This window comes from Actinacidiphila epipremni (assembly GCF_012034175.1).
Taxonomy (GTDB): domain Bacteria; phylum Actinomycetota; class Actinomycetes; order Streptomycetales; family Streptomycetaceae; genus Actinacidiphila; species Actinacidiphila epipremni.
This window is the reverse complement of the sequence record NZ_JAATEJ010000016.1, coordinates 1-114,201: the sequence shown is the minus strand read 5'-3', so window position 1 is coordinate 114,201 and position 114,201 is coordinate 1. Positions and strand designations below refer to the sequence as shown.

101 protein-coding genes and 1 riboswitch are annotated in these 114,201 nt (G+C 74.4%); of the genes, 51 read left to right on the top strand and 50 right to left on the bottom strand.

The features are described from left to right. The first annotated feature begins 235 nt into the window (after nt 1-235). From HCN08_RS19930 to HCN08_RS19920, 3 genes are all read left to right on the top strand, one after another. Nucleotides 236-823, top strand: coding sequence for a GNAT family N-acetyltransferase (locus tag HCN08_RS19930; RefSeq protein ID WP_167984511.1), 588 nt, complete (start codon nt 236-238; stop codon nt 821-823). A 112-nt stretch (nt 824-935) separates the two neighbouring features. After that, nucleotides 936-1,601 carry a Type 1 glutamine amidotransferase-like domain-containing protein gene (locus tag HCN08_RS19925; RefSeq protein WP_167984510.1) on the top strand — a complete coding sequence of 222 codons (666 nt, stop codon included), beginning with the start codon at nt 936-938 and terminating at the stop codon, nt 1,599-1,601. A gap of 29 nt (nt 1,602-1,630) precedes the next feature. Further along, nucleotides 1,631-2,137, top strand: a complete 507-nt coding sequence (locus HCN08_RS19920) for an AAA family ATPase (protein ID WP_167984509.1) — start codon at nt 1,631-1,633, stop codon at nt 2,135-2,137. Nucleotides 2,138-2,361: 224 nt separating this feature from the next. On the opposite strand, the gene HCN08_RS19915 is transcribed toward HCN08_RS19920, so the two are convergent. After that, the gene (locus HCN08_RS19915) at nt 2,362-2,568 is read right to left on the bottom strand and encodes a DUF397 domain-containing protein (RefSeq protein WP_167984508.1); all 207 of its coding nucleotides are present in this window, start codon (nt 2,566-2,568) and stop codon (nt 2,362-2,364) included. Next, nucleotides 2,565-3,449 (bottom strand): helix-turn-helix domain-containing protein, encoded by an 885-nt coding sequence (locus tag HCN08_RS19910; protein WP_167984507.1) that lies wholly within the window; start codon nt 3,447-3,449, stop codon nt 2,565-2,567. The genes HCN08_RS19915 and HCN08_RS19910 overlap by 4 nt, the downstream gene beginning before the upstream one ends. 222 nt (nt 3,450-3,671) lie before the next feature. Here HCN08_RS19910 and HCN08_RS19905 point away from each other — a divergent pair, with 222 nt between their 5' ends. The 4 genes from HCN08_RS19905 (at nt 3,672) to HCN08_RS35530 (ending at nt 7,075) form a co-directional block, all read left to right on the top strand. Next, on the top strand, nt 3,672-4,070 hold the full coding sequence (locus HCN08_RS19905) for a hypothetical protein (RefSeq protein ID WP_167984506.1): 399 nt from the start codon (nt 3,672-3,674) through the stop codon (nt 4,068-4,070). Between the two features lie 43 nt (nt 4,071-4,113). Further along, nucleotides 4,114-4,485, top strand: a complete 372-nt coding sequence (locus HCN08_RS19900) for an ATP-binding protein (protein WP_167984505.1) — start codon at nt 4,114-4,116, stop codon at nt 4,483-4,485. A gap of 139 nt (nt 4,486-4,624) precedes the next feature. Further along, nucleotides 4,625-6,130, top strand: a complete 1,506-nt coding sequence (locus HCN08_RS19895; RefSeq protein WP_167984504.1) for a hypothetical protein — start codon at nt 4,625-4,627, stop codon at nt 6,128-6,130. Between the two features lie 237 nt (nt 6,131-6,367). Beyond that, on the top strand, nt 6,368-7,075 hold the full coding sequence (locus HCN08_RS35530) for an alkaline phosphatase PhoX (protein WP_407648844.1): 708 nt from the start codon (nt 6,368-6,370) through the stop codon (nt 7,073-7,075). Between the two features lie 52 nt (nt 7,076-7,127). On the opposite strand, the gene HCN08_RS19885 is transcribed toward HCN08_RS35530, so the two are convergent. The 4 genes from HCN08_RS19885 to HCN08_RS19870 form a co-directional block, all read right to left on the bottom strand. Then, nucleotides 7,128-7,772, bottom strand: a complete 645-nt coding sequence (locus HCN08_RS19885; protein WP_167984503.1) for an HNH endonuclease family protein — start codon at nt 7,770-7,772, stop codon at nt 7,128-7,130. 231 nt (nt 7,773-8,003) lie between these two features. Beyond that, nucleotides 8,004-9,242, bottom strand: a complete 1,239-nt coding sequence (locus HCN08_RS19880; RefSeq protein ID WP_206318984.1) for a TerD family protein — start codon at nt 9,240-9,242, stop codon at nt 8,004-8,006. 91 nt (nt 9,243-9,333) lie between these two features. After that, nucleotides 9,334-10,305 (bottom strand): alpha/beta hydrolase, encoded by a 972-nt coding sequence (locus HCN08_RS19875; RefSeq protein WP_167984502.1) that lies wholly within the window; start codon nt 10,303-10,305, stop codon nt 9,334-9,336. Nucleotides 10,306-10,338: 33 nt separating this feature from the next. After that, nucleotides 10,339-10,656: a putative quinol monooxygenase gene (locus tag HCN08_RS19870; protein ID WP_167984501.1), complete on the bottom strand. Its 318-nt coding sequence runs from the start codon at nt 10,654-10,656 to the stop codon at nt 10,339-10,341. Nucleotides 10,657-10,805: 149 nt separating this feature from the next. Between HCN08_RS19870 and HCN08_RS19865 the strand changes: the two genes are divergently transcribed. Then, nucleotides 10,806-11,711 (top strand): AraC family transcriptional regulator, encoded by a 906-nt coding sequence (locus HCN08_RS19865; RefSeq protein WP_167984500.1) that lies wholly within the window; start codon nt 10,806-10,808, stop codon nt 11,709-11,711. A gap of 20 nt (nt 11,712-11,731) precedes the next feature. Here the strand turns inward: HCN08_RS19865 and HCN08_RS19860 are convergent, their stop codons facing one another. After that, nucleotides 11,732-12,541 carry an NAD-dependent epimerase/dehydratase family protein gene (locus HCN08_RS19860; protein WP_167984499.1) on the bottom strand — a complete coding sequence of 270 codons (810 nt, stop codon included), beginning with the start codon at nt 12,539-12,541 and terminating at the stop codon, nt 11,732-11,734. Nucleotides 12,542-12,791: 250 nt separating this feature from the next. Here HCN08_RS19860 and HCN08_RS19855 point away from each other — a divergent pair, with 250 nt between their 5' ends. Then, nucleotides 12,792-13,724: a 5-dehydro-4-deoxyglucarate dehydratase gene (locus HCN08_RS19855; RefSeq protein WP_167984498.1), complete on the top strand. Its 933-nt coding sequence runs from the start codon at nt 12,792-12,794 to the stop codon at nt 13,722-13,724. Nucleotides 13,725-13,761: 37 nt separating this feature from the next. After that, a complete protein-coding gene (locus HCN08_RS19850; protein ID WP_167984580.1) occupies nt 13,762-14,955 on the top strand; it encodes a hypothetical protein in 1,194 nt (397 codons plus the stop codon). 193 nt (nt 14,956-15,148) lie between these two features. Here the strand turns inward: HCN08_RS19850 and HCN08_RS19845 are convergent, their stop codons facing one another. From HCN08_RS19845 to HCN08_RS19830, 4 genes are all read right to left on the bottom strand, one after another. Beyond that, the gene (locus tag HCN08_RS19845; RefSeq protein ID WP_167984497.1) at nt 15,149-16,051 is read right to left on the bottom strand and encodes a hypothetical protein; all 903 of its coding nucleotides are present in this window, start codon (nt 16,049-16,051) and stop codon (nt 15,149-15,151) included. Continuing rightward, complete coding sequence (locus HCN08_RS19840; RefSeq protein WP_407648843.1) at nt 16,051-16,758, bottom strand: SigE family RNA polymerase sigma factor; 708 nt, start codon at nt 16,756-16,758, stop codon at nt 16,051-16,053. The genes HCN08_RS19845 and HCN08_RS19840 overlap by 1 nt, the downstream gene beginning before the upstream one ends. A gap of 204 nt (nt 16,759-16,962) precedes the next feature. After that, nucleotides 16,963-17,820 carry a class I SAM-dependent methyltransferase gene (locus HCN08_RS19835; protein WP_167984496.1) on the bottom strand — a complete coding sequence of 286 codons (858 nt, stop codon included), beginning with the start codon at nt 17,818-17,820 and terminating at the stop codon, nt 16,963-16,965. A gap of 125 nt (nt 17,821-17,945) precedes the next feature. Then, entirely contained in the window at nt 17,946-18,716 is a 771-nt protein-coding gene (locus HCN08_RS19830; RefSeq protein WP_167984495.1) for an IclR family transcriptional regulator, read from the bottom strand. 129 nt (nt 18,717-18,845) lie between these two features. Here HCN08_RS19830 and HCN08_RS19825 point away from each other — a divergent pair, with 129 nt between their 5' ends. Then, nucleotides 18,846-20,375 carry an aldehyde dehydrogenase (NADP(+)) gene (locus HCN08_RS19825; protein WP_167984494.1) on the top strand — a complete coding sequence of 510 codons (1,530 nt, stop codon included), beginning with the start codon at nt 18,846-18,848 and terminating at the stop codon, nt 20,373-20,375. A 25-nt stretch (nt 20,376-20,400) separates the two neighbouring features. On the opposite strand, the gene HCN08_RS19820 is transcribed toward HCN08_RS19825, so the two are convergent. Both HCN08_RS19820 and HCN08_RS19815 read right to left on the bottom strand, forming a co-directional pair. After that, nucleotides 20,401-21,162, bottom strand: coding sequence for an MgtC/SapB family protein (locus tag HCN08_RS19820; RefSeq protein ID WP_167984493.1), 762 nt, complete (start codon nt 21,160-21,162; stop codon nt 20,401-20,403). Between the two features lie 9 nt (nt 21,163-21,171). After that, the gene (locus HCN08_RS19815) at nt 21,172-22,569 is read right to left on the bottom strand and encodes an MFS transporter (protein WP_167984492.1); all 1,398 of its coding nucleotides are present in this window, start codon (nt 22,567-22,569) and stop codon (nt 21,172-21,174) included. Between the two features lie 221 nt (nt 22,570-22,790). Between HCN08_RS19815 and HCN08_RS19810 the strand changes: the two genes are divergently transcribed. From HCN08_RS19810 to HCN08_RS19795, 4 genes are all read left to right on the top strand, one after another. After that, nucleotides 22,791-23,702, top strand: coding sequence for a GlxA family transcriptional regulator (locus tag HCN08_RS19810; protein WP_240970264.1), 912 nt, complete (start codon nt 22,791-22,793; stop codon nt 23,700-23,702). Between the two features lie 69 nt (nt 23,703-23,771). Further along, complete coding sequence (locus tag HCN08_RS19805) at nt 23,772-24,857, top strand: amidohydrolase family protein (RefSeq protein WP_167984490.1); 1,086 nt, start codon at nt 23,772-23,774, stop codon at nt 24,855-24,857. Between the two features lie 458 nt (nt 24,858-25,315). Beyond that, nucleotides 25,316-26,614 carry an SCO1860 family LAETG-anchored protein gene (locus HCN08_RS19800; protein WP_167984489.1) on the top strand — a complete coding sequence of 433 codons (1,299 nt, stop codon included), beginning with the start codon at nt 25,316-25,318 and terminating at the stop codon, nt 26,612-26,614. 218 nt (nt 26,615-26,832) lie between these two features. Continuing rightward, a complete protein-coding gene (locus tag HCN08_RS19795; RefSeq protein WP_167984488.1) occupies nt 26,833-29,910 on the top strand; it encodes an ABC transporter substrate-binding protein in 3,078 nt (1,025 codons plus the stop codon). Here the strand turns inward: HCN08_RS19795 and cobC are convergent. The 15 genes from cobC to HCN08_RS19715 form a co-directional block, all read right to left on the bottom strand. After that, nucleotides 29,885-30,988 (bottom strand): Rv2231c family pyridoxal phosphate-dependent protein CobC, encoded by a 1,104-nt coding sequence (cobC, locus tag HCN08_RS19790; protein WP_167984487.1) that lies wholly within the window; start codon nt 30,986-30,988, stop codon nt 29,885-29,887. The genes HCN08_RS19795 and cobC overlap by 26 nt on opposite strands. Continuing rightward, nucleotides 30,972-31,916 carry a sirohydrochlorin chelatase gene (locus HCN08_RS19785; protein ID WP_167984486.1) on the bottom strand — a complete coding sequence of 315 codons (945 nt, stop codon included), beginning with the start codon at nt 31,914-31,916 and terminating at the stop codon, nt 30,972-30,974. Before HCN08_RS19785 ends, cobC begins: the two co-directional genes overlap by 17 nt. Further along, nucleotides 31,913-34,591: a precorrin-3B C(17)-methyltransferase gene (gene cobJ, locus HCN08_RS35520; RefSeq protein ID WP_322974571.1), complete on the bottom strand. Its 2,679-nt coding sequence runs from the start codon at nt 34,589-34,591 to the stop codon at nt 31,913-31,915. The genes HCN08_RS19785 and cobJ overlap by 4 nt, the downstream gene beginning before the upstream one ends. After that, nucleotides 34,588-35,820 carry a precorrin-6y C5,15-methyltransferase (decarboxylating) subunit CbiE gene (gene cbiE, locus HCN08_RS19770; RefSeq protein WP_206318994.1) on the bottom strand — a complete coding sequence of 411 codons (1,233 nt, stop codon included), beginning with the start codon at nt 35,818-35,820 and terminating at the stop codon, nt 34,588-34,590. Before cbiE ends, cobJ begins: the two co-directional genes overlap by 4 nt. Nucleotides 35,821-35,833: 13 nt before the next feature. Next, nucleotides 35,834-36,634, bottom strand: coding sequence for a precorrin-4 C(11)-methyltransferase (cobM, locus tag HCN08_RS19765; protein ID WP_167984485.1), 801 nt, complete (start codon nt 36,632-36,634; stop codon nt 35,834-35,836). Beyond that, nucleotides 36,631-37,374 (bottom strand): precorrin-2 C(20)-methyltransferase, encoded by a 744-nt coding sequence (gene cobI, locus HCN08_RS19760; RefSeq protein ID WP_167984484.1) that lies wholly within the window; start codon nt 37,372-37,374, stop codon nt 36,631-36,633. Before cobI ends, cobM begins: the two co-directional genes overlap by 4 nt. Next, nucleotides 37,365-38,750: a cobyrinate a,c-diamide synthase gene (locus HCN08_RS19755; protein WP_167984483.1), complete on the bottom strand. Its 1,386-nt coding sequence runs from the start codon at nt 38,748-38,750 to the stop codon at nt 37,365-37,367. Before HCN08_RS19755 ends, cobI begins: the two co-directional genes overlap by 10 nt. Beyond that, nucleotides 38,744-39,340 (bottom strand): cob(I)yrinic acid a,c-diamide adenosyltransferase, encoded by a 597-nt coding sequence (gene cobO, locus HCN08_RS19750; RefSeq protein ID WP_167984482.1) that lies wholly within the window; start codon nt 39,338-39,340, stop codon nt 38,744-38,746. The genes HCN08_RS19755 and cobO overlap by 7 nt, the downstream gene beginning before the upstream one ends. Then, on the bottom strand, nt 39,340-41,442 hold the full coding sequence (locus HCN08_RS19745) for a putative cobaltochelatase (RefSeq protein WP_167984481.1): 2,103 nt from the start codon (nt 41,440-41,442) through the stop codon (nt 39,340-39,342). Before HCN08_RS19745 ends, cobO begins: the two co-directional genes overlap by 1 nt. Beyond that, nucleotides 41,439-45,113, bottom strand: coding sequence for a cobaltochelatase subunit CobN (gene cobN / locus HCN08_RS19740; RefSeq protein WP_167984480.1), 3,675 nt, complete (start codon nt 45,111-45,113; stop codon nt 41,439-41,441). The genes HCN08_RS19745 and cobN overlap by 4 nt, the downstream gene beginning before the upstream one ends. Continuing rightward, a complete protein-coding gene (locus tag HCN08_RS19735; protein ID WP_167984578.1) occupies nt 45,110-46,591 on the bottom strand; it encodes a cobyric acid synthase in 1,482 nt (493 codons plus the stop codon). The genes cobN and HCN08_RS19735 overlap by 4 nt, the downstream gene beginning before the upstream one ends. 8 nt (nt 46,592-46,599) lie before the next feature. Continuing rightward, nucleotides 46,600-47,565: a cobalamin biosynthesis protein gene (locus HCN08_RS19730; protein WP_167984479.1), complete on the bottom strand. Its 966-nt coding sequence runs from the start codon at nt 47,563-47,565 to the stop codon at nt 46,600-46,602. Between the two features lie 119 nt (nt 47,566-47,684). Further along, nucleotides 47,685-47,883, bottom strand: a riboswitch (cobalamin riboswitch). 84 nt (nt 47,884-47,967) lie between these two features. Further along, entirely contained in the window at nt 47,968-48,180 is a 213-nt protein-coding gene (locus tag HCN08_RS19725) for a hypothetical protein (protein ID WP_167984478.1), read from the bottom strand. Nucleotides 48,181-48,200: 20 nt separating this feature from the next. Then, a complete protein-coding gene (locus HCN08_RS19720; protein ID WP_167984477.1) occupies nt 48,201-49,637 on the bottom strand; it encodes an inorganic phosphate transporter in 1,437 nt (478 codons plus the stop codon). A gap of 275 nt (nt 49,638-49,912) precedes the next feature. Beyond that, a complete protein-coding gene (locus HCN08_RS19715) occupies nt 49,913-51,304 on the bottom strand; it encodes an NAD(P)/FAD-dependent oxidoreductase (RefSeq protein WP_167984476.1) in 1,392 nt (463 codons plus the stop codon). Between the two features lie 109 nt (nt 51,305-51,413). On the opposite strand from HCN08_RS19715, the gene HCN08_RS19710 reads away from it, so the two are divergent. The 6 genes from HCN08_RS19710 to HCN08_RS19685 all read left to right on the top strand — a co-directional run bounded on the left by HCN08_RS19710 (nt 51,414) and on the right by HCN08_RS19685 (nt 58,315). Then, the gene (locus HCN08_RS19710) at nt 51,414-52,148 is read left to right on the top strand and encodes a class II aldolase/adducin family protein (RefSeq protein WP_206318983.1); all 735 of its coding nucleotides are present in this window, start codon (nt 51,414-51,416) and stop codon (nt 52,146-52,148) included. 63 nt (nt 52,149-52,211) lie between these two features. Beyond that, nucleotides 52,212-53,330: an alpha/beta hydrolase gene (locus HCN08_RS19705; protein WP_167984474.1), complete on the top strand. Its 1,119-nt coding sequence runs from the start codon at nt 52,212-52,214 to the stop codon at nt 53,328-53,330. 136 nt (nt 53,331-53,466) lie between these two features. Next, the gene (locus HCN08_RS19700) at nt 53,467-54,846 is read left to right on the top strand and encodes a hypothetical protein (RefSeq protein ID WP_167984473.1); all 1,380 of its coding nucleotides are present in this window, start codon (nt 53,467-53,469) and stop codon (nt 54,844-54,846) included. Between the two features lie 289 nt (nt 54,847-55,135). Beyond that, nucleotides 55,136-56,734 carry an ABC-F family ATP-binding cassette domain-containing protein gene (locus tag HCN08_RS19695; RefSeq protein WP_167984472.1) on the top strand — a complete coding sequence of 533 codons (1,599 nt, stop codon included), beginning with the start codon at nt 55,136-55,138 and terminating at the stop codon, nt 56,732-56,734. 399 nt (nt 56,735-57,133) lie between these two features. After that, a complete protein-coding gene (locus tag HCN08_RS19690; protein WP_031522969.1) occupies nt 57,134-57,355 on the top strand; it encodes a helix-turn-helix domain-containing protein in 222 nt (73 codons plus the stop codon). Nucleotides 57,356-57,517: 162 nt separating this feature from the next. Continuing rightward, on the top strand, nt 57,518-58,315 hold the full coding sequence (locus tag HCN08_RS19685; RefSeq protein ID WP_167984470.1) for an enoyl-CoA hydratase/isomerase family protein: 798 nt from the start codon (nt 57,518-57,520) through the stop codon (nt 58,313-58,315). A 39-nt stretch (nt 58,316-58,354) separates the two neighbouring features. On the opposite strand, the gene HCN08_RS19680 is transcribed toward HCN08_RS19685, so the two are convergent. Beyond that, nucleotides 58,355-59,173 carry a nucleopolyhedrovirus P10 family protein gene (locus HCN08_RS19680; protein ID WP_407648842.1) on the bottom strand — a complete coding sequence of 273 codons (819 nt, stop codon included), beginning with the start codon at nt 59,171-59,173 and terminating at the stop codon, nt 58,355-58,357. 137 nt (nt 59,174-59,310) lie between these two features. Between HCN08_RS19680 and HCN08_RS19675 the strand changes: the two genes are divergently transcribed. From HCN08_RS19675 to amaP, 5 genes are all read left to right on the top strand, one after another. After that, nucleotides 59,311-59,820 carry an Asp23/Gls24 family envelope stress response protein gene (locus HCN08_RS19675; RefSeq protein WP_167984469.1) on the top strand — a complete coding sequence of 170 codons (510 nt, stop codon included), beginning with the start codon at nt 59,311-59,313 and terminating at the stop codon, nt 59,818-59,820. Nucleotides 59,821-59,901: 81 nt separating this feature from the next. Beyond that, complete coding sequence (locus HCN08_RS19670; RefSeq protein WP_167984468.1) at nt 59,902-60,102, top strand: hypothetical protein; 201 nt, start codon at nt 59,902-59,904, stop codon at nt 60,100-60,102. Continuing rightward, entirely contained in the window at nt 60,102-60,476 is a 375-nt protein-coding gene (locus tag HCN08_RS19665; protein WP_167984467.1) for an Asp23/Gls24 family envelope stress response protein, read from the top strand. Before HCN08_RS19670 ends, HCN08_RS19665 begins: the two co-directional genes overlap by 1 nt. Then, entirely contained in the window at nt 60,473-61,165 is a 693-nt protein-coding gene (locus HCN08_RS19660; protein ID WP_167984466.1) for a DUF6286 domain-containing protein, read from the top strand. Before HCN08_RS19665 ends, HCN08_RS19660 begins: the two co-directional genes overlap by 4 nt. 7 nt (nt 61,166-61,172) lie before the next feature. Next, the gene (amaP, locus tag HCN08_RS19655; RefSeq protein ID WP_167984465.1) at nt 61,173-61,769 is read left to right on the top strand and encodes an alkaline shock response membrane anchor protein AmaP; all 597 of its coding nucleotides are present in this window, start codon (nt 61,173-61,175) and stop codon (nt 61,767-61,769) included. A gap of 28 nt (nt 61,770-61,797) precedes the next feature. On the opposite strand, the gene HCN08_RS19650 is transcribed toward amaP, so the two are convergent. Further along, entirely contained in the window at nt 61,798-65,748 is a 3,951-nt protein-coding gene (locus tag HCN08_RS19650; RefSeq protein ID WP_167984464.1) for a LamG-like jellyroll fold domain-containing protein, read from the bottom strand. A gap of 251 nt (nt 65,749-65,999) precedes the next feature. Between HCN08_RS19650 and HCN08_RS36245 the strand changes: the two genes are divergently transcribed. Further along, a complete protein-coding gene (locus HCN08_RS36245; RefSeq protein ID WP_167984463.1) occupies nt 66,000-73,352 on the top strand; it encodes an RHS repeat-associated core domain-containing protein in 7,353 nt (2,450 codons plus the stop codon). Nucleotides 73,353-73,483: 131 nt separating this feature from the next. Next, a complete protein-coding gene (locus HCN08_RS19640; RefSeq protein WP_167984462.1) occupies nt 73,484-73,858 on the top strand; it encodes a hypothetical protein in 375 nt (124 codons plus the stop codon). Nucleotides 73,859-73,873: 15 nt separating this feature from the next. Here HCN08_RS19640 and HCN08_RS19635 read toward each other — a convergent pair whose 3' ends face one another. The 5 genes from HCN08_RS19635 to HCN08_RS19615 form a co-directional block, all read right to left on the bottom strand. Further along, nucleotides 73,874-74,635: an SDR family oxidoreductase gene (locus HCN08_RS19635; RefSeq protein WP_167984461.1), complete on the bottom strand. Its 762-nt coding sequence runs from the start codon at nt 74,633-74,635 to the stop codon at nt 73,874-73,876. A 1-nt stretch (nt 74,636) separates the two neighbouring features. Next, complete coding sequence (locus tag HCN08_RS19630; RefSeq protein WP_167984460.1) at nt 74,637-76,427, bottom strand: glycoside hydrolase family 15 protein; 1,791 nt, start codon at nt 76,425-76,427, stop codon at nt 74,637-74,639. A 60-nt stretch (nt 76,428-76,487) separates the two neighbouring features. Next, the gene (locus tag HCN08_RS19625) at nt 76,488-77,504 is read right to left on the bottom strand and encodes an SURF1 family cytochrome oxidase biogenesis protein (protein WP_167984459.1); all 1,017 of its coding nucleotides are present in this window, start codon (nt 77,502-77,504) and stop codon (nt 76,488-76,490) included. A gap of 133 nt (nt 77,505-77,637) precedes the next feature. Beyond that, the gene (locus tag HCN08_RS19620; RefSeq protein ID WP_167984458.1) at nt 77,638-77,889 is read right to left on the bottom strand and encodes a hypothetical protein; all 252 of its coding nucleotides are present in this window, start codon (nt 77,887-77,889) and stop codon (nt 77,638-77,640) included. A gap of 121 nt (nt 77,890-78,010) precedes the next feature. Further along, a complete protein-coding gene (locus tag HCN08_RS19615) occupies nt 78,011-79,003 on the bottom strand; it encodes a DEDDh family exonuclease (RefSeq protein WP_167984457.1) in 993 nt (330 codons plus the stop codon). Between the two features lie 174 nt (nt 79,004-79,177). Between HCN08_RS19615 and HCN08_RS19610 the strand changes: the two genes are divergently transcribed. Then, complete coding sequence (locus HCN08_RS19610; RefSeq protein WP_167984456.1) at nt 79,178-80,131, top strand: sterol desaturase family protein; 954 nt, start codon at nt 79,178-79,180, stop codon at nt 80,129-80,131. Then, nucleotides 80,128-80,910, top strand: a complete 783-nt coding sequence (locus tag HCN08_RS19605; protein WP_322974570.1) for a lysoplasmalogenase — start codon at nt 80,128-80,130, stop codon at nt 80,908-80,910. The genes HCN08_RS19610 and HCN08_RS19605 overlap by 4 nt, the downstream gene beginning before the upstream one ends. On the opposite strand, the gene HCN08_RS19600 is transcribed toward HCN08_RS19605, so the two are convergent. Continuing rightward, nucleotides 80,881-81,084, bottom strand: coding sequence for a hypothetical protein (locus HCN08_RS19600; protein WP_167984455.1), 204 nt, complete (start codon nt 81,082-81,084; stop codon nt 80,881-80,883). The genes HCN08_RS19605 and HCN08_RS19600 overlap by 30 nt on opposite strands. Nucleotides 81,085-81,368: 284 nt before the next feature. Here HCN08_RS19600 and moaA point away from each other — a divergent pair, with 284 nt between their 5' ends. After that, nucleotides 81,369-82,358, top strand: coding sequence for a GTP 3',8-cyclase MoaA (gene moaA, locus HCN08_RS19595; protein WP_322974568.1), 990 nt, complete (start codon nt 81,369-81,371; stop codon nt 82,356-82,358). Between the two features lie 75 nt (nt 82,359-82,433). Here the strand turns inward: moaA and HCN08_RS19590 are convergent, their stop codons facing one another. Both HCN08_RS19590 and HCN08_RS19585 read right to left on the bottom strand, forming a co-directional pair. Then, entirely contained in the window at nt 82,434-82,682 is a 249-nt protein-coding gene (locus HCN08_RS19590) for a hypothetical protein (RefSeq protein WP_322974567.1), read from the bottom strand. 223 nt (nt 82,683-82,905) lie between these two features. Next, nucleotides 82,906-83,313 (bottom strand): DUF3099 domain-containing protein, encoded by a 408-nt coding sequence (locus tag HCN08_RS19585; RefSeq protein WP_167984453.1) that lies wholly within the window; start codon nt 83,311-83,313, stop codon nt 82,906-82,908. A 236-nt stretch (nt 83,314-83,549) separates the two neighbouring features. Between HCN08_RS19585 and HCN08_RS19580 the strand changes: the two genes are divergently transcribed. Next, nucleotides 83,550-83,843 carry a GlsB/YeaQ/YmgE family stress response membrane protein gene (locus HCN08_RS19580; RefSeq protein ID WP_167984574.1) on the top strand — a complete coding sequence of 98 codons (294 nt, stop codon included), beginning with the start codon at nt 83,550-83,552 and terminating at the stop codon, nt 83,841-83,843. A gap of 14 nt (nt 83,844-83,857) precedes the next feature. Here HCN08_RS19580 and HCN08_RS19575 read toward each other — a convergent pair whose 3' ends face one another. The 3 genes from HCN08_RS19575 to HCN08_RS19565 all read right to left on the bottom strand — a co-directional run bounded on the left by HCN08_RS19575 (nt 83,858) and on the right by HCN08_RS19565 (nt 87,397). Continuing rightward, nucleotides 83,858-84,412, bottom strand: a complete 555-nt coding sequence (locus HCN08_RS19575) for an RNA 2'-phosphotransferase (protein ID WP_167984573.1) — start codon at nt 84,410-84,412, stop codon at nt 83,858-83,860. 61 nt (nt 84,413-84,473) lie between these two features. After that, entirely contained in the window at nt 84,474-85,865 is a 1,392-nt protein-coding gene (locus HCN08_RS19570) for a metallopeptidase TldD-related protein (protein ID WP_167984452.1), read from the bottom strand. Further along, nucleotides 85,862-87,397 carry a TldD/PmbA family protein gene (locus HCN08_RS19565; RefSeq protein ID WP_322974565.1) on the bottom strand — a complete coding sequence of 512 codons (1,536 nt, stop codon included), beginning with the start codon at nt 87,395-87,397 and terminating at the stop codon, nt 85,862-85,864. Before HCN08_RS19565 ends, HCN08_RS19570 begins: the two co-directional genes overlap by 4 nt. A 329-nt stretch (nt 87,398-87,726) precedes the next feature. Here HCN08_RS19565 and HCN08_RS19560 point away from each other — a divergent pair, with 329 nt between their 5' ends. The 6 genes from HCN08_RS19560 (at nt 87,727) to fabI (ending at nt 92,607) form a co-directional block, all read left to right on the top strand. Beyond that, the gene (locus HCN08_RS19560; protein WP_167984450.1) at nt 87,727-88,152 is read left to right on the top strand and encodes a globin family protein; all 426 of its coding nucleotides are present in this window, start codon (nt 87,727-87,729) and stop codon (nt 88,150-88,152) included. Beyond that, complete coding sequence (locus HCN08_RS19555; protein WP_167984449.1) at nt 88,149-89,258, top strand: globin domain-containing protein; 1,110 nt, start codon at nt 88,149-88,151, stop codon at nt 89,256-89,258. Before HCN08_RS19560 ends, HCN08_RS19555 begins: the two co-directional genes overlap by 4 nt. A gap of 10 nt (nt 89,259-89,268) precedes the next feature. Further along, the gene (locus HCN08_RS19550; protein WP_167984448.1) at nt 89,269-89,880 is read left to right on the top strand and encodes a hypothetical protein; all 612 of its coding nucleotides are present in this window, start codon (nt 89,269-89,271) and stop codon (nt 89,878-89,880) included. 180 nt (nt 89,881-90,060) lie between these two features. Continuing rightward, a complete protein-coding gene (locus tag HCN08_RS19545) occupies nt 90,061-90,969 on the top strand; it encodes a lytic polysaccharide monooxygenase auxiliary activity family 9 protein (RefSeq protein WP_167984447.1) in 909 nt (302 codons plus the stop codon). A gap of 142 nt (nt 90,970-91,111) precedes the next feature. After that, nucleotides 91,112-91,831, top strand: a complete 720-nt coding sequence (gene fabG, locus HCN08_RS19540) for a 3-oxoacyl-[acyl-carrier-protein] reductase (protein ID WP_167984446.1) — start codon at nt 91,112-91,114, stop codon at nt 91,829-91,831. 5 nt (nt 91,832-91,836) lie between these two features. Continuing rightward, nucleotides 91,837-92,607, top strand: coding sequence for an enoyl-ACP reductase FabI (gene fabI, locus HCN08_RS19535; RefSeq protein WP_167984445.1), 771 nt, complete (start codon nt 91,837-91,839; stop codon nt 92,605-92,607). Between the two features lie 34 nt (nt 92,608-92,641). On the opposite strand, the gene HCN08_RS19530 is transcribed toward fabI, so the two are convergent. Beyond that, complete coding sequence (locus tag HCN08_RS19530; protein WP_167984444.1) at nt 92,642-93,325, bottom strand: FadR/GntR family transcriptional regulator; 684 nt, start codon at nt 93,323-93,325, stop codon at nt 92,642-92,644. Between the two features lie 22 nt (nt 93,326-93,347). Here HCN08_RS19530 and HCN08_RS19525 point away from each other — a divergent pair, with 22 nt between their 5' ends. From HCN08_RS19525 to HCN08_RS19515, 4 genes are all read left to right on the top strand, one after another. Then, nucleotides 93,348-94,802, top strand: a complete 1,455-nt coding sequence (locus tag HCN08_RS19525) for a CynX/NimT family MFS transporter (protein WP_167984443.1) — start codon at nt 93,348-93,350, stop codon at nt 94,800-94,802. Nucleotides 94,803-94,845: 43 nt separating this feature from the next. Continuing rightward, complete coding sequence (locus HCN08_RS36240; protein ID WP_265738239.1) at nt 94,846-94,968, top strand: SGM_5486 family transporter-associated protein; 123 nt, start codon at nt 94,846-94,848, stop codon at nt 94,966-94,968. 233 nt (nt 94,969-95,201) lie between these two features. Further along, nucleotides 95,202-95,453 carry a hypothetical protein gene (locus tag HCN08_RS19520; protein WP_167984425.1) on the top strand — a complete coding sequence of 84 codons (252 nt, stop codon included), beginning with the start codon at nt 95,202-95,204 and terminating at the stop codon, nt 95,451-95,453. A 108-nt stretch (nt 95,454-95,561) separates the two neighbouring features. Then, nucleotides 95,562-96,083 (top strand): SixA phosphatase family protein, encoded by a 522-nt coding sequence (locus tag HCN08_RS19515; RefSeq protein ID WP_167984442.1) that lies wholly within the window; start codon nt 95,562-95,564, stop codon nt 96,081-96,083. A gap of 61 nt (nt 96,084-96,144) precedes the next feature. Here HCN08_RS19515 and serB read toward each other — a convergent pair whose 3' ends face one another. After that, complete coding sequence (serB, locus tag HCN08_RS19510; RefSeq protein WP_167984441.1) at nt 96,145-97,422, bottom strand: phosphoserine phosphatase SerB; 1,278 nt, start codon at nt 97,420-97,422, stop codon at nt 96,145-96,147. A 200-nt stretch (nt 97,423-97,622) separates the two neighbouring features. Between serB and HCN08_RS19505 the strand changes: the two genes are divergently transcribed. After that, on the top strand, nt 97,623-100,232 hold the full coding sequence (locus tag HCN08_RS19505) for an FHA domain-containing protein (RefSeq protein WP_167984440.1): 2,610 nt from the start codon (nt 97,623-97,625) through the stop codon (nt 100,230-100,232). A 118-nt stretch (nt 100,233-100,350) separates the two neighbouring features. On the opposite strand, the gene HCN08_RS19500 is transcribed toward HCN08_RS19505, so the two are convergent. From HCN08_RS19500 to HCN08_RS19490, 3 genes are all read right to left on the bottom strand, one after another. Further along, entirely contained in the window at nt 100,351-101,187 is an 837-nt protein-coding gene (locus tag HCN08_RS19500; protein WP_167984439.1) for a transglycosylase SLT domain-containing protein, read from the bottom strand. A gap of 267 nt (nt 101,188-101,454) precedes the next feature. Next, entirely contained in the window at nt 101,455-102,498 is a 1,044-nt protein-coding gene (locus HCN08_RS19495; protein ID WP_167984438.1) for an S-adenosylmethionine:tRNA ribosyltransferase-isomerase, read from the bottom strand. A gap of 5 nt (nt 102,499-102,503) precedes the next feature. Beyond that, entirely contained in the window at nt 102,504-103,256 is a 753-nt protein-coding gene (locus HCN08_RS19490) for an SDR family NAD(P)-dependent oxidoreductase (RefSeq protein ID WP_167984437.1), read from the bottom strand. A 248-nt stretch (nt 103,257-103,504) separates the two neighbouring features. Here HCN08_RS19490 and HCN08_RS19485 point away from each other — a divergent pair, with 248 nt between their 5' ends. Next, the gene (locus tag HCN08_RS19485) at nt 103,505-104,656 is read left to right on the top strand and encodes a GAF domain-containing sensor histidine kinase (RefSeq protein ID WP_167984436.1); all 1,152 of its coding nucleotides are present in this window, start codon (nt 103,505-103,507) and stop codon (nt 104,654-104,656) included. Beyond that, entirely contained in the window at nt 104,649-105,296 is a 648-nt protein-coding gene (locus HCN08_RS19480; protein WP_167984435.1) for a response regulator, read from the top strand. Before HCN08_RS19485 ends, HCN08_RS19480 begins: the two co-directional genes overlap by 8 nt. Nucleotides 105,297-105,356: 60 nt before the next feature. Here the strand turns inward: HCN08_RS19480 and HCN08_RS19475 are convergent, their stop codons facing one another. Then, a complete protein-coding gene (locus HCN08_RS19475; protein ID WP_167984434.1) occupies nt 105,357-106,151 on the bottom strand; it encodes a hypothetical protein in 795 nt (264 codons plus the stop codon). 107 nt (nt 106,152-106,258) lie between these two features. Here HCN08_RS19475 and HCN08_RS19470 point away from each other — a divergent pair, with 107 nt between their 5' ends. The 4 genes from HCN08_RS19470 (at nt 106,259) to HCN08_RS19455 (ending at nt 109,602) form a co-directional block, all read left to right on the top strand. Continuing rightward, a complete protein-coding gene (locus tag HCN08_RS19470; RefSeq protein ID WP_167984433.1) occupies nt 106,259-107,068 on the top strand; it encodes an ABC transporter ATP-binding protein in 810 nt (269 codons plus the stop codon). A gap of 42 nt (nt 107,069-107,110) precedes the next feature. Continuing rightward, nucleotides 107,111-107,542: an NfeD family protein gene (locus tag HCN08_RS19465; RefSeq protein WP_167984572.1), complete on the top strand. Its 432-nt coding sequence runs from the start codon at nt 107,111-107,113 to the stop codon at nt 107,540-107,542. A 137-nt stretch (nt 107,543-107,679) separates the two neighbouring features. Next, entirely contained in the window at nt 107,680-108,651 is a 972-nt protein-coding gene (locus HCN08_RS19460) for an SPFH domain-containing protein (protein ID WP_167984432.1), read from the top strand. A gap of 183 nt (nt 108,652-108,834) precedes the next feature. Beyond that, nucleotides 108,835-109,602, top strand: coding sequence for a sulfite exporter TauE/SafE family protein (locus HCN08_RS19455; protein WP_167984431.1), 768 nt, complete (start codon nt 108,835-108,837; stop codon nt 109,600-109,602). A 33-nt stretch (nt 109,603-109,635) separates the two neighbouring features. Here HCN08_RS19455 and HCN08_RS19450 read toward each other — a convergent pair whose 3' ends face one another. The 3 genes from HCN08_RS19450 to HCN08_RS19440 all read right to left on the bottom strand — a co-directional run bounded on the left by HCN08_RS19450 (nt 109,636) and on the right by HCN08_RS19440 (nt 111,786). Continuing rightward, entirely contained in the window at nt 109,636-110,139 is a 504-nt protein-coding gene (locus HCN08_RS19450; RefSeq protein ID WP_167984430.1) for an HNH endonuclease, read from the bottom strand. A 260-nt stretch (nt 110,140-110,399) separates the two neighbouring features. Continuing rightward, nucleotides 110,400-110,939, bottom strand: a complete 540-nt coding sequence (locus tag HCN08_RS19445; protein ID WP_167984429.1) for a YbhB/YbcL family Raf kinase inhibitor-like protein — start codon at nt 110,937-110,939, stop codon at nt 110,400-110,402. A gap of 49 nt (nt 110,940-110,988) precedes the next feature. Beyond that, the gene (locus HCN08_RS19440; RefSeq protein ID WP_167984428.1) at nt 110,989-111,786 is read right to left on the bottom strand and encodes a sporulation protein; all 798 of its coding nucleotides are present in this window, start codon (nt 111,784-111,786) and stop codon (nt 110,989-110,991) included. Nucleotides 111,787-111,890: 104 nt separating this feature from the next. Here HCN08_RS19440 and HCN08_RS19435 point away from each other — a divergent pair, with 104 nt between their 5' ends. Both HCN08_RS19435 and tyrS read left to right on the top strand, forming a co-directional pair. Then, nucleotides 111,891-112,526: a DNA-3-methyladenine glycosylase gene (locus HCN08_RS19435; RefSeq protein ID WP_167984427.1), complete on the top strand. Its 636-nt coding sequence runs from the start codon at nt 111,891-111,893 to the stop codon at nt 112,524-112,526. Nucleotides 112,527-112,632: 106 nt separating this feature from the next. Further along, a complete protein-coding gene (tyrS, locus tag HCN08_RS19430; protein ID WP_167984426.1) occupies nt 112,633-113,895 on the top strand; it encodes a tyrosine--tRNA ligase in 1,263 nt (420 codons plus the stop codon). Nucleotides 113,896-114,201: the final 306 nt, after the last annotated feature.

Sequence of the window (114,201 nt, the reverse complement as noted above, 5' to 3'; positions counted from 1 at the left end):
CGCAACTGCTGAGCCGCACGTCAACGCCCTGGCCCTGCTACGGCCTGACCTGGAGGAGGGCGTGGGTGCCGCTGCTGCGCCAGGCGGTGCGGGTGGCGCCGGGGCCGGCGGCGACGTCGGACTTCGGCGGTCTCCGCCGGCAGCCGGTCCAGCGCGTGCTGCTGCGCGGGCGGGTTGTGCGGGACGTGACGGTTGTGCGGTCGTGCGGGTGGGGCCGGCCGGTAGATTGCCGGCCATGACCGCACCCGAGGCCGAGGCCGAGCCCGCCCCGGAGCACGAACCCGTGCCCGTGCCCTGGCCGCCCGCGCCGATCAGGACCGAGCGCCTGGTGCTGCGTGAGTCCGAGGCGCGGGACCGTGCCGCCTGCATCGAGCTGTCGGCCTCGCCGGAGGCGGGCACGTACGTCGGCGGAGCCCGGCCGCGCGAGGAGCTGGAACGCACGGTGCCGGAGGTGCCGGGGCGGCGCCCCGGGTTCTTCGTGGTGGAGCTCGACGGCACGATGATCGGCTACATCCAGCTCCTCGACCGGCGCGACCCCGAGCGCCCGGGCCATGTCCGCCCCGAGGGCGGCGAGGCCGAGCTGGGCTACATGTTCCTGCCGCACGCCTGGGGCCACGGCTATGCGACGGAGGCGTGCGCGGCGGCTCTCGACTGGTTCGCCACCGTGCTCCCGGGCGAGCCGGTCGTCCTCACCACGCAGACCGCCAACACCCGCTCCCTGCGGCTCGCCGCACGGCTCGGCTTCACGGAGGTGGCACGGTTCGAGGAGTGGGCCGCGGAACAATGGTTCGGCGTCCGCCCCGCGCGTATCTCCACCGACTGAGCCGGCCCGCCGGGTGAGCCTGCCGGGGCTGAGGCGGCCCGGCGGGGAGGCGCGGGGGCCGATGCGCGCGGGCCCGTTGCTCTTGTTGCGGTTCGCGCGCTAGGAAGGGCATGTGCAGCTCCTCCTCACTTCCGCGGGCATCAAGAACGCGAGCATCCGCGATGCGCTGGTCGCCCTGCTGGGCAAGCCGATCTCCGAGGCGAACGCCCTGTGCATCCCCACCGCGGCCCACCCGATGCCCGGCGGCCCGGCGATGGCCTGGCGCGTGATCAACGGCCTGGCCGGCACACCCCTGTGCGAGCTGGGCTGGAAGAGCCTCGGCGTGCTGGAACTCACCGCGCTGCCGAGCATCGGCGCGGAGTCGTGGGTGCCGGCGGTCCGGGAGGCCGACGCCCTGCTGGTGGCGGGCGGCGACCCCCTCTACCTCGCCCACTGGATGCGCGAGTCGGGCCTCGCGGACCTCTTCCCGTCCCTCCCGGACACCGTCTACGTCGGCGTGAGCGCCGGCAGCATGGTGATGGCCCCCCGCATCGGCGCGGACTTCGTCGGCTGGCGGCCCCCGACCGGCGGTGACACCACCCTCGGCGTGGTCGACTTCGCCCTCTTCCCGCACCTCGACCACCCGAGCCTGCCCGAGAACACCTTTTCCCACGCGGTGAAATGGGCCGCGACGCTGCCGTTGACGTCCTACGCGATCGACGACGAGACGGCGATCACTGTCTCCGCCGGCACGATGGACGTCGTCTCCGAGGGCCACTGGAAGCGCCTGCCGGAGTGACGGCCGGTCCAGCATGCGAAGGTGTCGCCATGCTGATCGTGATGGCGGGGCTGCCCGGCACGGGCAAAAGCGCGGTCGCCGAGGCACTGGGGCGCGAACTGGGCGCCCCGGTCGTCTCCGTCGACCCGATCGAGGCGGCCCTGTGGCGCGCGGGAGTCACCCGCGACCAGCCCACCGGCCTCGCGGCGTACCTCGTGGCCGAGACGGTGGCCGAGGGCGTGCTCGCCCTCGGCCAGACGGTGATCGTCGACGCGGTCAACGCGGTGGAGCCGGCCCGGAGCCAGTGGCGTTCGCTGGCGAAACGCCACGACGTATGGCCGACGTTCATCGAGACGGTGTGCTCCGACCCGGCCCTGCACCGCCGCCGCCTGGAGGGCCGCTCCCGCGACATCGAGGGCTTCCCGGAACCGACCTGGGAGGCGGTCGAACGCCTCCGTGCGGAGTTCGCCCCGTGGACCGATGTGCGCCTGGTGCTGGACACGGCGATCGACCTGCCGACCAACACCGCAAGGGCCCTGGGATTCCTGATCGCCTGACCCTGCCCGCGCCCGGAACCAGGTCAGTCGCCGAGGACCCGCGACGGTGACCTCCCCGACGACCTCGCCCCCGGCGAGCACCACCCCCGGCCACACCGACCCCGTCCGATGAGCCGGGCCAGCCTACGCGACCGGCCGGCGACGCGCGGTCCGCTGCCGGGCAGTGCGAAGCGCGGCCGGGACCGCACAGGTCCCGACCGCGGTGCCGAGCGTCGCGGTGGGCGCTACGCTCCCGGGAACTCACCGTGGGCGACGCCGTGCACGAAGGCCGTCCATGCCTCCGCGCCGAACACGAGGGCCGGTCCCGCCGGGTCCTTGCTGTCGCGGGCGGCGACCCGTTCGCCGGATATCGCGACCTCCACGCATTCGCCTTGGCCATTGCTGTAGCTCGACTTGAACCACAGCCGGTCGGCCGGAACGTCGCTACTCACTGTCTCCACTCCTTTGCCGCGTCGGCGATGAATTTCCTGCTCGCCGTCTCGTTCAGCGATGCGCTCTTGATGTTGTTGAACGCCAACTCGTACCGCTCCACCTCGTGGGGCTTGTCGAGGTAGAGGGCTCCGGCGAAGCCTTCGATGTAGATGGTGGTCGGCTCGTTGGGCATGCCCGCGCCGTTGGTCGGAAACTCCAGCATGACGAACGGCCCGGACATCACGCCGTAGTGCATGCCGCGTGCGAACGGCATCACGCGGACGGCGAGGTTGGGCAGCTCGCCCACGTCGAGGAGGTGGGCGAGCTGGTCGGCCATGATCTTCTCGCTGCCGATCGGGCGCCGGATCACCGCCTCGTTCAGCACCACGCCGATCCCCGGGGGATCGGTCACCCGGGTGAGCAGCGCCTGGCGCTCGATGCGGAGCTGCACCCGGCGTTCGATCTCCTGGTCGCTGACGGTGGGGTTGTCCGTGCGGATCACCGTTCTGGCGTAGTCGTCGGTCTGCAGCAGGCCCGGCACCAACTCCGCCTGGTAGATCGAGAGGGCGGTCGCCGCCTCCTCCAAGCTGATGTACACGTCGAACCAGTTGGGGATGACGTCGCCGTAGCTGTGCCACCACCCCTTGGCCTTGGTCTCCTTGGCCAGGGCCATGAGCGCGCTCGTCAGGTCGGCGCCCGCTCCGTAGACGCGGCACATCGTCTCGACGTCGTGGCTGCGGAGCGACGTCTGGCCCGTCTCGATCCGCCACAGCTTCGCCTCTGACCATTCCAACGCCTCAGCCGCCGCCTTCACCGTCAGCCGTGCCTTGTTGCGCAACTCGCGCAAGTGGCGCCCGAGCTGACGCCTGGGCACTGTCGACCCACTCGCTCCGTCGGCCATTTGTCCCTCCCTCAGTTTGACGGTACGTGATCTCTCGTTATGCAAGCATCTGGCTACTTGCTTCGCAATAAAGCTCACTCTCGGGGGTGAATGCAAAATGAAGCCTTGCATATTTCAAGGCCCCGGTGCTTGGCTCGGTTCCAGGCCGGGGCGGCGGCGCAAGCGGCCCGCATTCCCCGCCGCCCGCCCACCACCCCCCCCGTGACCTGGAAGTGATTCCGCATGCACCCGACCAGCGCCCCGAGCGCCCCGAGCGCGCCGCGCGGCGACCGCATCGCCGCAGCCGCCTACCTCCGCCGGCTTCCCGGCATGGACACGGACGCCGTTCTCCTGACGCTGACGGCGTTAGTCGCGTTCACCGAACGGCAGGGCCTCGCGCTTGCCGCAGTGCACTACGAGCCCCGGCCCAGCGAGCGCCTGGCCACCTGGGCAGAGCTCATCGTGGGCTGCCGTTCCGAGGGGGTCGCCAACGTCGTCGTGCCGAGCCCGGACCACTTCCATCATGACGCCGAGATCGCGGCCTTCATGCGCGATGAGCTGGCGCAGAAGATCCAGGGTGCCGTGTGGTACGCCGGCGGGTCCGCGGACACGACGGCTCGGGCGGGCCGGCGTGCGGACTGAGCCGGGGACGCGGAAGTGCGGCGTCCGCGTCACGCTGGCGGCGGTGCCCGCCGCGCCCGGGCTGGCGCGGTCCTTCGTGCGCCACACGCTGCGGGCCTGGCGCCTCGGCCGGCTCGTCGACGACGCCGAGCTCGTCGCGAGTGAGCTGGTCACCAACGCCGTCAAGGCATCCACGACGCCCGCGCCCGCGGACCTCCGCGGTACGCCGCTGGTGATGGTCGAACTCCGGGCGGACGGGGACGTCCTGCGTATCGCCGTCAAGGACTCCGACCGGGGCCGGCCCGCGCTCCAGGAGGCTGCCGACGACGCCGAAGGGGGCCGCGGGCTCTTCCTGGTGCAGGCCCTCAGCGCGCGGTGGGACGTCAGCCCGGCGCCGGACGGCAAAGTGACCTGGGCCGAACTGCACCTCGGCTGAGCCGCGCCCGCAACCGCCGGGCCGGACGCGCGGGCGGCGCGGGGCAAGGCGCGAGAAGGGGCGGGGTGCAGGGCCTACGCTGAGGGGGGTGGCGGGCGCCGCTCGCCGACAACGGAAACGCTGAAGGGGAGCCCTCCCGATGTCCGCAAGTCCTTTCGTACTGCCGCCCGTGCGCCTGCTGCCCGCGAGCGAGCTGGCCCGGATCGCGCTGGACGTGCCCCTGCTGGAGCGGGCCGTGCGGCTCGCGCGGTGGGCGGGGCCGGAGCGGGCGGTGGACGCGATGGGGGAGCTGCTCGACGACGAACTGGCCGCGGCTGCCGCGGAGCTGGGGCTCACGGGCAAAGAGGGCAAAGAAGGCGACGAGGGGGAGGAGCGGGACGGGCTCGGGGAGGCCGCGCAGGCGTGGGCGGTCGCCGTGGACGCCGGGCTGCTCGACCTGGAGATCGAGGAGGAGGCCGAGGAGTCCACCCCGCAGGGTGAGGCGGCCGGGCGGGCGGTGCCGGGTGCGGCGCTCGCCGCGGTCGCCGCCGGTGAGCCGCAGGACGTCCTGGACGCCTGGCTCGCCGCCGCCGAGGCCGCGCTCGCCGAGGCCGCCTCCCCCGACCTGGAGCCGCCCCACGACGCCGACGGCGAACTGGGCGCCGAGGACCAGGACTGGGACCCCGAGGAGGAGGCCGCCTTCCTCGACACCGCCCTGGCCAACCTCTACACCCTCATGGCCCTCGACGACGGCACGGAGACCTCCCACGGCGCCGTCCCGCTGCCGGTGCTCGCCGCCTCCCTCGTCGTCCCCGACGAGATGGAGCAGCCCAGCGACGCCGTGCTGGAGGAGGTCACCGACGTCATGATGCGGCTGGACGAGCACTTCCGGCTGCTCGACCCGACCGGCCTGCTCGCCTACCAGCCCCTGGACGACGCGCTCATCGAGGACGACGAGGAAGCCGCGCTCCCCGAGCCCGGCGAGGAGCTGGACCCGCAGGAGATCTCCCGCTACGGCCTGGTCCGGCTCACCCCGCTCGGCGTCTACGGCATGCGCCAACTCCTCATGGACGCCGGCGCGTCCGCCCCCGTGGTCGGCGAACTCGCCGAAGCCTCGGGCGCGGAGCTGCTGTCGGCCCTCGCCGGCTACCCGGACCACGTCGCCCGCACCGAAGCAGAGTCCTGGCTCGCGGACCGCAAACCGGCCGACGCCGCACGGGAGTTGCTGGCCGCCGCGCGCGGCGACGACGCCACCGCGCCGTCCCGCCGGCTCATCTGCCAGCAGACCCTCACCCTGCTCGGCGACGAGGCCGAGCCCGCGCTGCGCGAGGTCCTGGACGACCGCCGGCTCGGCGGCCTCGCCCGGGTGTGGCTCACCGAAATCGGCGCCGCCGACGTGCCCGCGCCCGACCCCGACATGGTCTTCTGGCTCACCGTCGACACGCTCGCCGCCCAACTCGCCGCCGGCGACGACCCTGAGCTGCTGTCGGAGCTGGTCGCCGACCTCGTCGCCCGGCACGACGGCTTCTTCGACGCCGCCTGGCGCGTCGACCACCCGGCCACCGCCGACGTCCTGGAGGCCATGGGCCGCCTGCACCCGGACCGCAAGGCCGCCAAGGACGCCCGCAAGGCCGCCTTCAAGGCCCGCTCCCGCGACGGTTCCTGAGCCCGGACGACGGGCCTGCACGACGAGCCCGGACGACGGGCCCGTAGGACCAGCCCGTACGACCGGGCCGTGGACGGAGACGGTACGGGGCCGCGTGCGCGCGAACGGCGCGGCCCCCGCCCGCCCCGCGCCCCCTCCCGTACGCCTCACGTTCACGGCGATGTGGCCCCCGGCGGCGAACCTGGCAGCCGCACGCACCGCGTGCGTACGCCCGCGCCCGCCGCAAGGGGAGCCATCGTGCCGCTCAGCCGCAGAGACGCCGTGCCCCTGCTCACCGCGCCCGCCGGCGCCCCGGACCGCGCCCTCCCGCGCACCGGCCGGCCACGCGGCAGCACACCGTGGGGCACCTGGCTGACCTGCGACGAGACCGGGTCCGGCCACGTCGTCGAGGTCGAGCCGTACAACGGCCCCGGCGGCCCCGACGACCGGCGCCGCGTCCCGCTCAAGGCGCTGGGCCGCTGCGCACCCACCGCTGTCGCCGTCGACCCCCGGCGCGGCCACCTCTACCTCACCGAGGACGCCGCCGCCCCGGCCGGCCTGCTCTACCGCTGGACCCCGCCCCGGGGCTTCGCGCACGGCCCCGGCAAGCTCGCGCAACTCGGCGAGACCGACGGCCACCTCCAGGCGTTCCGCTGCTTCGACTCCGCCGGCCGCTTCGTGGCCGACCTCTCGCGCCCCGCCAGGACCGGCGTCCGCTACGGCGTGGACTGGATCGACGTCCCGGACCGTACGGCCGAAACGGCCCCGGTGCGCGCCCAGTTCACCGGCGACCAGGTCACCCGGGCGTGCGGCCTGGCGGACATGTGGTGGGCGGACGGCGGCGTGTACGTCGTCGTGTCGTCCGGCGCGGCGGGGGCGGGCCCGCGGCGGCGGGACGGATCGGTGTGGTTCTACGACCCCTCCCGCCGCACGCTGGCGCTCACGGCGCTGCCCGGCAGCCGCTGAGCGGCACCCCGCCGCGCCGGACGACCTCAGCCGTAACGTTTCTGCCCGCGCCTCAGCACCCGCTCAGTATCGAGCTGAGCTTCGACTTCTCCGCGCTGTCCACGCTCAGCCCGTAGTAGTGCTTGACCTGCACCCACGCCCGCGCGTACGTGCACTGGTACGACGCGCGCGGCAGCCACTCGGCCGGGTCGCGGTCGCCCTTGGAGCGGTTGGAGGACGCCGAGACGGCCAGCAGCTGCGGGCGCGTCACGTCGTTGGCGAACGCCTGCCGCTGCGCGGTGGTCCAGGACCAGGCGCCCGAGGCCCACGCCTCGGCCAGCGGCACGAGGTGGTCGATGTCGAAGCTCGACGCGGTCGTGGTCGTCGCGCCGTCGTAGACGCTGGTCCAGCTGCCCGAGGTGGCCTTGCAGGCGCTGTCGGTCGTCACCCCGCTGCCGTCCCGCTTCAGGACGTACTCGCGGGTGTCGCACGTGCCGGAGATGGTGATCCAGGTGGGGAACAGGTCGCGGTTGTACGTCGAGGCGTGGGTCTCGGCGGTCGCCGTCATGCCGGAGAGGTAACTGCGGGCGGTGGAGGCGGCGATGGGCGTCGGCAGGGCGGCGGACGCACTCCCGCCGCCGGCCAGCAGCGCGGTGGCGGCGAGCGCGGCGGTCCCCGCGGTGGCGGCTATTCGGTACGCGAGACGGTTTGCGGACATGGCTGAGCGCTCCCGTGGCTTGGGGGGTGGGGGATGTGCCCCACCAGGGTCCCGGCACGGGGTCTATGCGGGTAGATGCTCAGCGGTAAAATTTAGGTGACCATGACACCCCGGGCGGTGTCGCGCACCCGACGCGCACCCCAACTCCCGCCCGTGGGGCGCGAAACCGCCCCCGGGCGCAAAGCCGCGCCCGCCGCCGGGAAGGGCGACGGGCGCGGCCGGGGCGGGCGGTCAGAGCGCCGCGGCACCCGGCTTCACCAGGGAGCGGGCGGTACGGGCGTCGACGAACGTGCCCAGCGCGGTCATCTCCCACTCGCCCGAATACTGCTTGACGAACTTCGCCATCAGCACGCCGGTGCGGGCCTCGCCGCCGGTCAGGTCGAAGCGGACCAGCTCCTCGCCGGACGAGGCGTCGAGCAGCCGGCAGTACGCCTTGGCGACCTTGTTGAACTTCTGGCCCGAGTAGGAGTTGACGGTGAAGACCAGCCCGGTGGCCTCCGGCGGCAGGCCGCCGAGGTGGACGGTGATCGACTCGTCGTCGCCCGAGCCATGGCCGGTCAGGTTGTCGCCGGAGTGCTGGATCGCGCCGTTCAGGATGGTCAGCCGGCCGAAGTAGCAGGTCTCCAGGTGGTTGCGCTGCGGGCCGTAGACGATGACCGACGCGTCGAGGTCGATGTCCCGGCCGCCGAACGCCGGCTCCCAGCCGAGGCCCATCCGCACCGACGACAGCAGCGGCTTGCCCGCCTTGACCAGCGAGACCGTCTCGTTCTTGCGCAGATTCACCCGGCCCTTGTCGAGGTTGATCCGGCCGGGCGCGGCGGGCGGGGCCGCCGGCGGCGCGGGCGGGGAGCTGGGCGGCGGGGGCGGCAGATGGGTGGCCGCGGGGCCGGCCGGCGGCGCGACCTGCGGCGGGGCGGGCGGCTGCGCCGGGGCCGCCGGCGGCTGGGCAGCGGCGGCGGGGGCGGGCGACTCCTCGACCGTCACGCCGAAGTCGGTGGCGATGCCCGCCAGGCCGTCGGCGTACCCCTGCCCGACCGCGCGGACCTTCCAGGCGCCGCCCCTGCGGTAGACCTCGACGACCACCAGCGCGGTCTCCGGGCCGAGCCCGGTGGGGGCGAAGGTGGCGATCACCGCGCCGTCGTCGGCGCCGCGCACCGTCGCCGTCGGGGTCGTGCCGGCGAAGGGGCCGCCGCTGTCCAGGCTCGCCGTCACGACGATCTTCTCGATGCCGGCCGGCACCGCCGCGGTGTCCACGGTGATCGAGTCGGGGCCGGCGCCGCCGCCGGCGCGGTGGGTCACCCCCGGGCCGCCCTGCGGCTGGTTGTAGAAGACGAAGTCCTCGTCGGAGCGCACCTTGCCGTCGGCGGTCAGCAGCAGGCCCGAGACGTCGAGCCGCACCGGCGCGGCGACCTCGACGGTCACGCGGGGAACGGACAACGGCACATTCGAGCCGGGGGTCATTGCGGTCATGCCCGGGTAACGACCGACTCCGCTTTGCGGTTCCATTACCCGGGGCCATCCGGAGCACCCGCCGCGTCCGGCCCGGACCCCTCGGCTCCGCCTATGCGGCGGGGCCGGTGCGCAGGAGCCGGGCGAGCCAGGCGGTGCGGGTGCGGCGGGCTGCGGCCGAGATGCGCGCCTGCGGGTACAGGGCGTCGAATCCGTGGAAGCCGCCTGCCCAGACGTGGAGTTCGGCCTGGCCACCGGCCGCCCAGATGCGGGTGGCGTAGTCGGTGTCCTCGTCGCGGAAGACTTCGGCGGATCCGGTGTCGATGTAGGTGGTCGGCAGGCCCGCGAGGTCGTCGGCGAGGGCGGGTGAGACATATGCGGGTACCTCGTCGTCGGTGCGGTCGCCGAGGAGGCAGCGCCATCCGAACCCGTTCATCTCGTGGGTCCAGACGCCGGGCCCGTTCGCGTACTGGAGGCTGGAGGTGGTGGCGTTGCGGTGGTCGAGCATGGGGCCGATCAGGACCTGGGCGGCGATCGCCGGGGTGCCGAGGTCGCGGGCCAGCAAGGTGACGCCGGCGGCGAGGCCGCCGCCCGCGCTGGCGCCTGCGACGATGATCCGGTCGGGGTCGATGCCCAGTTCGGCGGCGTGGCCGGCGATCCAGAGCAGCCCCTGGTAGCAGTCGTCGACCGGGACGGTGCCGGTGAACTCGGGTGCGAGCCGGTAGTCGACGCAGACCACGACGGCGCCGAACTCGTCGAGCCACTCCAGCGGGATGTCGATCTGCGAGAAGCGGTCGCCCATGACCATCCCGCCGCCGTGCATCCAGTAGACGCAGGGTGCGGCGGCGGTGCGCTCGCTGTGCGCGGGGCTGAAGACGGACAAGGGGATCGGGGTGCCGTCCGGACTCGCAACGGTGACCTCGCGCCGGTCGACGGCGCGGCCTTCGAGGAGGGGTTCGACGGGCATCGAGGAGAAGGGGCGTATCTGCGCCAGCACTTCCGGGCCGAGCTGCGACATCAGCGGCATGTCGGCCAGGAGTTCACGCAGTTCCGGGTCGAGGCAGGGACGTGCGGTGGTGGTCATGGTCGTTTCCTCTCGTGGGTGGTGTCCGGCCGGTCAGAGGGCGGATCTGCCGCGGACCGGGACGTGGTCGGTGTACTCGGAGTCCTTGGCGAGCAGGGGGGCGATCTGCGCCACGATGGACTGGGCGGCCTCGCCGGCGAAGACGCGGTGGTGGTCCTCCTCGCTGGTCCAACCCTCGGTGACGTGGACGACGTCGGAGTCGGACGCGGAGCGGGAGACGAGATAGACCAGGCAGTGCTCGCTCGCGCCGGGGCTGCCCTCGTCCAGTCCGGTCAGCAGCAGGTCGACGAGCTGGTCGCCCCTACCGGGCCTGGCGGTCAGGGTGGCGCCGAAGCCGTAGCCGGCAATCATGGAATCACTCTCTTCCTCTTCGGTGATGGAGTGCGGTGATTCCATTCAAGCGCCTTGACCTGCGGAAACGTTAGACCGATAGTCGCTTGTGCTTGCATGATCCTCGCGATTTCGGGGACTGCGGTGCGCAGTGGTGCTGCAATGGGCGCATGTACCTCGAAGAGCTCCGTACTCTGCTGGCCCGCCATGCGCGGCCCGACTGGACCACCGCCGTCGAGGGCGTCCTCGTCTCGAAGGTCGACCGCCCTGATCCGCCGGCGCCTTCGATGTCCGGCACGCTCCTGGCGGTCATCGCGCAGGGCGCCAAGCGCCTCGCCCTGGGGGACAGGGTGTTCGAGTACGGGCCCGGGCAGTACCTGGTCGCGTCCGTCGATCTGCCGGTCACCGGGCAGTTCACCCAGGCCGGCCCCGAGCAGCCGGCGCTGGGGTTCGGCCTCGTCCTGGAACCGTCCGCCGTTGCCGAGCTGCTGCTTGCCGCCGGGCCCGGAGACGCTCCCAGAAGCGGCGGCGGCGCGCCGTCGGGGATCGCCGTCAGTGACGCTCCGGACGCGCTGCTGGACGCGGTGGTCCGGCTGCTGCGCCTGCTCGACGAGCCCCGCGACCGGTCCGTACTGGCCCCGCTGGTCAAACGGGAGATCCTGTGGCGCCTGATCACCGGCGAGCAGGGGGCGACGGTTCGCCAGCTCGGCCTGGCCGACAGCAGCCTCAGCCACATCTCGCGGGCCGTGCGGTGGATCCGCGAGCACTACGCGCAGCCCTTCCGGGTCGAGGACGTGGCGCGGCAGTCCGGTATGGGCGTCTCCGCCTTCTACCGCAACTTCCAGGCGGTGACCGCGATGAGCCCCATCCAGTTCCAGAAGCAGATCCGGCTCCAGGAGGCCCGGCTGCTGCTCGCCACCCACCCCGGAGACGTCACTGGAGTCGGCCACCGCGTCGGCTACGACAGCCCGTCGCAGTTCAGCCGGGAGTACCGCCGCCAGTTCGGCGCGCCCCCCAGCCAGGACGCCGCCCGCCTGCGTCAGGCCGTGCGCGCGCCCGCGGGTGTCCTGCTCTGAGCCGGTGAGGCGTTGCCGCGTCAGTACGGCCAGATCGGCGGCTCCGTGCAGAACGCCCCGCCCAGGTTCGCGTGCGCCGGGTTCGCCGGGTCCAACTCGCCCTGCTCGGCGATGAGCCGCGCGGCGAAGACCTCGGAGTCGTCCTGCGGCTGGTAGCCGAGCGCACGCGCCGGGCCGAGGTCCCACCACAGCCGGGTGTTGGCGGAGCTGCCGTAGACGACGGTGTGCCCGGACACCTCCGCGGTGAGCGCGGCGTGGAAGAGCCGGGCGCCGTCGGCCGGGCTCATCCACACCGAGAGCATCCGCACCGTGCTGGGCTCGGGGAAGCACGAGCCGATGCGCACCGACACGGTGTCGATGCCGTGCCGGTCGGCGTAGAGCTGCGCCAGGTCCTCGCCGAAGCACTTGGACAGCCCGTAGTAGGTGTCGGGGCGGCGCGGGGTGTCGATCGGGATGAGCGGGTCGTCGCCCTGCGGGCGCGGGGTGAAGCCGACCGCGTGGTTGCTGGAGGCGAAGACGATCCGCCGGACGCCCTCCTCGCGCGCGGCCTCGTAGAGGTTGTACGTGCCCTCGATGTTGGCCTTGAGGATCTTGTCGAAGCCGGCCTCCAGGGAGATCCCGGCCAGGTGCACGATCGCGTCCACCCCGCGGACGGCGGCCCGCAGCGCGTCGCGGTCGGCCAGGTCGGCGGTGATCGCGCCGGGCTCGCCCTCGATCGGCAGCATGTCCAGCAGCCGCAGCCGGTAGCCGTAGGACGGCAGCAGGCCGCGCATCAGGGTGCCGAGGCCGCCGGCGGCGCCGGTGAGCAGAATGGTGCGGGGGGTCGGCATGGGGATCTCCTCGGTCGGACCGGCCGGGCGGGGCGCCGGACGGCGCCGCGGGGAGTATATCCATGGCCGTGATTCATGTATATGGACGCCATGGCCGGGCGGATCACCGCTCTGACCTGTGCTCGTCCGCTTGACCCGCGCACGGATACTCGCCTAGCGTGGCAGCGTTCATGAATATGGACATCGATCATATGAGCGCACACCTATACCGCGTAGGAACGCACACACCCGGACCTCAGGGGGAGACCCGATGACCGCACCCTCACTCGCCGAGCGTCTCGACGGCCTGCTGTTCTTCCCCGTGACCGCCTTCGGCCCCGACGGCGCCCTGGACCTCGACGCCTTCCGGGCGCATGTGCGCGCAGGGGTGGACGCCGGTGCGGCGGCCGTCTTCGCCTGCTGCGGCACCGGGGAGTTCCACGCCCTGTCGCCCGCCGAGTTCGGCGCGTGCGTGGCCGCCGCGGTCGAGGCCGCCGCCGGGCGGGTGCCGGTCGTCGCGGGCGCCGGATACGGCACCGCGCTCGCCGCCGAATACGCCGCCATCGCCCAACGCGCGGGCGCCGACGGCCTGCTGGCGATGCCGCCGTATCTGGTCGTGGCCGACCAGGAGGGCCTGCTGCGGCACTACACCGCGCTCGCCGCCGCCACCGACCTCGACGTCATCGTCTACCAGCGCGACAACGCCGTCTTCACCCCGGCCACCGTCGTCGAACTCGCCAAGGTGCCCAACATCATCGGCCTGAAGGACGGTTACGGCGACCTCGACCTGATGCAGCGCATCATCAGTGCGGTACGCACCGACCTGCCCGGCGCCGGCTTCCTCTACTTCAACGGCCTGCCCACCGCCGAACTGACCGGCTTGGCCTACCGCGGCCTGGGCGTCACGCTCTACTCCTCGGCGGTCTTCGCCTTCTCCCCGGAGATCGCCCTCGCCTTCCACCGGGCCCTCACCACCGGCGACGACGCCACCGTCGGCAAGCTCATCGACGGCTTCTACCGCCCGCTGGTCAACCTCCGCAGCCAGGGCCGCGGTTACGCGGTCTCGCTGGTCAAGGCGGGCGTGCGGCTGCGCGGCCAGGACGTCGGCGAGGTGCGCCCGCCGCTGAGCGAACCGGCCCCCGCACACGTCAAGGAGCTCGCCGAACTCATCGAGCGCGGCCTGGCGTTGCTCGGTGAGCGCTGAGATGGCGGCCCCCGCGCAGGGCGTCCGCGGGACCGGTCTGCGGGCCGGCGCCTTCGTCTACCCCTGGGACGTCGTCGGCGACCCCGCCGCGGCCGAGCGCATCGCCGGCCTCGGTGTCGCCCAGGTCACCCTCGCCGCCGCCTACCACTCCACCCGGGCGCTCACCCCGCGCCACCCGCGGCACCGCGTCGTCACCGCCGAGCACGCCGCCGTGCTCTACCCGCCGGACGAACGCCGCTGGAAGGACCGGGAGCTGCGGCCGTACGCGGCCGGCGCCTGGGCGCCCGGCGACGCATGGGGGAGCGCCGCCGAGGCGCTGCGCGCGGCCGGCCTGGAGGTCCACAGCTGGGTCGTGCTCGCGCACAACTCCCGTATGGGCGCCGAGCATCCGGACACCTCCGTGATCAACGCCCACGGCGACCGCTACCCGTGGGCGCCCTGCGTCGCCCGGCCCGCCGTACGCGACTACCTCCTCGACCTCGCCGCCGAGGCGGCCGTACGCCCCGGGGCCGCCGGCACGGAACTGGAGTCGCTGGGCTGGTACGGTCTCGCGCACCTGCACGCCCACGACAAGACCGGCGGCGTCCCGCTCGGCGACGCGGCGCAGTACCTGATGTCGCTGTGCTTCTGCCCCTCCTGCCGGGAGGGTTACGCCGGGCTCGGCGCCGATCCGGACGAACTGGCCGCGGCGGTACGGGCGTCGCTCGCCCCCGTGTGGTCCGGCGACAGGGGCGCGGACGCCGCGGGCCGGGACGGCATCGCCGCGCTGCTCGGCGAGCACTGGACGGCCCTGACCCTCGACTGGCGTACGCGGGTGGCCGGTTCGCTCCAGGAGCAGGCCGTCGCCGCGGTACGGGCCGCCGCCGCGCCCGGCTTCCAGGTGCTGATGCACGCCGACCCGGTGCCCTACCGCTGCGGCGCCAACGCCGGGGTGGACGCCGGGCGGATCCTCGCGCAGGCCGACGGCTTCGTGCTGCCCTGCCCCGGCGGGCCCGGCGGCGCCGCGGGCCGCGAGGCGGTGCTCGCGCCGGCCGCCGCGCATGCCCGGCCCGGCACGGTGCTCGCCGCGAACTTCACCGTCGTGGCCGGCATGGGCGGCAGCCCCGGTACCCTCGCCGCCGACGCCGCGCACGCCGCCGAGCTGGGCGCGACGCAACTGCGGCTCTACCACGCCGGGTTGGCCGGCGACGCCGATCTCGCGGCGGTCCGGGCGGTGCTGCGCGCGGGCTGAACCCGCAAGGCGGTGACGGCTCCCGGCCGGGACCGGGGCGCGGCGATCATGGGGGTACCGCCGCGCCCCGGAGCTTCACCCGACGGTGAGCGAGGAGGGCCGTGCACACCCAAGTCGCCACCGGGACGCGGGAGGTTGCCGTGCGACGCGGATTTATTTCCGGGAAGTTTCCCGCCGCCGTCGCGCGCAGGTCTCAGAAGTGGCCGCCGACCGTCGCCGACGAGCCCGACCCGTAGCCCGCGGTCGCGGTGTAGCTGTCGCCGTCGGTGCCGCCCTGCCCCTGGTCGTGCTGGAACTGCCCGGCGAAGGTGTACGTTCCGGGCGCGATCGTCTTGCCCGCCGGGAGCGTCCAGCGGTAGACGATGACGTCGCTCTGCACCGTCACCTGCACATGCGCCGCGTCCCCCACCGACGTCCACGAGCCGGTGTACGTCTCGCCGTTGACGCGGGCGATGCGCAGCTCCACGGTGAGCGAGGTCAGCGTCTGCCGGGTCGTCAGCACGACGTTGCTCTGCGTCCAGTAGTTGTCGCTGTCGGCGCCGATCACGCCGTTGGACTGCAGCGGGCCGCTGCTCTGCGGCGCCTGCCCGCCCCCGCCGGGCGTACCCGTGGGCTGCTGCGTGGAGCTGCCGGGCCCGCTCGGCGGCGGGGCCTGCAACGGCGGCGGCACCGTCGCCGTACGGCCCGAAGACGGGTGCGCGGAAGGGGACTTGCGGTGCGCGGGAGCGCTCCCGGACTGCCGCTCGGCCGGCTCGTGGTGGTCGGCGCTGGGGGAACCGCCGGACGCCGGCGGGGAGGACTGCGCGGAATCGGTGCCGTCCGACGTCACGACCGCCTTGACCGGCTGCCCGTCGCCGGTGACCGCGCCCACCGCGAGGCCGCCGATGCCGATCGCGCCGGCCACTGCCGCGGTCACCGCGGTCACCCGCATCCAGGGCGCCGCCGCCGGCCGGTCGTGGCCGCGCGCACCCGGCTCGCCCGCGCCCGTCCCGGCGCCGTCCGCGGCCATCGCGTGCTCGACCCGCGCGAGCATGCGTTCCCTGTCGGGCCGGTGGGCCTCGGCGGCGTTGCGCAGCCGCTCCGGCAGATCCGTCATCACATTCCCCGTCCCGTACGAGTACGAGCACGAGTCGCAGGACCCGCCGCACCCAGCAGTCGGTGTGCACCCGGGGCGATCCCGCCCGAAGTGCCCCCCGCCGCGCCGAGCGTGCCCTCCGGCTGTTCGGTGCGCGGCAGTCGTCCGGAGCCGGCCGGACCGTGCGCGGTCGGCGACTGCGGCCCCTGCACCGTACCGGCTTCGGCTGTCCACGGCTGCAGCAGCCTTTCCAACTCGGCCATGCCGCGCGAGGTCTGGCTCTTGACGGTGCCCACCGAGACACCCAGCGCCGCGGCCGTGTCACGCTCCGACAGGTCGAAGGCGTGCCGCAGCACCACGCACGCCCGCTTGCGGAACGGCAGCCGCTGCAACGCCTCCCGCAGGTCCAGCACGGCCGGCAGGTCGGGCCCGTCGGTGCGCTCGGGGCGCTGCGACCAGAACTGCGCGACCCGGCGCCGCTCGCGGACCGCGCTGCGGATGCGCGAGCGGGCCAGATTGGCCACGACGCCGCGGGCGTACGCCACCGGGTGCTCGGACTCCCGGACCCGGTCCCAGCGCCGCCACAGGGCCACCAGCGCGTCCGCCGCGAGGTCGTCCGCGGCGTCCGCCTCACCGGTCAACAGATGGGCCAGGCGGGCGAGTTCGGCGTAGTGCCGCTCGAAGAAAGCGTGGAACGCGGCGGCATCGTCGTCGACGGCTGTGCCCACGGTCACCTCTTCCTGCCCGGACCTCCCCGCCACGGCGCGGCGAGAGCGTAGCAGCGGGAAGAGGCTCTGGGCAGTGGTCGGGAATCACCGATTCCCGGGGGTAACCGCTGGTGGACGCGGTGTGACGGCGGCATGCCCGCGGCCTGTGCCACGGGCATGCCGGGGCCGTCCGGCGGGTGTTGCCGTGACGCGGCCCGGCGCGGCTCAGCCGCCGGTGCGCTCGCAGCGCTGGACGCGCGTCACCAGGTGCAGCTCGAACTCGCCCTGCGCGGTCTCCGGGCGGGACCTGAGGTAGGCCAGGATGCGCTCCAGTGCCGCCGCCCGCTCGTCCGGCGCCATGACCAGCAGGTGCGAGTGCGTCGCGGCGGTCGCCGTCAGCGTCTCGGCGGTGCGCCGCATGACGTGCGGGAAGTCCTCGCTCACCGCCGGGGAGAAGGCCGGGTGCGGCTCGATCGCGCGGCCCGGGCTGTTCTTCCAGCCCAGGAACGACACCTGGCTCGGCGAGATGTCGCCGAGGCCGGCGATCCAGCCCACCCGGTCGTCGTCGGCGTTGGACAGCGTCGCCAGCACCCCGCCGGGCCGCAGCACCCGGGCGATCTCCGGCAGCGCCCGCTGCTGGTCGAACCAGTGGATGGCCTGCCCGACGACCACCCCGTCCACGGACGCGTCCGGCAGCGGGATCTCCTCGGCGGTGCCGGCCAGCGCCGTGGCCTGCGGCAGCCCTTCGCGCAGCCGCTCCAGCATCCCCGGGTCCGGCTCCACCGACGTCACCCGGTGCCCGAGCGCCAGCGCCGCCCGGCTCAGCTTGCCCGTCCCCGCCGCCAGGTCCAGGACGTCCAGCGCCCCGCCGCCGCGCAGCGCCGCCACCGGGGCCAGCGCCCACGCCACCGCCTCCGGCGGATAGCCCGGGCGGTGCTCGTCGTACTCCGCGGCGACGGCCCCGAAGGACGAGGCGCGCCTGGCGAACAGCTCCAGATCCGGCTTCTTGTCCGGCCCGGCCACCGACCCGTCGCCCGGGTCGCTCTGCGCGCCGCTTTCCGACCTGCTCACGTCATCGCTCATACTCGCGACCCTACGGCCCGCCCCGGCCTGCCCGGCGGGCGGCGGGTGACCGACACCCGTACGAGCGGCGGCGGGCCCGTGCCCGGGGTCCGGCGGCGGCGTGCCGGAGCCGGCGGGCCCGTGCCTCAGAGCCGGCGGGTGGCCAGCAGCAGGCGGTCGCGGGCGTCGAAGAGCGCGTCCTTGATCATCTGCTCATGCGCCTCGGTCAGCCGGGCGACCGGCACCGAGCAGCTCACCGCGTCCCGCGCCGGCGTGCGGTAGGGGACGGCGATGCCGAAGCAGCGCAGGCCCAGGGTGTTCTCCTCGCGGTCCACGGCGAAGCCCTGCTCGCGGATGAGGGCCAGCTCCTCGATGAGCTTCTCGCGGTCGGTGTGGGTGTGCTCGGTGAGCGGTTCCAGCTTCTCCGGCAGCAGCCCGCGGACCTGCTCGTCGGTGTACGTCGCCAGCAGCGCCTTGCCGAGCGAGGTGGAGTGGGCGGGCAGCCGGCGGCCGACGCGGGTGAAGGGGCGCAGGTAGTGCTGGGACTGCCGGGTGGCGAGGTAGACGACGCTGGTGCCGTCCAGGCGGGCCAGGTGGATGGTCTCGCTGGTGTCGTCCGAGAGCCGGTCGAGGGTGGGCCGGGCGGCGGCCACGACCTCGTCGCCGTCGATGTAGGACGTGCCGACCAGCAGCGCCCGCACGCCGATGCCGTAGCGGGTGCCGGTCGCGTCGGTCTCGATCCAGCCGAGGTCCACCAGGGTGCGCAGCAGCATGTAGAGGCTGGACTTGGGGTAGCCGACGGACTCCTGGACCGAGGCGAGGCTGTGCATGCCGGGCCGGCCCGCGAAGAACTCCAGCAGCTCCACCGTGCGGACGGCGGACTTGACCTGGGAACCGGCTCCCTCGGCTGCGGCCATTGCGCTCGACCCCTCTTGTTCGCCCGGGAGCCGCGGACGTAGGCTCCTCGTACAGGTTCACATCTAAAGACGCCGTTCAGTATATAGAACAACGGCGCCGGGTAGTGCGGAAATGTGGAGGTTATTGCGGTGGCAGTACCAGTCTGGAGCGTGGACCCCCGTACCGGGAAGCAGCGCGAGCAGGTCGCCGTCGAGGCCACGGCGTACGACGTCGACCACGCCGTACGCGCCGCCGCCGCCGCGATCCCCGCCCTCGCCGACCGCAGCGTACGCTCCCGGCTGCTGCGGGCCGCCGCCGGGGCGCTGGAGGGCGCCGCCGAGCAGGTGATCGCCGCGGCCGACGCCGAGACCGCCCTCGGGGTGCCCCGGCTCACCGGCGAACTGGCCCGTACCGCCTTCCAGTTGCGGGCCTTCGCCGATGTCGTGGACGAGGGCGGGTATCTCGACGTGATCATCGACCACCCCGACCCGGACGCCAAGCCGATCCCGCGGCCCGACCTGCGGCGGATGAAGATCCCGCTCGGCGTCGTCGCCGTATACGCCGCGAGCAACTTCCCGCTGGCCTTCTCCGTGCCCGGCGGCGACACCGCGAGCGCGCTCGCCGCGGGCTGCCCCGTCGTCGTCAAGGCGCACCCCGACCACCCGGCGACATCCGCGCTGTGCGCCGAGCTGCTGCGGCAGGCGGCCGGCTCCGTCGGGCTGCCCGCCGACACCGTCGTGCTCGTGCACGGCTTCGACGCCGGCGTGGAGCTGGTCCGGCACCCGCTGGTCGCCGCCGCGGGCTTCACCGGGTCCGTGCCCGGCGGACGGGCGCTCTTCGACGCCGCAGCCGCCCGCCCCCGGCCCATCCCCTTCCACGGCGAGCTGGGCAGCCTCAACCCCGTCGTCGTCACCGAGGAGGCCGCCGCCGAGCGCGCCGAGCAGATCGGCACGGGCCTGGCCGCGTCGTTCACGATGGGCGTCGGGCAGTTCTGCACCAAGCCGGGCCTGGTCCTCGCCCCCGCCGGCGAGGCCGGCGACCGGCTGCTGGCCGCGCTCACCGGCGCCGCAGAGCAGGCCGCGCCCGGCGTGCTGCTGGACTCCCGGATGCGCAGCAACTTCCTGGCCGGCGCCGCCGCCCGCACCGCCCTGCCCGCCGTCGCCGCGCCGGTCACCGCCGCGCAGGAGGGCGAACTGGCCGTACGCCCCGGGTTCGTGACCGTCGCCGCCGCCGAACTCGCCGAGCCCGGCGCGTACGACCTGCTGCTGGAGGAGTGCTTCGGGCCGCTCACCGTGGTCGTACGCTACGGATCCGCCGACGAGCTGGGCGCCGTGCTGGACCGGCTGCCGGGCAACCTCACGGCGACCGCGCACCTCGGCACGGCGGAGGCCGCGCAGCCCGGCGGGGCCGCGGCCGAGCTGCTGGGGCGGCTCACCGCGCTCGCCGGGCGCGTCCTGGTCGACGGCTGGCCCACCGGCGTCGCCGTGACCGCCGCCCAGCACCACGGCGGGCCCTACCCCGCCACGACCTCGACCTCCACCTCGGTGGGCGCCACCGCGATCGAGCGCTGGCTGCGCCCGGTGGCCTACCAGGACACCCCGCCGGCCCTGCTGCCGCCCGAGCTCCAGGACGCCAACCCGCTCGGCATCCCCCGGCGCGTGGACGGCAAGCGCGCCTGAGCCCCGGCCCGCCGCGCCGGGGGTGTCAGTAGTCGTTGCCCTCCGCCGAGGAGGCGATGGTGACGACGCCGGGGACTTCGGCGAGGTCGGTCACCAGGAGCGGGATGTCGCCCGTGCCCTCGATCGACAGCTGGACCTCCGCGGCGCCCGCGCCCGGCCGCTCGTCGCCCGAGTCGGACCAGGGCGCGCGGTCCACCCGGACGTCTATGACCCGGAAGCCGGCCTGCGTGCAGCGTTCGAGGATACGGGCCAGCACGCCGGCCCCGACCCGGTAGGAGATCCGCAGGTCGGTCTGCCCGAGCCCGGCGATCGCCGGCACCCGCGCGGTCAGCAGCGGGAAGATCCGCACCACCAGGAAGTGCCCCGCGGTCGCGGCGAGCGCGAGCAGCACCAGGCCGCCGCCGCACGCCATGCCGATCGCCGCCGTGAGCCAGATCGTCGCCGCGGTCGTCAACCCCCGCACCGCGTCCCGCCGTACGAAGATCAGCCCGCCGCCGATGAAGCCGATCCCGCTCACCACCTGCGCCGCCACCCGCGACGGGTCCAGCACGACCCCGTCGTGCCCCAGCACGGTCCCGAAGCCGTGCTGCGACACCTCCATGAACAGCGCCGCCCCGACCCCGACCAGCGTGTGCGTACGCAGCCCGGCGCTCTTCTGCTGGACCGCCCGCTCCAGCCCGATCAGCGTCGAGAGCACCAGCGCCAGCCCCAGCTCGGCCAGTTGCCGCAACCCCTGGCCGGCCCCCGGGTCCCACAGGACAGAAGCCACCGGTTGGAACGTGTGCATCCGCCCACGTTACTCCCGCGGACTTCGTTCGCCGCGCAGCGCGAAGGCCGCCGCCAGGCCGGTCAGGGTGACCGATGCGGCGGCGATGAGGAGGCTTTCGTGCATGCCGGGGAGGAAGCCGGGGCGGGCGACGAGGGTGCCGAAGAGGGCGACGCTCAGGGCGCCGGAGACCTGGCGGGCGGCGTTGAGGACGCCCGCGGCGAGGCCGGCGCGGGTGGCGGGGACGGCGCTCATCGCCGAGGCGGTCAGCGCCGGGACGGCGAGGGCGCCACCGAGGCCGAGCGGGATCATCGGCAGGGCCACCAGCAGCAGCGGAGTGTGCCGGCCCACCGGGAGCAGCGCCAACAGGCCCGCCGCCATGACCAGTTGGCCGGTGACCATGGGCGCGCGCGGGCCGAAGCGGTTGGTGACCCGGCCCGAGACCACGTTCACCGTGGAGATCAGCACCGTCATCGGCAGGAACATCAGGCCCGCCACCAGTGCCGAACGGCCGCGTACCTCCTGGAAGTACAGGCCCAGCACGAAGAACATCCCGAAGAAGCCGACGCTGAGCGCCGAACCCGCCGCCACCGACACCGAGAAGGTCGCGTTGCGGAACAGGCCCAGCGGGACGACCGGATGGGGGTGGCGGCGCTCGGCCAGGACGAACGCCACCGCCGAGACCACCCCGACTCCCGCCGCCACCACGCCCTTTGTGCCGCCCTCGATCACCGCGAAGGTCACCGCGCCGAGCGCCAGCGCCGCCGTGAGCTGACCGGCCACGTCCAGCGGCGCCGGGCGGCGCTCGCTGCGGGCACTGCGGGCGAGCACCAGCGTCAGGGCGGCGAACGGCAGGTTGACGTAGAAGATCGCCCGCCAGTCCCACACCGTGGTGAGCACCCCGCCGGCCACCGGGCCGAGCGCCATCGCCGTCGAACCGCCCGTCGCCCACAGCGAGATGGCCCGGGTGCGGCGTACCGCGTCCGGGAACGCCTGCCGTACCAGCGCCAGCGACGACGGCAGCATCACCGAGGCCGCCGTCCCCTGCACCACGCGCGCCGCGACCAGCACGCCGAGCCCGGGCGCCGCCCCGCACGCCAGCGACGCCAGCGCGAACACCACGACGCCGCCGCCGAAGGCCCGCGCCGCGCCGATCCGGTCCGACAGCGCGCCGGTGGACAGCATCAGCGCGGCAAAGGCGAGCGTGTAGCCGTCGACGACCCATTGCAGCGCGGACAGCCCGCCGTGCAGGTCGTCGCCGATCGCCGGGAGCGCGACGTTGACGACGGACGCGTCGAGCGTGATGAGGAAGAAGCCGAGCAGCGCCGCCCCGAGCATCCGGCCGGGCGAGGCAGGCGCCGCAGGAGCCGCGGACTTGCGGGCGGGGGAGGGGCGGCGGGCGGTGCGCGGGGTGAGGTCGGGTGACATGCCCACAAGCCTCGCCGGGGACCCCGACGTACAGTAGTGGCCACAATGCCACGCACCCGGAGGTTCTGGCCATGACGACGGCGACGGCCGTGCAGGAGCCCGCGCAGGTACCCGCGGAGGCGCCCGTACCGACGGCCGCGGAGAGCCCCGCGCGGACGGTCACGGGGGCGCGTGAGTTCCGGCCGCGGCGGGTCGCGGTGATCGCCGCGCAGCCCGTGTCGATGTTCAACCTCGCCGTCCCCGACATGCTCTTCGCCCGCGTCGAGGTCGACGGCCGGCCCGGCTACGAGGTGGAGATGTGCACGCCCGACCCCGGCGTCGTCGCCACCAGCGGGCCCGCCCAGGTCGTCATCGGCAGCGGCCTGGCGGCGGTGGACCGCGCCGACACGGTCATCGTCGCCGGCACCGGCTCGCGCGAGGAGCCCGACCCGCGGGTCGTCGAGGCCCTGCGCCGCGCCGCCGCGGCCGGCGCCCGGGTCGCCTCCATCTGCTCGGGCGCCTACCTGCTCGCCGAGGCCGGACTGCTCGACGGGCGGCGCGCGACCACGTACTGGATGCTCACCGAGGAGTTCGAGCAGCGCTACCCGGCCGTGGACGTCCAGCCCGACGTGCTGTTCATCCAGGACGGCCCGATGCTCACCTCCTCCGGCTACGCCGCCGGCATCGACCTGTGCCTGCACATCATCCGCACCGACTACGGCGCCGCCGTCGCCAACAGCGTCGCCCGGCACGCCCTCGTCGCGCCCGTACGGTGCGGCGGGCAGGCGCAGTTCACCGAGACGCCGCTGCCCGCCGAGACCGGCACCTCCTTCGCCGAGACCCGCGCCTGGGCGATGACCCGGCTCGACCAGCCCCTGACCCTCACCGACCTCGCCCGGCACGCTGCCGTCAGCGTCCGCACCCTCAACCGCCGCTTCCGCGCCGAGACCAGCCTCAGCCCCCTGCAATGGCTGCTCCACCAGCGCATCCAGCGGGCCCGCGAGCTGCTGGAGACCACCACGCTGCCGGTCGACCAGGTCGCCCGCGCCTGCGGCCTCGGCACCGCGGACTCCCTGCGCCAGCACCTCACCCGCCGCGTCGGCCTGACCCCCAGCGACTACCGCGCCAACTTCAGCCGCCTGCCGGTGGCGTGAGCAGCGGCATGAGCAGTGGCGTGAACGGTCGCATGACCGCGCGGGCGGCGACCTCGTAGAGTGCCGTCCATGGGCGAGGTGCTGCACATCACGGGCCGGGTCCTCATCGGACCGGAGGACGTACGCGACGAGTTGTGGGTGGTGGGCGGCCGGATCACCTACGACCGGCCGGCCGCGGACACCGACGCGGTGACGGTACGCGGCTGGGCCCTGCCCGGCCTGGTCGACGCCCACTGCCACGTCGGCCTCGACGCGCACGGCGCCGTCCCCGACGAGACCGCCGAGAAGCAGGCCCTCACCGACCGCGACGCCGGCGCGCTGCTGCTGCGCGACGCCGGCTCGCCCAGCGACACCCGCTGGGTCGACGACCGCGCCGACCTGCCCCGGATCATCCGCGCCGGCCGGCACATCGCCCGCACCCGCCGCTACATCCGCAACTACGCGCACGAGATCGAGCCCGCCGACCTCGCCGCGTACGTCCGGCGCGAGGCGCGGCGCGGCGACGGGTGGGTCAAGCTCGTCGGCGACTGGATCGACCGCGGCGCCGGCGACCTGGCGCCCTGCTGGCCCAAGGACGCGCTGACCGAGGCGATCGCCGCCGCGCACGAGGAGGGCGCCCGGGTCACCGCGCACTGCTTCGCCGAGGACTCCCTGGCCGACCTCGTGACCGCCGGCATCGACTGCGTCGAGCACGCCACGGGCCTGACCGCCGAGACGATCCCGCTCTTCGCCGCGCACGGCGTCGCCATCGTGCCGACGCTGGTCAACATCGCGACCTTCCCGCGCCTGGCGGCGGGCGGCGAGGAGCGCTTCCCGGACTGGGCCGCGCACATGCGCCGGCTGCACGAGCGCCGCTACGACGTCGTACGGGACGCGTACGACGCCGGGATCGCCGTCTACGCCGGTACGGACGCGGGCGGCAGCCTGCCGCACGGCCTGGTCGCGGCGGAGGTCGCCGAACTCGCCGCGGCCGGCCTCCCGCCGCTGGCCGCCCTCTCCGCGGCGACCTGGTCGGCCCGCACCTGGCTCGGCCGCCCTGGCCTGGCGGAGGGCGCGCCTGCGGACCTCGTCGTCTACCCGTCCGACCCCCGCGCGGACCTGCGCGTCCTGGAGACCCCGAGCCGCATCGTGCTGCGCGGCAGCGTGGTGGGCTGAACGGGCCGGCTGAGAGGGCCCGCTGACGGGGCGGGTCGCGGCACGTGCGCGGCGCCGAGCCGTCGCCGGTGGGCGGACCGGGCGCCGGGTGCGGGGCGCAGGCACCGGGCCGGCGGCTCATCGCACAGGCCCCCGTACCGTACGCGTCCGCCGCGCGTGCGCGGGCGCGGCGGATGGCGCCCGGGCCAGGCTCGCGGGGGGCCGCGGCCCGGGCGGGGGGCCGCCAGGAGCCACCCTGCCCCGCATGTCAGCGCTGCGACGGCGGACAACCCCGGCAAAAGGCCCGCGCCGCCGGGCGCCCCGCACCCCCGAGTGGAAGAAGTCGCCGGAAACCACCCTTTTGGGTGAACTGGCGGCGCGTAGCCGCGTATTCACTCTCAGTGCGTAAGCATTGCTGGCCTAGCCCCCCGGCAGCTGTCCCCAACTCACCTGCCGCCGGGGGCGATCCGTTGTCTCCGATGTCGTCGTGGGGGTCCCACACCGTGTACCGCACCACCAACTCCTTCCCGCTGCCCGCCCGCCGTTCCGCTGCAGCCGTCGGCGCGGCCGTCGCGTTCGCCGCCTGCGCCGCGACGCTCGCGCCGGCCGCCGCGCACGCCGTCCCGGCCGGCCCGGCGGACGGCGGGGGAACGGCCGGCGCCGTCGTGCTGCGCGCCGGCCTCGACGTGTCGCTGCTCGGCAAGGCCGTCGACGTGCCCGTGAACGTCGCGCTCAACGACGTGCACGCGCCCGCCGACGCCCGGCAGACCGCGCTCACCGTGAAGGTCGGCAGCGGCGTGGAAGGGGGCCGCGGCATCAGCATCCTGCGCGCGGACGTCGCCACGTCGAAGGCCACCGCCGACGCGCACAAGGCCGAGGGCTCCGCGAACGTCGTGCACGCCCAGGTGCATGTGCCCGGCCTGCCGCTGCTGGCCCTGGTCAAGGTCGACGCCGTGACGTCGACCGCGACCTGCGAGGCCGGCCACCGGCCCACCGCCCACTCCGAGTTGGCCGGCGTCACCGTGCTCGGCCGGCGCATCACCCTCGGCGCGGTCGGCACCACGGACCTGACCGTGCCGGGCGTCGGCCGGGTGAGCCTCAACCTGACGCAGACCTCGATCACCTCCACCTCCGCCGCGGCGACCGCGCTGCGCCTGGCGGTGCACCTCAACCCGCTGAGCCTGGGCGTCGCCGACGTCAGCGGCGAGGTGACCCTCGCGCAGGCCACCTGCACCACCCCGCACGGCTCCGGCGCCTCGAACGGCGGTACGTCGTCCGGCGGTTCGACGACCGGATCGACGACGGGCAGCACCACCGGCTCCACCTCCGGCACGACGACCGGCTCCACGTCCGGCTCGGCCAACGGCGGCTCCACGACCGGCGGTTCCACCTCCGGCACCACCAACGGCGGCTCCACGTCGGGTGCCACGACCGGCAGCACCTCCGGTACGTCCGGCTCCTCCGGCGGCACCGGCACCGCGGGCACCACCGGCAGCGGCGGCACGTCCGGCTCCTCCGGCACCACAGGCAGTACGGGCAGCACCGGCACCACGGGCTCGGCCGGCACCACCGGCACCTCCGGCTCCGCAGGCGCCGGCGGCACCGACGCCTCCGTCCAGACCGCCCCCGGCACCGGCAACCTCGCCGAGACCGGCGCCAGTTCCAGCACCCCCTACCTGGCCTTCGGCGCCGCCGGCCTGCTCGCCGCCGGTGCGGCGGCCTATCTGCTGACCGCCCGCCGCCGCCGTACCGCCGACGAGGCCGACGTACAGGACTGACGCGAGCGCGGGACACACCCGTAGCAAGGTCACAACGGGGGAACGAAAGGCCGTAGGGCGGCGCCGGTGCACCGGCGCCGCCCTCTAGTCTTTGGCTACGGTCCGCCATCCACCCGCGGTTTCGCGGGAGTCGGGGGACGGTGTGCGTCCGCCGCAAATAGGCGCCGGGGGCGTGTCGTGGCAAGGTGGGCGCCGAGAGCAGAGGCGGACGGGCGGGCATGACAGACGGGCTTTTCGCGGGGCGCTACCAACTGGCCGGGCTGCTCGGAGCGGGAGGCATGGCCCGGGTGCACCGCGCCCACGACACCCGGATGGGCCGGACCGTCGCCGTGAAGACGCTGCTCCCCGACCTCGCCGGCGACCCCGACGCCCGCCGCCGCTTCGCCCGCGAGGCCCAGGCGGCCGGCGCGCTCAACCACCCCGGCATCGTGACCGTCCACGACCAGGACGAGGTCCGCGACGGCGACGCGGTCGTGCCCTACCTCGTCATGGAGTTCGTCGAGGGTGGCACCCTGTCCCAACTCGTCCGCCGCCAGGCGTACTTCGCACCCGAGCGGGCGGTGCGCATCGCCTGCGACATCCTCGACGCGCTCGCCCACGCGCACAGCCACGGCACCGTCCACCGCGACGTGAAGCCGGCGAACGTGATGGTCACGACCGAAGGCGTCGTCAAGGTCGCCGACTTCGGCATCGCCCGCGTCCTGGACAACGACCAGCGGCTGACCACCACCGGCTCCGCGATCGGCACCCCCAGCTACATGTCGCCCGAGCAGATCAACGGCGCCGAGGTCGACGCCCGCAGCGACGTCTACGCGGTCGGCTGCGTGCTCACCGAACTGCTCACCGGCAGGCCGCCGTTCACCGACGGCAACCCGATCAACCTGATGTACTGGCACGTCCACACCCCGCCGCCCGCGCCCTCGGCCCGCAACCCGCGGGTCCCGGCGGACCTCGACGCGCTGGTCCTCGGCGCCCTCGCCAAGGAGCCGGCCGCGCGGCCCTACAACGCCGCGACCTTCCGCGACCAGCTGCGCAACTGGCTGATATCCAGCGGGCACGGCGCCCTGCTCGCCGGCCCCGCCGTGCCGCCCTCCGACCAGACCGCGACCCGGCCGCTGGGCAGCGCCGACCCGCGCGCCTACGGGGTCGGCCTGGCGAAGCCGGGCGGAAGCCAGCCCGGCACCCCGCCGCCGCCCTCCCAGCCGCCGACGCCGAACCCGAACGCCGCCCCGGCCCCGAACTCCGGCCAGGCGTCCGGCCCTTCGACCCCGCCGCCGCCCAACACCCCGCACACCCCCTTCGGTGCGGCCCCCGGCCCCGGCACCCCGCCGCCCGCCACACCCGCCGAGCACCCGGCCTACGCGCTGCGGCCCCAGGTGCCGCTGCCCCCGCCGTACCTGCCGAGCACCCCGCCGCCCTTCAACGGCCCGAGCGGCGCCCACGATCTCGACCCGGCCCGGCGCAACCGCAGGCGCTGGATCGCCGCGGTGTCCGCCGTCGCCGTCGCGGCCGTCGCGGTCACCGTGACGCTCACCTTCGCCCCGATCGGCGGCCACCACCACGACGACGGCAAGCCCACGTCCGGCCCCTCCACCCGCACCCCGGGCCCGACCGCGCAGCCCGCGGCGCTCAAGCGGCACGGCGGCAAGGAGGGCACCGGCTACGGCGGCGGCCTCGACGGTGTCGTCAACCCCTCGGACAAGAAGGGCGGCACGCTGCTGCTCGCCGCCTCCTTCACCGACGACGACCTGCTCGACCCGGCGGCCACCTACTCCCAGCCGGACTGGAACCTGCAACGCCTCTTCCTGCGCAAGCTCGTCGACTACGCCCCCGAACCCGGCCCCGGCGGACGCGAGTTGCTGCCCGACCTGGCGACCGACACCGGCCGGGTGAGCAACGGCGGCCGGACCTGGACCTTCACCCTCAAGTCCGGCCTGAAGTACGAGGACGGCACGGCCATCACGTCCAAGGACATCAAGTACGGCATCGAGCGCACCTTCGACCGCACGGTCTTCCCCGGCGGCCCCACCTACCTCGTCGACCTGCTCGACCAGGGCCAGAACTACCCCGGCCCGTACAAGGACCCGGCCTCCGACGGGCTCGGCCTGCACTCGGTCACCACGCCGGACGACTCGACGATCGTCTTCAACCTCGCCAAGCCCTTCGCCGAGTTCCGCTACGTCCTCGCGATGTCGATCGGCGCCCCGATCCCGCGCTCCGCCGACACCGGCGACGGCACCGGCTACCGCAAGAAGCCGCTGTCCAGCGGCCCGTACAAGGTCGTCGACTACTCGCCGGGCCACTCGCTGCACATGGTCCGCAACCCGCACTGGGACCAGTCCTCCGACCCGATCCGCTCGGCGCTCCCCGACGCGATCGACCTCAAGGTCTACACCGACCAGAACGCGGTCGAGAACGCGCTCTTCGAGGGCACCGCCGACCTGGACGTCAACGCCCAGATCCTCTCCGACGCCGCCGAGACGAAGATCCTCAACCAGCCTGCCCTCAAGGCCGACGCCGACCTCGCCTACAGCGGCGGCACCCGCTTCCTGAGCCTGCAGGACGTCGCGCCCTTCGACAAGCAGTCGTGCCGCTGGGCGATCGAGTACGCCGTCAACAGGTCGCAGGTGCGGGCCGCGTTCGGCGGCGAGTACGACGGCGGCGACGTCGCGACCACGATGCTGCCGCCCACCGTCGACGGCTACGACCCGGACGCCCACCCGTTCGGCTACCAGGACGGCACCCCCTATCCCACGCAGGCCAAGGAGCAGTTGCGCGCCTGCGGCCAACCCGACGGCTTCTCCACGACGCTGGTCGGCACGAGCGGTTCCGACCGGGTCATGGGCGCGATGCTCGCGATCCAGGCGTCGCTGAAGGCCGTCGGCATCACCGTCAAGATCCAGCAGGTCGACACCGCGACGCTCTACTCGACCCTCGACGACCCGGAGAAGGCCAAGAAGGCGGGCTGGGGCATGGTCCTGACCAGCTGGGCCTCCGACTGGCCCACCGGCGGCGGCTTCCTGCGCGCCCTCGTCGACCCCAAGAGCCCCACGAACTACGCCCGGTTGGACGACGGCGAGATCAACGACCTCGTCGAGTCCGCCGACGCCACCACCGACCCGGCGCAGGCCGCCGCCAAGTGGAAGACCGTGGACGCGGACACGATGCGCGACTCCACGATGGTGCCGCTGCTGTACGTCAAGCACCTGGTCTTCCGCGGCAAGCGGCTCACCAACGCCTACCAGCACCAGGCGTTCGGCGGCCTGGACCTCACCGCGCTGGGAGTCGAGCAGTAGCGGGCGCCCCGGCGGCGGCCCCGGTGGCGCCCTCGGCGGTGGCCGCCGCGAGTGCCGTGACGAAGGCGTCCGTCGTCGCCCGGTCCCGGACCGCGACCCGCAGCCAGTCCGGGCCGAGGCCGGGGAAGGTGTCGCCGCGGCGGACCGCGTAGCCCAGTGCCCGCAGCCGCTCCCGTACGGCCGGCGCCTCGGGGACGCGGAGCAGGACGAAGGGCGCGGCGGGTGCCGCGCCCGCGACCCGTATCGCGGCGAACTCCCGCAGCCGGGCCAGGAGATGGGCCCGGTCCGCGGCCACCGCGTGTGCCGCGGCGGCGGCTTCGGCGAGCGCGGCGGGTTCCATGCACGCCTGCGCGGCGGCGAGCGCCGGCGTGGAGACCGCCCACAGCGGCTGCGCCCGCTCCAGCGCGGCGAGCCGGCCGCGCGCGCCGAGGACGTAGCCGACCCGCAGGCCCGCCAGGCCCCAGGTCTTCGTCAGGCTGCGCAGCACCAGCAGCCCCGGCACGTCACGCGCCGCCGCGAGCGACTCCGGCTCGCCCGACACCGCGTCCATGAACGCCTCGTCCACCACGAGGGTGCGGCCCGGGCGCGCCAACTCCCGTAGCAGCGCCGCGGGATGGAGTACGGAGGTGGGGTTCGTCGGGTTGCCGACGACCACCAGGTCCGCCTGTCTCGGCACCGCCGCCGGGTCCAGCCGGAAGCCGTCCTCCTCGCGCAGCAGCACCCGGTGCACCGGGTGGCCCGCGGCCCGCAGCGCCGCCTCCGGCTCGGTGAACTGCGGGTGCACCACCACCGCGTGGCGCGGTCGCAGCGCCCGGGCCAGCAGCACGAACGCCTCCGCCGCGCCCGCCGTGAGCAGCACCTCCCGCTCGTCCGGCCGGCCGTGCCGGTCCGCGACCGCGCGCCGGGCGGCCCGGCCGTCCGGGTAGGCGGCGAGGCCGCCCAGGGACGCCGCGAGGCGGGCGGCGAGCCAGGGCGGCGGGGTGCCGGCGCGTACGTTGACGGCGAGGTCGACCAGGCCCGCGCCGACCTCGCGGTCGCCGTGGTGGGCGAGGTCGTGGCCGTCAGCCGGCGTGGACATGGGGGTGGCCCTCGCCGTGGTGGCCGTGGGAGTGCCCGCCGTGGGCGCCGTGGCCGCCGTGGGTGTGCGCGGGGTCGTCCGGGTGGTGGTGCGGCTGCTGCGGCCGTCCGACCCGGTCCTCGAAGCCGGGCATCGCCACCCGGTAGACGCACGAGTCGCAGTTCATCCGCAGGTCGCCCGCGAGGGTCTCCCGGTAGCGCTCCCACACCAGCGCCGCCAGCTCCGGTGCGGGGCCGATCACGTCCGCGTACCGCACGTCCGCGCCGCCGTCCGCCGCCGCCCAGGTGGCCGCCTGCTCGCGCACCCGGTCCGGCAGCACGCCCGCGAACAGGAAGTACGGCAGCACGACGACCGTGCCCGCCCCCAGCCGCCGGCAGCGGTCGAGACCGGCCGGCACGGACGGCTCCGCCAGCGACACGAAAGCCGTCTCCACGCCCGCGTAGCCGCGGCCCTCCCACAACAGCCGGGCCACCTTGCAGACTTCGGCGTTCGCGTCCGGGTCCGTCGAGCCGCGGCCCACCAGCAGCACGGTCGCCGCCGCCCGGTCCGTCCCCGCCAGCGCCTCGTCCACCCGCCGCTCCAGCACCGCGAGCAGCCCCGGATGCGGGCCCAGCGGGCGGCCGTACGCGTACGACGTCCCCGGGTGCCGCAGCTTCTCCCGCGCCAGCGCCGCCGGTATGTCGCCCTTGGCGTGCCCCGCCGACACCAGCACGAGCGGCACCGCGGCGAAGTCCCGTACGCCCGCGGCCACCATGCCGGCGACGGTGTCCGCGAGCGGCGGCGGGGACAGCTCGATGAAGCCGCCGCCGACCGGCAACTGCGGGCTCGCGGCGCCCAGTTCGGCGACGAAGGAGCGGAAGGCGGCGGCGCCGGCGGTGTCCCGGGTGCCGTGTCCCACGAGGAGGAGGGCGGGAGGGGGCGTCGTCACTGGTGGTTCTCCTTGCTGGTGGTGCTCTCGGACGGGTACGGGGCCGGAGCGGTGTAGAGCAGGGCGTTGAGCGCGGCGGCGGCGACGGCGGAGCCGCCCTTCTCCGAGAGGTTGCTGATCGCCGGGAGCCCGGCGGCCCGCAGATGCGCCTTGCTCTCGGCGGCGCCGACGAAGCCGACCGGCATGCCGACGACCAGGGCGGGCCTGGCGTCGAGGGCGATCAGCTCCTCCAGCGCGGTGGGCGCGCATCCGACGACCCACACCGCGCCCGGGCCGACCTGCTCGTACGCGAGCCGTACCGCGTGCGCGCTGCGGGTCAGGCCGGGGCCGCCGGTGGCGTCGGCGAGCCGGCACACCACCTCGCGGCGGGTGATGCCGGCGGCGACCATCGCGACGTCCGCGACGATCTTCGCGCCGGCCAGCAACGCCTGCTGCGCGGCGGCGAGTTCGGCTTCGTCGGCGATCAGCTCCGCGGCGTAGCCGAGGTCGGCGCTGGCGTGCACGACCCGCTCCACGACGGCCCGGGTGAGTGGGGGGAGGTGGGAGGTGTCCAGCCGGGAGCGGAGGATGCGGTACGACTCCTGCTCGATGGGGTGGACGGTGCGCGGTGCCGCCGGCGGTGGCGGGGGCTGCGCGGGCTGCTGCCAGCGGTAGCCGCGCGGGGTGACCATGCGGCCGGCGACGACCCGGGAGGCGGTGTTGCCGACCGTCACGACGGTGACCATGTCGACGGTCCGCGGGTCGACCTCCGCCAGCGTCGTGACGGTGACCTGCTCGTCCGGGCGGGACGCGGAACGTACGACGCCCACCGGGGTGGTCGGGGCGCGGTGCTCGGCCAACAGGGCGAGGGCCTTGGGCAGTTGCCAGGAGCGACCGCGGCTGCGCGGGTTGTAGAACGTCACGACGAGATCGGACGCGGCGGCTGCGCGCACCCGGCGCTCGATGACCTCCCACGGGGTGTGCAGGTCCGAAAGGCTGATCGACACGTGGTCGTGCCCGAGGGGGGCGCCCAGCAGGGCGGCTGCCGCGAGGGCGGCGGTGATGCCGGGGACGCCGATGACGTCGATGTCGTCGGCGGCCTCCGCGAGGGCGGGGGAGGCCATGGCGTAGACGCCGGCGTCGCCGCTGCCGATGAGCGCGACCGCGTGCCCCGCGCGGGCCTCGGCGACGGCGGTACGGGCCCGCTCCTCCTCCGCGCCCAGGCCCGAGGCCAGCACGCGGGTGCCGGGCGGCAGCAGATCGCGGACCTGCTCCACGTACTGGTCCAGCCCCACGACCACCGACGCTCGCCGCAACTCCGCCGCCGCGCGCGGCGTGAGCAGATCCCGGGCGCCCGGCCCGAGCCCCACGACCGCCAGCCGGCCGCGCGGCCTGCGCCGGGCGATCGCGACGGTGGCCATCGCCGACTTCTGCTTCTCGACGAGGAGTTCGCCGCCAGGGCCGGCCGCGAGCAGCGCCGCCGCCTCCGCGACGGAGGGCGTCCCCACGGCGGCGAGCGGCGCGCCCGAAGGGTTCGGCACGCTGACGCGCGCGAGCTGCTCCGCCGGGTACGTCACGAGCTCCACCCCGAACTCCCGCGCCGCCGCGACGATCCCCGCCTCCCCGGCCTTGGCGTCCACACTCACCACCCGCCACACACTCCTTTCCGCCAACCCCGCCCCCCTGAGCGCATTCCGCACGAGCCCCACCACTTCCCCGGGGCCCACCCCGCGACTGCCCCCGACCCCCACCACCAGGGACGGCGGCCTGACAAACACACTCCGCTCCCCACCACCGACAACCCGATCCGTCACCCTGACCCAGTACGCCCCACCCCCATCCGCGGGATGGCCGCTGCGGCGGTCGCCCGCGGCTGACGCCGCGGGGTGCGCAGACCCGCTCTCCTCCGCCGCCCCACCCCGCGCACCCGCCCCCTCTCCCGCCGCGACGGCGGGAAGCGGAGTCGAGGTGTTCGGCGGTGCCGAACCGTCCTCGGCCGGGGTGGGTTGGGCACCGCCGGTCTGCGCCGTCCCGCTTCCCGCCGTTGCGGCGGGATGGGGGGTGCGGTGGGTGTGGGGGTGTGCGGGCGGAGCCGCCGGGTGCGGGGGCTCGCTCGCGTTCGCCGCCGCACCGTGCGCGCCCGCACTCTTTTCCGCCGCGGCGGCGGGGTGGGGGGAGTTGTCGTCCGTCGTGGTGGGGGACGGGGGGAGGGGGAGTGGGGGGAGGGGCCAGGTGGTGTCGGCGGTGAGGAAGACTTGTTCGGCGTTCAGCATTGCTCGGGTCACCGCCGGGATCGCGCCCTCCGTGGGGTAGGGGAGGGCGTCGAGTGCCGGGGTAGAGGTCGCGTCGGTGGCCGTCGTCACGACGGGGGTGGCGCCCAGGACCGTCGCGACCTGCGCGGCAAGCGCGTTCGCGCCGGCCGCGTGGCCGCCGAGGAGGGCCACCGCGTGGCGGTGGGCCTCGTCGACCGTCACGACCGCCGGGTCCGCGGCCTTGGAGGTCAGCAGGGGCGCGAGCAGGCGCACCGCCGCGCCCGTGGCGAGGAAGAGGACGAGCTGGTCGCACTCCGCGAAGGCCCGCGGCAGCAGCTCGCGCACCGGCGCGCCGGCGTACGTACGGGTGCGGTCCGGCCACGCGGCGGACAGCCGGGCGCAGCCGGTGCGGCCCGCGGCGGTGGCGTGGATGAGGCCGATCACGCGAGGACTCCTTCGTCGGGGGGCCCGGGCCGGCAGGCCCAGAGCACGAACACCGGGTTCGCCGCCGCCAGGCGGGTCACGTCGCCGGGCAGCGGGGCCAGCCGGGAGGACTGGAGCAGCACGCCCTCCGGCGTGAAACCGGCCGCGGCGAGAGCGGACCGTACGGCCGGCACGCGGTCCACCGCCGCGAGGGTCACGACGACCGACCGCCGCGCCCGCCGGGCGCACGCCGCGACGACCGCCGCGACCTCCGCCCCGCCCCCGCCGACGAACACCGCGTCCGGCGTGGGCAGTTCAGCCAGGACGCCGGGCGCGCGGCCGAGCACGGCCAGGACGTCCACGCCGTGGGACGCGGCGTTCGCCCGCACCCGGGCCACCGCCTCGGGCGACGCGTCGACCGCCACCGCCGCCGCCCCGAACCGCGCGCACTCCACCGCGACCGACCCGGACCCCGCCCCCACGTCCCACACCAGCTCACCCGTGCGCGGCCCGAGCCGCGCCAGCGCCAGCGCCCGCACCTCGAACTTGCTGATCATCGAGTCCCGGTGCGCGAACGCCTCCTCGGGCAGCGCCCACCCCGCGGGCGCGGCCGGCGGCCCGGCGACCGCGACGGCGGGCCCGACGGGCAGCCCGGGCCGCAGGCACAGCACGACGTTGACCGCCGCACCCCACTCCCGCCCCGCGGCCTCCCGCGGCGAGACGGCCAGCACGCTCTCCGCGGCGGAGCCGAGCCCCGACGCCACCACGAGCAGCCGCTCCGCCCCGGCCCGTACAAGCGCCGCCCCCAGCTCCGCCGGCCCCGCGCCGGGACCGGTGAGCACCGCGGCCTTCGGATGCGCCAGGCACACGTTCACCGCCGTCCGGGCCTCCCGCCCGTGCGCGCTCACCACGACCGCGTCGTCCCAGCTCAGCCCGACCCGCGCGAACGTCGCCGCGACCGACCCCACCGACGGCGTCACCCGCAGCGCCGCCGCCCCGAACCGCGCGCCCAGCGCCCGTACGATCCCGAAGTGCCCGGGGTCGCCGGACGCCAGCACCGTGACGCGGCGCCCACCGGCGACGTACTCCTCGATGACGTCCAGCGCCGGGCCGACCGCCCCGAGCGCCACCTGCCGTACCCCGGAAGGGAGTTGCGCCGCCGCCAGATGCCGTGCCGCCCCCACCACGAGCTCGGCGTCCGCGACGACCGGCGCGCCGCCGCCCGTACCGGCACCGACCACCGTGATCAGCCCGGCCGCGCCCTCACCCACGGGACGCCCGCAGATCGCGCCGGGCCGCCGGGTCGGCCCGGCGGAAGCCGTGGAAGTGGCCCGGGTGGTAGAGGTGCGAGCGCGTCCCGGACGCGGCGAGCGCCGGCCCGACGAGGAAGAGCGTGTGCTTCCACAGCCGGTGCGCCTTCACCGTTTCCTCCAGCGTCGCGACCGTGCAGCGCAGCAGCAACTCCTCGGGCCAGCTGACCTGGTGGGCCACGACCACCGGCGTGTCCGCCGGGTAGCCGCCCTCCAGCAGCTCCACCGCGAGCTGCCCGGACCGCGCGGCGGACAGGAAGACCGCCATCGTCGTGCCGTGCCGCGCGAACTCCCGCACCTCCTCGCCGGGCGGCATCGGCGTCTTCCCGCCGCCGAGCCGGGTCAGCACCACCGACTGCGCGACCTCGGGAATCGTCAACTCCCGCCCCGCCGCAGCCGCGACGGCCGAGAACGACGACACCCCGGGCACGATCTCCACCTCGATGCCGAGCTGCGCGCACCGGTCCACCTGCTCCTGCGTGCCGCCCCACAGCGCGGGGTCGCCGGAGTGGATCCTGGCCACCCGCAGGTCCTCGCGGGCGGCCCGCTGGTAGACGGCGACGACGTCCTCCAGCGACATCACCGCCGAGTCCAGGATCTCCGCGCCGGGCCTGGCATGCTCAAGCACCGCCGCCTGCACCAGACTTGCCGCCCAGATGACGATGTCGGCCGCCGCGATGGCCCCGGCCGCCCGGAAGGTGAGCAGATCGGCCGCGCCCGGCCCGGCTCCGACGATCGTGACCTTCCCGCTCACAGCTTCCCTCCTCTGCCGTCCCGCCGCGCGGGCGCGATCAGCGTCGACAGATACGGCAACGGCCCGCCGTCCTCGGCGAGTTGCGACGCGGGCCGGATCGACTCGCCGGGCAGCCCGAGCGCGCTGCCCCACACCGCGCCCTCCGTGCGGCCGGTCGCGGCCAGCGCCGCCGCGACCTGCACGGCCAGCCGGCCGAACTTGTACGCCACGACCGTGCCCGGCCCCTCCAGCGCGGCCTTCAGCACCTCCGCCCCCGCCGTGACCGGCACCAGCGTCAACGGCTCGGTCCCCTCGGTCAGTACGGCGCCGCTGCGGGCGGCGAGGTCCTGCATCGCGGTGATGCCCGGCACGGTCACGACCGCCAGGCCCGGCACCGACGCACCCACCGTCTGGGCGAGGTAGGTGAACGTCGAGTAGACGTTGGGGTCGCCGATCGTGGCGAAGGCGACCGAGCCGTGCGTACGCAGCAGGTCCGCGACCTTCGCACCCGCCGCGTCCCACGCGGCCTCACGGCGGGCCCGGTCGGCGCGCTCGTTGAGCGCGAAGACGACCCGGACGACACGCGACGGCTCCACGTAGTGCAGCACCGTCGCCTCGGCGCGGCCGGTCTCGCCGGTGTCCATCACCGGCACGACGACCACCCCGGCGGCCCGCAGCGCGTGCACGCCCTTGACGGTGACCAGCTCGGGGTCGCCGGGGCCCACCCCCACACCGGTCAGGCGGGGCTCGGTCAGGTCCATGCGGCACACCTCTCGACGAAGCGGGTCGCCAGCGACGGCTCGGCGGCCCAGTGCAGATGCAGGTAGGAGGCGTGCACGCCGCCGTCCACGAAGCCCTCGGTACGGCGCTCGGGGTGCGTGAAGCCCCACGCGGGCGCGGCGCCCGCCGCCGGGGTCACGGCGGTGCGATGGAACTCGTGGCCGCGCAGCCGGGTCCCGGGCGCGGCCAGCGGGCTGTCGGCGAGCGCGACGGCCTCCCGGTAGCCGAGCGTGAGCCGCCCCGTCATCGCCCCGGCGACGGGCAGCCGCCCGCACATGGCGTGCCCGTCCAGCTCCCGGCCGAGGTAGAGCAGTCCGGCGCACTCCGCGGCGACCGGCCCGCGAAAGCCCGCGACCTGCTGCCGCAGCGGCTCGTTGGCGGCCAACTCCGCGGCGTACAGCTCGGGAAAGCCCCCGCCGAGCACGAGCCCGCGCGCCCCGGCGGGCAGTGCCTCGTCCGCCAGCGGGTCATATCCGACGACCTCGGCGCCCGCCGCGGCCAGCAGCTCCGCCTGCTCGGCGTAGTGGAAACTGAACGCGGCCCCGCGCGCGACGGCCACCACGGGCGCCGCCCCGGCCGGCGGCCCACCGCCCGCGCCGGGCCGGGCCCCCACCGGCGCGGCGCCGGTCACCTCCGCCGCCGGATCCCACGCCGCACCGCCCAGCGGCGCAGCCGCCCGCGCCAGGCCCAGCAGCAGCTCCAGGTCGCAGCTCTCCCGCACCCGCGCCCCGGCCGCGGCCACGAAGTCCCGTGCGGCGGCGGCGCGTTCGGCGGCCGGGACGAGGCCCAGATGGCGCGAGGGCACGGTCAGGGCGGTGCCGCGCGGCAGCGCTCCCGCGCACGGCACGCCGACCTCCTCCAGCGCCTCGCGCAGCATCCGCTCATGGCGCGCCGAGCCCACCTTGTTCAGGACCACCGCCGCGAGCCGCACCCCCGGGTCGAAGGAGGCGAAGCCGTGGACGAGCGCGGCCACCGAGCGGGCCTGCGCCGAGGCGTCCACGACGAGCACCACCGGCGCCCGCAGCAGCTTGGCCACCTGCGCCGTCGAACCCTGCTCCCCGCGCCCGGCGGCGCCGTCGAACAGGCCCATCACGCCTTCCACGACGGCGAGTTCGCATCCGGCCGCGCCATGCAGGAAGAGCGGCACGACGCGCTGCTCGCCGCACAGATACGGGTCGAGGTTGCGGCCCGGGCGGCCGGTGGCGAGCGCGTGGTAGCCGGGGTCGATGTAGTCGGGGCCGACCTTGTGCGGGGACACGGCGAGGCCGCCCGCGGTGAACGCGGCCATCAGGCCGGTCGCGACGGTGGTCTTCCCGCTGCCGGAGGCCGGCGCGGCGACGACGAGCCGGGCTACCACTCGATGCCCTTCTGGCCCTTCTGGCCGCTGTCCATGGGGTGCTTGACCTTGCTCATCTCGGTGACGAGGTCCGCCGCGTCGAGCAGCTGCTGCGGCGCGTTCCGCCCGGTGACGACGACATGCTGCGTCCCGGGCCGCTCCCGCAGCACCGCCACGACCTCCGCGGTGTCGATCCAGCCCCAGTGCATCGGGTACGCGAACTCGTCGAGGACGTACAGCCGGTAGGTCTGCGCGGCCAGGTCCCGCTTGACCTGCTCCCAGCCCTCGCGGGCGGCGTCCTCGCTGCTGTCGAGCGAGCGCTGCACCCACGACCAGCCCTCGCCCATCTTGTGCCAGGCCACCGTGCCGCCCTCGCCGGAGGCGCCCAGCACCCGCAGCGCCCGCTCCTCGCCGACCTTCCACTTCGCGGACTTGACGAACTGGAAAACCCCCACCGGCCAGCCCTGGTTCCAGGCGCGCAGCGCGAGCCCGAAGGCGGCGGTGGACTTCCCCTTGCCGGCACCGGTGTGCACGATCGTCAGCGGCCGGTTGCGGCGCTGCCGCGTGGTCAGTCCGTCGTCGGGCACGGAAGCGGGCTGTCCCTGCGGCATTACGCGGCCCTCCGGATGTCCTTGACCAGCGCCGACACGGTGTCGGCCCGCAGTTCGTCCAACGTCACGGCGACACCGCCGAGTTCACCGGCGAGCGCGCCCGCAAGGCCCAGCCGCACCGGCCCCGACTCGCAGTCCACGACCACCGCGGCCGTCCCCGACGCGGCCAGCAGCCGGGCTGCCCTGGCCGCCCGCGCGACCGGCTCGGGCCCGCCGGTGGCCCGGCCGTCGGTCACCACGACCAGCAGCGCGCGGCGCGCCGGATCGCGCAGCCGCTCCACCCGCAGCACGTCGTGCGCCTTGAGCAGGCCCGCCGCGAGCGGGGTGCGGCCACCGGTCGGCAGCTTCGCCAGCCGTGCCGCGCCGGTGTCCACCGACGACGTCGGCGGCAGCGCGAGCCCGGCGTCCGCACCGCGGAAGGTGACCAAACCGACCTTGTCGCGCCGCTGGTAGGCGTCCAGCAGCAGCGACAGCACCGCGCCCTTGACCGCCGACATGCGCTGCCGCGCCGCCATCGAGCCGGACGCGTCCACGACGAAGAGCACCAGATTGCCCTCGCGGCCCTCCCGCACCGCCTCCCGCAGATCGTCGCCGCGCACCACAAGTCCCGGCCCGCTGCGGCCCCTTGCCTTCTGGTACGGGGCGGCGGCGCGCACCGTCGCGGCGAGGTGCAGCTTGCCGAGGGCGCCGTGCGGGCGCCGCGCGCCGGTCGTCCTGCCGTAGGCGGTACGGGCCCGCGAGCGGCGGCCGGCGGCGCCCTCGCCGAGGCCGGGCACGGTCAGCGGGCGGACCCGGAAGGGTTCGGTGGCGGCTGCCGCGGGCTGCTCGCGGGGGGCGTCGCCGCCGGGCGCGGTGCCGCCCTCACCCGGCGCCTCACCCGAGGCCGGGGCGGGCGCGGGCGCGGGGGCGGGCGCGGGAGCGCCGGGCTCGTCGGGCTCGTCGGCGGGGGAGGGCGCGTCGGCGGCGTCCCGCGGGCCCGCCCCGTCCTGCGGCGGCTGCCCGCCGCCCCCACCGGGGCCGCCCCCGTCGCCGTCCGGGTCCGCATCCGGGTCCGGGTCGGGCTCCGGGCCGGCGTCCGGGTCCTGGCCCGCCTCGGCCGCCGCCCGCTCCAGCGTGTCGTCCAGCTTGTCCTCGTCCAGGCCCGGCGCGTCGAAGGGGTTGCGCCGCCGCCGGTGCGGCAGGGCCAGCAGCGCCGCCTGCCGGATGTCCTCGGCCAGGACGACCGTGCGGCCCGCCCACGCGGCGAGCGCCACCGCCGTACGGGCCATCACGATGTCCGCGCGCATCCCGTCGACCTCGAAGGCCGCGCAGGTCGCCGCGATCTGCCGCAGCGCCGCGTCGCCGAGCCGCACCTCGGGCAGCAACGCCCGTGCCGCCACGATGCGTTCACGCACCGCACGCTCCTGCGCCGCCCAACCCGCCGCGAAACCCGCCGGATCGGCGTCGTACGCCAGCCGCCGCCGTACGACCTCCACCCGCTCGTCGGTCTCCCGGGAGGCCGCGACCTCCACCGTCAGCCCGAAGCGGTCCAGCAACTGCGGGCGCAGCTCGCCCTCTTCGGGGTTCATCGTGCCGACCAGCAGGAAACGCGCGGCATGCGTCACCGACACGCCCTCGCGCTCGACATGGCTCGCGCCCATCGCCGCCGCGTCCAGCAGCAGGTCGACCAGGTGGTCGTGCAGCAGGTTGACCTCGTCGACGTAGAGGATGCCGCGGTGCGCCGCCGCGAGCAGGCCCGGCTCGAACGCCTTGACGCCCTCCGCGAGAGCCCGCTCGATGTCCAGCGCGCCGACGAGCCGGTCCTCGGCCGCGCCGACCGGCAACTCCACCAGCCGCGCCGGGCGTTCACGTGAGCCCGCGCCCGCCGGGTGCGGCCCGTCCGGGCAGCCGGCGTCGGGCGCCGCCGGGTCGCAGGAGAACCGGCAGCCGGGCACGACCGCCACCTCAGGGAGCAGCGCCGTCATCGCCCGCACCGCCGTGGACTTGGCGGTGCCCTTCTCGCCGCGCACCAGCACCCCGCCGACCGCCGGCGAGACCGCGTTGAGCACCAGCGCGAGCCGCAGTTCGTCCTGGCCCACCAGGGCACTGAACGGGTACGTCATGCTTCCTCCCCCTCCAGGTCGCCCTCCAGGGCGAGATAGGTCTCGCGCAGCCGGGCCAGCGTCGCCGGGTCCGGCTCGGCCCACAGGCCCCGGTCGGCCGCCTCCAGCAGCCGCTCCGAAATGCCGCGCAGCGCCCACGGGTTGGACTTGCGCATGAAATCCGCGTTCTCCGCGTCGAAGACGTACTCCGCCGCCAGCCGCTCGTACATCCAGTCGTCCACCACCCCGGCCGTCGCGTCGTAGCCGAACAAGTAGTCGACCGTCGCGGCCATTTCGAAGGCGCCCTTGTAGCCGTGCCGCCGCATCGCCGCCATCCAGCGGGGGTTGACGACCCGGGCGCGGAAGACCCGGTGGGTCTCCTCGCCGAGGGTGCGGGTGCGGATCTGGTCGGTCAGCGCGCTGTCGCCGACGTACGCCTGCGGCGAGGCGCCGGTCAGGTGCCGCACCATCGCGACCATGCCGCCGTGGTACTGGAAGTAGTCGTCGGCGTCGACCAGGTCGTGCTCGCGCGTGTCGACGTTCTTCGCCGCGACCTGGATGCGCCGGAAGGCGGCCTCCATGTCGCCGCGGGCCGGCCGCCCGTCCAGGCCGCGCCCGTAGGCGTAGCCGCCCCACACCGCGTAGACCTCCGCGAGGTCGGCGTCCGAGCGCCAGTTGCGCGCGTCGATCAGCGGCAGCAGGCCGGCGCCGTAAGCACCCGGCTTGGAACCGAAGATCCGGGCGGTGGCCCGCCGCCGGTCGCCGTGCAGCGCGGTGTCCTCGTCCGCGTGCGCCCGTACGTAGTTGGCGCCGGCCGGCTCGTCCAGCTCGGCGACGGCCCGCACCGCGTCGTCCAGCAGCGCCACCACGTGCGGGAAGGCGTCCCGGAAGAAGCCGGAGATGCGCACGGTCACGTCGATCCGCGGCCGGCCCAGCTCCGCGGCCGGCACCACCTCGAAGCCGGTGACCCGGCGGGAGGCGTCGTCCCACACCGGGCGGCAGCCCAGCAGCGCCAAAATCTCCGCGATGTCGTCGCCCTGCGTGCGCATGCACGACGTGCCCCACACCGTCAGCCCCACCGACTTCGGGTACGCGCCCTGGTCGGCCAGGTGCCGGGCCAGCAGCGACTGCGCGAGCGCCGAGCCGACGTCCCACGACAGCCGGGACGGGATCGCCTTGGGGTCGACGGAGTAGAAATTCCGGCCGGTCGGCAGGACGTTGACCAGCCCCCGGGTCGGCGACCCCGAAGGGCCCGCGGGGACGTAACCGCCGCGCAGCGCCCGCAGGACGTGGTCGATCTCGTCGGTGGTACGGGCCAGCCGCGGCACCACCTCCTGCGCCGCGAAGTCCAGCACCCGGCGCACGGCCGGCACATCGGCGCCCAGCACTTCCCGCACCAGCTCCGCCGCCGCGCCGCCGGCCCACCCGCGCTGCTCCATGCCCTCCGCGAGCCGCCGCGCCAACTGCTCCAGCAGGTCCACCGCGTCGGAACCGGTCCGCGCCGGACCCGCCGCCAGCGCCGTCAACGCCTCGGGTACGGCGACCACTTCGCCGGGAGCGGCCAGCAACTCCTTCTCCACCAGTCCGACATGCTCGGCCAGCGCCGCCCGCAGCCCCGGCAGCGCGCCGCCCGCACCGCCCCACACCTGCGCCGAACGCAGCACCGCCAAAACCAGGTTGACCCGCGCCTCACCCACCGGCCCGCCGCCCAGCACATGCAGGCCGTCCCGGATCTGCACGTCCTTGATCTCGCACAGCCAGCCGTCCACATGCAGCACGAAGTCGGCGAAGTCGTCCTCGCCGGGCTGCTCCTCGACATGCAGGTCGTGGTGCAGCTCCGCGGCCCGCACCAGCTCCCAGATCCGGCCGCGGATCGCCGGCGCCTTGGTCGGGTCCAGATCGCTCACCAGCGCGTACTCGTCGAGCAGTTGCTCCAGCTTCGCCAGGTCGCCGTAGGTGTCGGCGCGCGCCATCGGCGGCACCAGATGGTCCACGACGGTGGCGTGCCCGCGCCGCTTGGCCTGCGTGCCCTCGCCCGGGTCGTTGACGATGAAGGGGTAGACCAGCGGGATCTCGCCGAGCACCGCGTCCGGCGCGCAGGCCGCCGACAGGCCCAGGCCCTTGCCCGGCAGCCACTCCATCGTGCCGTGCTTGCCCAGGTGCACGATCGCGTCGGCCCCGAAGGTGTGGTCCAGCCAGCGGTACGCCGCCAGGTAGTGGTGCGACGGCGGCATGTCCGGGTCGTGGTAGATCGCGATCGGGTTCTCGCCGAAGCCGCGCGGCGGCTGGATCAGCACCACCACGTTGCCGAAGCGCAGCGACGCCAGCACGATGTCGTCGCCGTCCACGTAAAGGGAGCCCGGCGGCTCGCCCCAGTGCTCCAGCATCGACGCCCGCAGCGACTCGTCGAGGCCCGCGAACCACCGCCGGTAGTCCGCGAGCGGCACCCGCGCCGGCGCGGCGGCCAGCTGCTCCTCGGTCAGCCACTCCACGTCGTGCCCGCCGGCCGCGATCAGCCGGTGGATCAACTCGTCGCCGTCCGCCGGGTGTTCACCGGTGTCGTAGCCGGCCTCCCGCAGCGCCTCCAGCAGCCGTACGGCCGAGGCGGGGGTGTCCAGGCCCACCGCGTTGCCGACCCGGGAGTGCTTGGTGGGGTAGGCGGTGAAGACCAGCGCGAGCTTCTTGGCGGCGTTCGGGGTGTGCCGCAGCGCCGCGTGCCGCACCGCGATCCCGGCGACCCGCGCGGCCCGCTCCGGATCGGCCACGTACACCGGCACATCGCCCTCGCCGGTCTCCTTGAAGGAGAACGGCACGGTGACCAGCCGCCCGTCGAACTCCGGGATCGCCACCTGCATCGCCGCGTCCATCGGCGACAGGGCCGCGTCCGACTCCTGCCACGCCTTGCGCGACGACGTCAGGCACAGGCCCTGGAGCACGGGCACGTCCAGCGCCGCGAGCGCGCCCACATCCCACGCCTCGTCGTCGCCGCCCGCCGAGGCGTCCGCCGCGACCGTGCCGCCCGACGCCAGCACCGTCGCGACGATCACGTCCGCGCGGCCCAGCAGCGCGAAGAGCTCCGGGTCGGCGCCGCGCAGCGAACCGCAGTAGACGGGCAGGGCGTTGGCGCCGCGCTCCTGCACGGCCGCGCACAGGGTGTCCACGAAGGCGGTGTTGCCGGACAGTTCGTGCGCCCGGTAGAAGAGCACCGCCACCGTGGGCCGCGCCGGGTCGTGGGCATAGCCGCCGTGCACCCCGAACTGCGGCATCGCGCGCGGCGGTTCGAAGCCCTCACCGCTCATCAGCACGGTGTCGGACAGGAAGCGGGCCAGCTCCGCGAGGTTGTCCGGGCCGCCCTCCACCAGGTAGCGCAGCGCCTCGGCGACCACGCCGGCCGGCGCCGACGACAGGCCCATCAGCTCGGCGTCCGGCACGCTCTCGCCGCCCAGCAGCACCGAGGGCACCCCGGAGGCGGCGATCACCGCCAGGCCCTCCTCCCATGCCCGGCGCCCGCCCAGCAGCCGCACCACGACGAGGTCGGCGCCCGCGAGCAGCCCGGGCAGGTCGGCGGCCGGATCCACCCGGGAGGGGTTGGCGATGCGGTAGCGCGCGGCGTCCGGGCCGCCGCGGCCGGTCGCGGCGCGGGCGGCCAGCAGGTCGGTGTCCGCGGTGGACAGCAGCAGAACGGTCGTCATGGTGCCCCCGGTGGGACGAAGGGAAGGCCGGCGGGCGCGCCGTCCTCGATGAGCCGCAGCAGTGCGGCGGTGTCCAGGTGCTCCTCGACCAGGTCGGCGACCCGGTCGAGTTGGTCCTCGCGCAGCGCGCCGAAGGCGGTGCCGGGAGCCGGGGTGAAATCACGCCCGGCGACCGCGGCGACCCGGCGCAGGAAGGCGCGGCGGAAGCCGTCGCTCTCCAGGGAGCCGTGCCAATGGGTGCCCCACACCGGGCCGTTGCGGCAGCCGTCGAGGAACTGCTCGTCACCGCCGAGGACTTCGGCGACGCCGTGGTGGATCTCGTAGCCGGCGACCGGCTCGCCGTACTCCTCGCCCTGCGGGCGGGCCAGGGTCTTCCGCGCGGCGAACCGCACCCGGACCGGCAGCAGGCCGAGGCCGCGGACCGTACCGGCCCTCGACTCGATGTCGTCCTCGATGCGTTCGGCCAGGATCTGGAAGCCGCCGCATATGCCGAGGACCGGGCGGCCCTCGGCGGCGCGCCGCTCCACCGCCGCGGCCAGGCCGCTCGCCCGCAGCCACTCCAGGGCCCGCACGGTGCCGCGGGTCCCCGGCAGCACGGCCAGGTCCGCGGCGGCGACGTCCTCGGGCCGGTCGGTGAAGCGCACCTCCACGCCGGGCTCGGCGGCGAGGGCGTCGAGGTCGGTGAAGTTCGACATCAGGGGGAGCGGGATCGCCGCGACCCGCAGGGTGTCCCTGCCGTACGGGGGACCGGCCGCGTAGCTGCGCACATGCAGGCCGTCCTCCTCGTCGATGGTCAGGCCGCGCGCGTACGGCACGACGCCGAAGGTGCGCCTGCCGGTGAGGCCGTGCAGCATGTCCAGGCCGGGCTCCAGGAGCGTCACGTCACCGCGGAACTTGTTGACGACATAGCCGGCGAGCAGGGCCTGCTGCTCGGGCGGGAGCAGGGCGGTCGTGCCGTAGAAGGCGGCGAAGACGCCGCCGCGGTCGATGTCGCCGACGAGCAGCGCGGGCAGGTTCGCGCGCCGCGCGAGGCCCAGGTTGACGATGTCGGTACGCCGCAGGTTGATCTCGGCGGGGCTGCCGGCGCCCTCGCACACCACCGCGTCGTACGCGCCGCCCAGCGTGGCCAGGCAGTCGGCGACGACGTCGACGAGGTCGCCCTGGAGGCCGCCGTCGCCGTGGTAGCCGCGCGCGGACATCTCGCCGACCGGCTTGCCCAGCAGCACGACCTGGCTGCTGCGGTCGCCGCCGGGCTTGAGCAGCACGGGGTTCATCAGCGCGGAGGGCTCCACCCGGGCGGCCTGCGCCTGCATGGCCTGCGCCCGGCCGATCTCGGCGCCGTCCCGCGTGACGAACGAGTTCAGCGACATGTTCTGCCCCTTGAACGGCGCGACCCGCACCCCGCGCCGCACCAGCACCCGGCATATCCCCGCGGTGAGCACGCTCTTGCCCGCATCGGACGCCGTCCCGGCCACCATGAGCCCCTTCACGCGCCACCCCTGGCGGCCGGCGGCCGGGAGAGCCTTCCGGCGGCGAGGCGGGCGGCGATCGTCAGGCCCAGGGACAGGGCCGAGACGCGGCGGGACAAGGCGATGGCGCGGGGGATGTCCGCGGCGGTCGGCGCTGGGTGCTCGGCGGCCAGGACGGGGCGCGGGTCGGGGCGGCCGGCGTAGCTGAGGGGGCCGCCGAGGCGGACGCGGAGGGCGCCGGCGAAGGCGGCTTCGACGGGGCCGGCGTTGGGGCTGGGGTGGGCGGCGGCGTCGCGGCGCCAGACGCGCAGGGCGTCGCGGGGGTGCGGGCCTGCCAGCACGGCCAGCGCCGCGGTCAGCCGGGCCCCCGGCCGGCCCACCGCGTCGTCGAGCCGGGCCGCGGCCCACCCGAAGCGCAGATACCGCGGCGAGCGGTGCCCGACCATCGCGTCCAGCGTGTTGACCGCGCGGAAGCCCGCGAGCCCGGCGGGCCCGCCGACCGCGCCCCACACCAGCGCCCCCACCACCGCGTCGGAGGTGTTCTCCGCGACGGACTCCACCACCGCCCGGGCGATCCCGGCGGCGTCAAGGCCCTGCGGGTCCCGCCCGCACAGGTGCGGCAGCCGCGCCCGCGCCGCCTCGATGTCGCCCGCCTCCAGCGCGGCCCCGATCGCCCGCGCCTCCCGGGCCAGCGACGTGCCGCCGAGCACCGTCCAGGCGCATACGGCGGTCAGGGCCGCGGACAGCGCGGGGGAGCGGCGCACCGCGCGGTCGGCGAGCGCCGCGGCGGACGCCGCCGTACCGGCGCACAGCACCGCGTACACGGCACCGCTGAACCGGTCGTCACGCCACATCCGGCGCTCCAGCGCCCCCGCCGCGCGCCCGAACGCCGCGACCGGATGGCCACGGCGCGGGTCACCCGCGACGAGATCGCCGAGGAAGCCGAGTGCGGCGCCGTACGCGTAGGAGCGATCGGCACGCATCGGCTCAGACCGCCGTCACACCTTGCCGGAAGCGCCGCGGGCGTCGCGGACGTGGGGGTCGGGACGGAGGGGGAGTGGCGCCGGGCATGGCTGAAGTCCTCACTCAGGGTCCGCGCCCTGGTTCGACGTGACCGGCGGTGAGAGTCTCCTGGCTCCCGGATCTACGCACTCCCGGTCTTCCAACCGGCAAGCCGGCCGTGACGTACGGGTTGGGAGTGCACTCCCCGGTGACAGTGGCGGGACCGCGCCGGATTCACACCGGACTTCCTCTCCTGCCGCCGCAATGGCACCTGGCAGTCCACCACGCCCGGAATGACCCCGTCAACCCGCCGTGACCTGCGGCGACGGAGTGTGGCACGGTCCACACCGCGCCACCCCCTCCGCCGCCGGGAAGCCGCCGCGCTACTTGGCGACGATGAGCCAGATGCCCCACGCGACCGCCGCGGCGCACGCGGCGAAGCAGACGTACGCGCCGCCGCGCAGGGCGGTCCCCGCGGGCCCGGCGGCGGGCCGGGACAGGCCCACCACGCCAAGGGTGAAGACGCCGACCAGGCCGACGGTGGACAGCAGCGTGACCACCAGGACGGACCCGAGGGCGTGCCAGTCGATGCTCATACGGGACTCCTTGCCGGCCCTCAGGCCGCGGTCGCGGGAGAGGGGGAGGGAGCGGGGGAGGACGGACCCGGCCCGGCGATCGGCCCGGCCGGCGGCGGCAGCACCGCCGCGATCGCCGCGGTGACGACGCCCGGCGGCTCGGCGGCGTCCGCAACGTCCGCAGCGGCCCCGGCAGTCCCAGCGGCTGCGAGCGCACCGACCGGAGCACCCGCGGCCCCCACCGGCGCGCCCGCCGCAGCGCCGGCGGGCGCATCCTCCGCGGCAGCCACCGCCGCGATGACCGGCGCGCCCACCGGCGCGGCAGCCGCAGCCCCCGCCGGCGCCGCGCCCGTCGCCTCCGCCGCGCTCACCGCGACCTCCTCGTTGACGTTCGCGTGCGTCACCGGCCTGCGCCGTGCCGCCGCCCGGATCGTCAGGCAGATCGCCAGGCCCAGCGCGGCCACCGCCGCCACGCCCCACGTGCCCTGGTCGGCCAGCAGCGCGGCCCCCGCGCCGACCAGGCCGGCCGCCGGCAGCGTCAGCGCCCACGCGGCGACCATGCGCCCTGCGGTGCTCCAGCGCACCACCGCGCCCTTGCGGCCGAGCCCCGCGCCCATCACGGAGCCGGAGCAGACCTGCGTCGTGGACAGCGCGAAGCCCAGGTGGGAGGAGGCCAGGATGGTCGCCGCCGCGCCGGTCTGCGCGGCGAAGCCCTGCTGCGGCCGGATGTCGGTCAGGCCCTTGCCCATGGTGCGGATGATCCGCCAGCCGCCGATGTACGTGCCCAGCGCGATCGCCGCGCCCGCCGACACGATGACCCACAGCGGCGGGTCGGAGTGCGGGGCGACGACACCGCCGGTGATGAGCGCGAGGGTGATCACGCCCATGGTCTTCTGCGCGTCGTTCGTGCCGTGGGCCAGCGAGACCAGGCCCGCGGAGGCGATCTGCCCGGCCCGGTAGCCCTTGGCGGTCGCGGCGGGGTCGGCCTTGCGGTCCAGGAAGTAGCTCAGCCGGGTCGCGGCGAAGGCGGCCAGGCCCGCCACGAAGGGCGCGGCGAGCGCGGGGATCAGGACCTTCATGACGACCGCGTCGCCGTGCACGCCGTGCCGCCCGACCGCGACGAGCGTCGCGCCGATGAGCCCGCCGAACAGCGCGTGCGAGGAGCTGGAGGGCAGTCCGGCCAGCCACGTCAGCATGTTCCAGACGATCGCGCCCACCAGCGCCGCGAAGATCATCTGGGGCCTGACGCCCGCGGACTCGTCGATGATGCCGCCGGAGATGGTCTTGGCGACCTCGACGGACAGGAAGGCGCCGACCAGGTTCAGCACGGCCGACATGGCCACCGCCGTCCTGGGCCGCAGCGCGCCGGTGGAGATGGTGGTGGCCATCGCGTTGGCCGTGTCGTGGAAACCGTTCGTGAAATCGAACGCGAGAGCGGTGACGATGACGATTCCGATCAGGAGCGTCATGTGTTCCATGGGCGGGCCCAGGCAATCGTTCGATCGGACAGTGGCGAGCCGACCGTACGGTTGCATGATGAACGGAAGGTGAACTGAGGGCGGACTCGTGGTGCCGACATTGCAGGTCGGTGAACACAATGCCAACGGAACGGCTCACTCCGGTATACGCCCGGGGTCGCGGGCGACGCCAGCCCCCGGCGGAAAGCAGCCCCGCGGCGGAGCCGCCGACGGATGCCGCCGACACAAGCCGCCGACCAAAGCCGCCCCCAGGAGCCGCCCCGCACACAACGCCCTCAGTGCCGCCCCGACACCCGGTCCGCCAGCCGCGCCACCGGGTCCGTCGCCGCGCTCCGCCCCGCCGACTCCCGCCGGTCCGCCCCGCGGTAGGCCGCGTACAGCCCCCGAACCCCCGCCCACCGCAGCGGCTCCGGCTCCCAGCGCCGCACCCGGTGGCCCACCCACGGCAGCCCCGTCAGCTCGCTGTCCGCGCCCGCCCCGGACGCCCGCAGCACCAGGTCGCGCAGCGTCCGCCCGGCCAGGTTCGAGGCGGCCACCCCGCTGCCGACGTAGCCGCCCGCCCAGCCGAGCCCGCTGCCCCGGTCCAGATGCACGCTCGCGCACCAGTCGCGCGGCACCCCCAGCACCCCCGACCAGGTGTGCGCGACCGGCACCCCGGCGGCGGCCGGGAAGAGCCGCGCCAGGACCTCCCGCAGCGCGGCGAGCGTGCGCGGGTCCGTCCGCCCGTCGTGGTCGGTGCGCGAGCCGAAGCGGTACGGCACCCCGCGCCCGCCGAGCGCGATCCGGCCGTCCGCGGTGCGCTGCGCGTACATGTACGCGTGCGCCATGTCGCCCAGCGTCTCGCAGCCCTCCCAGCCGATCGCCGCCCACACCCGCGGCGGCAGCGGCTCGGTGACGATCATCGAGGAGTTCATCGGCAGCCAGGTGCGCCGCTGCCCCGCCAGCGACGCGGTGAAGCCCTCCGTGCAGCGCAGCACGTACGGCGCCCGGACCGTGCCGTGCGCGGTCACCGCCCGCCCGGGGCGGATCCCGGTCACCGGAGTGGACTCGTGGACCGCCACCCCCAGCCGCTCCACCGCCGCCGCCAGCCCCCGCAGCAGTTCGGCCGGCTGCACCCGGGCGCCGTGCGGTGTCCAGGTGCCGCCGAGCGCGCCCGCCACCCGCACCCGGTCCGCCGCCTCGGCGGCGTCCAGCAGCAGCCGGTCGGTCTCGCCGAAGGCCGCCTCCCGCGCGTGGTACGCCCGCAGCCGCGCCAACTGCGCGGGGGAGCAGGCCACTTCGAGTACGCCGCCGCGCCGGACGGCCGCCTCGATCCGCTCGGCCGCCGCGACCCGCACGACCTCGTCCACGGCGCCGTTCATCGCCCGCTGGAGCCGTACGGCCGCGTCGTGCCCGTGCAGCCGGGCGTAGCGGTCGCGGCCGGCGACGCCGTTGTAGAGCCAGCCGCCGTTGCGCCCCGAGGCGCCGTAACCGCAGAAGCGCGCCTCCAGCACGGTGATCCGCAGCGACGGCAGCGCCTGCTTGAGGTAGTACGCGGTCCACAGCCCCGTGAAGCCGCCGCCGACGACCACCACGTCGGCGTCCGTGTCGCCGGGCAGCGGCGCGCGGGGCAGCGGGACGCCGCCGGCCGCGTACCAGAACGAGATGCCGCCGTTGACGGTGGTCATAATTCCCCTGCAATCCCCGCGGACGTGTGCGGACGTGCGGACGCCTGATGCGGACGCCTGATGCGGACGAGCGCTGCGGACGAGCGATGTGGACGCGTGCGGTGGGCCGATGACGTGGGCTGGGACGCTACTGGCGCCCGCGCCCGGCGGCAACGGCCCGGCGGGGCCCCGGCGAGCGGAGGGATCCGGTGTGGCGGAAAAGCGGCAGGACGCCCTGGAGAGGGCCTGGTCGGACGTGGTGGACACCGCCCGCCGCAGTGTCGCGGACGGCCTGGTCGTCGGCACGTCCGGCAATGTCTCGGCCCGGGTCGGCGACCTGGTCGCCGTCACCCCGACGGGCGTGCCCTACGACCGGCTGCGGCCCGGCGACCTGGTCGCCGTGGACCTCGACGGGCGGCAGGTGCGCGGCGCGCTGCGCCCCACCAGCGAGCTGCCGCTGCACCTGGCCGTCTACCGGGAGACCGGCGCCGCCGCGATCGTGCACACCCACGCGCCGCACGCCACCGCGGTCTCGCTGCTCACCGACGAGCTGCCGGCCGTCCACTACATGACCGCGGCCCTCGGCGGCCCCGTCCGGGTCGCCCGCTACGCGCTCTACGGCACCGCGGAACTCGCCGAGGCCGCCCTGGCCGCGCTGCGCGACCGTACCGGCTGCCTGCTGGCCAACCACGGCACGCTCGTGCACGCCGCGACCCTGGAGCGGGCCTACGAGCACACCGCGCAGCTCGAATGGATGAGCAGGGTCTGGCTGCTGGCGAGCGCCGCCGGCACCCCGCGCACCCTCCCGCCGGACGCGCTCGCGCGGGCCGCCCGGGCGCTCGCCGGATACGGCCGACCGGACTGAGCGGCTGCCCGCGGTTTCCGCTCCGGATGGCCGGGAACACGGGCAACGGTGAGACTGGACGGGATGCGACTGCGAACCGCCGTGGCCACGGCCACGACCGTGCTGGGTGCCGGCACCGCCGCCCTCGTGGTGGCCGGCCGGTACGGATCGAGGTTTGCCCTGCGCCGGGGCGGCGCCGGCAACGGCGAGGGCGCCGTCACGGTGCACACCGTCACCGAGGACCGCGTCACCCTCACCCGCACCCCCGCCTCGGTGCGGCGCGGGGTCTACGGGCTCACCGGCCGCGGCGGCCTGCACGCCGTCACCGGCGACGTCGTGGACGGCGCCGCCTACACCGTCACGCGCAAGCTGCTCGCCGTGCCGCACGGCTCGCTCGACGCCGGCACCCCCGTCCATTTCACCCCGCAGGTGCACCGCGGCAACCCGCATGTCGCGCTCGGCCTGGAGTACACCGAGGTGGACGTGCCCGGCGAGCTGGGCCCGCTGCCCGGATGGTACCTGCCCGGCGCCCGCACCACCTGGGTCATCACCGTGCACGGCCTGGACGCCACCCGCGAGCACGCCCTGAACGTGCTGCCCGCCCTGCACAAGCACCGCCTGACCCAGCTCGTCCTCGGCTACCGCGGCGACCCCGGCGCCCCGCCGCCGCCCGACGGCATCAGCCACCTCGGCCGTACCGAATGGCGCGACGTGGACGCGGCCATGCGCTACGCCGTCGAGTACGGCGCCCGGCGCATCGTGCTGTACGGCTGGTCGGTCGGCGCCACCATGGCCCTGCACGCCCACCGCCTGTCGGGCGTACGGGACCGGGTCGTGGGCCTGGTGCTGGACTCGCCGGTGCTGGACTGGCGCAGCACCGTCGCCGCCGCCGCGCACCGGCACGGCATGCCCGCGCCGCTCACCCCGCTGGCGATCCGGGCCGCCGAGGGCCGCACGAACGTACCCGGCCGGCAGGCCGACACCGCGCCCGCCGACCCGGCGCCGCCCACCGTCCCCACGGTGGTCTTCCACGGCCCCGACGACACCCTCGCGCCCTGGGCCGCCTCCCGCGCCCTCGCCGACCGCCACCCGGACCGCATCGTGCTGCACACCGTCCGCGGCGCCGAGCACGGCGCGATGTGGAACGCCGACCCGGAGGCGTACGAGGAGAGCCTGCGCCGCTTCCTGACCCCGCTCATGTGAGCCGGGCCGGCGGGCGCCGGTGAAGCCGCCGGTCACCGGCCCGCGCGGGGCCCCGCGCGGGCGCGGGCGGCGGGCGTACCGGCCGTGCGGGATCGGCCGATTGGGAATCTGGGCGCGATGGGGCGAGACTTCTCCAGTGACGTCCCGTAGCCCGCGAGACACTCCGCTCCGCCTTGTCCCCCGCCGGCCGCTCACCGCCGCCCGCAGGACCGCGGCCACGCGCAGGCCAAGACCGCCGCGCCCGCCCGAAGGCACCCCCCCGCTCCCGGACCTGGCCCGGTTCGCCCGCGCCGAACTCGCCGCCGCCGCGCGGCTGGCGCGCTGGGCCGGCACCGGGCCCGGCACCGCCGGACCGACCGGCATACTGCCCGACGACGTCCTGGCCCGCGCCGCCGCGGACCTGGACCTGACCCCCGGCCAGATCCGCACCGCCTGGGACCGCGCCAGGCTCTCCGGCCTGATCGAGCTGCACGGCGGCACCGCCCGGCCCGGCTGGCGGCTGCGCGCCTGGGACACCGACGACACCGCCGTGCTGCGCGGCTGGGTCGCGCTCTTCGACGCCTGGTCGCTCGCCCACCCCTTCCTGCCCTCGCCGCCCGGCGGCCGGCCCGGGCCCGACCCGGCGCTGGTCGCCGAAGTCATCGAGGCCGCACCGCAGTTGCTGTCCTTCCTGCATCTGTCCAACGGGCCGGTGCCGATCGACACCCTGCTGGACCTGCTGCGCCAGCGCGTCGCCGAGCTGCGCACCGAGCGCCACGAGCCGCCCGCCGACGGGGCCGGCGACCCGCTGCCGACACTGCTGGACTGGACGCTGGAGGCCGTCGGCAGGGTGGGAGCGCTCCAGCCGCGCGACCCGGCCCGCCCCGACGAGGTCGCGCTCACCGCGCTCGGCAGCTGGGCGGTGTGGGTCAAGCTGGAGCAGATCTGCGTCGCCGCCCAGGGCCCGGCCGGGCACATCGAGCAGTCCGCCGCGACCATGCTGCGCGCCTGCGCCCGGCTCTCGCCCGGCCCCGCCCGCGCCGAATACCGCGCCTGGCTCGCCGCCCGCCCGGTCGCCCCGGCCGTCGCCGAGCTCCTGGAGACCGCCCGCGGTGACGACGCGCTGCTGCGCGGCCTGGCCTTCGAGGCGCTGCGGGTCGTCGGCGAACCGGCCGAGCCCGCGGTGCGCGCGGTCGTCGACGAGCCGGGCCTGCGGCCGTACGCGGTGCTGTGGCTCGCCGAACTCGACGGCGACGACCCGGACACCGCGACCCGGCTGCTGACCCGCGAGGAGGCGACCTGGCTGTGGGTGGACACCGCCGCCGCCGTCGCCGACCACGGCGAGGACCACCTCCTTGTCAGCCACCTGGAGACCGCCGTGCAGGGCTCGGTGCCCGGACTGCTCCAGGAGGTGCGTGACGTAGGTCACCCCCGCACCGTGCAGGTCCTCGTGGCGCTCGCCGCCGCGCACCCCGACCCGGTGCTGGCCAAGGCCATGCGCAAGGCGGCCTTCCAGGTCCACACCGGCGAGTCCTGACCCGCCCGCACCACCCGGCGGGCCCCGCCCGCCGGCGTCCCCGGCAAGGACCGGCCGCCTCGTGGACCGGCCCTTACCGGCGGGACGGAAATCCCCTGGCGCGCGCCGGTTAGACTGGCCCGTATGGCTGTACTGGTCCTCGATTAGCCCCTGGCGTGACGCGCGACGCCCCGTTGCCCGCGTCCATCCGGCCCCACCGGTTCCACCCGGTCCATCCGGTCCGCCCGTTTCCCGGTCCTGCCGGTCCGTCCGGCCGCCAGGCCCTCCGCCACGCCATGGAGCACACCCCGTGATCACTGCCAGCGGCATTGAGCTGCGCGCCGGCGCCCGCGTCCTCATCGAGTCCGCCTCCTTCCAGGTCGCCAAGGGCGACCGCATCGGACTGGTCGGCCGCAACGGCGCCGGCAAGACCACCCTCACCAAGGTCCTGGCCGGCGAGGGCCAGCCGGCCGCCGGCACCGTCACGCGCTCCGGCGAGGTCGGCTACCTCCCGCAGGACCCGCGCACCGGCGACCTGGAGACCCTCGCCAGCGACCGCATCCTCGGCGCCCGCGAACTCGACGTCGTGCTGCGCAAAATGCGCGAGAACGAGCAGCGGATGGCGACCGGAAAAGGCGCCACGCGCGAGAACGCGATGAAGAAATACGCCCGGCTGGAAACGGAGTTCCTCACCAAGGGCGGTTATGCCGCCGAGGCCGAGGCGGCGACCATCGCGGCGGCGCTCGGCCTGCCCGACCGCATCCTCGGCCAGCCGCTGCACACCCTCTCCGGCGGCCAGCGGCGCCGGGTGGAGCTCGCCAGGATCCTGTTCTCCGACGCCGACACCCTGCTGCTCGACGAGCCCACCAACCACCTGGACGCGGACTCCATCAGCTGGCTGCGCGACTACCTGAAGACCTATCGCGGCGGATTCATCGTCATCTCGCACGACGTGAACCTCATCGAGACGGTCGTCAACAAGGTGTTCTATCTCGACGCCAACCGCGCCCACATCGATGTGTACAACATGGGGTGGCGGCTCTACCAGCAGCAGCGCGAGGCCGACGAGAAGCGCCGCAAGCGCGAACGCGCGAATGCGGAAAAGAAGGCCGCGGCCCTCAATTCGCAGGCCGACAAGATGCGCGCCAAGGCGACCAAGACGGTCGCCGCGCAGAACATGGCGCGCCGCGCCGACAAGCTGCTCGCCGGCCTGGACGCGGTACGCGTGTCGGACAAGGTCGCCAAGCTGCGCTTCCCCGACCCGGCGCCGTGCGGCAAGACGCCGCTGATGGCCTCGGGGCTGTCGAAGTCGTACGGCTCGCTGGAGATCTTCACCGATGTCGACCTGGCGATCGACCGCGGCTCCCGGGTGGTCATCCTGGGCCTGAACGGCGCCGGCAAGACCACCCTGCTGCGGCTGCTGGCGGGCGTGGAGACCCCCGACACCGGCGAGGTCACCCCGGGCCACGGCCTCAAGCTCGGCTACTACGCCCAGGAGCACGAGACGCTGGACCCGGACCGCACGGTCCTGGAGAACATGCGCTCCTCGGCGCCCGATACCGACCTGGTGGACATCCGCAAGATCCTCGGCTCGTTCCTCTTCTCCGGCGACGACGTCGACAAGCCCGCCGGTGTGCTCTCGGGCGGCGAGAAGACCCGGCTCGCGCTCGCCTCGCTGGTCGTCTCCAGCGCCAACGTGCTGCTGCTGGACGAGCCGACCAACAACCTCGACCCGGCCAGCCGCGAGGAGATCCTGGGCGCGCTGCGCACCTTCACCGGCGCGGTCGTGCTGGTCACGCACGACGAGGGCGCGGTGGAGGCGCTGCAGCCCGAGCGGATCATCCTGCTGCCCGACGGCGTCGAGGACCTGTGGGGCCAGGACTACGCGGACCTGGTCTCGCTCGCCTGAGGCCCGCCCGCGACCCGGCGGGGGAGCGGGCCACTGGCCTGGTCAACGGCCGGATGATCATGCCGTATGGATCATTCGGCCCATCGCGCGTCCGTCATTTGCATGAGTCCGGCTCGTACCGGCGCACGCCGGCGCCCGACCGCCGCGGGGCGCGACGATCAGTGGCGTGACGTCGGTAAACACCTTACCGACAGCCCCTGACCTGCTGGTATTGCGCGGGCGCAGTTCCGCCCGCGGAAATTACCGGCGGAAAATGCGCGCCCGGAAGCGTTCTTCCATGACTATCGGGGCATTCGGCTGGGGAATGTGCGGTGACAGACCTTGTCGAATGGGTGGCCAGGAAGGCGCTTAGGGGTGATCATGAGAGTCCAGAGCGCACTTCCCCAGGAGGAGGCACGGGTGGCCGAGACTCTGAAGAAGGGCAGCCGGGTGACCGGCGCCGCGCGCGAGAAGCTCGCGGCAGACCTGAAGAAGAAGTACGACTCCGGTGCGAGCATCCGTGCGCTGGCCGAGGAAACGGGCCGGTCCTACGGGTTCGTCCACCGGATGCTCAGCGAGTCCGGCGTGACCCTGCGCGGTCGCGGCGGAGCGACACGGGGCAAGAAGGCCGTCACCGCCTGACCGGCAGGTCACGCCCGACACGCCCCGGCCGGGCCGCCCGGCCCGGTCCCGACGGGCGGGGCACCTCCCCGTACCCCGCGGGCCTGCGTACCGAGCAGTTGGTTACTCTTCGGTAATCACCTCGCTCCTCACGCATGTACGCGGTCCGCTCGGAGGTCCCCGATGCCCGATGACACGATCCTGCTCGCCCGCGACGGAATCCGGCTCGCGCTGGACGGCACCGGCGCCGTCGCCACCATCACCCTGTGCAACCCGGCCAAGCGCAACGCGCAGACGCCCGCCCTGTGGCAGGCGCTGACCGAGGCGGGCCGGCTGCTGCCGGGGACCGTACGGGTCGCGGTGCTGCGCGCCGAGGGGCCGTCCTTCTCCGCCGGGCTCGACCGGCAGGCGTTCACCCCCGAAGGCTTCGACGGCGGGCCGTCGTTCCTCGCACTCGGGCGCGGCGACGCGGCCGAGCTCGACGCGACCATCGCCGCCTACCAGCAGGCCTTCACCTGGTGGCGGCGCACCGACCTGATCACGGTCGCCGCCGTCCAGGGCCATGCCATCGGCGCCGGCTTCCAGCTCGCGCTGGCGTGCGACCTGCGGGTGTGCGCCGACGACGTGCAGTTCGCCATGCGCGAGACCAGCCTCGGCCTGGTGCCCGACCTCACCGGCACCAAGCCGCTGGCCGAACTGGTCGGCTACGCCCGCGCGCTGGAGATCTGCGTGACCGGCCGGGTCGTGCACGCCGAGGAGGCCGAGCGCACCGGCCTGGCCAACGCCGTCGTGCCCGCCGCCGAGCTCGACGCCGCCGTCGCCGACCTCACCGCCGCGCTGCTCGGCCCGCCCCGCGACGCCGTCAACGAGACCAAGGCCCTGCTGCGCACCGCCCTGACCCACACCGAGCCCGAGCAGTACGCCGCCGAACGCGCCGCCCAGGGCCGCCGGCTGCGCGACCTGGCCGGCGCCGCGGAGTAGCCGGTACGGCCCGGGGGCGGTACGCCCGCGCGGCAGCGGCTACGCGTCCGTCACCACCACCGCCGTCGCCACCGGCCCCGGGGCGTCCAGGGCCGCGGCGGCGGTGATCGCGGCCGTCACCGCCCGGGCCACCTCGTACGGGCGGTGCCCGGCCGCCACCGCGAACTGCACCTGCACCCGGCGCCCCGGGGCGTCCTGCGTGTCGCGCACCCGCACGCCGGAGCCCAGCCCCGCGAGCCGCCGGGTCAGCCGCAGCACCCCCGGCACGGCCAGCGCAGCCGCCGCCACCCGCTCGGCCGCCCCGGGCGCCCCCTCCCCGGCGCCCGGCAGCTCCCGCGCGCCCTCGCCCTGCGCGCCCTCCTCGACGACCACGCCCTCGCGCACCTGCGCCAGCTCGGGCCCGCCCTCCAGCAGCCCCGACACCTCCAGGTCCACCGCCCGCACCGGCACCCCGAGCCCGTCCCGCGCGGTCGCCCACAGCACCGCCCGCAGCCGCTCGGCGCTGCGCGGCAGCGGCTCGTCGAGCCCGGCCCCGAAGTCCGCGGTGATCCGCAGCGGCCCGTACGGCAGCGCCCCTGTCGGCGCCGCCCCATGGGGCCCGCCGCCCGCGTCATCCTCCCGGCCCAACGCGGCCACCTCGCCCGCCCCGCCCCCGGGACCCGGGTCCTCGCCGGCGTCGTCCAGCCGCACCCCGACCGCCCCCAGCCGTACCCCCGGCAGTGCGTCCGCGACCCGCCGCAGCGCGGCCACGGCGGCGCTCTCGGTGATCCAGGCGGCATCCCCGGCCTCGCCCAGCGGGAGCAGCCGCCCCAGCGCGACCTGCTCCCGTACGGTCCTGGCCAGTCGGTCCATGGTCACCAGGTCTCCTCGCCTTCCGGTACGGCCACCACCCGAACGGGGGTCGGCGGGCCCCTGTGGGCGCATCCCCGCAGCGCTCTCGGGCATGCGCACATAGTGTGGTGCACGGAGCAGCCCAGACGAAGGGACGACTCGCGATGACGGACAGCGCGCAGTACAACCGGCCCGAGCCCGAAGGCTCGTCGCTCACCCCCGAAGGCGGCAGGACGCTGGACAAGGGCAGCGCCGGCGGCCCGGCCCGCAAGGCGCTCGGCGACCCGGCGAGCCGCGGCCGTACCACCATCGCCGACGGCGTGGTGGAGAAGATCGCCGGTCTTGCCGCGCGCGACGTGGTGGGCGTGCACGCGATGGGCACCGGCCTGTCCCGGACGTTCGGCGCGGTCCGCGACCGGGTCCCCGGCAGCACCCGCTCGGCCACCCGCGGCGTCAAGGCCGAGGTCGGCGAGGTGCAGACGGCGCTCGACCTGGACATCGTGGTGGAGTACGGCGTCTCCATCGTCGAGGTCGCCCGCGCGGTGCGGGAGAACGTGGTCGCGGCGGTCGAGCGGATGACGGGCCTGGAAGTCGTCGAGGTCAATGTGGCCGTGGGCGATGTGAAGCTGCCCGACGAAGACGATGATGACGAACGCGAGCAGCGGGTCCAGTAGGGACCCGGCGCCCGCGCACCTGACCGGACACACCGCGCGTGACCGCGCGCGTGACGCACCCGAACGGACCTGGAGCGGACGATGAGCATGGCGGTGATCGGCCTCGCGGCCGGGATGGCACTGGGGTTCGCCGGCTACTTCGGCGGCTTCGGCGCCTTTCTGGTGGTGGCCCTGCTCGGCGCGGTCGGTTTCGTGGCGGGCAAGTTCTTCGACGGCGACCTCGAACCCGGCGACTTCTTCCGCAACCGGGACCGTGACCGCGACCGCGACCGGCGGCGCTGATGGCGTCGTCGGCCGTCCCCGGGCAGCTCCCCCCGGCCGACCGGGGGGCGCTGCGCATCGCGGACCGGGTGGTCGCCAAGATCGCCGCCCAGGCCGCCGGTGAGGTGCTGACCGACGCGCCCGGCGCCGACCTCGTCCCGCGCGACACCCGCCCGCACGCCTCGGTGTCGGTCCGCAAGGACACCGCGCGGCTGCGGCTCACCCTGGAACTGGGCTACCCGGCCGACATCGGGACGGTGTGCGGCTCGGTGCGCCGCCATGTCACCGGCCGGGTCGAGGCGCTGACGGGTATGGATGTACCCGAGGTGGCCGTCGAGGTGGAGCGGCTGCACTCCGCGGCGGCGAGCCGTGCGCAGGAGGGGAGAGTGGAATGACCGACGAGGGCGGCAGCCACGTCTACCGCGCGCAGGACCCGAACCAGTCGCCGGAGGAGGCCGCCCGGGTCAGCATCACCAAGCGCCGGGACCTCGAACCGTACGCGGTGACCTCGGGGCTGCCCGGTGCCGGCGAGGGCCCCAGGGTCCGCCGCTTCTGGTCCGGGCGCCGGGTGCCCGCCGCCCTCGCCGCCGCCGTGGGGCTGGGCCTTTCCGGCCTGTTCCTCTACGACATCGCCTCGGTGCGCGCCGACCGCCAGGGCATGCAGTGGCGCCGCACCCTCGCCCATGAGCTCGCCACCCGGCACCTGGACAACGTGTGGATCATCGTCGGCGCCGCCGTCGCCGCGGCGCTGGGCCTGTGGCTGCTGGTGCTCGCCGCGACCCCCGGCGAGCGCGGGGTGCTGCCGATGGCGCGCAGCGGCACGGCGGGCGTACGCGCGGGCCTGGACCGGCGGGCGGCCGAACTGGTGCTGCGGGACCGGGCGATGGAGGTCTCCGGGGTGCGCTGGGCGCGGGTCGAGGTCGGCCGCCGGAAGATCACGGCGCGGGCCGCCTCGCACTTCCGCGACCTGGAAGAGGTGCGCACCGACCTGACGACCGCGCTCGGCGAGGCCGTACGGCAGCTGGGCCTGGCCCGGTCGCCGCATCTGCGCATCCACCTGCGGCGCGCGGAAAAGAAGGGGTGAGGCGAGGATGCGCACCACCGTCAACCGGCTCATGCTGGGGCTGCTCGGCCTGATCCTGCTCGTCGTGGGGCTCGCGGTGCTGTTCGCCGGCCTCGACCTGCCGCGGCACTGGAACTTCACCATGCCCGGTTGGTGGCCCTACCGCGGCCCCAAGGACGTGCTGCTCAGCAGCCACGACCGGACCCGCTACCGCTCCGACGGCTGGTGGTGGCCGGTGGTCTTCGCCGTCCTCGGGGTGCTCTTCGTCATCGGCCTGTGGTGGCTGCTGGCGCAGGCCCGCACCCGGCGGCTGCGGCAGATCAGGATCGACAGCGGCGACGGCCAGGGCGCGCTGCTGCGCGGTCGCGCGCTGGAGAACGTGCTGCGTGCCGAGGCCGAGGAGCACGAGGGCGTCGAGTGGGCGAACGCGCTGCTCACCGGCCGCCGCGGCAGCCCCGAGGCGCGCCTGGTGCTGGGCCTGGCCCCGCACGCCACGCCCGAGGACGTCGTCGCCGGGCTGGACGCCCACGTCCTGGAGCGCGCCCGCACCTCCGCCGGCCTGGACGACCTGCCCGCCGAGGCCCGGCTGCGCCCGGTCCGCCACCGTGCGGCCCGGGTGACCTGACCCGGGCCGCACGGGGCCGCTCATGACGTCATGACGTGGTGTAGAGGTGGTGCACCTCGTCGGGCGTGAGCGCGACGGGGTAGGCGCGGACGTCGGCGATGGAGCCGTTCCACTGGTTGTACGGGGTGGTGCTGCCGATCGTCGCGTTGCCGCCGATGTTGAGCCGGCCGCCGGCGTTGTAGACCGGGGTGGGGTTCACCGCGGCCTTGTTGGCGGCGACCCCGTCGACGTACAGCGTCTGGGTGTCGGTGTCGGCGTCGTAGACCCCGGTGATGAGGGTCCACACGCCGGTGGTGGGCGACTGCTCCTTGCCCGTCGCGTCCCGGGTGCCGCCGGTCGCCGCGACCAGGGTGGTGTCGGTGGCGTCACCGGTGGTGGTCTGGAAGTACCAGGAGTGCGTGGGCTGCTGGTAGCCGAGGTAGAAGGCCTGGTGGTTGACGGTGCCCTGGCTCACCGCGCCGATCGTGGCGGCCGTCGAGCCCAGCTCCACCCACGCCGAGACGGTGTAGCTCCTGCTGGTGTCCAGCGCGGCGTGCGCGGACTGGAGCAGGCCTGTCGTGCCGTTCAGGACCAGCGCCGAGTTCGCCGCGCCGGTGTGGCCCGGGCCCCAGCCCGTCGCGCCGTACGCGGTGGCCGGGTTGGTGGTGTCGGTGTCGGCGGTGCTGCCGGCCAGCTGCCACTGGTCGGCGGCGGTGCCGTTGCTGCCGATGGTGAAGTACGGGGCGGTGCCGGTGACCGGTGAGCCGGCGCTGCCGGTCGCGGTGGTGCCGGGGCGGATGTTGAGGCTGCCGGCGCTGGAGACCGACCACAGGTCGGGGATGCCGTCGCCGGTGAGGTCGCCGTCGGAGCCGACGAGCGGGTCGTTGGCGGCGACCAGGTTGCCGAACTTGGTGCCGGCGCTGACCGCGGTGACGATGGGCGCCGGCTCGTCCAGCGGGTCGCCGTCGGCGTCGGTGGAGGTCGTGCCGGTGGTCAGGGTGTAGCTGTCGATGTCGCCGGTGGTGCGGTTGCGGGCCCAGAGGCCCGGCTTGCCGGTGCCGGCGGTGTCGCCGGGCGACATCAGGTCCATGGCCTTCCAGCCGGTGGCCGCGACCTTCACCGGGGCGCCGAGCGTCCCGAAGGCGACGGTCGGGTAGAACCACAGCGCGGCGTCCCCCGAGCCGGTGGTCTCGGTGGTGAGCAGCCCGGTGTAGTGGCCGAAGTGCCCGGCGTCCAGGGCGGTGGTGGACACGTCGCCGAGCGCGGTGACCTGGAGGGTGGTCGACCAGTCGGCCGCGTAGTCCGTGCAGGACGGGCAGGGCGGCTTGGCGATCTCCTGCTTCTTGTCGAAGCGGCCGTCGGTGCCGGTGTTGCCGGGGTTGTAGTAGAAGACCATCGACGGCGACCCCGTCTTGTGCACGATCAGGTCGTCGACGTTCAGGCCGCTGCGCATGCTGCCGCGGTGGGTGACCTGGTAGCCCTTCCACGCGTCGCCGGCCGGGGAGTCGGCGGCCTTGGCGGCCAGGCTCACCGCGGGGCTCGCGGCCTGGGTGTTGCCGGGCACGGAGTGCGCGTAGAGGTTGCCGTCGCCGCCGGGGACGAGCACGTCGGGGGAGCCGTCACCGGTGGTGTCGCCGAAGACCGGCGTCGGGCCGTGCGGGTTCCACGGCACGTAGAAGGCGTACGGCACGACGGTGGAGTAGTTGCCCGCGTTGTCCTCGGCCTGGACGTAGACGACGTTGGTGCCCCAGTGCGTGGGGAAGACGGCCAGCCCGTTCGCCTGCGAGGGCAGCTTGGCGCCGCACTGCCAGGCGGCGTCCGACAGCGTCGGGTCGAAGCTCCAGTGCATGCAGGCCAGGCCCGAGGGCGTGCCGTGCGGCGCCGGGTCGGTCGCGGTGAAGGGCACCCAGCCGCCGCCCCCGGCGAAGACGCCGGTGACCTGGCCGTTGCCGGACGGCGGGAAGGTCGCGCCGAGCGAGCCGGCCGGCAGCTGGTCGGGTGCCTCGGGCACGGTGACCGTGGGCGGGGTCAGGTCGACGCGGAAGTGGCAGTGGGTGCCGGGCGCCGCGGCCGAGGTGAGGATGCCGTCGTTGGCGGAGACGTCCCAGCCGTAGGAGCCGCCGTCCTGGAGCTTGGCGGTGGGCACGGTGAAGACGGCCTGGCTGCCGGAGGAGTAGTAGCCGGTGTAGCCGGTCAGCACCGTCCCGGCGGTGTCCCACAGGTCGAAGTAGCCGCGCACCGGCTGGGCGGGGCTGGTCGGACTGGAGACGGTGGCCTTGAGCTGGAGGCCGCCGGCGCCGGGGTTGTCGAGGAAGGCGGAGGTGGTGGAGTTGGCGGTCGCCTCGCACGGCTGGGTGGTGCCGGCGGAGGCGTAGCGCGGGGTGGGGGAGGCGGTGAAGTTCTTCGGCGCGTTCGGCGTGGCGTCGTAGGTGACGCTGAGGGTGGCCTTGTTGGACAGCCGCTTGAGGCCGTTGGCGTCGGACTCGTCGCCGTAGAGCCCGAAGGTCAGGACGCTGGAGCTGGCGCTCATCGCCGGGCAGCTGCTGTCGCTGTCGCCCATGGCGTGCCGGACGGCGCAGGTCGCGTTGTAGCTGAAGGAGACGTTGCCGCAGTCGGCCGAGCCGGTGCCGCCGACGCTGACGCTGCCGACGAGCCCGCCGCCGGGCTGGTTGTTCCAGTTCGTGCCGTGCCCGATCGCGGTGGTCGAGGCATAGGCGCGTACCGCGTACTTGTTGGTGCAGCTCCAGTCGGCGGAGTACGTCTGGGTGACCGTCAGGGTGGCGCTGCCGATGACGTCCTGCGCGGAGTGCAGGGCCGAGGTGTTGAACTGGTAGTACGTGCGCTCCTTGTCGGAGGGGACGCAGCTGCCGCCGTCGGGGTAGGTGCCGCACAGGCCCAGGCCCGGCTGGGAGCTGTGGGAGGTGCCGTACTGCCCGAAGTTGTCGGCGGTGGGGTAGGCGGACTGGACCCACGTCCAGGTGGGCGCGCCGGCCTTCCACGGCAGGTAGGACGGGTCGATGTAGACCGGGTAGTGGGTGCCGGCGCCGTGCAGCAGGCCGGCGGGCGGGGTGAGGGTGACCGCGTCGCCGGTGGCGCTGACCTGGAGCGGGGCGGTCTGCGCGCCGGTGCCGGGGCCGTCGGCGGTGCTGGGGTCGGCGCCCGCGGCGGCCTGCGGGGCGAGCGCGTCCGGCCGCCCGGCCGCCGCCGCGGCGGTGTCCGGGGTGCTGGAGTCCCACATGGTCGGGGTGGGGGCGACGAAGTGGACGGCGCCGGCGCTGTCGACCGCCTGGAGCCCGCCGTCGGCGTTGGCCTGCATGGTCAGGCCCGCGCCGGTCGTCGACAGCCGCAGGGTGGCGAGCGCCGGATCGGCCGCGGCGGCGGCGGATTTGACGACCAGCACCTCGCGGATGCCGCCGACGTCGGTCGCGGTGACGTCCAGGTCCACGTCCGGCAGCACGTCGGCGTAGACCGCCGTGTCGCCGTGGACGGTGGGGGCGGGCAGCGCGAAGGGCATGCCGATCGCCAGCGTGCTGCCGTCCTCGCCGGTGAGCGTGGCCAGCGGGGCGGTGCCGCCGCCGGACAGGGTCAGCGCGTTGAGCGGCGCCTTCGCCGACAGGGTGCCGTCGGCGTTCACCTTCAGGGTGCTGTCGACCGGCACCCACGTCCCGTTCTGCCGCACCCGGGTGGGCGCGGGGGTGCTCTGCTGGGTGAGCGTGCCGTCCGGGTTGGCGGTGGTCTGCGCGTACGGCGTGGTGAGCGCGTCGACCACGACCGGCTGCCCGGTCTCCCGGGCCTGCGCGACGGCCCGGTCCTGCGGTGTGGCGTCCGGTGGCAGCGCGGTCACATGGCCGTCGCCGCCGGACCCGGCGTCGGCGGCGGCGGGGCCGGCGAGCCCGGTCGCCGCCCCGCCCGCGAGCATCAGCGCGAGGGCCAGCAGGACACCCGCCGACCGCCTGCCGGGCGTGTCCGCCCGGCGCTTCCCGCGAGCGGGCCGTCTCATACCCCCCATGGGGTCCCCTCCCCTTGTGGCGCCTTGTGGCGCGGTTGAGCGCACAATAGGTGACCGCTCGCCCGGGCTGAGTAAAAATATGGGCAAGATATTTTCCTGCTCAAAAACATATGAGCTTCGTACTATACCGTCCCTCTCAACTGTGGCCGCCGAGGACTTCCCCGGCGGCCGTCGCTTGCGAGGGGGTTCTCGTGGGTTCTTGGGGACGGGCTCGGCCCGGCAGGGCCGGACGCCGCTCATGGATGACGGACGTGCTGACGGTGCTCGCCACCGTCGCGGCACTGCTCGGTCCGGTCACCGCGGAGGCGACGGGGCAACCCGCCGACCCGCACAAGGTCTGGTCGCCACCCGGCACACCGCTGCCCAGGACCCCCTCGGTCCCCGGCACACCGCTCGCGGCTCCCACCCCCACCGCGCCGGACCGCCCGGTGCCGCCGGAGTGGGCCGGACCGGCGGCGACCGCCGCCGCCACGGCGACCGGCACCGCCACCCTCGACATGCCCGCCGCCACCGGCACGACCCGGCCGCAGCCCGCCCGCGCCGGCAAGCTCGGCGTATGGGTACGGCCCACCGCCGCGCCCACCACGACCGTCCGCCCCGGCACGGGGACGCCGGCGGCCACGGGAACGGCGGCCACGGGAACGGCGGCGCGAGGCAGCGCCGCGACCGGCGCAGCCGGCCCGCAGGGAGCCACCGCCGCCCCGGCCACCCCAGCCCCCGCAGCCGTCAGGGCCGCCCCGGCCGCCGCCGGCACCGCGCTGACCGTGGACGCCGTCCCGGCCGCGACCGCCGCCGCGACCGGCTACCACGGCCCCGTCGTCGCGCTGTCCCGCGCCACCGCCGGAGCCGCCGGAGCGGTCGAGGTCGGCCTCGACGTGAGCGCCCTCGACGCAGCCTACGGCGGTGACGCAGCCGCCCGCTCCCGGCTGCTCGCCCTTCCCCCCTGCGCCCTGACGACCCCGCAGGCCCCCGGCTGCGCCGCCGCCACCCCGCTGCCCTCGCGCTACGACCCGGCCACCCACCGGCTCACCGCCGACATCGCCCTCCCCGCGACCACCACCACCGCGGCCACGAGCGCCGCGACCGCCGCCGACGGCCTGGTCGTCGCCGCCGACACCACCCCCGCGGGCGGCGCCGGCAACTACGCCGCCACCAGCCTCAACCCCAGCGCCGCCTGGACGGCCGGCTCCGCCAACGGCGGCTTCGGCTACAGCTACCCCCTCCAGCTGCCGCCCGCCCCCGGCGGCGACACCCCCGCCGTGGCGCTGACCTACGACTCCTCCTCGGTGGACGGCCTGACCTCCGCCACCAACTCCCAGTCCTCCTGGATCGGCGACGGCTGGGACTACTCGCCCGGCTACGTCGAACGCTCCTTCAAGGGCTGCGACGACGACGGCATCGCCCACTCCAGCGACATGTGCTGGGGCGGCGACAGCGTCACCCTCTCCCTCGACGGCCAGTCGGGCCGGCTCGTCCACGACGACAAGAACCCCGCGCTCTGGCGGCTCCAGGACGACGACGGCTCCAAGGTCGAGTTCCTGACCGGCGCGACCAACGGCACGCCCACCGGCGAGTACGTCAAGGTCAGCACCAGCAGCGGCAACGTCTACTACTTCGGCCTCAACCACCTGCCCGGCGGCGACGGCACCGACCCGGCGACCGACTCCGCCTGGACCGAGCCGGTCTACTCGCCCAAGAGCACCGACCCCTGCCACGACGCCGCCAAGGGCGACGCCTCCTGGTGCCAGACCGCCTGGCGCTTCAACCTCGACTACGCCGTGGACGCCCACGGCAACCTCACCACCTACACCTACCGGCCCGAGACCAACTACTACGAGCGCGGCGCCGGCCAGAACAACGGCACCGGCACCCTCACCCCGTACATCCGCGGTGGCGCCCTGACCGGCATCGCCTACGGGGTGCGGCTGCCCGACGAGGTCGCCGCCAAGGGCACCCTCAAGGCCCCGGCCCGCGTCGTGTTCACCCCCGCCGCCGAGGGCCGCTGCTCCACCGACGGCGGCTACACCTGCGCCGGCGCCACCCTCGGCAAGGACAACTCCTCGCACTGGCCGGACGTCCCCTACGACCAGAACTGCGACAAGGGCGCCACCGCCTGCAAGAACTACGGCGAGAGCTTCTGGTCGAACCTGCGGCTGAAGACCATCACCACCCAGTGGCTGTCCGGCGGCACGTACAAGGACATCGACAGCTACGACCTCACCCAGCACTTCCCCGACCCGCAGGACGGCGCCAAGCCCGGCATGTGGCTGGACTCCATCGTCCGCACCGGCCACGACGGCGCCGACCTGCCGCTGCCGCCGGTCACCTTCACCCCGGTCGAGCTGCCCAACCGGGTCGACGGCACCGACCTGGTGCCCGCGCCCGCGATCTTCAACCGGCCCCGCATCCAGCGGATCACCACCGAGACCGGCGAGCAGTTCCAGGTCGACTACCGGCTGCCGGCCTGCTCCCGGCTGCAGAAGACCATGCCGGCCTCCGCCGCCACCGACACCATGGCCTGCTACAACGTCAAGTGGTACCCGCCGGGCAGCCAGTACGGCGCCGACCCGGTCTCCGACTGGTTCAACCGCTACCAGGTCGACTCCGTCAGCGAGAACGACCCGGTCGGCCACACCCCGTCCGTCACCACCAGCTACGCCTACGGCCCGGCGGCCTGGCACTACGACGACAGTGAACTGGCCGACCCCAAGACCCGCACCTGGGACGACTTCCGCGGCTTCGCCTCCGTCACCGCCGTCGTCGGCGACGGCGAGGACGGCCCCAGGTCGCAGACCGTCACCCACTACCTCCAGGGCATGGACGGCGACGACAACGGCGCCGGCGGCCACCGCACCGTCACCGTCAAGGACTCCCTCGGCGACACGATCACCGACTCCGACTGGCTGTCGGGCCAGGTGTACGAGACCGACACCTACGACAAGGCCGGCGGCACCGTCGTCGCCTACGACGTCAGCACCTCCACCGCCTCCGACCCCACCGCGACCCACGTACGCGGCTCCTCGCTGCCCGCGCTGACCGCCCGCTACCTGGGGGTGCGGACCGTCGCCACCGCACGCGCCAGGAAGAAGAACGGCGCCTGGCAGACCGTCACCACCACCACGACGAACGACCCCGGCCACGCCAACCGCACCCTGACGTCCGACCAGGTCGCCGACGGCCTGCCCGAGCAGTGCACCCGCGCCTCCTACGCCACCGGCCCCAGCCCCCTGGTGACCGGCCTGAGCGACGAGACCCTCGTCGTGTCCGGCGCGAGCGCCTGCACCGCCGAGCCCACCGCCGCCAACACCGTCTCCGACAAGCGCACCCTCTTCGACAACAAGCCCTTCGGCCAGGCCGGCGCCACCGGCAACGCCACCGCGCTCCAGGTCCTCGACCACTACGACACCGCGGGCAACCCGGTCTACGCCACCACCGGCACCAGCGGCTACGACGCCTACGGCCGCACCGTCTCGGCGACCGACCCCAACGCCACCGACGCCGCCCACCCCGCCGGCGCCACCACGACCACCAGCTACGACTCCGCCCACCCCGGCGAGCTGACCTCCACCGTCACGGTGCTCAGCCCCGCCCCGGGCAGCACCACCCCGTGGAAGTCGGTCACCACCCTCGACCCGGCCCGCGACCTGTCGCTGACCTCCAGCGACATCAACGCCAAGGTCACCACCGCCGCCTACGACCCGCTCGGCCGGCTCACCAAGGTGTGGAACGCCGGCCGCACCACCGCACAGAACCCCAGCACCGTCTACGTCTACGCCGTCAACGGCACCAAAGGCCCGTCGTCGGTGACCACCAGGACCCTGACCAGCGACACCCCCGTCTACACCACCTCGGTGTCGGTCTTCGACGGCTTCGGGCGGCAGATCCAGCAGCAGGCCACCCCCGGCATCTCCGCCTACCACGGCCGGGTGCTGACCACCACGCTCTACGACTCCCAGGGCCGCATCCGCGAGACGCAGGCACCCCGCTACGACGACACCGCCCCGCCCGGCACCGTCCCCTCACTCGCCGACGAGGCCCACGTCCCCGGCTCGACCAGCACCGACTACGACGGCCTCGGCCGCCCGGTCGCCTCGGTCTTCTCCGCCTACGCCGTCCAGCAGTGGAAGACCACCACCGCCTACCCCGGCATCGACGAGACCGACGTGACGCCCCCCAAGGGCGGCACCCCCACCACCACGATCACCGACGCGCTCGGCCGCACCAGCCAGCTGTGGCAGTACAGGACGCCCACCGCGACCGGCACCGCCACCGACGCGGACGTCACGACGTACACCTACCACCCCGACGGCAGCCCGGCGGGCCAGACCGACGCCACGACCAAGAACACCTGGACCCACACCCTGGACCTGCGCGGCCGGGAGACCGCCGCGACCGACCCCGACACCGGCCGGACCACCACCGCCTACGACGCCGACGGGCACGTCACGTCCGTCACCGACGCCCGCGGCGTCACCCTCTCCTACGACTACGACCTGATCGGCCGGCAGACCGCCGAATACGCCACCACCCCGCCCGCCACCGCCAAGAAGCAGATCGGCGCCTGGACGTACGACGGCATCGACGGCGCCAAGGGCCAGCCGGTCGCCGCCACCCGCTACGACGGCGGCGACCCCGCCAAGGCGTACACCTCCACCGTCACCGGCTACGACAGCGCCTACCGGCCGACCGGCACCACCGTGAGCCTGCCCGCCTCCGAAGGCGCCCTCGCCGGCCCCTTCACCACGACCACCACCTACAACCAGCTCACCGGCGCACTCGCCTCCACCCGCACCGACGCCCGCGGCAACCTGCCCGCCGAGACCGTCAGCTACAGCTACGACCCCGACGGTGCCCTGCTCGGCTTCGGCTCCAGCGCCGCCGTCTACGACCTGTCCAGCGACTACGACGCCTTCGGGCGCCCGGTGCGCACCACGGTCAACCCGTGGGGCACCGAGATCGTCGCGACCGACACCTACGACCAGTCCACCGGCAACCTGCTGAGCACCTACCTCGACAAGCAGACCTCCGGCACCGGCGCCGTCCAGCAGACCACCTACACCCGCAACGCCGCCGGCCAGACCACGGCGATCCGGAACATCGCCGACAACACCCCGGCGCAGACCGACCTGCAGTGCTTCGGCTACGACCACCTCGGCCGGCTCACCACCGCCTGGACCGACACCGGCGGCCTCACCACCGCGCCCCAGCCGTCCGTGCCCGGCATCGGCGGCTGCACGGACACCACCCCCACCAGCGGCGCCGCCGCCGGCCGCACCACCGTCGGCGGCCCGGCCCCGTACTGGACCTCCTACGGCTACGACGCCACCGGCAACCGCACGCAGCTCGTGCGGCACGACACCACCGGCGACACCGCCAAGGACGTCACCACCAGCCAGGTCTTCGCCCCCGCCGGGCAGCAGAACACCCCCACCACCGCCGCGGACACCGGCGGCGGCACCGGCGGCCCGCACGCCCTGCTCACCACCACCAGCACCGGCCCCGGCAACCCCGGCCCGACCTCCTACCAGTACGACGCGCTCGGCGACACCACCGCCGTCAGCGGCACCACCGGCACCAGCACCCTGACCTGGGACGCCGAGGACGAACTGGCCACCGTCACCACCGCGGGCACCACCGGCACCACCTCGTACGTCTACGACGCCGCGGGCAACCAGCTGCTGCGCCGCAACCCCGGCAGGACCACCCTCGACCTCGGCAGCGACGAGCTGACCCTCGACACCGCCACCGGCGCCGTCACCGACGTGCGCACCTACGAGCTGCCCGACGGGCTCAGCGCCGTCCGCCAGGCCCCCGGCACCGCCGGGCTGACCTGGCAGCTCTCCGACGACCACGGTACCGCGACGCTCGCCCTCGACGCCGGCACGCTGACCGAGACCCGCCGCCCCACCGACCCGTTCGGCAACCCCCGCGGCACCCAGCCCACCACCTGGGCCGGCGACCACGGCTTCGTCGGCGGCACCGCCGACCCGGTCACCGGCCTGACCAACCTCGGCGCCCGCGAGTACCAGCCCGCCACCGGCCGCTTCCTCAACCCCGACCCACTGCTCGACACCGGCCGGCCGCAGCAGTGGAACGGCTACGCCTACGCCGACGACGACCCGGTCGGCCTGAGCGACCCGGGCGGCACCGACCCGGCCGGCACCCAGAACACCTGCCTGTACGACCAGTCCGAATGCGGCCCGCACCCCGGCGGCGGCAAGGACACCCCGCCGCGCTGCGACGGCTTCCTGATGTGCGGGGGCGGCGGCTCCAGCAGCTCGGGCGGCTCGGGCGGCTCAGGCGGCGGCCACCACAAGGGCAAGCCCAAGCGGGTCGGCGGCTTCACCGTCGGCACCGCGCAGGACGGCCAGCCCACCCTCGACGGCATCCGCGTCCCGACCGTCACCGAGCTCTACCGCATGGACCCCTACGCCCCCGACCGCTCCTACAGCCAGCAGCTCCAGGACTGGGCGCACGGCAAGTGCGACAACTCCACCGACGTGCCGGGCGTCACCGCCTTCTGCAAGGACGCCCACGCCGCCGGCCTGCTCGGCGACGACTCCGGCATCAAGCTGACCTGGGCCGACCTCGACCCGATCGGCGTCATCGACACCTACAACTGCGTACGGCACGGCAAGTCCTGCGGCTCGGCCGCCGTGGACGTCGGCATGGACCTGCTCTTCCAGTCCGAGAGCAAGGACGCGGCGAAGATCGCCGAACGCGCCGCGGCCAAGGCGGCGGAGGACGTCGCCGAAGGCGACGGCGCCAAGGCGCTGGAGGAGTTCCTCAAGTGCGCCAGCAACAGCTTCCCCGGCGACACGCCGGTCCTGCTGGCCTCGGGCACGACCGAGCCCATCGACGACCTCGCGGTCGGCGACACCGTCCTGGCCACCGACCCGCTCACCGGGACGACCGCCCCGCACCAGGTGACCCGGGTCATCAAGACCCTGACCGACACCGACTTCACCGACCTGACGATCAGCACGCCGGCCGGCCCCACGGTGCTCACCTCCACCCGGCACCACCCCTACTGGGACGTCACCCGCAACCGCTGGGCCGACGCCGCCGACATCCGCCCCGGCGACCGGCTGCGCACCGCCGACGGCCGCACCGCCCAGGTCACGGGCGTACGCGACTACACCGGCCACATCGTCACGTACAACCTCACCGTCGACGCGCTGCACACGTACTATGTGGTGGCCGGCGGCACCCCGGTGCTCGTCCACAACAACAGCTGCGGCAACCCGGTCAGGATCCGGGCCGGCCAGCAGGCCGCGGGCGGCTCGTACAAACTGAGCAAGGCCGAGCTGAAATTCGTCGGGGACCTCATGGCACGCAAGCCCAACCTCCAGGTGTTCAGGACCGACGGCAAGGCGTCGATGGGCGACTTCCTGGTGATCGACCGGTCCGACCCGCGCTCGGCCGTCGGATGGGTCGTGGAGCTCAAGACCTCCCACGGCGGCTTCCCCGGCGAGCAGTTCAGGAACGCCGGCTCGCTCCGGTCGCTGTACGGGCTGTCGCAGCTGCGGACGGTGGCCGGGACGCCCTCGGAAGTGCTGGAGTCGCTGAGCGTGGGCAGGGGGTCCTGGAACTGATCGTCATCCCGAGGGTCCTCGGCGGGATCCTGCGCGACGCCGACGACCGGCTGGCGCGGGCCCTCGCGCTGGACTTCGCCCGGCAGGCGCTGCGGGACGCGCACGAGATCCTCGGGCCGGCCCTCACCGAGGTGTCCCTCGGCTACCTGGACGCCGCCGCATCCTTCGCCGACAGCGGGGACGCGGCGGGCGTCAGGGCCGCGCACGAGCGCTACTTCGGCGCGCGCGAAGGGCTCGGCCGCCTCCCCCGGGAGATCAGCTGGATCGCGGGCATCGCGGTGCTCGCGCACAGCCGGCGGGCCATGGAGCAGGCCGGGATCATCGCGCGCAGCGCCTTCGTGCCGACCGTCCTGGACGTGGCGCGCGAGGCGCAGAAGGCCGCGGGCGCGGTGGCCGGCGCGGGGTCCGGGGACCGGGACGCGGCCGGGCGGGCGCGCTGGGAGTGCGCCCGCCGGCAGCTGCTCCTGGCCGTGGCGGCGGCACCCTTCCCGGGCGAGGCCGGGTAAGGGTGCCCCGCGGGGTCACAGCGCCTGCTGCGCGCCCCCGTCGACCGGCAGCAGCACACCCGTCAGATAGGACGCCGCCGGGGAGAGCAGGAAGGCCGCCGCGCGGCCGAACTCCGCCGGGGAGCCGTAGCGGCGCAACGGGATACGCGCGCTGTTGCGGGCCCTGGCCTCGGCCGGATCGCCCGTGAGCGCGTCCAGCTCGCGGACCCGGTCGGTGTCGATCCTGGACGGCAGCAGCCCCACCACCCGGATACCGCGTGGGCCCACCTCCGCGGCGAGCGTCTTGGCGTATCCGGCCAGGCCCGGCCGCAGCCCGTTGGAGATCGCCAGGCCCGGGATGGGCTCGCGCACCGAGCCCGACAGCACGAAGCCGATGACCCCGCCCTCGCCCAGCGACGCCGCCGCGGCCCTGGCGAGCCGCACCGCGCCCAGGAAGACCGACTGGAACGACGCCAGCCACTGCTCGTCCGTGGTGCCGGCCGCCCCGCCCGCGGGCGGCCCGCCGACGCTGATCAGCACCCCGTCCAGCGCCCCGAACCGGGTCCGCGCGGTCGCCAGCAGCGTCTCCGCGGTGGCGGGGTCCGCGTTGTCCGCGACGACCCCGAGCGCCCGCTCCGGGCCGCCCAGTTCGGCCGCCGCCGCGTCCACCGTCGCCGCCGTCCGCCCGGACACCACGACCTTCGCGCCCTCCGCGGCCAGTTCGCGCGCCGCGGCCAGGCCCAGACCGCGCCCGCCGCCGGTCACCACATACACCCGGTCCTTGAGCCCCAGGTCCATCTCAGCCCGTCCTCCCGTCCAGTCCCGTCAGCGCGAGCGCGGTGTTGACCAGCCCGACATGGCTGAACGCCTGCGGATAGTTGCCCAGTTGACGCCCCGCCACCGGATCCCACTCCTCGGCCAGCAGCCCCACGTCGTTGCGCACCGCCAGCAGCCGCTCGAACAGCTCCAGCGCCTCGTCGCGCCGCCCGGTGGCGTTCAGGGCGTAGGCGAGCCAGAACGAGCAGGCCAGGAAGGCGCCCTCGCTGCCGGGCAGCCCGTCCACCCCGCCGGAGTCGGGGGAGTAGCGGCGGACAAAGCCGTGGTAGTCCAGCTCGCGGCGCACCGCCTGGACCGTGCCGATTACCCGCCGGTCGGTCGCCGGCAGAAAGCCGACCTGCGGGATCAGCAGCGTCGCCGCGTCCAGCTCGGCCGAGCCGTAGAACTGCGTGAAGGTGTTGCGGGCGGCGTCGTAGCCCTTCTCGCACACCTCGGCGTGCACCTGGAGCCGCATCGAGCGCCACCGGTCGAGGTCGCCGCGCAGCTTGGGATGCGCCTCCATGGTGCGCACCGCGCGGTCCGCCGCGACCCACGCCATGACCTTGGAGTGCACGAAGTTGCGCCGCGGGCCGCGCACCTCCCACAGGCCCTCGTCCGGCTCGTGCCACTTGCCCTCCAGGAACTCCATGAGGGAGCGCTGGAGGTTCCAGGCGTGCGGCTCGTCGCGCAGCCCGGTGTTGCGGGCCAGGAACAGGCAGTCCAGCACCTCGCCGTACACGTCGAGCTGGAGCTGGCCGGCCGCCGCGTTGCCCACCCGCACCGGGGCCGAGCCCTCGTAGCCCTTCAGCCACGGCACCTCGTACTCCGTCAGCCGCCGCTCGCCCGCGATGCCGTACATGATCTGCAGGTCGGCCGGGTCGCCGGCGACCGCGCGCAGCAGCCAGTCGCGCCACGCCCGGGCCTCGGTGAGGAAGCCGCCGGACACCAGCGCGTTGAGGGTCAGGGCGGCGTCGCGCAGCCAGCAGTAGCGGTAGTCCCAGTTGCGCACCCCGCCGATCTCCTCGGGCAGCGAGGTCGTCGCGGCAGCCGCGATACCGCCGCTGGGCGCGTACGTCAGCGCCTTCAGGGTGATCATGGAGCGCAGCACGGCCTCCCGCCACGGACCCTGGTAGCAGCAGCGCGCCGACCACTCCTCCCAGTCCTGGACGCTCTGGTCCAGCGCCTCGAAGGCGTCTATCCGCCGCGGCTTGCTGCCGTGCGAGGGGTGCCAGGTGAGCACGAACGCGATCCGGTCGCCCGCCGCCACGCTGACGTCCGAGTAGGTGCGCATGTTCTTGCCGTACATCGGCAGCGGCGGCTCGGTGCGCAGCCACACCGCGTCGGGGCCGGCGATCGCGACCCGCTGGTGGTCGGCGCGGCGCACCCACGGCACGACGCTGCCGTAGTCGAAGCGCAGCGCCAGCTCGCTGCGCATGGCGACCTCGCCGGAAAGCCCCTCGACGATCCGTACGACGTCGGGCGCGCGGTCGCGCTGCGGCATGAAGTCGGTGACTTTCACGCTCCCGGTCGGGGTGTGCCAGACCGTGTCCAGGACGAGCGTGTCACCGCGGTAGGAGCGCTCGCTGCACTGGCCCTGCGCGCCCAGCGGGGCGATCCGCCAGCGGCCGTTGCCGTCCTCGCCGAGCAGCGCGGCGAAGCAGGCCGCGGAGTCGAACCGCGGCAGGCACAGCCAGTCGATCGATCCGTCCCTGCCCACCAGCGCGGCGGTCTGCAGGTCGCCGATGAGCGCGTAGTCCTCGATACGTCCTGGCACGGGTCCGCCTCGTCGCCTTCCGGTCCTGGTGTCGAGTGTGCTGGTGCGGCGGGCGCGCCGCTACCGGAAAGCGTCCCAGGGAATCCTGCGGAGTTCCTCCGGTTCGTACGTGGCCGCGGGGGCGGCCGGCTCCGCGGCGGGCGCGGCGGGCGCGGTGGGCGACTCGTGCGCGCCCGGCTCCGCGACGCCCGCGGCCTGCGCGCCCTCGCCTGCCCCGGCGGCTTCCCCTGCGGCGCCGGGCGTCCCGGGCCCGGCCGGTTCCGCGGGTCCCTGCGCGGCCTTGGCGCGGGCCGCCAGGAGCTCGGCCCGCTCCCTGCGCAGCAGCACCACCCAGCCGACCGGCACCATCGCGCTGAACAGCCACCACTGGATCGCGTACGCCATGTGCGGGCCGATGCTGCTGTGGTCGGGCGCGGGGATGAGCGCGGGCTGGCCCTTGCCCGGCGCGGGCGAGGTGCGCACCAGCTCCAGGTAGCCGCCGTCCACCTGCTGCGGCAGCCCGCCGGCCGCCTTCACCTCCGCGCCGCTGATCAGCATGATCTGCCGGGCCGGCAGGCCCTTGCGGTCGTGGATGCCGGTCTCGGCGCTGGACTCGTCGGGCCGCAGCCGGCCCACCACCGTGACCTCGCCGGAGGGCGGCGGGGCGATCTTCGGGAAGACGGTGGGGTCGTTGCCGGGCGCGATCCAGCCGCGGTTGACCAGCACGGCCCGGCCGTCGTCGAGGATCAGCGGGGTGATGACGTGGTAGCCGACCTGCTGGCCGCCGCCGGAGTCGTCGTCGGAGCCGGAGTTGCCCGCGGTGCGGTGCCGGGCGACGACCTGGTGCGCGGTGTCGTAGTGCCCGGTGGCGGTGACCGCCTTGTAGAGGTCCTTGTGCGGCACCTGGAAGCCGGGGCGGGTCACCGACTCGACCGGCACCGGGTCGGCCTTCAGGGCCGCGGCGATGATCCGGTTGTTCGCCACCCGGTGCTCGTGGCGGTGCAGCTGCCAGAAGCCCAGCCTGATCATCACCGGGATCAGCACCAGGCCGAGCAGGGTGAGGATCACCCATTGGCGGGACAGCAGGAAGCGGTACACCCCACGACGGTACCTCCCGGTCGTGGGGCGCCCGCGGGTAGGGGTGCGGTCGGTGGGCGGGTGTCGCGGACGGCCCGCGGGGGCCGGCCGGGGCCTGCGGGGGCGTCCGGGCTCAGGCCCAGTCAGGCCGGGCTCAGGCCGGGGCCGCGCTGTCGGCGTGGTCGACGATGCCGGCGCCGCCCTCCGCCCGCGCGCAGTGCCCGCCGCAGTAGAAGCGGCCGTCGACCTCCACGCCGTGTCCGATGATCTGCACCCGGCAGTGCTCGCAGATCGGCGCCATCCGGTGGACGGCGCACTCGAAGCTGTCGAAGACATGCACCACGCCCTGCGCGTGCACCTCGAAGCTCATCGCATAGTCGTTTCCGCAGACTTCGCATCGTGCCATGCGCCACAGGCTGCGGCCCGCCGGCGGCCCGCACAACGCGCCCCGCTGGCGAGTCGCCCGGCTGCCACCCGGACGGCGGGCCCGCCCGTACCTCCGGGCCCGGGCCGCCCCGCGCGCCGGCTCAGCCGTGCACGCCCGGCGCTGGGGTGACCGCCTTGAGCAGCTCGGTGAACTCGCGCTCGCCGATCACCGGCGTGCCGTACATCCGCGCCTTGACCGCCTTGCCGGTCGAGGAGTCCGGGTCGTTGGTGACCAGCACGCTGGTCAGCCGGCTCACCGAGGACGCCACATGCAGCCCGGCGTCCGTCGCCCGGTCCTCCAGCAGCTCGCGGTCCGTCCCGGTGTCGCCGGAGAACGCCACCCGCATCCCCTGCATCAGCGCCCCGCCCGGCTCCAGCCGCCCCGGATTCGGATACGGGCACGCCGGGCGCTTGCGGGCCGGCCGCCAGCCCGAGCGCGGCCCCGAACCGTACAGCGCCCCGTAACGCGGCGCGGGCACCGGCGAGTCGACCCACTCGGTCAGCGGCCGGCAGGTGTGCAGCGGCAGCGGCAGCCCGGCCGCCGCCGCCAGGTGCAGGCTCGGCCGGAACGCCTCGGCGAGCACCCGCGCGTCGTCCAGCGCGTGGTGGGCGCGCTGCTGCACGACGCCGTAGTGCGCGGCCAGCGACTCCAGCTTGTGGTTGGCCAGCGGCAGCCGCAGCTCCTTGGACAGCACGATCGTGCACAGCCGCTGGTCCACCGGCGCCGCCGACCGCGCCCGGGCGAACTCCCTTGCCAGCATGGACCAGTCGAACACCGCGTTGTGCGCCACCAGCACCCGGCCGGACAGCCGCTCGGCCAGCTCGCCGGCGATGTCGGCGAACAGCGGGGCGCCGGCCAGCGCCCGGGCCGTCAGGCCGTGGATCCACACCGGGCCCGGGTCGCGCTGCGGGTTGACGGGCGAATACCAGTGGTCCTGGACCTCGCCGCGGGCGTCCAGCCGGTAGACCGCCGCGGACACGATCCGGTCGTCCCGGCCGAGCCCGGTGGTCTCGACGTCGACCACCGCGTAGCCCTCGGGGTAGCCCGAGGGCCAGGGCGAAGGGGGCGGCGGGGCGGTCGCGTTGTCCAGCATGGTCACTGAGGATACGGGGGCCCGCCGACAGTGGATCATCCCCGTCCGCCCCGGATGTCCCGGCACGGCCCGGGAGCGGCACCCGCGCCGTCCGGCAGAGTTGACGCGTACGCGTCCGTACTAATCGGTAACAACCTCTGGTGCGCGCCCGGGATGTGCGCTTATCGTGCGCGCATGCCGCAACTGCCCGATGTCGTGCTGTGGTCGATACCCGCCTTCGTGCTGCTGACCGTCGTGGAGATGATCAGCTACCGCATTCACCCCGACGAGGACGCGGCCGGCTACACCGGCCGGGACACCGCGACCAGCCTGTCCATGGGACTGGGCAGCCTGGTCACCGACGCGCTGTGGAAGATCCCGGTCGTCGCGATCTACTCCGCGCTCTACTCGCTGACGCCGCTGCGGGTGCCGGTGCACTGGTGGACGGTGCTGCTGATGCTGCTCGCGCAGGACTTCTTCTACTACTGGTCGCACCGCGGGCACCACGTCATCCGCATCCTGTGGGCCTGCCACGTCGTGCACCACTCCAGCCGCAACTTCAACCTCTCCACGGCGCTGCGCCAGCCCTGGACGAGCCTGACGTCCTGGCCCTTCTACCTGCCGCTCATCGCGCTCGGCGTGCACCCGGCGGCGCTCGCCTTCTGCTCGTCGGTCAACCTGGTCTACCAGTTCTGGATCCACACCGAGCGGATCGACAAGCTGTCCCGGCCGGTGGAGTTCTGGCTCAACACGCCCTCCCACCACCGCGTCCACCACGCCTCCCAGGGCAGCTACCTCGACCGCAACTTCGGCGGCATCCTCATCGTCTGGGACCGGCTCTTCGGCTCCTTCACCCCGGAGACCGAACGCCCCGTCTACGGCCTGACGAAGAACATCGCGACCTTCAACCCGCTGCGGGTCGCCACCCACGAGTACGCGGCGCTCGCCCGCGACCTGGCGGCGGCCGGCACATGGCGCGACCGCGTCGGCCACCTCGTCAACGGCCCCGGCTGGCACCCGCCCGCCGCCGCGGAGGCCGCGCAGGCCGCGGAGGCGGCGCAGGCCGCGCGGGCCGCGGGGGGCGGCGCGGGGTCGAGCGGTGCCGCCCCTGCCGGGCCCGGCGAGGCGCCCTCGGAGGCCGCCGCGTGAGCGCGGGCGGCGGGGCGGCGGAGCTCACGCCCGCCGAGGGGCCGCAGCAGGCCCCCGGCTGCGGCCCGGCGAAGGGCGCAACCCCTTCGGCGGAGCCGGACCCGGCCAAGGGCAACGCGCTGCTCGGGGCCTTCGCCGCACTGACGGCGCTGCACCTGAACGCCGTCGCGGAGCACTTCGACCTCGTACGGGAGGTGAGCAAGCCGCTGCTCATGCCGCTGCTCGCGCTGTGGGTACGGCACTGGCGCGGGCCCGGGCTGCTGGTCGCGGCGCTGCTGTGCGGGTGCGGCGGCGACCTCGCGCTCGACATCGGCGGCACCGTGCCGTTCCTGCTCGGGATGGCCTGCTTCGCCGCCGGACACGTGTGCTACCTGCGGCTGTTCGTCCGGCTCGGCGCCTTCCGGCGCGGCAGCCGTACCGCCGTACGGCTGCGCTGCGCGGCGTACGGCCTGGTCTGGGCGGTGCTCGTCGTGCTGCTGTGGCCGGGGCTGGACCCCGGCATGCGCGTTCCCGTCGCGCTCTACAGCGTGCTGCTCGCCGCGATGGCCGCCGGGGCGTACGGGCTCGGCCCGGCGGCCCGGATCGGCGGTGCGCTCTTCCTGCTGTCCGACAGCCTCATCGCCACCGACCTCGCGGACTGGCCCCTGCTGCCCGGCCACGACGCGTGGGTCATGGCGACCTACCTCGGCGGCCAGGCCCTGCTCGCGAGCGGCGTGCTCACCGCGATCCGCGCCGGCACCGCGGGCACCTCACCGCGCCCGGCGGCGGCCCGCCCGTAGCGCCGACACGCTCAGCGGCGGCAGCCGCAGGCTCCCGTACGGCCAGGGCCCCGGCGCCGCCCTGCGCGGCGCCGGCGCGGCGGGCACGGGCGCGGCGAGCCGCACGCTGCCGTACGGTCGGCGTCCCGGCACGGGCGGCGGGTCGCCGGCGGGCGGCGAGGACGGGGTGGGCACGGGCGGCTCCTGGCAGCAGCACGCGCGCCGGCGGCAGGCCGGCGCGCGGGACGGCACGGTGTGCGCTGCCCAACGAACGCGCGCCGCCCCGGTGTCGCCGGAGCGCCCCCCACAGGTGAACACGCCCCTGGCCCCCTGCCGCGGCCCCGGCCCGGCCCGGCGCGCGAGCCGGCCGGACCCGGAACCGCCGTGCGCCGCGGCTGCCCCCCGGGGACGGGAACCGTGTTGTCCGGGCGACCCCCTAGGCTGGAGGGATCCGGCAGCGCAGGAGGGAGGTGGAGGGCGTGCTCCTCGACACGTACGGGCGGGTCGCCACCGATCTGCGGGTCTCGCTCACCGACCGGTGCAATCTGCGGTGCACGTACTGCATGCCCGAGGAGGGCCTGCAATGGCTGGCCCGGCCCGATCTGCTCACTGACGACGAGATCGTGCGGCTCGTGCGGATCGCGGTCACCGGGTTCGGCGTCACCGATGTGCGCTTCACCGGCGGTGAGCCGCTGCTGCGGCCCGGCCTGGTGGGGATCGTCGAGCGCTGCGCCGCGCTCACCCCGCGGCCCCGGCTGTCGCTCACCACCAACGGCATCGGCCTGGCCCGTACCGCCGAGGCCCTGCGGGCGGCCGGCCTGGACCGGGTCAACGTCTCCCTTGACACCCTGGACGCCGCGACCTTCCGCACCCTCACCCGCCGGGACCGGCACGCCGACGTGCTCGCCGGGCTCGCCGCCGCGGCGGCGGCCGGCCTCGCGCCGGTGAAGGTCAACGCCGTGCTGATGCGCGGCCTCAACGACACCGAGGCGCCCGCCCTGCTGCGCTGGGCCGTCGAGCACGGCTACGAACTGCGCTTCATCGAGCAGATGCCGCTGGACGCCCAGCACGGCTGGCAGCGCTCCGGCATGGTGACCGCCGACGAGATCCTGGCCTCGCTGCGGGCGCATGTCCGGCTCACCCCGGAGGGCGCGCCCGCGCGCGGCTCGGCCCCCGCCGAGCGCTGGCTCGTCGACGGCGGGCCGGCCCGCGTCGGGGTCATCGCCTCGGTCACCCGGCCGTTCTGCCGCGCGTGCGACCGCACCCGGCTCACCGCGGACGGCCAGGTGCGCAACTGCCTGTTCGCCCGCGAGGAGTCCGACCTGCGCGGCCCCCTGCGGGCCGGCGCCACCGACGCGGAGGTCGCCGCGCTGTGGCGGGCGGCGATGTGGGGCAAGAAGGCCGGCTCGGGCCTGGACGACCCGCGGTTCCGCCAGCCCGACCGCCCGATGTCCGCGATCGGCGGCTGACCCGGCACTCCGCCCCGCCGCCCCACCCCGGAGTTGCGCGCCGGTACCTTGCCCCCGCACCCGCCCGGCCTCGGCTCAGCCCTCCGCGGCCTGCTCGCGCCGCTGCCACTCGGCCAGCGCCACCACGTCCTTGAGGAATCCGCGCATCCCGAGGAACTGCGTCAGGTGCTCGCGGTGCTCCTCGCACGCCAGCCACGTCTTGCGCCGCTCCGGCGTGTGCAGCTTGGGATTGTTCCAGGCCAGCACCCACTCCGCGGCAGCGCGGCAGCCCTTGGCCGAGCAGATCGGCGTCTCTTCGTCGCCCCCGGCGCGCAGTATGTCCACCGCGCCAGTATCCCGTACGCAGACATGGCGACGCCGGGCAGCCACGGGGGGAGCCGCCCGGCGTCGGTCCGTCGCCCCGACGGGGGATGCGGAGCGCTCACGCAGTATGTCATGCACTGACGCGCTCGTGGAGTGGAACGCCCGTACAGATCTGAGCTTTTCTTGAGGTTTCCCGTCCGTGGCCGGATACGCCTCGCACCGGCCCGCCGGCCAGAGGCTTCTCCTACGGTTCCGGCACCGGCTCCGGGCCGCGCCCGGCGGTCTGCCCGGCGGTGTGCCCGGCGGCGTAATCGGTGGCGTGCTCGGCGGCCCGCTCCGCCGCCGTCTCCACCGCGCCCGCCTCCAGGGCCGGCACGAACGGCGGCGGGATGTACGACGCGGGCAGCTGCGGGGCGTTCTCCCGCCCGGCGTTGGCGACGACCACCGCCACGTACGGCAGCAGCATGCCGATGACCAGCGTCGCCCACGCCAGCGGGCGTTCGACGTTCCAGAGCACCACCGTGAGGATCACCGACACCGTGCGGACCGACATCGAGATGATGTACCGCCGCTGGCGCCCGCGGACGTCCTCGGTCAGCCCGGTACGCGCCCCGGAGATCCGGTGGACCTCCGTCCCGCCCCGCTTCAGCATCCCACTCCACCGCCCAGTCACGAGCCGGGCCCCGCTGCTCACGGCAGGCAGCGCGCCTGCACCGGCTGCCCACAACGGTACGCCGCGCGGGCGCCGCGGAGCAGAGCGGGGGAGGGCCGGCCGGGTGGACGTATCGTCCGGGACCGTCCCGACATGCGCGCGGCCCGGCCCGGCCGGAGACTGGCCGCACGACGAGCGGGCGCCCGGTGCCCGGCGGTGGAGACGAGGTGGACGCGATGGGCTGGTTGTGGGCGATCCTCGTCGGACTCGTGCTCGGCGTGATCGCCAAGGCGATCCTGCCCGGCCGGCAGAGCCTGCCGCTCTGGCTCACCGTCATCTGCGGCATGGGCGGCAGCGCCCTCGGCAACGGCGTCTCGCGCTGGCTCGGGGTGCGCGACACCCGCGGCTTCGACTGGACGCGGCATGTGCTCCAGCTCGTCGGCGCGATCGTGCTGGTGGCGATCGGCGACGCCCTGTGGGCGGCGCACAAGGCCAACAAGGAGCGCCGCCGCCGCAGGACCCCGGTCTGAGCCCGCGCCGCCCGTCAGCTCTCCGGCAGCACCCGCAGCCACCGCGGCGCTATCGGCCCGCTCAGCCACACCCCGTTGGCGCTCACCCGGAAGACGTGCCCGGTGGCGGCCAGGCCGCCCGCGTCCACCGCGAGGACGACCGGCCGCCCGTGCCGCGACCCCACCCGTACGGCCGTCTCCCGGTCCGCCGACAGATGGACGTCCTGGCGGGCCATCGGGCGCAGGCCCTCGTCGAGGATGAACGGCAGCGTCCTGGTCGCGGTGCCGTGGAAGAGCACGTCCGGCGGCACGGCCGCGGCCAGGCCCAGGTCCACCTCCACCGTATGGCCCTGGTTGGCCCGGATCCGCCGGCCGTCCTCCGAATAGCCGAACCGCTTCTTGTTGTTGGTGGCCACCACATGGTCCAGCTCGGCCCGCGTCAGCCGCCGGCCGTGCGCGGCGCACGCCGCGAGCAGCACGTCGACGTCCACCCAGCCGCCCTCGTCCAGCGCCACGCCGATCCGCTCCGGCCGGTGCCGCAGCACCAGCGACAGGAACTTCGACGCCTTGACGGTCCGCTTGTCGTCCATCTCACCCATGTGGTGGCCCCCCTCGGCCGTACACCAGCCGCTCGCGTCCCGGACGCCCTGGCTAGACGCCCTGGCTGACCGAGCTCATGTTGAAGTCCGGCACGCGCAGCGCCGGCGCCGCCGCCCGGGTGAAGTAGTCGCTCCACTCGCGCGGCAGCGTCCGCTCGGTGCGGCCCGCCTCGACCGCGCGGCCCAGCAGGTCCACCGGCGACTCGTTGAAGCGGAAGTTGTTGGCCACGCCGGTCACCTCGCCGCCCTCGACGAGGTAGACGCCGTCCCGGGTCAGCCCGGTCAGCAGCAGCGTCGCCGGGTCCACCTCGCGGATGTACCACAGGCAGGTCAGCAGCAGCCCGCGCTCGGTGCCGGCGACCATGTCGGCGAGCGACTGCTTGCCGCCGCCCTCCAGGATCAGGTTGTCGGCGGGCGCGGCCAGCGGCAGTCCGGTCAGCTGCGCGCTGTGCCGGGTCGTCGGCAGATGGGCCAGGGTGCCCTCGCGCAGCCAGTCCACCCGGCCGACCGGCAGCCCGTTGTCGAAGACCGAGGACTCGTCGCCCGAGGAGTGCGCGATCACGAACGGCGCCGCCTCCAGGCCGGGCTCGGCCGGGTCGCTGCGCAGCGTCAGCGGCAGCTGCGCCAGCCGCTCGCCGACCCGGGTGCCGCCGCCCGGCTTGCTGAAGACGGTGCGGCCCTCGGCGGCGTCCCGCGCGCCGGCCGACCACAGCTGGTAGATCAGCAGGTCCGCGACCGCCGACGGCGGCAGCAGCGTCTCGTACCGCCCGGCCGGCAGGTCGATCCGGCGCTCCGCCCACGCCAGGCGCTGCGCCAGCTCGGCGTCCAGCGCCAGCGGGTCCACGTCCCGGAAGTCCCGGGTCGCCGCGCCCGCCCACGCCGAGCGCGTGCCGTCCGGCGACTTCGCGTTGACCTCCAGCGTGCCGGTCGGCTGGTCGTGCCGCAGCCGCAGCCCCGCCGAGGTGCCCAGATACGTGGACGTCACCGCGTGGTAGGCGAAGCCGTACAGCTGCCGCCCGCCCGCCCGCGCCGCCCCGAACGCCTCGCCGAGCGCGGGCGCGAAGGCCGCGAAGACCTCCGAGCCGGTCTCGGCCGGCGCCGCGGTGAAGTCCGCGGAGTGCGGCACGCCGGTCACCAGCGGCTGCGCGTCCTCCGCCGGCCCGGCCTCGCGCGCGGCGGCCTCGGCGGCCCGTACCAGCGGCTCCAGCTCGTCCGCCGTCACCGCCGAGCGCGACACCACGCCGGAGGCGGTGCCCTGCGCCCCGTCCACCGTCGCGATGACGGTGAGGGTACGGCCGCGCGTGACGCCGTTGGTGGTCAGCGCGTTGCCGGCCCAGCGCAGATTCGCGCTGGACTCCTCGTCGGCGATGACGACGCAGCCGTCCGCCGTGGACAGCTCCAGCGCCCGCTCGACGATCTCGTGCGGCTTGCTCGTAGCGCTCATCGGCCGGCCTCCTGCGTCGTGTTGAGGATGTTGACGCCCCGGAAGAGCGCGGACGGGCAGCCGTGGCTGACCGCGGCGACCTGCCCCGGCTGTGCCTTGCCGCAGTTGAAGGCGCCGCCCAGGACATACGTCTGCGGGCCGCCCACCGCCTCCATGGAGCCCCAGAAGTCGGTCGTCGTGGCCTGGTAGGCGACGTCCTTGAGCTGACCGGCGAGCCGGCCGTTCTCGATACGGAAGAAGCGCTGACCCGTAAACTGGAAGTTGTAGCGCTGCATGTCGATCGACCAGGAGCGGTCGCCGACGACGTAGATGCCGCGCTCCACCCCGGAGATCAGCTCCTCGGTGGACGGGCCGTCAGGTGCCGGTTGCAGGGAGACGTTGGCCATCCGCTGGACGGGGACGTGCCCGGGGGAGTCGGCGTAGGCGCAGCCGTTGGAGCGCGCGAAGCCGGTGAGCCTGGCGATCCGGCGGTCGAGCTGGTAGCCGACCAGGACGCCGTCCTTGACCAGGTCCCAGGACTGGCCGGCCACGCCCTCGTCGTCGTAGCCGACGGTGGCCAGGCCGTGCTCGGCGGTGCGGTCGCCGGTGACGTGCATGTGCGGCGAGCCGTACGTCAGCGAGCCCAGCTGGTCGAAGGTCGCGAACGACGTGCCGGCGTAGGCGGCCTCGTAGCCGAGCGCCCGGTCCAGCTCGGTGGCGTGGCCGATCGACTCGTGGATCGTGAGCCACAGGTTCGACGGGTCGACGACCAGGTCGTACGTGCCCGCCTCGACCGAGGGTGCGCGCATCTTCTCGGCCAGCAGCTCGGGGATACGGGCGAGTTCGCCGTCCCAGTCCCACACGTCGCCGGTCAGGTACTCCCAGCCGCGGCCGACCGGCGGGGCGAGGGTGCGCATGGAGTCGAAGCCGCCGGTGTCCGGGTCGACGCTCACCGCGGTGAGCTGCGGGTGCAGCCGGACGCGCTGCTGGGTGGTCGTGGTGCCGGCGGTGTCGGCGTAGAACTTGTTCTCGTGCACCGCGATCAGCGACGCGTCCACGTGGCTGACCCCGTCGGCGGCCAGCAGCCGGGAGCTCCACTCGGCGAGCAGCCCCGTCTTGTCGGCGTCCGGCACCGCGAAGGGGTCGGTCTCGTACGACGACACCCACGTACGGTCGGCGTGCACCGGCTCGTCGGCCAGCTCCACCTTCTCGTCCGAGCCGGCCGCCGCGATCACCTGGGCGCTGAGCTTGGCCATGGCGACCGCCTGGCTCGCGACCTTCGCCGCCGCGTCCATCGTCAGGTCGACGCCCGAGGCGAAGCCCCAGGCGCCGCCGTGCACGACCCGCACCGCGTAGCCGAGGTCGGTGCTGTCCGAGCTGCCCGCCGGGCGGGCGTCCCGCAGCCGCCAGGCGGCGCTGCGCACCCGCTCCAGGCGGAAGTCCGCGTGGTCGGCGCCCAGCGCGCGGGCTCTGGCGAGCGCCGCGTCGGCGAGCGCCCGCAGCGGCAGTGCGAGGAATGTCGGATCGACGGTGTGTTCCTGCTGAGGGGGCACAGCGGACTTCCCTTCGCATCGGCGTGTCCGCAGTGAATCATGGCCTGCGGGTGTCCGGCTCCGCCACAGCATTGCGCCGCGCGCCGCCCCGCGGCGGTGTACGCAACCCCCGCCCGACGGTTGTAGAGCGGGAATTGTTCGACGGCGTATCAGCCGTGACCCGCCGATTACGAAGCCTTTGCCGATTCCCGTACAGGAGGGGTGAAACCCGAGGTCAGAACGCCTGCTGACGAAGCATTCAGTATCCAGGTGTCGTAATTCCCGGAATAACTCCATTGCTCCGGCCCGGACTTGTTCGGTCCACTCGGCTCTGGCTAGAGTCGGCCGCCATGACCGCAGACCTCTCGCTCATCCGTTCCAGCTTCGCAGTGGTGCAACCGCACGGCACCGAGGTGACCGCTTACTTCTACGACCACCTCTTCGCCCACAACCCTGGTGTGCGCCCGCTGTTCGCGCCGCACATCGACGAGCAGCGCGACCGGCTGTGGGCCGCGCTCGGCGCCCTGGTCGCCAACCTGGAGAACGCCGACACCCTCATAGGCATGCTGCAGAACCTGGGCCGCCGCCACGTGGGCTACGGGGCCCTGCCCGAGTACTACCCGGCCGTCGGCTCCAGCCTGATCGCCACCCTGGCCCACTTCGCCGGCGACGCCTGGACGCCGGAGATCGAGAAGGCCTGGGTCGAGATCTACGGTGTGATCAGCAGCACGATGATCGCGGCCGGCGAGACGGCCGGGGAGACGGCCGGCGCGTGAGCGACTCGCAGGCGCTGAGAGACTCCTTCGCGCTGGTCGGCAAGTCCGGGGACGAGGTGCCGCGGTACTTCTACTCCTACCTCTTCCTCATCGCGCCCGAGGTCCGGCCGATGTTCCCGGTCCACATGGGGTCGCAGCGTGACCGCCTGGTGGCCGCGCTCGGCCGGATCGTCGCGAACGCCGACGACCCCGACCAGCTCGTCCCGTTCCTCCAGCAACTCGGCCGCGACCACCGCAGGTTCCAGGTGATCGTGCAGCACTACGAGGCCGTCGGGCAGGCGCTGCTGGCCACCCTCGGCTACTTCCTCGGCGACGCCTGGACCCCGGAGCTGCAGCGCGGCTGGACCGAGGCGTACACCCTGGTCGCCGGCACCATGATCCAGGCCGCCGAGGACGACAGCGCGGTCAACCCGGCATGGTGGAACGCCGAGGTCGTCCACCACGAGCAGCGCGGCTTCGACCTCGCCGTGCTCACCCTGCAACTGGACCAGCCGATGGCGTACGCGGCCGGGCAGTCGGTGATGGTGCAGGCGCCGACGCTGCTGCCCAGCACCTGGCGCAACTTCACCCCGGCCAACGCGGCCCGCTCCGACGGGCTGATGGAGCTGCACGTCCGGGCGATCGACGGCGGCCTGGTCAGCCCGGCCCTGGTCTACCGGCTGCGGCAGGGCGACGTGCTGCGGCTGGGCGCCCCGATGGGCATCCGGCTGACGCTGCGGCCCTCCGAGGGCCGCGACCTGGTGATGATCGCCGGCGGTACGGGGCTGGCCCCCTTGCGCGCCCTGATCGAGGAGATCGCCTGGCACGGCCCGCAGCGCCGGGTGGACCTGTTCGTCGGGGCCCGCGACAGCCACGGCCTGTACGACATGCACACCCTCCAGCACCTGGCGCAGTCCCACCCCTGGCTGCGCGTCACACCGCTGGTGGGCGCGGACGCCGGCACCTTCGACAACCGCAGCCTCGCCGAGCCCGTGCTGCGCGCGGGCGACTGGCGCGGACGCTCCTTCTACGTCTGCGGCTCGCCGGCCACGACCTCCGCGACGGCGCGCGACCTGGTGAGGGCGGGCGTGCCCCACGACCTGCTGCACTTCGAAGACGTTCGGTGATCGGAGACACGTGACCGAGACAGGAGCCCCTTATCCGCCGGAGGAGCGCCGGGTGACGCCCGAGGCGCTGCGGACGATGACGTTCCCGCGCGCTCCGCTGACCCGCCGCGGCTACAGCGAGGAGCCGGTGCACGCCGCGCTGCGCCGCTGCGCGGCGGCCCTGACCGCGCTGACCGAGGAGAACGACCGGCTGCGCACCGACATGCAGCGGCACCGGGACTGGATCCGCGCCAACAACATCGGCGACGGCTCCGCCCCCACCGGTGTGCCGACCGTGGACGCGGTGCTGCAGCAGGCCCGCGCCCAGCAGTCCGCCGAGCAGACCGTCATCGCCGCCCGCGAGCAGGCCCGCACCATGGTCCGGGCGGCCAGGGCGCAGGCCGAGGCGATCCTGCAGCAGATGCGCGAGCAGGACAACCAGGCCGCCGAGGGCGCCCAGGAGGAGACCGAACGTCTCGTGTCCTACCTGCGCCAGATCGCGAACTCGCTGACCGCCACCGCGGACCAGTTCGCCGTCAAGCAGCCGCCCGCCCCGCAGGACACCGCCGGCCAGGCCGCCCCGGCCGCCGGCCCCTCGACGGCCACCGCCGCCGCCCAGCCCGGCGCCCAGCCCGGCGCCTGACCCGGGCGCCCGACCCCGGCGCCCGCACCCCCGGCGCCTGATCCCCGCGCATGATCCCCGCGCCGCCAACTCCCCGTACTGACCGGGCTCTTGGATTGGTCCAGGCCAATCTCTATGCTCGAAGGACCGCCCTCCTCGTCCGCATCAGCACCACCGCACGCACGACAAGGAGCCCCCCACATGTCAGTACGCCGCAAGGCCGCCGCCGTGGCCGCGGTCGGCGCCACCACCCTCGTCGTCGCCGGGCTGGCCCCCGGCGCGGCCAGCGCGCACGGAGCGCTCGACACCCCGGTCAGCCGGATCTCGGCCTGCTACGCCGAAGGCCCGGAGAGCCCGAAGTCCCAGGTCTGCAAGGACCTCGTCGCCGACAGCGGCACCCAGCCGCTGTACGACTGGAACGAGGTCAACATCGCCAACGCCAACGGGCAGAGCCGCACCATCATCCCCGACGGCCACCTGTGCTCCGCCGACCGCGACAAGTACCGCGCGCTCGACTGGGCCCGCACCGACTGGCCCGCCACCCCCGTCCAGGCCGGCTCCACCACGATCAGCTTCCGGGTCACCGCCCCGCACCGCGGGGTCATGACGCTCTACATCACCAAGCAGGGCTACGACCCGACCAAGCCGCTCAAGTGGTCCGACCTCGACGACACCCCCGTCGCCACCTACACCACCGCGGCCTCCTCGCCCGGCTACTACACCTTCCCGGCGACCCTGCCGGCCCGCACCGGGCGGCAGTTGATCTACCAGGTGTGGCAGCGCACCGACAGCCCCGAGGCCTTCTACGGCTGCGCGGATGTCGTCTTCGGACAGACCGCCGCGGCGGCGAAGGCGGCCACCGCCGACGTCGCCAAGGCACCCACCGACGCGCAGATCACCGCCGGCGAGTCGAAGTCCACCGTCGCCCACCACGGCCACGGCGGCGACGCACCGGTCACCGCCGCGAACGGCACCCTCGCGACCAGCAACGCCGCGTCCAGCACCGGCACCCTGGAGGCCGCGCTGTCCGGCAGCGCGATCCTGGCCAGCGGCGCGGTCGGCCTGCTGGTCTACAGCCGCCGCCGGGCCGCCGCCCGCACCGGCGACTGACGGCCACCGGCACACCCGGCCCCGGCCGGCTGTAGGAACCCGACAGGGGCCGGCCGGGGCACCCTGTCGGGGGCCGATTCCCCGGTTCGGGCCGGCGACCGATAGCTTTTCACGGAGATTCTCAACTTCTGAGGAGTGATCCGTGAGCCGCTCGGTTCTCGTCACCGGAGGAAACCGGGGCATCGGCCTCGCCATCGCCCGGGCATTCGCCGACGCGGGCGACAAGGTCGCCATCACCTACCGCTCCGGCGAACCGCCGGCCGACCTGGTGGCGCTCGGGGTGCTCGCGGTGCGCTGCGACATCACCGACGCCGAGCAGGTCGACCAGGCGTACAAGGAGATCGAGGCCGCCCACGGCACCGTGGAGGTGCTGGTCGCCAACGCCGGCATCACCCGCGACCAGCTGCTCATGCGGATGTCCGAGGACGACTTCACCGCGGTGCTGGAGACCAACCTCACCGGCACCTTCCGGGTCGTCAAGCGCGCCAACCGCGGCATGCTGCGGGCCCGCAAGGGCCGGGTCGTGCTGATCTCCTCCGTGGTGGGCCTGCTGGGCTCGGCGGGCCAGGCCAACTACGCCGCGTCCAAGGCGGGCCTGGTCGGCTTCGCCCGCTCGCTGGCCCGTGAGCTGGGCTCGCGCAACATCACCTTCAACGTCGTCGCACCGGGCTTCGTCGACACCGACATGACCCGGGCGCTCACCGACGAGCAGCGCGCGGACATCCTGGCCCAGGTGCCACTGGCCCGCTACGCGCAGCCGGCGGAGATCGCCGCCGCGGTGCGCTTCCTGGCGTCGGACGACGCCGCGTACATCACAGGAGCCGTCATCCCCGTTGACGGCGGATTGGGCATGGGTCACTGAACGACATGAGCGGAATCCTCGACGGCAAGCGCATCCTCGTCACGGGTGTGCTGATGGAGTCGTCCATCGCGTTCCACACCGCCAGGCTGGCCCAGGAGCAGGGTGCCGAGATCATCCTGACCGCCTTCCCCCGGCCCACCCTCACCGAGCGGATCGCCCGCAAACTGCCCCGCCCGGCCAAGGTCGTGGAGCTGGACGTCACCAACGGCGAGCACTTGGCCGGCCTGGAGGACGTGGTGCGCGAGGAGCTGGGCGGCCTCGACGGCGTCGTCCACTCCATCGGCTTCGCCCCGCAGGACGCGCTCGGCGGCAACTTCCTCAACACGCCCTTCGAGTCGGTCGCGACCGCGATGCACGTCTCGGCGTACTCGCTGAAGTCGCTCACCATGGCGTGCCTGCCGCTCATGCCGGAGGAGGGCGGCTCGGTCGTCGGCCTCACCTTCGACGCGAAGTTCGCCTGGCCGCAGTACGACTGGATGGGCCCGGCCAAGGCCGCGCTGGAGGCCACCTCCCGCTACCTGGCCCGCGACCTCGGCAAGCGCAACATCCGCTGCAACCTCATCTCCGCCGGGCCGATCGGGTCCATGGCCGCCAAGTCCATCCCCGGCTTCGCCGAACTCGCCGGCGTCTGGGACCACCGCTCCCCGCTGACGTGGGACATGGCCGACCCCGAGCCCGCCGGCCGCGGTGTCGTGGCGCTGCTGTCCGACTGGTTCCCCAAGACCACCGGCGAGATCATCCACGTCGACGGCGGCCTGCACGCCATCGGCGCGTAGCGCCGGCCGCGGGCTCGCCCGGACGCGGGGCGCGTCAGGCGCCCACCTCGCGGAAGCGGCAGTGGAAGGCGTGGGTACGCGCCTCCGCTGCCGCCCGCGGGGCGTCGCCCGCGGCGATCGCGGCGACCAGCCGGGCGTGGTCGAGGTGGTCCTCCGGGCGCAGCTCGGGGCCGATGTCGGCGTGCAGGAAGTCCCGCAGCACCTGGCCGAGGTCGGCGTAGAGGGCGGTCAGCACCTCGTTGTGGGAGCTGGCCACCACCGCCAGGTGCAGTGTCGCGTCGGCCTCGACGAAGGCGTCCTTGTCGCCCGACTCCCACGCCTGCTCGCGCCGCTCCAGCAGCGTGCGCAGCTGCCGCAGGTCGGCCTCCTCGCGCCGGCCGGCCGCCAGCTCCGCCGCCGTGGTCTCCAGCGCCCGCCGCAGCTCCGCGATGTGCAGCGGCTCGGCGTCCGCGAAGCGCCGCTGCATCACCCCGGCCAGCTCGCTGGTGGCCACCACATACGTGCCCGAGCCCTGCCGGATGTCCAGCAGCCCGTTGTGCGCGAGCGCCCTGACCGCCTCCCGCACGGTGTTGCGGGCCACCCCGAGCCGGTCCACCAGCTCCGGTTCGGTGGGGATACGGGAGCCCACCGGCCACGCGCCCGAGGTGATCTCGGCCCGCAGGCGGGCGATCACCTGGTCGGCGAGGGTGGTGGCGCGGGGCACGGGTCCAAGATTCATCCCATCATTCTATGATGGGTTCATGCGAGACGACGAACGCCGTGCCCTGGCCGCCCCGCCGACCCCGGCCGACGGCACCCCCACGGCCGCCGCCCACCCCGGCGGACCCGCGGAGACACCGGGCCGGGCCGCCCCCGTGAGCCGTACCGCGCCAACCGGCACGACGCGTACCGCCGCGACCGGCGCCAGCGCCCCGGCCGGCAGCACCGCCGCGACCGGAGCCGCCACCGGCAGCACCGCCGCGACCGGCGCCGGCGTCGTGCCCTGGATACGCCGGCTCGCCGTCGCCGGGCTGCTGCTCGCCGCGGTCAACCTGCGGCCCGCCGTCACCAGCCTCGGCCCGCTCATGAAGGAGGTCCGCGACGGCCTCGGCATGAGCGGCACCATGGCCGGCCTGCTCACCTCCGTGCCCGCCGCGTGCTTCGCGCTCTTCGGCTTCGCCGCGCCCCGGCTGGCCCGCCGCCACGGCCCCGGCGCCGTCGTTCTGGCCGGCATGGCCGCGATCACCGCCGGCCTGCTGCTGCGGCCCTTCGCCGGCAGCACCGTGCCCTTCCTGGCCGCCAGCGCGCTCGCGCTCGCCGGTATCGCCGTCGCCAACGTGCTGATGCCGGTCATCGTCAAGCGCTACTTCCCCGACAAGGTCGGTCCCGTCACCGGCCTGTACTCGATGGCCCTGTCGCTGGGCACCGCGCTCGCCGCCGCCGTGTCCGTACCGCTCACCCACGCCATGGGCCACGGCTGGCGGCTGGGCCTGGGCGTGTGGGCCGCGCTCGCGGCCGTCGCCGTCGTGGTGTGGCTGCCGCTGGCCCGCGACCGCGCCGCCGCGCCCCGGCCCGCCGCGCCTGCCACCGCCGCGACCGCGAGCGCCGGGCCCGCGGGCGCGCCGGCCGGCGAGCAGGGCCGGATCACCCGCAGCCGCACCGCCTGGACGATGGCCGCCTTCTTCGGCCTCCAGAGCACCGCCGCCTACGTCACGATGGGCTGGATGCCGCAGATCTTCCGCGACTCCGGCATCTCCGCCGGCCAGGCGGGACTGCTGCTCGCCGTCACCATGGTGCTCGGCGTGCCGCTGTCCTTCGTCATCCCGCCGCTCGCCGCCCGGATGCGCTCCCAGGGCCCCATCGCGCTGGTCCTGGCCGGCTTCCAGATCGCCGGCTTCGCGGGCCTGTGGGCCGCGCCCGCCGCCGCGCCCTGGGCGTGGGCGCTGCTGCTGGGCGTCGCGAACTGCGCCTTCCCGCTGGTCCTGACGATGATCGGGATGCGCTCACGATCCGGCGGCGGCGTCGTACGGCTGTCGGCCTTCGCGCAGAGCACCGGCTACCTGCTGTCCATCCCCGGCCCGATCCTGGTCGGCACCCTCAACCAGACCACCGGCGGCTGGGGCGTCCCGCTCGCCATGATGATCGCGCTCGCCGTCCCGCAGGCCGTCTGCGGCGTCCTGGCCGGGCGCAACCGGTACATCGAGGACGAACTGTGACCCCGGCCGGGGCGGGCGCGGCAGCCGGTGCCAGACTGGGCGCATGCCCGTACTCGAACCGAATCCCCCGCAGCCCCACCGCCGGCTGCTGATCCTGTTCGGCCTGATGATGGGGGTGCCCGCGATCGTCGCCGTGGTCGCCACCATCGCCGCCCGGATGGGATGAACGGCCCCCGCCCGAGCCGTCCCGCGAGGCCGTGCGGCTGACCCCGGGTCAGCGACCCTGACCCGACCCCGAGTCGGGGGTGGGGACAACCCCACCATCCCTGGGGGGTCAGGGTCAGGGTGACATGGGTGGACGGCCGGATGGGGCGCCGCCCCGCGCGGCCGTAGCGTCGAGGTGCAGCAGGACACCGCAGGAAAACGCACCCCGACGGCTCACCCACGGAGGCGGTCACCGTGACCACGCAGTCCCCGCACCTCTACGCCCGGCAGTCCCAGGGCGCACCCGCCGACCCCGCGGGCCGTACGCCAGGGAGCGTGCAGACCCGGCTGCCGTGGTGGGCGGTCGCGCTGCCCGCCGTCGCCTTCGCCGCGCTGCTCCTGCTGATCACCGGCGGCGGCGCCGGCGCCGCCGGCGCCGCACCCGCCGGCGACCTGCTCTCCCGGGCCGTCGCCGCGCTGTCCGGGCTGCTCGGTCACCTCCTGTGACGGTTACCCCCGCGGTGCGTACCGCATGCCGCGGGTAGCCCTGCCCGTACCCCCGGTGATCACCGCCATCGCGCGCCTGACTGCGGGTTTTCTGGAAAGCTGAAGGGCATGACCGTCGATTCGCCCCGCACCCTCGTCCTGCTCCGGCACGCCAAGGCGGACTGGCCGAACGTCCCGGACCACGAGCGTCCGCTGGCCGACCGCGGCCGGCTCGACGCACCGGCCGCCGGCCGCCGCCTCGCCGACGACGGCATCGCCCCCGACCTGGTCCTGTGCTCCACCGCCGCCCGCACCCGCGAGACCTGGAAGCTCGCCGCGCACGAGCTGCCGCACCGCCCCCGCACCGTCTACGAGGAGCGGCTGTACGACGCGAGCCTCGGCGAACTGCTCGCGCTGCTCACCGAGACCCCCGACGACGTCACCTCGCTGCTGGTCGTCGGCCACAACCCGGGCATGCACGCCCTCACCGAGGCACTCACCGGCTCCGCCGAGGACGCCCCGCTGGCCCACGTCAAGCAGACCGGCTTCCCCACCGCCGCCTTCTCCGTCCTGACCCTCACCGCGCCCTGGAAGGACGTCGAGCACGGCGCGGCCCGCCTCACCGGCTTCTGGACCCCGCACGAGGGGTAGCCCCGCCGGGGCGGGCCGTACGACGCGTACGACGAGTACGACGGGGGAGCCGCCGCCGGGCTCAGGGCGTGCGCACGCCGTCCATCGCGTCGGCGGCCTCGATCTCCTCACGCGTGACGCCCAGCAGGAACAGCACCGTGTCCAGGAACGGCACGTTCACCGCCGCGTCCGCGGCCTGCCGCACCACCGGCTTGGCGTTGAAGGCCACGCCGAGGCCCGCCGCGTTGAGCATGTCCAGGTCGTTCGCGCCGTCGCCGACCGCCACGGTCTGGCTCAGCGGCACCCCGGCCTGCCGCGCGAAGCTGCGCAGCAGCCGCGCCTTCCCGGCCCGGTCCACGATCGGCCCGGTCACCCGGCCGGTGAGCCGGCCGTCCACGACCTCCAGGGTGTTCGCCGCGGCGAAGTCCAGCCCCAGCCGCTCCTTGAGGTCGTCGGTGACCTGCGTGAAGCCCCCCGAGACCACGCCCACCTGGTAGCCGAGCCGCTTGAGCGTACGCACCAGGGTGCGCGCGCCCGGGGTCAGCCGGACCTCGGCGCGCACCTTGTCCACCACCGAGACGTCCAGCCCCGCCAGCAGCGCCACCCGGGCGTGCAGCGACTGCTCGAAGTCCAGCTCGCCGCGCATCGCCGCCGCCGTGACCTCGGCGACCTCCGCCTCGCACCCGGCGTGCGCGGCGAACAGCTCGATCACCTCGTCCTGGATCACGGTGGAGTCGACGTCCATCACCACCAGCCGCTGTGCCCTGCGCTGCAGGCCCGCCGGCACCACCGCGACATCCACCCCGCGGGCCGCCGCCGCGACCGCGAGCGCCGAGCGCAGCGCGACCGGCTCGGCGCCCGACACGGCGAACTCCACCGCCGTCACCGGGTACTTCGCAAGCCGGAAGATCCGGTCGATGTTGCCGCCCGCGCCGGTGATGACCGCCGTTATGGCCGCCGTGGACTGCGCCGTCAGCGGCCGGCCGAGCACCGTGACATGCGAACGCCCCTCGCCGCGCGGCCGGTTGTCGCCGACACCGGAGATGATCTCGGTGTCCATGCCGAGGCTGTCGGCCCAGCTGTGCACGGTCGCGCGCAGGTCGCCCTCCGTGCCGGTGCCGGGCGCGGGCAGCGTCACCAGCGCGCACAGCATCATCCGGCCCCGGGTGACGACCTGCTCGATGTCGACCACGTCCACGCCGTAGGCGGCCAGCGTGTCGAACAGGCCGGCCGTGATGCCGGGGCGGTCCTTGCCGAAGATCTTGACCAGCAGCGTCGGCGCGTCCGCGGCGGGAACGGCGGCGACGGGCTCCTCAGGGGCGAGGTGGCCGGCCGGAGCGAGGTGCGAGGCGTCGTTCATGGTCCTTCCACCGTATCCGGACCGCCCGCGGCCCCGCCGGTCCGTCCCGCGTGGCGGACAGCACCGGCCGGTGCGCCGCCGCGGGCGCGCGGCGTCCGCACCAGGCCGCTTTCTGTTACGAGACCGGGGCCTGCCATAGTTCCTCCGGATGTTCGCTATCCCTAGACTCCCCTCATGGGGGACAACACGGGGGAAGACAAGTGGGGTTTGGGGTGCCAGAACTCGTACTCGAACTGGACGGCAGGACCTGGACGCTCGACGTTTCGCGCTCCTACACGCTGGGGCGCGACCCGCGCAGCGACCTCGTCTGCAACGACGGACGGGTCTCATGGCGACATGCCACGATCCGGCACGCCGAGCGCGGGTGGGTGATCGAGGACCAGGGGAGCACCAACGGCACCTTCGTCCACGGCCAGCGCGTCCAGCAGTCGCAGGTGGGCCCGGGCACCACCGTCACACTCGGCAACGCCACCGACGGCCCGCGGCTGTCCTTCTCCGGCGGCACACCCGTCGCCGCGTCCGGCCCCGAGGCGTACGCCGCCCAGCAGGCCGCGCAGCCGGCCCCGGCACCGCAGCCGCAGGCCCAGGCTCCGGCCCCGGCCTTCCAGCAGAGCGCGCCGCCCCAGTACGCGCCGCCGCCGCAGGCACCGCCGGCCCCGGCGCAGCCGTACCCGCCGCAGCACGGCGGTGTGCCGCCGCAGGCGCAGAGCGGGGGCTGGCCGCAGCAGCAGCCGGCGCCGCAGTACATACCGCCGCAGCAACCACCGGCCGCCGGCCAGCCGGTGCAGCCCGGCCAGGGGGACCGCAGCCCGACGACGTTCCACCAGCTCGCCCTCGGCCGCGTCATGCGCATCGGCCGCGCGCTGGAGAACGAGCTGGTCGTCACCGACCTCCAGGTCTCCCGGCTGCACGCCGAATTCCGCGCCCACCCCGACGGGCGCTACGAGATCGTCGACCTCGGCAGCCACAACGGCACGTACGTCAACGGCCAGCCGATCCAGCGCCATCTGCTGGGCCCCAACGACATCGTCGGCGTCGGCCACTCCACCTTCCGGCTGGTCGGCGACCGGCTGGAGGAGTTCGTCGACACCGGCGCGGTGTCCTTCTCCGCGCGCCGCCTGTCGGTGACCGTGCCGCACGGCAAGACCACCAAGACGATCCTCAAGGACGTCTCCTTCGGTGTGCCGGAGAAGTCGCTGATCGGCGTGATCGGCCCGTCCGGCTCCGGCAAGTCCACGCTGCTGCGCGCCCTGACCGGCTACCGCCCCGCCGACCAGGGCGAGGTGCTCTACGACAACCGCAACCTGTACAAGCAGTTCGCCGAGCTGCGCCAGCGCATCGGCCTGGTCCCGCAGGACGACATCCTGCACAAGGAGCTCCAGGTCAGGACCGCCCTGCGGTACGCGGCCAAGCTCCGCTTCCCCGGTGACACCGCGACCGCCGAGCGCGAGGCGCGGATCGACGAGGTGCTGCGCGAGCTCAAGCTGGACATCCACGCGGACAAGAAGGTCACGTCGCTGTCCGGCGGCCAGCGCAAGCGGGTGTCGGTGGCGCTGGAGCTGCTGACCAAGCCGTCGCTGATCTTCCTCGACGAGCCGACCTCGGGCCTGGACCCGGGCATGGACCGCGACGTCATGAAGCTGCTGCGGGGCCTGGCCGACGACGGCCGCACGGTCCTGGTCGTCACCCACTCGGTGGCCGAACTCGCCCTGTGCGACAAGCTGCTGGTCATGGCGCCGGGCGGCTCGGTCGCCTACTTCGGCCCGCCGGACGAGGCGCTGACCTTCTTCGGCTACGACAACTGGGCCGATGTCTTCTCCGCGTTCGAGAACTACCGCGACTACGACTGGTCCGGCCGCTGGCGCGGCTCGCAGCACTACCAGACGTACGCCGCCCACCTGGACGCCGCCGCCCCGCAGGCCGCGCACTACATCCCCTACCAGGCGGCCCGGCCGCCCAAGCCGCAGGGCTGGGGCTCGCAACTGGTCACGCTGGTGCGGCGCTACCTGTCGGTGATCTTCTCCGACCGCGGCTTCATCGGGCTGATGGTGGTGCTGCCCGCGGTCCTGGGCGTGGTGAGCATCCTCGTGCCGGCCGAGCACGGCCTCGGGCCCGGCAACGCACCGGCGTTCAGCAACAAGGACGCCGGCACCATCTTGATGATCCTCGCGGTCGGCGCGTGCTTCGCGGGCTCCGCCAACTCGGTGCGCGAGCTCATCAAGGAGCGGGTGATCTACGAGCGCGAACGGGCGGTGGGCCTGTCCCGCTCGGCGTACCTGATGTCGAAGGTGATCGTCCTCGGCGTCATCACCGCGCTCCAGGGCGCCATCATCTGCGGCATCGGCTTCGCGCCGCGCACGATGCCGGCCGAGGGCGTGATCCTCAAGAGCCACCCGGGCTGGGAGATGACGCTGGTCATCATGGCCTTCGGCATCACCTCGATGATGGTCGGCCTGATCATCTCGGCGCTGGTGAAGACCGCCGAGAAGACCATGCCGCTGCTGGTCATGTTCGCCATCGTGCAGATCGTCTTCACCGGCATCCTGTTCCAGCTGTACGGCAAGCCCGGTGTGGAGCAGCTGTCCTGGCTGATGCCGGCCCGCTGGGCGGTGGCCGGCACCGGGGTCACGGCGAACCTCAACGTGCTGCTGCCGTGGGACCCGACGCACAAGACCAGCGACGCGCTGTGGAAGCACACCGCCGGCGCCTGGACGCTGGACATCGCGGTGCTGCTGCTCATGGCGGTGCTGTGCGGTGTCGTGGTGGCCCGGCTGCTGCGCCGGCACGAGCCCGAGGTCATGCGCAAGTAGATGCGCACGTAGGCGTTCCCGAGCGGAATCACCGTGACGCGCAAGGGCGGTGGGACGTGTCCGTCCCACCGCCCTCACGCGTCTGCGGATCTGCCCGGAACAGGCCGGTCAGGCGAAATCAGTACGCCGAGTTGACGTTGTCCATTCCGCCGTAGACGTGCCAGGCGTAGTTGCACGCGGCGGCGATGTTCGCGACCGGGTTGTAGACGTTCCACGACGTACCCGACACGTGGTACGCGTTGAAGGTCGGGTCGATCGTCTGGAGCAGGCCCTTGGAGGGAATGCCGTTCTTGGCGTTGATGTCCCAGAGGTTGATCGCGTTCGGGTTTCCTGAGGACTCCCGGATGATGTTGCGGTAAATGCCGTTGTAGGTCGGCACCGGAATGTTGTGCGCGGCCAGGACGGCGCGGGCCTCGCGGATCCAGCCGTCGAGGTTGTCGGGGTAGACGACCTTCTTCGGGGCCACGGCGGTCGCGACCTTGGGCGCGATCTTCTTCGGGGCGGCCTTCGGGGCGGCCTTCTTCGGGGCCGGCTTGAGCGCGGTGCGGTGCGTGGAGCGGTTCGCGGCCGGCTTGCTCTCGGCGCGCTTGGCGGCGTCGGCGGCGGCCTTCTTCTTCGCGGCGTCGGCCGCCGCGTCCGCGGCCTTCTTCTTCGCCGCGGCGTCGGCGGCTGCCTTGGCCTGCGCCGCGCTGTCGTCGGCCGCCTTCTTCTTCGCGGCGGCGTCGTCCTGGAGCGCCTTCTGCGAGGCGAGCCCGGCCTGCGCGTCCAGGTCCTTGACCTGCTGGCCCTTGTCGACGGCGAAGCCGGTCGGCTCGCCGCTGGCCTGGGCGGACCCACCGGTCACCTGGAGACCGGTGACGGCCAGGACAACAGCAGCCGCGGCGGCGGCACCGGCCGCCGTGATCTTGTGCTTCTTGGACAGTCGGCCGATCTTCGGGATCGTGGGGAGCTGCATGGAATGACCTCTTCCGGTTGCGGACCCGAGAATTCTTAGGGCCTGGCAAAACGGGGGTCAATGAAGGTTGCTACGAATAAGATTCGTAGGTCGGGGCGGAACGGCGGGTCACTTCCCGGCGGTGCCGCACGTATTGCCGGGACTCCTAAGCGACTACGTTGGTTAGTATGTGACGCACGTCCTGTCGGTTACCTCACACAGCAAAACCCCCGCGGTCGCGCCGGGTGACCGCGGGGGTGCTTTATGTGAGCCTTATTGAGGAGCCTTTTACGGCAGCAGCAGGTTCACGTCGCCGAACTCGTGCCACAGATAGCGCTCCTGGAGCGCAGCCGCGTACACCCGCTCCAGCAGCGCGTCCCCGGACACCGCCCGCAGCATCAGCAGATGCGACGCCTCCGGCTCGTGGAAACCGGTCAGCAGCCCGTCGACCACCCGCACCCCGCGCTCCGGGGTGACCACCAGCTCCGTCCAGCCCGAAGCCGCCCGCACCACCCCGCGCCCGTCGGCCGCCGACTCCAGCGCGCGCACCGCGGTCGTCCCCACCGCGATCACCCGCCCGCCGGCCGCCCGCGCCGCGTTCACCTGCCCCGCGGTCGCCGCCGGCACCCCGTAGGGCTCGGCGTACGGCGGCTCGTGCGCCTCGGCCGACGCCACGCCGGTGTGCAGCACGAGCGGCGCGATCTGCACCCCCCGGCTGACCAGCTCGGTCACCAGCGGCGCGGTGAAGGGCCGGGCCGCGCTCGGCATCTCCGCCGAGGCCCGGCCGTCCGGCGCCGCGGTCGCGAAGACCGTCTGGTACGCCGCCAGCGGCTGGTCACGCGCCGTGTAGGCGTAACGGATCGGCCGCCCGTGGCGCCGCAGGTGCCGCGCCGGGTCGGCGAGCGACGGCGCCGCCACCCACAGCCGGTCGCCGGCCGGGTCCAGCGGCGCCTCCAGCAGCAGCTCGCCGCCGCCGGCCAGCCGCAGCACCGCGCCCGCCGGGCCGCCCGGCCGGCGGACGGTGGAGCCGCGCCCGTCGGGGCGGCGCACCTCCACCACCCAGCGCCCGTCGTCCCGCCGGGTCGAGAAGTGCACCACCACCGGCTCGCCGGCCAGATCCGCGTCGATCGCCGCCGGCAGCGTCCTGGAGGTGTTCACCACCAGCACGTCCCCGGCCCGCAGCAGCCCCGGCAGCGCCCGGAAGGCATGGTGCTCCACCTCCAGGCCGGCCCGCCGCCCGACCAGCAGCCGCACCCCGTCCCGGCGGGCCGGTGGCGCCGCCGCCAGCGCTTCCGGCGGCACCCGCAGGCCGCGCAGGACCCCGGGAGCCACCGCCGTCACCGCCCCTCCCGCAGCCCGGCCCGCAGCTGCGCCACCGTGTAGCGACCGCTCGCCGCCCCCTCGTCCAGCAGCCGCAGCAGCACCGGCGCCACCTGCTCCGGCAGCGGGCGCGCGGCGAAGTCCGGGTCGTCCGGCACCGCCGCCGCGTACAGCGCGGTCCGCAGGTCCCCCGGGTCCACCGCCCACACGCGCACCGCCGGCTCCTCCACCGCCAGCACCGCCGACAGGTGGTCCAGCGCCGCCTTGCTCGCCCCGTAGCCGCCCCAGTCCGGATATGCCTCCACCGCCGCGTCCGAGCTGACGTTCAGCACCGCGCCGCCCGCCGCCCGCAGCGCCGGCAGCACCGCCTGCACCAGCGCCAGCGGCGCGGTCACATTGACCTCCAGCGCCTCCCGCAGCCCCGCCGGCGCGAGCTCCGCGAGCGGCACCAGCGGCTCGGCCCCCAGCGCACTGGCGTTGTTCACCAGCAGGTCCACCCCGCCCAGCCCCGCCGCCGCGGCCACCAGCGCCGCCCGGTGCCCCGGATCCGTGACGTCCCCCGGCACCGCCCGCACACCCCCGCCAGGAGCCGGCCCCGCCCCCGGCGCTGACCCCGCCCCCGGCGCCGCCCGCTCCAGCCCGGCCGCCGCCGCCCGCAGCGCCTTCGCGTCCCGCCCGTCCAGCACCAGCCCCCAGCCCCGCCCGGCGAGCTCCGCCGCCAGCGCCCGGCCCAGTCCCCGCGACGCCCCCGTGATGATCGCCACCGGCATGATCCCGCCCTCGTTCCCATGAGCGCCGCGATCCCTCACCCCCGTGAGGCCCGTCCTCCGGACGGCGCGGCTGCCGGCCCGGCCTTGCCGCCGGACCTCCTGCCCCTCACCGTAGGAACGGCCCCGCCGCGCCCGCGTCGGCCGCCCGCCGTACCCGCGCGGTCACAAGGGCGTAGGTCCAAAGTGCCCGGCCCCGCTCCGTCCCGCGGCGCATCCGGGCGCCGGCCTGCCGCCGGTACCGTGGAGACATGTCCAGCAGGCCGCCCCGAGGCGGGATCGAAGCGGTCAGCGCCGCGGTTCTGGCGATGAACCGCCGGCTGGAGGTCCGCGAGGTCCTGCAGACCATCGTCGGCTCCGCCCGCGAACTGCTCGCCGCCCAGTACGCCGCCCTCGGCGTGCCCGACGACCACGGCGGCTTCGCCCAGTTCGTCGTCGACGGCGTCAGCGACGAGGAGTGGAAGGCCATCGGCCCGCTGCCCCGCCAGCACGGCATCCTCGCCGCGATGCTGCACGAGACCACCCCGCAGCGCCTGGACGACGTCCGCGACTTCCCCAGCTTCGAGGGCTGGCCGCGCCAGCACCCCGTCATGCGGGACTTCATCGGCATGCCCGTCATGGACGGCGAGGAGATCCTCGGCGCCCTGTTCCTGGCCAACAAGCAGTGCGACAAACGCCCCGAGGAGCGGCACCGCTTCACCCAGGAGGACGAGGACCTGCTGCGCATCCTCGCCGACCACGCCGCGATCGCCCTGACCAACGCCCGGCTGTACGAGCGCAGCCGCGAGCTGACCCTCGTCGGCGAGCGGGCCAGGATCGCCCACGAACTGCACGACGCGGTCTCCCAGAAGCTCTTCTCGCTGCGGCTGACCGCGCAGGCCGCGACCGCCCTGGTCGACACCGACCCCGCCCGCGCCAAGGAGCAGCTGCGCGAGGTCGCCGGGCTCGCCCGCGAGGCCGCCGACGAGCTGCGGGCCGTCGTGGTCGAACTGCGCCCCGCGGCCCTGGAGGACGACGGGCTGGTCGCCACCCTGCGCACCCAGGCCGACGTCCTGAACCGCGTCCACGCCGCCAAGGTCACCTTCGAGGCCCGCGCGGTCCGCGCCCTGCCCGCCTCCCAGGAGGAGGTCGTGCTGCGGGTCGCCCAGGAGGCCATGCACAACGCGCTGCGGCACGCCCGCGCCCGGCAGGTCGACGTCCGCCTCGAAGGCCGCGGCAAGAGCGTACGGCTGCGGGTCGGCGACGACGGCCAGGGTTTTGACCCCGACTCGGTCCGCACCGCGGGCCGGCACTTCGGGCTGGCCTCGATGCGGGACCGGGCCGGCGCCGTCGGCGGCCGGCTCGACGTACGGTCGGCGCCCGGGCGGGGCACCGTGATCGAATTGGAGGTGCCCGGTGGCTGAGCACGTCATCCGCGTCCTGCTGGTCGACGACCACCAGGTCGTCCGCCGCGGCCTGCGCACCTTCCTGGAGGTGCAGGGCGACATCGAGGTCGTCGGCGAGGCCGCCGACGGGCAGGAGGGCGTGGAGCGCGCCGAGGAGCTGCGGCCCGACGTGATCCTGATGGACGTCAAGATGCCCGGCACCGACGGCATCGAGGCGCTGCGGCGGCTGCGCGCGGCCGGCAGCACCGCCCGGGTGCTCATCGTCACCAGCTTCACCGAGCAGCGCACCGTCGTGCCCGCGCTGCGGGCCGGCGCCGCCGGATACGTCTACAAGGACGTCGACCCCGTCGCGCTCGCCGACGCCATCCGCTCCGTGCACGCCGGGCACGTCCTGCTCCAGCCCGAGGTGGCCGGCGCGCTGCTCTCCCAGGACCAGGCCGGCGGCGCAGGGCAGGGCCGCGGCAACGCCCTCACCGACCGCGAGACCGAGGTCCTGACCCTCATCGCCGACGGCCGCTCCAACCGGGAGATCGCCCGCGCGCTGGTGCTGTCGGAGAAGACGGTCAAGACGCATGTGTCCAACATCCTCATGAAGCTGGACCTCGCCGACCGCACCCAGGCCGCCCTGTGGGCGGTACGCAACGGCGTCGGCGGCTGAACCCCGGCCGGACCCGCGCCCGTACCCGCCCGGCCGGACCCGCGCCCGGCCCCGTACCGGCTACGGGCGGCGCCGCTCGGCCTCCTCCACATACGCGTTGTACGCCGCGACCTGCGCCCGCCGGGCGGTGCGCTCCACCGGCCGCAGCAGCTGCGCGCGGGCCGCGATCTGCGACGCGCTCACCGCCGCCCCGTGCCCGTCCACCTCGGCGATCTCCACCAGCGCCGCGACCCGCTGCGCCAGCTCCAGCACCCGCACCGCCCGCGGCGGATACCCCGGCGCCAGCACCTCCCGGCCGCGCGCCGCCCGCGCCCGGTACGCCTCCAGCGCCGCATGCGCCGTCGGCCCGCCCGTCCCGGCCACGTCCAGCGCGGCCAGCGCCGCCGTCGCGTCCCGCAGCGCCTCCGCCAGCTCCCGCTCCGCCTCGCCCAGCGACGGCACATCGGCCGGCGGCGCCTCCCGTACCGGCAGGCAGCGCCACTCCACCTCCACGTGCACATCGCCGGCCGGGCCCGCCTCGTGCACGTCCGGCACCAGGCCGAGCGCGACCGCGCCCGCGGTCAGCACCGCCTCGCCGGCCTCCAGCGCCAGGTCGTTGAAGTGCGGCGGCCCGCTCAGGCCCAGCGGGTGCCCGGCCACCGGCAGCGCCAGCCGCAGCCCGGTCACCCCCAGCGCCCGCAACCGGCCGAGCCCCAGCGTCAGCCCCACGGGGCCGTGCTCGCCCGGCAGGTCCACCATCCGGTGCACGGCGTCGCCGCCGATGATGCGCTGCGCCACGTCGTCAGGGGCGGCAAGTCCGGCAAGCAGGGCATTTCCCCATGCGGCCAGCCGCCCGGAGCGAGGTTCATCAAGCATGCCCCCAGCCTATGGACTGGACCGCTCGCGCGGTGGCGTAAGTTTTCTCCAGGGGACACCTCCGCGGACGTGCCGCCCCGGCACCACCGGAGTCACACGACTGTGAAATGGGAGACAACGCGCTCATGAGCGATGTGCTGGAGCTGGTGGACGTATCCGTGGTCCGCGACGGACGCGCTCTGGTGGACCACGTGTCGTGGTCGGTCGCGGAAGGCGAGCGCTGGGTCATCCTCGGCCCCAACGGCGCCGGCAAGACCACCCTGCTCAACGTCGCCTCCAGCTACCTCTTCCCCACCCACGGCACCGTCTCGGTTCTCGGCGAGAAGCTCGGCAACGTCGACGTCTTCGAACTGCGCCCGCGCATCGGCATGGCCGGCGCCGCGATGGCCGAGAAGATGCCGCGCCGGCAGACCGTCCTGGAGACCGTCCTCACCGCCGCCTACGGCATGACCGCCACCTGGAACGAGGGGTACGAGCAGGTCGACGAGGACCGCGCCCGCGCCTTCCTCGACCGGCTCGGCATGAGCGACTTCCTGGACCGCAGGTTCGGCACCCTCTCCGAGGGCGAGCGCAAGCGCACCCTGATCGCCCGCGCCATGATGTCCGACCCCGAACTGCTGCTGCTCGACGAGCCCGCCGCCGGACTCGACCTCGGCGGCCGGGAGGACCTGGTCCGCCGCCTCGGCCGGCTCGCCCGCGACCCGATCGCACCCGCCATGATCATGGTCACCCACCACGTCGAGGAGATCGCGCCCGGCTTCACCCACGTCCTGATGATCCGTCAGGGCAAGGTCGTGGCCGCAGGCCCCCTGGAGACCGAACTGACCTCCCGCAACCTGTCGGTGTGCTTCGGCCTGCCGCTCGTCGTCGAGCGCCGCGGCGACCGCTTCACCGCCGCCGGCCTCCCGCTGTCCTGAGACCGGACGCGTACTGCCCCAACAGCCCTGCGCGGCCCTAGGATTGATGTCGTGGACGCATGGGTGTGGTGGCTGATAGCCGCAGTGGGACTCGGCATCCCGCTGGTGATCACGGCAATGCCCGAGTTCGGAATGTTCGCGATCGGCGCGCTCGGCGGAGCCGCCGCGGCGGGTATGGGCGGCGGCATCGTCGCCCAGGTCATCACGTTCGTGGTGATCTCCGTCGCCCTGCTGGTGTTCGTACGCCCGCTGGCCTACCGCAACCGGCAGCACGCCGGCCAGCGCAGCGGCGTCGACGCCCTCAAGGGCCGGCAGGCCGTCGTACTGGAACGGGTCGACAGCGGAGCCGACGGGCGCATCAAGCTCGCCGGCGAGGTGTGGTCCGCGCGCTCCCTGGAGGAAGGCCGGGTCTTCGCCCCGGGCGAGCATGTGGATGTCGTCGAGATCGACGGAGCGACCGCCGTCGTCATGTGACGGCGCACGGCGGGGCAACCGCCGCCCACGGGCCGGGAATTCGCCGAACCCCGCCCGCGGCGGGGGGCTGCTCTGCCAAGATCGATCATGTCGGAGTTACACCGTATTTCCGCTGGCAACCGGCGCGGGGAGTGGACATGCAGCCCATCATCATCGTCCTGATCATCCTGGTGGTGCTCGTCTTCATCGCGCTCATCAAGACGGTCCAGGTCATTCCGCAGGCCAGCGCCGCCATCGTCGAGCGCTTCGGCCGCTACACCCGCACCCTCAGCGCAGGCCTGAACATCGTGGTGCCGTTCATCGACACCATCCGCAACCGCATCGACCTGCGCGAGCAGGTCGTGCCGTTCCCGCCGCAACCGGTGATCACCCAGGACAACCTGGTGGTGAACATCGACACCGTCATCTACTACCAGGTCACCGACGCCCGCGCCGCCACCTACGAGGTCGCCAGCTACATCCAGGCCATCGAGCAGCTGACCGTCACCACGCTGCGCAACATCATCGGCGGCATGGACCTGGAGCGCACCCTCACCTCCCGCGAGGAGATCAACGCCGCCCTGCGCGGCGTCCTGGACGAGGCCACCGGCAAGTGGGGCATCCGCGTCAACCGCGTCGAGCTCAAGGCGATCGAGCCGCCCACCTCCATCCAGGACTCGATGGAGAAGCAGATGCGCGCCGACCGCGACAAGCGCGCCGCGATCCTCACCGCCGAAGGTGTCCGGCAGTCGCAGATCCTCACCGCCGAGGGCGAGAAGCAGTCCCAGATCCTGCGCGCCGAAGGCGAGGCCAAGGCCGCCGCCCTGCGCGCCGAGGGCGAGGCGCAGGCCATCCGCACCGTCTTCGAGTCCATCCACGCCGGCGACCCGGACCAGAAGCTGCTCGCCTACCAGTACCTCCAGATGCTGCCGAAGATCGCCGAGGGCGAGGCCAACAAGCTCTGGATCATCCCCAGCGAGCTCAACGACGCCCTCAAGGGCCTCGGCGGGATAGTCAACCTCCCCGGCGTCCCCGGCAACGGCAACAACGGCGGCGGTGGCGCCGGCGGCGGTACGGGCGCCACGACCCCCGCGCCGCGCCGCGAGTCCGCGCCCTTCGACAAGGACTGACGCCCCCGCGAGGACCGGCGCCCCCCGCAGGGACCGACCCGCCCGCCGCGCCAGGGCCCACTACCCGGGCCCTGGCCAGGGACTGAGACACCCCGCGGCCCACCCACCCCGCTGTGACATGATCACAGCGCCCCCCTCGACCGGACCGGCGGGGAGGAGGCGCCACGACCATGGAGCGCGCTCATGTCCCCAGCCGAAGCCCTCGCCGTGCTCGCCGCAGGAGTCGGCGCGGGCACCATCAACACCATCGTCGGCTCCGGCACCCTGCTGACCTTCCCGGTACTGCTGGCCGTCGGCCTGCCCCCGGTGACCGCCAACGTCTCCAACGCCCTCGGCCTGGTCCCCGGCTCCCTCACCGGCGCCATCGGCTACCGCCGCGAACTGACCGGCCAGCGCGACCGGCTCGTCCGGCTCGGCACCGTCGGCCTGCTCGGCGGCGCCACCGGCGCGATCCTGCTGGTCACCCTGCCCTCACAGGCCTTCCACGCCATCGTGCCGGTGCTCATCGCCGCCGCCCTCGTCCTGGTCGTGCTGCAACCCCGGCTCTCCCGCACCGTCCAGGCCCGCCGCGCACGCCAGGGCGCCGACGCCCCCGCCCACGGCGGCCCGCTGCTGCCGGTCGGCATCTTCCTCGCCAGCGTCTACGGCGGCTACTTCGGCGCCGCCCAGGGCGTCATCTACCTCTCCCTGATGGGCCTGCTCCTCGACGAGACCCTGCAACGCGTCAACGGCCTGAAGAACGTCCTGGCCGCCCTGGTCAACGGCGTCGCCGCGGTGCTCTTCATCATCGTCGCCCACATGGACTGGGCCGCGGTCGGCCTCATCGCGGCCGGCGCCACCCTCGGCGGCCTCATCGGCGCCCGCGTCGGCCGCCGGCTGCCGCCCACCGCGCTACGCGCCCTCATCGTCGTCGTGGGCGTCGCCGCGATCGTCCAGCTCCTCGTCGACTGAGCCGGACCGCACCCGCGGCGACGCCCCCGTCCCTCACGCCGGGCGGGCCAGCCACTCCGGCAGCCCCGCACGGTCCCGTACCCCCAGCGCCAGCAGCAGCGCGTCCGCCGGCGTCGGCTCGAACGGCTGGGTCAGCAACCGCATCCCCGCCTGCTCCGGCGTACGGTCCGCCTTGAACTGGTTGTCCTGCGCGCACGCCGCCACCGTGTTCAGCCACGAGTCCGCGCCCCCGCGCGACCGCGGCACCAGGTGGTCGACCGTCGTCGCCCGCCGGCCGCAGTACGCGCACCGGTGCCGGTCACGCACCAGCACCCCGCGCCGCGACCACGGAGCACGTTGTCGGAACGGCACCCGTACGTACCGGCGCAGCCGGATCACCTGCGGTACGGGGATGTCCATCGCGGCGGCGCGGATCCGCAGCCCCGGATGCGCCTGCTCCACCACGGCCTTGTCCTGCATCACCAGGACCACCGCCCGCCGCAGCGACACCGTCGACAGCGGCTCGAAACTCGCATTCAGCACCAGCGTCTCACGCATTCCGCCCACCTCCCGTGGCCCCCGCTCCGCCCGGCGGCGAAGTGGCACCACTGTGCCCGCGTGTTTCCCTCCCGGACAACGCAATTTCCCCCGGGCGGACGGCAGATGACCGGGGGAGAAGGAGCGCGGGAAGAACGCGGAAAAAGCAGGGGGGACGGACCGCGCCCCGGACACCGGGCGCGGTCGGGCGACCCGGCGCCCGGGGCGCGCCGGCCGGCGCGGGCCACCCGGTCCCCGGGACCGGGCGCCCGCCCGCCGGCTCAGCCGCCCGCCGGCACCTCGTACTCGGCGACCAGCTGCGCCCGCGCCAGCGTGTGGAACCGCAGGTTGAAGCCCACCACCGCGGGCGACGCACCCGCGTCCGCCCCCAGCTTGTCCTGATCCACCGCGTAGACGGTGAAGACATAGCGGTGCGGCCCGTCACCGGCCGGCGGCGCCGCCCCGCCGAAGTCCCGCGTCCCGTAGTCGTTGCGCGCGTGCACCGCACCGTCCGGCAGCCCCGCGAAGTCCCCGGACCCCGCCGCACGCGGCAGCTCCGTCACCGACGCCGGGATGTCGAACAGCACCCAGTGCCAAAAACCGCTCCCGGTCGGCGCGTCCGGGTCGTAGCACGTCACCGCGAAGCTCTTCGTCTCCGCCGGGAAACCCTCCCACCGCAGATGCGGCGAGACGTTCCCCTCGGCGTACACATGCTCGTCGGGAAGCGTGTCCCCGTCCCGGACGTCATCGCTCACCACGGTGAACGCCGGCACCTGCGGGTGGAAGTCATGGGGGAGGGGAGGCCGCGCTTGCTCGGACACCTCGGCACCTTTCGATCGAACGTCACTCGGACAGTCCGAGCGTAGAACCCTAGAACCAGTTCCGCTTCGCTCCCACCTCGGCCAGCCACTGATGGAGGTAGCCCGCCCAGTCCGTCTGCTCAAACGACTGCATGTCCATCACAAAAGACCGATACGTGTCCCCGCCACCGAACAGCCCCGGCTTCTTGTCCATCTCCATCACCACGTCCATCTCCCGCCCGTCGGCCACGAACGTCAGCTCCACCTCCTTGAGCCCCTTCTTGTACTGCTCCGGGACCTTGAACTCGATCTCCTGGTAGAACGGCAGCCGCTGCCGCGTCCCGCGCACATGCCCCTTCTCCAGGTCCGCCCCGTGGAAGCGGAAGCCCAGCCGCCCGAACGCGTCCAGCAGCGCGTCCTGCGCCGGCAGCGGATGGATGTTGACCGGGTCCAGATCGCCCTTGTCCACCGCCCGCGCGATCGCCAGCTCCGTCGTCACCCCGACGTTCATCCCGGTCAGATGCCGCCCCATGAACATCGTCACCGGCGTCTCCCACGGCACCTCCAGCGAGAACTGCACCGTGTGCACCGCCCCGGCCTTCAGCTCGAACTCCCCGCCGATCTGCTGCGTGTGGAACTCGATGTTCTGGTGGTACTCGACGTCGTTGCCCTCGGCGTCCTTGCGCTCCACCTCCACCCGGGCCTGCAACCCCACCGACAGCCCCTGGATGCGCTGCTCCACCGAGCCGCCCTGGATCCGCACCTCGCCCTGGACCACCCCGCCCGGCGTCACGTCCGCCGTGAACAGGTCGGTCTCCACCGACGCCCCACCCGCACCCAGAGACGCCATCAGCTTCTTGAAGCCCATCGAGGACACCCTTCTCCACCGGTCCAGTGCACAGTTCTTGGCGAACTCTACGAACGCAGAGCGCACCCGGCTGGTTCCACACCGCTCAGGTACGCTCAAGACCCGTGATCACCGCACCCGACCGGACCCCGCTGGACCGCTCCTTCTTCGACCGCCCGGTCCTGGAGATCGCCCCCGACCTCCTCGGCCGCGTCCTCGTCCGGCACACCGACGACGGCCCGATCGAACTGCGGCTCACCGAGGTCGAGGCGTACGACGGCCCCAACGACCCCGGCTCCCACGCCTACCGCGGACGCACCGACCGCAACGCCGTGATGTTCGGGCCGCCCGGCCACACGTACGTCTACTTCACCTACGGAATGTGGCACTGCCTCAACCTGGTGTGCGGCCCCGAAGGCACCGCCTCCGGAATCCTGCTGCGGGCCGGCGCGATCACGACCGGCGCGGACCTGGCCCGTATCCACCGCCCCACCTCGCGCAAGGACAGCGACCTCGCCCAGGGCCCCGCCCGGCTCGCCACCGCCCTGTCCGTCGACCGCGCCCTCAACGGCGCCGACGCCTGCGCCCCCGGCGGACCCTTCCGCATCCTCACCGGCACCCCGCCCGACCCCGCCGCCCTGCGCACCGGCCCGCGCACCGGCGTCGGCGGCGCCGGAGCCGACCACCCGTGGCGCTACTGGATCGCCGGCGACCCCACCGTCAGCCCTTACCGTGCGCATGCCCCGCGCAAGCGGCGGTAGCCTGAACCGCCCGGCAGAACCACCTGCCCTCGGCAGGACCGAGCAGGACCGAGCAGGACGCAGCAGAACCAGGCAGAACCCAGCAGAACCAAGGAGACACGAAGCCGTGACGGACATCGTCGACGACCTGAAGTGGCGCGGGCTCTTCTCGCTGTCCACCGACGAGGACGCCTTGCGCAAGGCCCTCGCGGACGGTCCCGTCACCTTCTATTGCGGCTTCGACCCGACCGCGCCCAGCCTGCACGTCGGCCACCTCGTCCAGGTCCTCACCATGCGCCGCCTCCAGCTCGCCGGCCACCGCCCGCTCGCCCTCGTCGGCGGCGCCACCGGCCTGATCGGCGACCCCCGCCCCACCGCGGAGCGCACCCTCAACGACCCGGAGACGGTCGCCGGATGGGTCGACAGCCTGCGCGGCCAGATCGCCCCCTTCCTGTCCTTCGAGGGCGACAACGCCGCCGTCCTGGTCAACAACCTCGACTGGACGGCCGACCTGTCCGCGATCGAGCTGCTGCGCGACATCGGCAAGCACTTCCGGGTCAACAAGATGCTCACCAAGGACTCCGTCGCCCGCCGGCTGGAGTCCGAGCAGGGCATCAGCTACACCGAGTTCAGCTACCAGATCCTCCAGGGCATGGACTTCCTCCAGCTCTACCGCCGGCACGGCTGCACCCTCCAGCAGGGCGGCAGCGACCAGTGGGGCAACCTCACCGCCGGCCTCGACCTCATCCACAAGCTGGAACCGGGCGCCGAGGTCCACTGCATGGCCACCCCGCTGATGGTCAAGGCCGACGGCACCAAGTTCGGCAAGACCGAGGGCGGCGCCGTCTGGCTCGACCCGGAGATGACCACGCCCTACGCCTTCTACCAGTTCTGGCTCAACACCGACGACCGGGACATCTCCACCTACATGCGCATCCTGAGCCTGCGCGACCGCGCGGAGCTGGAGGAGATGGAACAGCTCACCGCCGAGCGCCCGCAGGCCCGCACCGCCCAGCGCGCCCTCGCCGAGGAGCTCACCACCCTGGTCCACGGCGCCGGCCAGTGCGCCGCCGTGATCGCCGCGTCGAAGGCGCTTTTCGGCCAGGGCGAACTCGCCGACCTCGACGAGCGCACCCTCGCCGCCGCCCTCAGCGAGCTCCCGCGCGCCGAGGTCACCGAGCTGGCACCGGTCGTGGACCTGCTGGCCAGGACCGAGCTGGTCGCGAGCAAGTCCGCCGCCCGCCGCACCGTCAAGGAGGGCGGCGCCTACCTCAACAACGCCAAGGTGACGGACGAGGACGCCGTCCCGACCGCCGCCGACCTCATCCACGGCCGCTGGCTCGTCCTGCGCCGCGGCAAGCGCAACCTGGCCGCGGTCGAGGTGCGCTGAGCGCCCTGGCGCGACCCTGACCGAAAATCCATGTTTGAACGGCGGCCGAGCTTGACTCGGCCGCCGTACGTGCGTAACGTAGTCCGAGTCGCCAAAACGGTGAGAGACCTGGTTCACACCGGCTTCCACCGCCCGAGCGGCCACCCACTACCTACGTCCTCCCGTACTGCGGGACGGTTTTCGGCGCGCCCGGAAATCGAATCCGCGGACGGAAACAACCGATTATGAATCGGTGCGGGAGTCGGGTAAGCTGGGAAACACGAAGGGAAAGCCCGGAGGGGCCGGTGAAACGGCCGCGAAGGAAGT

Excerpts from the sequence above, each read along its gene's own strand:
- HCN08_RS19930 (WP_167984511.1), top strand. The coding sequence starts at position 236 with ATGACCGCACCCGAGGCCGAGGCCGAGCCCGCCCCGGAGCACGAACCC.
- HCN08_RS19920 (WP_167984509.1), top strand. The coding sequence starts at position 1,631 with ATGCTGATCGTGATGGCGGGGCTGCCCGGCACGGGCAAAAGCGCGGTC.
- HCN08_RS19910 (WP_167984507.1), bottom strand. The coding sequence starts at position 3,449 with ATGGCCGACGGAGCGAGTGGGTCGACAGTGCCCAGGCGTCAGCTCGGG.
- HCN08_RS19905 (WP_167984506.1), top strand. The coding sequence starts at position 3,672 with ATGCACCCGACCAGCGCCCCGAGCGCCCCGAGCGCGCCGCGCGGCGAC.
- HCN08_RS19895 (WP_167984504.1), top strand. The coding sequence starts at position 4,625 with ATGTCCGCAAGTCCTTTCGTACTGCCGCCCGTGCGCCTGCTGCCCGCG.
- HCN08_RS19885 (WP_167984503.1), bottom strand. The coding sequence starts at position 7,772 with ATGTCCGCAAACCGTCTCGCGTACCGAATAGCCGCCACCGCGGGGACC.
- HCN08_RS19880 (WP_206318984.1), bottom strand. The coding sequence starts at position 9,242 with ATGACCGCAATGACCCCCGGCTCGAATGTGCCGTTGTCCGTTCCCCGC.
- HCN08_RS19875 (WP_167984502.1), bottom strand. The coding sequence starts at position 10,305 with ATGACCACCACCGCACGTCCCTGCCTCGACCCGGAACTGCGTGAACTC.
- HCN08_RS19870 (WP_167984501.1), bottom strand. The coding sequence starts at position 10,656 with ATGATTGCCGGCTACGGCTTCGGCGCCACCCTGACCGCCAGGCCCGGT.
- HCN08_RS19865 (WP_167984500.1), top strand. The coding sequence starts at position 10,806 with ATGTACCTCGAAGAGCTCCGTACTCTGCTGGCCCGCCATGCGCGGCCC.
- HCN08_RS19860 (WP_167984499.1), bottom strand. The coding sequence starts at position 12,541 with ATGCCGACCCCCCGCACCATTCTGCTCACCGGCGCCGCCGGCGGCCTC.
- HCN08_RS19855 (WP_167984498.1), top strand. The coding sequence starts at position 12,792 with ATGACCGCACCCTCACTCGCCGAGCGTCTCGACGGCCTGCTGTTCTTC.
- HCN08_RS19845 (WP_167984497.1), bottom strand. The coding sequence starts at position 16,051 with ATGACGGATCTGCCGGAGCGGCTGCGCAACGCCGCCGAGGCCCACCGG.
- HCN08_RS19835 (WP_167984496.1), bottom strand. The coding sequence starts at position 17,820 with ATGAGCGATGACGTGAGCAGGTCGGAAAGCGGCGCGCAGAGCGACCCG.
- HCN08_RS19830 (WP_167984495.1), bottom strand. The coding sequence starts at position 18,716 with ATGGCCGCAGCCGAGGGAGCCGGTTCCCAGGTCAAGTCCGCCGTCCGC.
- HCN08_RS19820 (WP_167984493.1), bottom strand. The coding sequence starts at position 21,162 with ATGCACACGTTCCAACCGGTGGCTTCTGTCCTGTGGGACCCGGGGGCC.
- HCN08_RS19815 (WP_167984492.1), bottom strand. The coding sequence starts at position 22,569 with ATGTCACCCGACCTCACCCCGCGCACCGCCCGCCGCCCCTCCCCCGCC.
- HCN08_RS19810 (WP_240970264.1), top strand. The coding sequence starts at position 22,791 with ATGTTCAACCTCGCCGTCCCCGACATGCTCTTCGCCCGCGTCGAGGTC.
- HCN08_RS19805 (WP_167984490.1), top strand. The coding sequence starts at position 23,772 with ATGGGCGAGGTGCTGCACATCACGGGCCGGGTCCTCATCGGACCGGAG.
- HCN08_RS19800 (WP_167984489.1), top strand. The coding sequence starts at position 25,316 with ATGTCGTCGTGGGGGTCCCACACCGTGTACCGCACCACCAACTCCTTC.
- HCN08_RS19795 (WP_167984488.1), top strand. The coding sequence starts at position 26,833 with ATGACAGACGGGCTTTTCGCGGGGCGCTACCAACTGGCCGGGCTGCTC.
- cobC (WP_167984487.1), bottom strand. The coding sequence starts at position 30,988 with ATGTCCACGCCGGCTGACGGCCACGACCTCGCCCACCACGGCGACCGC.
- cobI (WP_167984484.1), bottom strand. The coding sequence starts at position 37,374 with ATGGACCTGACCGAGCCCCGCCTGACCGGTGTGGGGGTGGGCCCCGGC.
- cobO (WP_167984482.1), bottom strand. The coding sequence starts at position 39,340 with ATGCCGCAGGGACAGCCCGCTTCCGTGCCCGACGACGGACTGACCACG.
- HCN08_RS19745 (WP_167984481.1), bottom strand. The coding sequence starts at position 41,442 with ATGACGTACCCGTTCAGTGCCCTGGTGGGCCAGGACGAACTGCGGCTC.
- cobN (WP_167984480.1), bottom strand. The coding sequence starts at position 45,113 with ATGACGACCGTTCTGCTGCTGTCCACCGCGGACACCGACCTGCTGGCC.
- HCN08_RS19735 (WP_167984578.1), bottom strand. The coding sequence starts at position 46,591 with ATGGTGGCCGGGACGGCGTCCGATGCGGGCAAGAGCGTGCTCACCGCG.
- HCN08_RS19730 (WP_167984479.1), bottom strand. The coding sequence starts at position 47,565 with ATGCGTGCCGATCGCTCCTACGCGTACGGCGCCGCACTCGGCTTCCTC.
- HCN08_RS19725 (WP_167984478.1), bottom strand. The coding sequence starts at position 48,180 with ATGAGCATCGACTGGCACGCCCTCGGGTCCGTCCTGGTGGTCACGCTG.
- HCN08_RS19720 (WP_167984477.1), bottom strand. The coding sequence starts at position 49,637 with ATGGAACACATGACGCTCCTGATCGGAATCGTCATCGTCACCGCTCTC.
- HCN08_RS19715 (WP_167984476.1), bottom strand. The coding sequence starts at position 51,304 with ATGACCACCGTCAACGGCGGCATCTCGTTCTGGTACGCGGCCGGCGGC.
- HCN08_RS19710 (WP_206318983.1), top strand. The coding sequence starts at position 51,414 with ATGACGTGGGCTGGGACGCTACTGGCGCCCGCGCCCGGCGGCAACGGC.
- HCN08_RS19705 (WP_167984474.1), top strand. The coding sequence starts at position 52,212 with ATGCGACTGCGAACCGCCGTGGCCACGGCCACGACCGTGCTGGGTGCC.
- HCN08_RS19685 (WP_167984470.1), top strand. The coding sequence starts at position 57,518 with ATGCCCGATGACACGATCCTGCTCGCCCGCGACGGAATCCGGCTCGCG.
- HCN08_RS19675 (WP_167984469.1), top strand. The coding sequence starts at position 59,311 with ATGACGGACAGCGCGCAGTACAACCGGCCCGAGCCCGAAGGCTCGTCG.
- HCN08_RS19670 (WP_167984468.1), top strand. The coding sequence starts at position 59,902 with ATGAGCATGGCGGTGATCGGCCTCGCGGCCGGGATGGCACTGGGGTTC.
- HCN08_RS19665 (WP_167984467.1), top strand. The coding sequence starts at position 60,102 with ATGGCGTCGTCGGCCGTCCCCGGGCAGCTCCCCCCGGCCGACCGGGGG.
- HCN08_RS19660 (WP_167984466.1), top strand. The coding sequence starts at position 60,473 with ATGACCGACGAGGGCGGCAGCCACGTCTACCGCGCGCAGGACCCGAAC.
- amaP (WP_167984465.1), top strand. The coding sequence starts at position 61,173 with ATGCGCACCACCGTCAACCGGCTCATGCTGGGGCTGCTCGGCCTGATC.
- HCN08_RS19650 (WP_167984464.1), bottom strand. The coding sequence starts at position 65,748 with ATGAGACGGCCCGCTCGCGGGAAGCGCCGGGCGGACACGCCCGGCAGG.
- HCN08_RS36245 (WP_167984463.1), top strand. The coding sequence starts at position 66,000 with ATGACGGACGTGCTGACGGTGCTCGCCACCGTCGCGGCACTGCTCGGT.
- HCN08_RS19635 (WP_167984461.1), bottom strand. The coding sequence starts at position 74,635 with ATGGACCTGGGGCTCAAGGACCGGGTGTATGTGGTGACCGGCGGCGGG.
- HCN08_RS19620 (WP_167984458.1), bottom strand. The coding sequence starts at position 77,889 with ATGGCACGATGCGAAGTCTGCGGAAACGACTATGCGATGAGCTTCGAG.
- HCN08_RS19615 (WP_167984457.1), bottom strand. The coding sequence starts at position 79,003 with ATGCTGGACAACGCGACCGCCCCGCCGCCCCCTTCGCCCTGGCCCTCG.
- HCN08_RS19610 (WP_167984456.1), top strand. The coding sequence starts at position 79,178 with ATGCCGCAACTGCCCGATGTCGTGCTGTGGTCGATACCCGCCTTCGTG.
- HCN08_RS19585 (WP_167984453.1), bottom strand. The coding sequence starts at position 83,313 with ATGCTGAAGCGGGGCGGGACGGAGGTCCACCGGATCTCCGGGGCGCGT.
- HCN08_RS19580 (WP_167984574.1), top strand. The coding sequence starts at position 83,550 with ATGGGCTGGTTGTGGGCGATCCTCGTCGGACTCGTGCTCGGCGTGATC.
- HCN08_RS19575 (WP_167984573.1), bottom strand. The coding sequence starts at position 84,412 with ATGGACGACAAGCGGACCGTCAAGGCGTCGAAGTTCCTGTCGCTGGTG.
- HCN08_RS19570 (WP_167984452.1), bottom strand. The coding sequence starts at position 85,865 with ATGAGCGCTACGAGCAAGCCGCACGAGATCGTCGAGCGGGCGCTGGAG.
- HCN08_RS19560 (WP_167984450.1), top strand. The coding sequence starts at position 87,727 with ATGACCGCAGACCTCTCGCTCATCCGTTCCAGCTTCGCAGTGGTGCAA.
- HCN08_RS19545 (WP_167984447.1), top strand. The coding sequence starts at position 90,061 with ATGTCAGTACGCCGCAAGGCCGCCGCCGTGGCCGCGGTCGGCGCCACC.
- fabI (WP_167984445.1), top strand. The coding sequence starts at position 91,837 with ATGAGCGGAATCCTCGACGGCAAGCGCATCCTCGTCACGGGTGTGCTG.
- HCN08_RS19530 (WP_167984444.1), bottom strand. The coding sequence starts at position 93,325 with ATGAATCTTGGACCCGTGCCCCGCGCCACCACCCTCGCCGACCAGGTG.
- HCN08_RS19525 (WP_167984443.1), top strand. The coding sequence starts at position 93,348 with ATGCGAGACGACGAACGCCGTGCCCTGGCCGCCCCGCCGACCCCGGCC.
- HCN08_RS36240 (WP_265738239.1), top strand. The coding sequence starts at position 94,846 with ATGCCCGTACTCGAACCGAATCCCCCGCAGCCCCACCGCCGGCTGCTG.
- HCN08_RS19515 (WP_167984442.1), top strand. The coding sequence starts at position 95,562 with ATGACCGTCGATTCGCCCCGCACCCTCGTCCTGCTCCGGCACGCCAAG.
- serB (WP_167984441.1), bottom strand. The coding sequence starts at position 97,422 with ATGAACGACGCCTCGCACCTCGCTCCGGCCGGCCACCTCGCCCCTGAG.
- HCN08_RS19500 (WP_167984439.1), bottom strand. The coding sequence starts at position 101,187 with ATGCAGCTCCCCACGATCCCGAAGATCGGCCGACTGTCCAAGAAGCAC.
- HCN08_RS19490 (WP_167984437.1), bottom strand. The coding sequence starts at position 103,256 with ATGCCGGTGGCGATCATCACGGGGGCGTCGCGGGGACTGGGCCGGGCG.
- HCN08_RS19485 (WP_167984436.1), top strand. The coding sequence starts at position 103,505 with ATGTCCAGCAGGCCGCCCCGAGGCGGGATCGAAGCGGTCAGCGCCGCG.
- HCN08_RS19475 (WP_167984434.1), bottom strand. The coding sequence starts at position 106,151 with ATGCTTGATGAACCTCGCTCCGGGCGGCTGGCCGCATGGGGAAATGCC.
- HCN08_RS19470 (WP_167984433.1), top strand. The coding sequence starts at position 106,259 with ATGGGAGACAACGCGCTCATGAGCGATGTGCTGGAGCTGGTGGACGTA.
- HCN08_RS19460 (WP_167984432.1), top strand. The coding sequence starts at position 107,680 with ATGCAGCCCATCATCATCGTCCTGATCATCCTGGTGGTGCTCGTCTTC.
- HCN08_RS19455 (WP_167984431.1), top strand. The coding sequence starts at position 108,835 with ATGTCCCCAGCCGAAGCCCTCGCCGTGCTCGCCGCAGGAGTCGGCGCG.
- HCN08_RS19450 (WP_167984430.1), bottom strand. The coding sequence starts at position 110,139 with ATGCGTGAGACGCTGGTGCTGAATGCGAGTTTCGAGCCGCTGTCGACG.
- HCN08_RS19440 (WP_167984428.1), bottom strand. The coding sequence starts at position 111,786 with ATGGGCTTCAAGAAGCTGATGGCGTCTCTGGGTGCGGGTGGGGCGTCG.